This window comes from Kitasatospora sp. NPDC087271, from assembly GCF_044744605.1.
Lineage (GTDB): Bacteria > Actinomycetota > Actinomycetes > Streptomycetales > Streptomycetaceae > Kitasatospora.
The window spans coordinates 250,663-361,309 of record NZ_JBIUYQ010000006.1; the positions used below are offsets into that span (position 1 = coordinate 250,663).

105 protein-coding genes and 1 pseudogene (2 of these 106 running past the window's edge) are annotated in these 110,647 nt (G+C 74.5%); 55 read left to right on the forward strand and 51 right to left on the reverse strand.

Annotation, left to right across the window (positions count from 1 at the left end; all coding sequences use genetic code 11):
• Both ACIO9K_RS13245 and ACIO9K_RS13250 read left to right on the forward strand, forming a co-directional pair.
• Nucleotides 1–486 carry the 3' portion of an IclR family transcriptional regulator gene (locus ACIO9K_RS13245; RefSeq protein ID WP_400329357.1) on the forward strand. The gene continues 261 nt to the left of window position 1, outside the view, so the window shows 486 of its 747 coding nt (coding positions 262–747); its start codon lies off the left edge, out of view; its stop codon occupies nt 484–486.
• A gap of 233 nt (nt 487–719) precedes the next feature.
• Nucleotides 720–2,315: an L-lactate permease gene (locus ACIO9K_RS13250; RefSeq protein WP_363626157.1), complete on the forward strand. Its 1,596-nt coding sequence runs from the start codon at nt 720–722 to the stop codon at nt 2,313–2,315.
• Between the two features lie 142 nt (nt 2,316–2,457).
• Here ACIO9K_RS13250 and ACIO9K_RS13255 read toward each other — a convergent pair whose 3' ends face one another.
• Nucleotides 2,458–3,426: a D-2-hydroxyacid dehydrogenase family protein gene (locus tag ACIO9K_RS13255; RefSeq protein ID WP_363625523.1), complete on the reverse strand. Its 969-nt coding sequence runs from the start codon at nt 3,424–3,426 to the stop codon at nt 2,458–2,460.
• 133 nt (nt 3,427–3,559) lie between these two features.
• Entirely contained in the window at nt 3,560–4,282 is a 723-nt protein-coding gene (locus ACIO9K_RS13260; protein WP_400329366.1) for a rhomboid family intramembrane serine protease, read from the reverse strand.
• A gap of 226 nt (nt 4,283–4,508) precedes the next feature.
• On the opposite strand from ACIO9K_RS13260, the gene ACIO9K_RS13265 reads away from it, so the two are divergent.
• The 4 genes from ACIO9K_RS13265 (at nt 4,509) to ACIO9K_RS13280 (ending at nt 8,170) form a co-directional block, all read left to right on the forward strand.
• The gene (locus tag ACIO9K_RS13265; protein ID WP_363625519.1) at nt 4,509–5,438 is read left to right on the forward strand and encodes an aldo/keto reductase; all 930 of its coding nucleotides are present in this window, start codon (nt 4,509–4,511) and stop codon (nt 5,436–5,438) included.
• Nucleotides 5,439–5,542: 104 nt separating this feature from the next.
• A complete protein-coding gene (locus ACIO9K_RS13270) occupies nt 5,543–6,226 on the forward strand; it encodes a histidine phosphatase family protein (protein ID WP_400329369.1) in 684 nt (227 codons plus the stop codon).
• Between the two features lie 108 nt (nt 6,227–6,334).
• Complete coding sequence (locus tag ACIO9K_RS13275) at nt 6,335–6,928, forward strand: TetR/AcrR family transcriptional regulator (protein ID WP_363625515.1); 594 nt, start codon at nt 6,335–6,337, stop codon at nt 6,926–6,928.
• A gap of 153 nt (nt 6,929–7,081) precedes the next feature.
• Nucleotides 7,082–8,170: an SDR family oxidoreductase gene (locus ACIO9K_RS13280; RefSeq protein WP_400329372.1), complete on the forward strand. Its 1,089-nt coding sequence runs from the start codon at nt 7,082–7,084 to the stop codon at nt 8,168–8,170.
• 135 nt (nt 8,171–8,305) lie between these two features.
• Here ACIO9K_RS13280 and ACIO9K_RS13285 read toward each other — a convergent pair whose 3' ends face one another.
• Nucleotides 8,306–9,136: an alpha/beta fold hydrolase gene (locus ACIO9K_RS13285; protein ID WP_400329375.1), complete on the reverse strand. Its 831-nt coding sequence runs from the start codon at nt 9,134–9,136 to the stop codon at nt 8,306–8,308.
• Between the two features lie 57 nt (nt 9,137–9,193).
• Between ACIO9K_RS13285 and ACIO9K_RS13290 the strand changes: the two genes are divergently transcribed.
• Nucleotides 9,194–9,667 carry a MarR family winged helix-turn-helix transcriptional regulator gene (locus ACIO9K_RS13290; protein ID WP_363625509.1) on the forward strand — a complete coding sequence of 158 codons (474 nt, stop codon included), beginning with the start codon at nt 9,194–9,196 and terminating at the stop codon, nt 9,665–9,667.
• 43 nt (nt 9,668–9,710) lie between these two features.
• Here ACIO9K_RS13290 and ACIO9K_RS13295 read toward each other — a convergent pair whose 3' ends face one another.
• The 3 genes from ACIO9K_RS13295 to ACIO9K_RS13305 are packed head-to-tail and all read right to left on the reverse strand — an operon-like array spanning nt 9,711 to nt 11,156.
• Nucleotides 9,711–10,397, reverse strand: coding sequence for a class I SAM-dependent methyltransferase (locus ACIO9K_RS13295; protein ID WP_400329378.1), 687 nt, complete (start codon nt 10,395–10,397; stop codon nt 9,711–9,713).
• Nucleotides 10,394–10,900 carry a hypothetical protein gene (locus tag ACIO9K_RS13300; RefSeq protein ID WP_400329381.1) on the reverse strand — a complete coding sequence of 169 codons (507 nt, stop codon included), beginning with the start codon at nt 10,898–10,900 and terminating at the stop codon, nt 10,394–10,396. The genes ACIO9K_RS13295 and ACIO9K_RS13300 overlap by 4 nt, the downstream gene beginning before the upstream one ends.
• Nucleotides 10,901–10,925: 25 nt before the next feature.
• Nucleotides 10,926–11,156: a hypothetical protein gene (locus tag ACIO9K_RS13305; protein ID WP_363625503.1), complete on the reverse strand. Its 231-nt coding sequence runs from the start codon at nt 11,154–11,156 to the stop codon at nt 10,926–10,928.
• Nucleotides 11,157–11,299: 143 nt separating this feature from the next.
• Here ACIO9K_RS13305 and ACIO9K_RS13310 point away from each other — a divergent pair, with 143 nt between their 5' ends.
• Nucleotides 11,300–11,923, forward strand: a complete 624-nt coding sequence (locus ACIO9K_RS13310; protein ID WP_400329384.1) for a hypothetical protein — start codon at nt 11,300–11,302, stop codon at nt 11,921–11,923.
• A gap of 85 nt (nt 11,924–12,008) precedes the next feature.
• Here ACIO9K_RS13310 and ACIO9K_RS13315 read toward each other — a convergent pair whose 3' ends face one another.
• The 5 genes from ACIO9K_RS13315 to ACIO9K_RS13335 form a co-directional block, all read right to left on the reverse strand.
• Complete coding sequence (locus ACIO9K_RS13315) at nt 12,009–14,156, reverse strand: acyltransferase family protein (RefSeq protein ID WP_400329387.1); 2,148 nt, start codon at nt 14,154–14,156, stop codon at nt 12,009–12,011.
• Nucleotides 14,157–14,353: 197 nt separating this feature from the next.
• A complete protein-coding gene (locus tag ACIO9K_RS13320) occupies nt 14,354–16,081 on the reverse strand; it encodes a cellulose synthase catalytic subunit (protein WP_363625497.1) in 1,728 nt (575 codons plus the stop codon).
• A gap of 199 nt (nt 16,082–16,280) precedes the next feature.
• The gene (locus ACIO9K_RS13325; protein ID WP_400329391.1) at nt 16,281–16,871 is read right to left on the reverse strand and encodes a GNAT family N-acetyltransferase; all 591 of its coding nucleotides are present in this window, start codon (nt 16,869–16,871) and stop codon (nt 16,281–16,283) included.
• A 242-nt stretch (nt 16,872–17,113) separates the two neighbouring features.
• A complete protein-coding gene (locus ACIO9K_RS13330) occupies nt 17,114–17,743 on the reverse strand; it encodes a maleylpyruvate isomerase N-terminal domain-containing protein (RefSeq protein WP_400329394.1) in 630 nt (209 codons plus the stop codon).
• 98 nt (nt 17,744–17,841) lie between these two features.
• The gene (locus ACIO9K_RS13335) at nt 17,842–18,471 is read right to left on the reverse strand and encodes a TetR/AcrR family transcriptional regulator (protein ID WP_400329397.1); all 630 of its coding nucleotides are present in this window, start codon (nt 18,469–18,471) and stop codon (nt 17,842–17,844) included.
• 207 nt (nt 18,472–18,678) lie between these two features.
• Here ACIO9K_RS13335 and ACIO9K_RS13340 point away from each other — a divergent pair, with 207 nt between their 5' ends.
• From ACIO9K_RS13340 to ACIO9K_RS13350, 3 genes are all read left to right on the forward strand, one after another.
• Nucleotides 18,679–19,437, forward strand: coding sequence for an SDR family oxidoreductase (locus ACIO9K_RS13340; RefSeq protein ID WP_363625491.1), 759 nt, complete (start codon nt 18,679–18,681; stop codon nt 19,435–19,437).
• Between the two features lie 110 nt (nt 19,438–19,547).
• On the forward strand, nt 19,548–20,306 hold the full coding sequence (locus ACIO9K_RS13345; RefSeq protein WP_400329601.1) for an SDR family oxidoreductase: 759 nt from the start codon (nt 19,548–19,550) through the stop codon (nt 20,304–20,306).
• Nucleotides 20,303–21,274: an NADPH:quinone oxidoreductase family protein gene (locus ACIO9K_RS13350; RefSeq protein WP_400329400.1), complete on the forward strand. Its 972-nt coding sequence runs from the start codon at nt 20,303–20,305 to the stop codon at nt 21,272–21,274. The genes ACIO9K_RS13345 and ACIO9K_RS13350 overlap by 4 nt, the downstream gene beginning before the upstream one ends.
• 46 nt (nt 21,275–21,320) lie before the next feature.
• Here the strand turns inward: ACIO9K_RS13350 and ACIO9K_RS13355 are convergent, their stop codons facing one another.
• The 5 genes from ACIO9K_RS13355 to ACIO9K_RS13375 all read right to left on the reverse strand — a co-directional run bounded on the left by ACIO9K_RS13355 (nt 21,321) and on the right by ACIO9K_RS13375 (nt 26,189).
• Nucleotides 21,321–22,610 carry an alpha/beta hydrolase family protein gene (locus ACIO9K_RS13355; protein ID WP_400329403.1) on the reverse strand — a complete coding sequence of 430 codons (1,290 nt, stop codon included), beginning with the start codon at nt 22,608–22,610 and terminating at the stop codon, nt 21,321–21,323.
• Between the two features lie 137 nt (nt 22,611–22,747).
• The gene (locus ACIO9K_RS13360; RefSeq protein WP_400329406.1) at nt 22,748–23,959 is read right to left on the reverse strand and encodes an acyl-CoA dehydrogenase family protein; all 1,212 of its coding nucleotides are present in this window, start codon (nt 23,957–23,959) and stop codon (nt 22,748–22,750) included.
• Nucleotides 23,960–23,962: 3 nt separating this feature from the next.
• A complete protein-coding gene (locus ACIO9K_RS13365; RefSeq protein WP_400329409.1) occupies nt 23,963–24,991 on the reverse strand; it encodes a phosphotransferase family protein in 1,029 nt (342 codons plus the stop codon).
• A 149-nt stretch (nt 24,992–25,140) separates the two neighbouring features.
• Nucleotides 25,141–25,359 (reverse strand): DUF397 domain-containing protein, encoded by a 219-nt coding sequence (locus ACIO9K_RS13370; RefSeq protein ID WP_400329412.1) that lies wholly within the window; start codon nt 25,357–25,359, stop codon nt 25,141–25,143.
• Nucleotides 25,356–26,189: a helix-turn-helix domain-containing protein gene (locus tag ACIO9K_RS13375; protein WP_400329415.1), complete on the reverse strand. Its 834-nt coding sequence runs from the start codon at nt 26,187–26,189 to the stop codon at nt 25,356–25,358. Before ACIO9K_RS13375 ends, ACIO9K_RS13370 begins: the two co-directional genes overlap by 4 nt.
• 137 nt (nt 26,190–26,326) lie before the next feature.
• Between ACIO9K_RS13375 and ACIO9K_RS13380 the strand changes: the two genes are divergently transcribed.
• The 3 genes from ACIO9K_RS13380 to ACIO9K_RS13390 all read left to right on the forward strand — a co-directional run bounded on the left by ACIO9K_RS13380 (nt 26,327) and on the right by ACIO9K_RS13390 (nt 28,218).
• Nucleotides 26,327–26,665 (forward strand): hypothetical protein, encoded by a 339-nt coding sequence (locus ACIO9K_RS13380; protein WP_400329418.1) that lies wholly within the window; start codon nt 26,327–26,329, stop codon nt 26,663–26,665.
• A complete protein-coding gene (locus ACIO9K_RS13385; protein WP_400329421.1) occupies nt 26,662–26,856 on the forward strand; it encodes a hypothetical protein in 195 nt (64 codons plus the stop codon). Before ACIO9K_RS13380 ends, ACIO9K_RS13385 begins: the two co-directional genes overlap by 4 nt.
• Before the next feature lie 252 nt (nt 26,857–27,108).
• Nucleotides 27,109–28,218, forward strand: coding sequence for a hypothetical protein (locus tag ACIO9K_RS13390; RefSeq protein ID WP_400329424.1), 1,110 nt, complete (start codon nt 27,109–27,111; stop codon nt 28,216–28,218).
• Between the two features lie 16 nt (nt 28,219–28,234).
• On the opposite strand, the gene ACIO9K_RS13395 is transcribed toward ACIO9K_RS13390, so the two are convergent.
• The 6 genes from ACIO9K_RS13395 to ACIO9K_RS13420 form a co-directional block, all read right to left on the reverse strand.
• A complete protein-coding gene (locus ACIO9K_RS13395; RefSeq protein WP_363625478.1) occupies nt 28,235–29,134 on the reverse strand; it encodes a Gfo/Idh/MocA family oxidoreductase in 900 nt (299 codons plus the stop codon).
• A gap of 34 nt (nt 29,135–29,168) precedes the next feature.
• Nucleotides 29,169–29,837, reverse strand: coding sequence for an O-methyltransferase (locus ACIO9K_RS13400; RefSeq protein ID WP_400329427.1), 669 nt, complete (start codon nt 29,835–29,837; stop codon nt 29,169–29,171).
• 126 nt (nt 29,838–29,963) lie between these two features.
• The gene (locus tag ACIO9K_RS13405) at nt 29,964–30,629 is read right to left on the reverse strand and encodes a DedA family protein (RefSeq protein WP_363584801.1); all 666 of its coding nucleotides are present in this window, start codon (nt 30,627–30,629) and stop codon (nt 29,964–29,966) included.
• Between the two features lie 202 nt (nt 30,630–30,831).
• A complete protein-coding gene (locus ACIO9K_RS13410; protein WP_363625474.1) occupies nt 30,832–31,644 on the reverse strand; it encodes a class I SAM-dependent methyltransferase in 813 nt (270 codons plus the stop codon).
• 154 nt (nt 31,645–31,798) lie between these two features.
• Nucleotides 31,799–32,593: a spermidine synthase gene (locus ACIO9K_RS13415; RefSeq protein WP_400329604.1), complete on the reverse strand. Its 795-nt coding sequence runs from the start codon at nt 32,591–32,593 to the stop codon at nt 31,799–31,801.
• A 53-nt stretch (nt 32,594–32,646) separates the two neighbouring features.
• A complete protein-coding gene (locus tag ACIO9K_RS13420) occupies nt 32,647–33,648 on the reverse strand; it encodes an alpha/beta hydrolase (protein ID WP_363625472.1) in 1,002 nt (333 codons plus the stop codon).
• A gap of 247 nt (nt 33,649–33,895) precedes the next feature.
• Between ACIO9K_RS13420 and ACIO9K_RS13425 the strand changes: the two genes are divergently transcribed.
• On the forward strand, nt 33,896–35,302 hold the full coding sequence (locus ACIO9K_RS13425; protein ID WP_363584795.1) for a selenium-binding protein SBP56-related protein: 1,407 nt from the start codon (nt 33,896–33,898) through the stop codon (nt 35,300–35,302).
• A gap of 60 nt (nt 35,303–35,362) precedes the next feature.
• Here the strand turns inward: ACIO9K_RS13425 and ACIO9K_RS13430 are convergent, their stop codons facing one another.
• Together ACIO9K_RS13430 and ACIO9K_RS13435 are read right to left on the reverse strand one after the other, a co-directional pair.
• A complete protein-coding gene (locus ACIO9K_RS13430; protein ID WP_400329432.1) occupies nt 35,363–36,655 on the reverse strand; it encodes a globin domain-containing protein in 1,293 nt (430 codons plus the stop codon).
• 139 nt (nt 36,656–36,794) lie between these two features.
• Nucleotides 36,795–37,682, reverse strand: coding sequence for a helix-turn-helix transcriptional regulator (locus ACIO9K_RS13435; protein WP_363625468.1), 888 nt, complete (start codon nt 37,680–37,682; stop codon nt 36,795–36,797).
• A 158-nt stretch (nt 37,683–37,840) separates the two neighbouring features.
• Between ACIO9K_RS13435 and ACIO9K_RS13440 the strand changes: the two genes are divergently transcribed.
• Nucleotides 37,841–38,935 carry an NAD(P)-dependent alcohol dehydrogenase gene (locus ACIO9K_RS13440; protein ID WP_363584789.1) on the forward strand — a complete coding sequence of 365 codons (1,095 nt, stop codon included), beginning with the start codon at nt 37,841–37,843 and terminating at the stop codon, nt 38,933–38,935.
• 97 nt (nt 38,936–39,032) lie between these two features.
• Here the strand turns inward: ACIO9K_RS13440 and ACIO9K_RS13445 are convergent, their stop codons facing one another.
• The 3 genes from ACIO9K_RS13445 to ACIO9K_RS13455 form a co-directional block, all read right to left on the reverse strand.
• Nucleotides 39,033–39,542, reverse strand: coding sequence for a DUF6114 domain-containing protein (locus ACIO9K_RS13445; RefSeq protein ID WP_363625466.1), 510 nt, complete (start codon nt 39,540–39,542; stop codon nt 39,033–39,035).
• A gap of 2 nt (nt 39,543–39,544) precedes the next feature.
• Complete coding sequence (locus ACIO9K_RS13450; protein WP_363584787.1) at nt 39,545–40,201, reverse strand: DUF6230 family protein; 657 nt, start codon at nt 40,199–40,201, stop codon at nt 39,545–39,547.
• Between the two features lie 142 nt (nt 40,202–40,343).
• A complete protein-coding gene (locus ACIO9K_RS13455) occupies nt 40,344–41,096 on the reverse strand; it encodes a TetR/AcrR family transcriptional regulator (protein ID WP_363625464.1) in 753 nt (250 codons plus the stop codon).
• Between the two features lie 387 nt (nt 41,097–41,483).
• On the opposite strand from ACIO9K_RS13455, the gene ACIO9K_RS13460 reads away from it, so the two are divergent.
• The 3 genes from ACIO9K_RS13460 to ACIO9K_RS13470 all read left to right on the forward strand — a co-directional run bounded on the left by ACIO9K_RS13460 (nt 41,484) and on the right by ACIO9K_RS13470 (nt 44,733).
• A complete protein-coding gene (locus tag ACIO9K_RS13460) occupies nt 41,484–42,155 on the forward strand; it encodes a Tat pathway signal sequence domain protein (protein WP_363584783.1) in 672 nt (223 codons plus the stop codon).
• 272 nt (nt 42,156–42,427) lie between these two features.
• Nucleotides 42,428–43,306: an AAA family ATPase gene (locus ACIO9K_RS13465; RefSeq protein WP_400329439.1), complete on the forward strand. Its 879-nt coding sequence runs from the start codon at nt 42,428–42,430 to the stop codon at nt 43,304–43,306.
• The gene (locus ACIO9K_RS13470; RefSeq protein WP_400329442.1) at nt 43,303–44,733 is read left to right on the forward strand and encodes a VWA domain-containing protein; all 1,431 of its coding nucleotides are present in this window, start codon (nt 43,303–43,305) and stop codon (nt 44,731–44,733) included. Before ACIO9K_RS13465 ends, ACIO9K_RS13470 begins: the two co-directional genes overlap by 4 nt.
• Before the next feature lie 35 nt (nt 44,734–44,768).
• On the opposite strand, the gene ACIO9K_RS13475 is transcribed toward ACIO9K_RS13470, so the two are convergent.
• Nucleotides 44,769–45,437: a DUF4328 domain-containing protein gene (locus tag ACIO9K_RS13475; RefSeq protein ID WP_363625527.1), complete on the reverse strand. Its 669-nt coding sequence runs from the start codon at nt 45,435–45,437 to the stop codon at nt 44,769–44,771.
• A gap of 458 nt (nt 45,438–45,895) precedes the next feature.
• Entirely contained in the window at nt 45,896–46,804 is a 909-nt protein-coding gene (locus ACIO9K_RS13480; protein WP_363625458.1) for an MBL fold metallo-hydrolase, read from the reverse strand.
• Between the two features lie 218 nt (nt 46,805–47,022).
• On the opposite strand from ACIO9K_RS13480, the pseudogene ACIO9K_RS13485 reads away from it, so the two are divergent.
• The 4 genes and pseudogenes from ACIO9K_RS13485 to ACIO9K_RS13500 form a co-directional block, all read left to right on the forward strand.
• Nucleotides 47,023–47,244, forward strand: a pseudogene (locus ACIO9K_RS13485) (hypothetical protein); the annotation flags it as partial.
• Entirely contained in the window at nt 47,231–48,622 is a 1,392-nt protein-coding gene (locus tag ACIO9K_RS13490) for an amidase (RefSeq protein WP_400329445.1), read from the forward strand. The pseudogene ACIO9K_RS13485 and the gene ACIO9K_RS13490, both read left to right, overlap by 14 nt.
• A 113-nt stretch (nt 48,623–48,735) precedes the next feature.
• Nucleotides 48,736–49,317 (forward strand): TetR/AcrR family transcriptional regulator, encoded by a 582-nt coding sequence (locus tag ACIO9K_RS13495; RefSeq protein ID WP_363625455.1) that lies wholly within the window; start codon nt 48,736–48,738, stop codon nt 49,315–49,317.
• Nucleotides 49,318–49,435: 118 nt separating this feature from the next.
• Nucleotides 49,436–49,636: a hypothetical protein gene (locus ACIO9K_RS13500; RefSeq protein WP_063346158.1), complete on the forward strand. Its 201-nt coding sequence runs from the start codon at nt 49,436–49,438 to the stop codon at nt 49,634–49,636.
• A 63-nt stretch (nt 49,637–49,699) separates the two neighbouring features.
• Here ACIO9K_RS13500 and ACIO9K_RS13505 read toward each other — a convergent pair whose 3' ends face one another.
• The 3 genes from ACIO9K_RS13505 to ACIO9K_RS13515 form a co-directional block, all read right to left on the reverse strand.
• Nucleotides 49,700–50,668, reverse strand: coding sequence for an alpha/beta hydrolase (locus ACIO9K_RS13505; RefSeq protein WP_363584761.1), 969 nt, complete (start codon nt 50,666–50,668; stop codon nt 49,700–49,702).
• 157 nt (nt 50,669–50,825) lie between these two features.
• A complete protein-coding gene (locus tag ACIO9K_RS13510; protein ID WP_400329450.1) occupies nt 50,826–54,176 on the reverse strand; it encodes a S8 family serine peptidase in 3,351 nt (1,116 codons plus the stop codon).
• Between the two features lie 588 nt (nt 54,177–54,764).
• Nucleotides 54,765–55,616, reverse strand: coding sequence for a siderophore-interacting protein (locus tag ACIO9K_RS13515; protein WP_400329453.1), 852 nt, complete (start codon nt 55,614–55,616; stop codon nt 54,765–54,767).
• A gap of 82 nt (nt 55,617–55,698) precedes the next feature.
• Here ACIO9K_RS13515 and ACIO9K_RS13520 point away from each other — a divergent pair, with 82 nt between their 5' ends.
• The gene (locus ACIO9K_RS13520; protein WP_363625449.1) at nt 55,699–56,514 is read left to right on the forward strand and encodes a TetR/AcrR family transcriptional regulator C-terminal domain-containing protein; all 816 of its coding nucleotides are present in this window, start codon (nt 55,699–55,701) and stop codon (nt 56,512–56,514) included.
• An 8-nt stretch (nt 56,515–56,522) separates the two neighbouring features.
• Here ACIO9K_RS13520 and ACIO9K_RS13525 read toward each other — a convergent pair whose 3' ends face one another.
• Entirely contained in the window at nt 56,523–56,720 is a 198-nt protein-coding gene (locus ACIO9K_RS13525; RefSeq protein WP_363373336.1) for a hypothetical protein, read from the reverse strand.
• 245 nt (nt 56,721–56,965) lie between these two features.
• Here ACIO9K_RS13525 and ACIO9K_RS13530 point away from each other — a divergent pair, with 245 nt between their 5' ends.
• The 3 genes from ACIO9K_RS13530 (at nt 56,966) to ACIO9K_RS13540 (ending at nt 59,165) form a co-directional block, all read left to right on the forward strand.
• Nucleotides 56,966–58,255: a D-alanyl-D-alanine carboxypeptidase family protein gene (locus ACIO9K_RS13530; RefSeq protein ID WP_400329607.1), complete on the forward strand. Its 1,290-nt coding sequence runs from the start codon at nt 56,966–56,968 to the stop codon at nt 58,253–58,255.
• Nucleotides 58,252–58,662 (forward strand): PPOX class F420-dependent oxidoreductase, encoded by a 411-nt coding sequence (locus tag ACIO9K_RS13535; RefSeq protein ID WP_363625447.1) that lies wholly within the window; start codon nt 58,252–58,254, stop codon nt 58,660–58,662. Before ACIO9K_RS13530 ends, ACIO9K_RS13535 begins: the two co-directional genes overlap by 4 nt.
• Nucleotides 58,663–58,751: 89 nt before the next feature.
• Entirely contained in the window at nt 58,752–59,165 is a 414-nt protein-coding gene (locus ACIO9K_RS13540; protein ID WP_400329458.1) for an NTP pyrophosphohydrolase, read from the forward strand.
• A 90-nt stretch (nt 59,166–59,255) separates the two neighbouring features.
• Here ACIO9K_RS13540 and ACIO9K_RS13545 read toward each other — a convergent pair whose 3' ends face one another.
• A complete protein-coding gene (locus ACIO9K_RS13545; protein ID WP_363625445.1) occupies nt 59,256–59,672 on the reverse strand; it encodes a hypothetical protein in 417 nt (138 codons plus the stop codon).
• A gap of 489 nt (nt 59,673–60,161) precedes the next feature.
• Between ACIO9K_RS13545 and ACIO9K_RS13550 the strand changes: the two genes are divergently transcribed.
• From ACIO9K_RS13550 to ACIO9K_RS13560, 3 genes are read left to right on the forward strand one after another with little or no spacing between them, the layout of a single operon-like run.
• Nucleotides 60,162–60,326: a hypothetical protein gene (locus ACIO9K_RS13550; protein WP_350879799.1), complete on the forward strand. Its 165-nt coding sequence runs from the start codon at nt 60,162–60,164 to the stop codon at nt 60,324–60,326.
• Entirely contained in the window at nt 60,323–62,638 is a 2,316-nt protein-coding gene (locus ACIO9K_RS13555) for a heavy metal translocating P-type ATPase (protein ID WP_400329462.1), read from the forward strand. Before ACIO9K_RS13550 ends, ACIO9K_RS13555 begins: the two co-directional genes overlap by 4 nt.
• Nucleotides 62,635–63,153, forward strand: coding sequence for a copper chaperone PCu(A)C (locus ACIO9K_RS13560; RefSeq protein ID WP_400329464.1), 519 nt, complete (start codon nt 62,635–62,637; stop codon nt 63,151–63,153). The genes ACIO9K_RS13555 and ACIO9K_RS13560 overlap by 4 nt, the downstream gene beginning before the upstream one ends.
• A 153-nt stretch (nt 63,154–63,306) precedes the next feature.
• Here ACIO9K_RS13560 and ACIO9K_RS13565 read toward each other — a convergent pair whose 3' ends face one another.
• From ACIO9K_RS13565 to ACIO9K_RS13575, 3 genes are all read right to left on the reverse strand, one after another.
• Entirely contained in the window at nt 63,307–63,729 is a 423-nt protein-coding gene (locus tag ACIO9K_RS13565; protein WP_363584743.1) for a PIN domain nuclease, read from the reverse strand.
• On the reverse strand, nt 63,726–63,941 hold the full coding sequence (locus tag ACIO9K_RS13570) for a type II toxin-antitoxin system VapB family antitoxin (protein ID WP_363584741.1): 216 nt from the start codon (nt 63,939–63,941) through the stop codon (nt 63,726–63,728). The genes ACIO9K_RS13565 and ACIO9K_RS13570 overlap by 4 nt, the downstream gene beginning before the upstream one ends.
• A gap of 266 nt (nt 63,942–64,207) precedes the next feature.
• The gene (locus ACIO9K_RS13575; protein ID WP_400329469.1) at nt 64,208–65,074 is read right to left on the reverse strand and encodes a universal stress protein; all 867 of its coding nucleotides are present in this window, start codon (nt 65,072–65,074) and stop codon (nt 64,208–64,210) included.
• A 339-nt stretch (nt 65,075–65,413) separates the two neighbouring features.
• Between ACIO9K_RS13575 and ACIO9K_RS13580 the strand changes: the two genes are divergently transcribed.
• The 11 genes from ACIO9K_RS13580 (at nt 65,414) to ACIO9K_RS13630 (ending at nt 79,831) form a co-directional block, all read left to right on the forward strand.
• Nucleotides 65,414–67,111, forward strand: coding sequence for a GAF domain-containing sensor histidine kinase (locus tag ACIO9K_RS13580; RefSeq protein ID WP_363629897.1), 1,698 nt, complete (start codon nt 65,414–65,416; stop codon nt 67,109–67,111).
• A 212-nt stretch (nt 67,112–67,323) separates the two neighbouring features.
• A complete protein-coding gene (locus ACIO9K_RS13585) occupies nt 67,324–68,892 on the forward strand; it encodes an AMP-binding protein (protein WP_400329472.1) in 1,569 nt (522 codons plus the stop codon).
• Nucleotides 68,882–69,124: a phosphopantetheine-binding protein gene (locus tag ACIO9K_RS13590; RefSeq protein ID WP_063346173.1), complete on the forward strand. Its 243-nt coding sequence runs from the start codon at nt 68,882–68,884 to the stop codon at nt 69,122–69,124. The genes ACIO9K_RS13585 and ACIO9K_RS13590 overlap by 11 nt, the downstream gene beginning before the upstream one ends.
• Complete coding sequence (locus ACIO9K_RS13595; protein WP_400329476.1) at nt 69,121–70,542, forward strand: flavin monoamine oxidase family protein; 1,422 nt, start codon at nt 69,121–69,123, stop codon at nt 70,540–70,542. Before ACIO9K_RS13590 ends, ACIO9K_RS13595 begins: the two co-directional genes overlap by 4 nt.
• Before the next feature lie 155 nt (nt 70,543–70,697).
• Entirely contained in the window at nt 70,698–72,485 is a 1,788-nt protein-coding gene (locus ACIO9K_RS13600; RefSeq protein ID WP_400329479.1) for a class I adenylate-forming enzyme family protein, read from the forward strand.
• Between the two features lie 6 nt (nt 72,486–72,491).
• Nucleotides 72,492–73,877 (forward strand): lysine 2,3-aminomutase, encoded by a 1,386-nt coding sequence (locus ACIO9K_RS13605; protein ID WP_363629825.1) that lies wholly within the window; start codon nt 72,492–72,494, stop codon nt 73,875–73,877.
• Complete coding sequence (locus ACIO9K_RS13610) at nt 73,874–75,013, forward strand: RimK family alpha-L-glutamate ligase (protein WP_400329484.1); 1,140 nt, start codon at nt 73,874–73,876, stop codon at nt 75,011–75,013. The genes ACIO9K_RS13605 and ACIO9K_RS13610 overlap by 4 nt, the downstream gene beginning before the upstream one ends.
• Nucleotides 75,010–76,239, forward strand: a complete 1,230-nt coding sequence (locus ACIO9K_RS13615) for an AMP-binding protein (protein WP_400329487.1) — start codon at nt 75,010–75,012, stop codon at nt 76,237–76,239. Before ACIO9K_RS13610 ends, ACIO9K_RS13615 begins: the two co-directional genes overlap by 4 nt.
• On the forward strand, nt 76,236–77,570 hold the full coding sequence (locus ACIO9K_RS13620) for an MFS transporter (RefSeq protein WP_400329490.1): 1,335 nt from the start codon (nt 76,236–76,238) through the stop codon (nt 77,568–77,570). Before ACIO9K_RS13615 ends, ACIO9K_RS13620 begins: the two co-directional genes overlap by 4 nt.
• Nucleotides 77,567–78,553, forward strand: coding sequence for an SDR family NAD(P)-dependent oxidoreductase (locus tag ACIO9K_RS13625; RefSeq protein WP_400329493.1), 987 nt, complete (start codon nt 77,567–77,569; stop codon nt 78,551–78,553). The genes ACIO9K_RS13620 and ACIO9K_RS13625 overlap by 4 nt, the downstream gene beginning before the upstream one ends.
• An 18-nt stretch (nt 78,554–78,571) precedes the next feature.
• The gene (locus ACIO9K_RS13630; protein WP_400329496.1) at nt 78,572–79,831 is read left to right on the forward strand and encodes a phenylacetate--CoA ligase family protein; all 1,260 of its coding nucleotides are present in this window, start codon (nt 78,572–78,574) and stop codon (nt 79,829–79,831) included.
• A 64-nt stretch (nt 79,832–79,895) separates the two neighbouring features.
• On the opposite strand, the gene paaI is transcribed toward ACIO9K_RS13630, so the two are convergent.
• Complete coding sequence (gene paaI, locus ACIO9K_RS13635; protein WP_363621705.1) at nt 79,896–80,306, reverse strand: hydroxyphenylacetyl-CoA thioesterase PaaI; 411 nt, start codon at nt 80,304–80,306, stop codon at nt 79,896–79,898.
• 159 nt (nt 80,307–80,465) lie between these two features.
• On the opposite strand from paaI, the gene ACIO9K_RS13640 reads away from it, so the two are divergent.
• A complete protein-coding gene (locus ACIO9K_RS13640; RefSeq protein ID WP_400329499.1) occupies nt 80,466–81,737 on the forward strand; it encodes a hypothetical protein in 1,272 nt (423 codons plus the stop codon).
• On the opposite strand, the gene ACIO9K_RS13645 is transcribed toward ACIO9K_RS13640, so the two are convergent.
• The 4 genes from ACIO9K_RS13645 to ctaD all read right to left on the reverse strand — a co-directional run bounded on the left by ACIO9K_RS13645 (nt 81,734) and on the right by ctaD (nt 85,366).
• Entirely contained in the window at nt 81,734–82,114 is a 381-nt protein-coding gene (locus ACIO9K_RS13645) for a pyridoxamine 5'-phosphate oxidase family protein (RefSeq protein WP_363621701.1), read from the reverse strand. The two genes, ACIO9K_RS13640 and ACIO9K_RS13645, sit on opposite strands and share 4 nt — an antisense overlap.
• Nucleotides 82,115–82,193: 79 nt before the next feature.
• Entirely contained in the window at nt 82,194–82,913 is a 720-nt protein-coding gene (locus tag ACIO9K_RS13650) for a response regulator transcription factor (RefSeq protein WP_363584711.1), read from the reverse strand.
• A gap of 161 nt (nt 82,914–83,074) precedes the next feature.
• On the reverse strand, nt 83,075–83,602 hold the full coding sequence (locus tag ACIO9K_RS13655; protein ID WP_363621700.1) for a hypothetical protein: 528 nt from the start codon (nt 83,600–83,602) through the stop codon (nt 83,075–83,077).
• A 117-nt stretch (nt 83,603–83,719) separates the two neighbouring features.
• Entirely contained in the window at nt 83,720–85,366 is a 1,647-nt protein-coding gene (gene ctaD, locus ACIO9K_RS13660; protein WP_400329611.1) for a cytochrome c oxidase subunit I, read from the reverse strand.
• Between the two features lie 694 nt (nt 85,367–86,060).
• On the opposite strand from ctaD, the gene ACIO9K_RS13665 reads away from it, so the two are divergent.
• Nucleotides 86,061–87,887 (forward strand): BTAD domain-containing putative transcriptional regulator, encoded by a 1,827-nt coding sequence (locus ACIO9K_RS13665; RefSeq protein ID WP_400329503.1) that lies wholly within the window; start codon nt 86,061–86,063, stop codon nt 87,885–87,887.
• Here ACIO9K_RS13665 and lanKC read toward each other — a convergent pair.
• From lanKC to ACIO9K_RS13680, 3 genes are all read right to left on the reverse strand, one after another.
• The gene (lanKC, locus tag ACIO9K_RS13670; protein ID WP_400329506.1) at nt 87,880–90,495 is read right to left on the reverse strand and encodes a class III lanthionine synthetase LanKC; all 2,616 of its coding nucleotides are present in this window, start codon (nt 90,493–90,495) and stop codon (nt 87,880–87,882) included. The two genes, ACIO9K_RS13665 and lanKC, sit on opposite strands and share 8 nt — an antisense overlap.
• A 105-nt stretch (nt 90,496–90,600) precedes the next feature.
• Nucleotides 90,601–91,914 (reverse strand): MFS transporter, encoded by a 1,314-nt coding sequence (locus ACIO9K_RS13675; protein ID WP_363621695.1) that lies wholly within the window; start codon nt 91,912–91,914, stop codon nt 90,601–90,603.
• 141 nt (nt 91,915–92,055) lie between these two features.
• Nucleotides 92,056–92,229 (reverse strand): hypothetical protein, encoded by a 174-nt coding sequence (locus ACIO9K_RS13680; protein ID WP_363584699.1) that lies wholly within the window; start codon nt 92,227–92,229, stop codon nt 92,056–92,058.
• Nucleotides 92,230–92,692: 463 nt separating this feature from the next.
• On the opposite strand from ACIO9K_RS13680, the gene ACIO9K_RS13685 reads away from it, so the two are divergent.
• The 3 genes from ACIO9K_RS13685 to ACIO9K_RS13695 are packed head-to-tail and all read left to right on the forward strand — an operon-like array spanning nt 92,693 to nt 97,282.
• Nucleotides 92,693–95,803, forward strand: a complete 3,111-nt coding sequence (locus ACIO9K_RS13685; RefSeq protein WP_400329510.1) for an adenylate/guanylate cyclase domain-containing protein — start codon at nt 92,693–92,695, stop codon at nt 95,801–95,803.
• On the forward strand, nt 95,800–96,741 hold the full coding sequence (locus ACIO9K_RS13690; protein ID WP_400329513.1) for a S8 family peptidase: 942 nt from the start codon (nt 95,800–95,802) through the stop codon (nt 96,739–96,741). The genes ACIO9K_RS13685 and ACIO9K_RS13690 overlap by 4 nt, the downstream gene beginning before the upstream one ends.
• Nucleotides 96,725–97,282: a GAF domain-containing protein gene (locus ACIO9K_RS13695; protein WP_350879761.1), complete on the forward strand. Its 558-nt coding sequence runs from the start codon at nt 96,725–96,727 to the stop codon at nt 97,280–97,282. The genes ACIO9K_RS13690 and ACIO9K_RS13695 overlap by 17 nt, the downstream gene beginning before the upstream one ends.
• On the opposite strand, the gene ACIO9K_RS13700 is transcribed toward ACIO9K_RS13695, so the two are convergent.
• The 6 genes from ACIO9K_RS13700 to ACIO9K_RS13725 form a co-directional block, all read right to left on the reverse strand.
• Nucleotides 97,273–98,166 carry a virginiamycin B lyase gene (locus ACIO9K_RS13700; RefSeq protein WP_400329516.1) on the reverse strand — a complete coding sequence of 298 codons (894 nt, stop codon included), beginning with the start codon at nt 98,164–98,166 and terminating at the stop codon, nt 97,273–97,275. The genes ACIO9K_RS13695 and ACIO9K_RS13700 overlap by 10 nt on opposite strands.
• Nucleotides 98,167–98,244: 78 nt before the next feature.
• Nucleotides 98,245–99,387, reverse strand: a complete 1,143-nt coding sequence (locus tag ACIO9K_RS13705; RefSeq protein WP_363621687.1) for an AI-2E family transporter — start codon at nt 99,385–99,387, stop codon at nt 98,245–98,247.
• 293 nt (nt 99,388–99,680) lie between these two features.
• Nucleotides 99,681–100,406 (reverse strand): glycerophosphodiester phosphodiesterase, encoded by a 726-nt coding sequence (locus ACIO9K_RS13710; protein WP_400329519.1) that lies wholly within the window; start codon nt 100,404–100,406, stop codon nt 99,681–99,683.
• Nucleotides 100,403–100,834 carry a hypothetical protein gene (locus tag ACIO9K_RS13715; protein WP_400329522.1) on the reverse strand — a complete coding sequence of 144 codons (432 nt, stop codon included), beginning with the start codon at nt 100,832–100,834 and terminating at the stop codon, nt 100,403–100,405. Before ACIO9K_RS13715 ends, ACIO9K_RS13710 begins: the two co-directional genes overlap by 4 nt.
• Nucleotides 100,835–100,919: 85 nt before the next feature.
• A complete protein-coding gene (locus ACIO9K_RS13720) occupies nt 100,920–101,336 on the reverse strand; it encodes a molybdopterin-binding protein (protein WP_208869038.1) in 417 nt (138 codons plus the stop codon).
• Nucleotides 101,337–101,476: 140 nt separating this feature from the next.
• Entirely contained in the window at nt 101,477–102,670 is a 1,194-nt protein-coding gene (locus ACIO9K_RS13725) for an ROK family transcriptional regulator (RefSeq protein WP_400329525.1), read from the reverse strand.
• 230 nt (nt 102,671–102,900) lie between these two features.
• On the opposite strand from ACIO9K_RS13725, the gene ACIO9K_RS13730 reads away from it, so the two are divergent.
• The 9 genes from ACIO9K_RS13730 to ACIO9K_RS13770 all read left to right on the forward strand — a co-directional run.
• Nucleotides 102,901–104,148 (forward strand): MFS transporter, encoded by a 1,248-nt coding sequence (locus tag ACIO9K_RS13730; protein WP_400329528.1) that lies wholly within the window; start codon nt 102,901–102,903, stop codon nt 104,146–104,148.
• 91 nt (nt 104,149–104,239) lie between these two features.
• Complete coding sequence (locus tag ACIO9K_RS13735) at nt 104,240–105,037, forward strand: dienelactone hydrolase family protein (protein WP_400329531.1); 798 nt, start codon at nt 104,240–104,242, stop codon at nt 105,035–105,037.
• A complete protein-coding gene (locus tag ACIO9K_RS13740) occupies nt 105,037–105,636 on the forward strand; it encodes an RICIN domain-containing protein (RefSeq protein WP_400329534.1) in 600 nt (199 codons plus the stop codon). The genes ACIO9K_RS13735 and ACIO9K_RS13740 overlap by 1 nt, the downstream gene beginning before the upstream one ends.
• A 49-nt stretch (nt 105,637–105,685) precedes the next feature.
• Nucleotides 105,686–106,420 (forward strand): VTT domain-containing protein, encoded by a 735-nt coding sequence (locus tag ACIO9K_RS13745; protein WP_363621673.1) that lies wholly within the window; start codon nt 105,686–105,688, stop codon nt 106,418–106,420.
• A 120-nt stretch (nt 106,421–106,540) separates the two neighbouring features.
• Nucleotides 106,541–107,056: a DinB family protein gene (locus ACIO9K_RS13750; protein WP_363621671.1), complete on the forward strand. Its 516-nt coding sequence runs from the start codon at nt 106,541–106,543 to the stop codon at nt 107,054–107,056.
• A gap of 270 nt (nt 107,057–107,326) precedes the next feature.
• A complete protein-coding gene (locus ACIO9K_RS13755) occupies nt 107,327–107,719 on the forward strand; it encodes a cell division protein SepF (protein ID WP_363584675.1) in 393 nt (130 codons plus the stop codon).
• Nucleotides 107,720–107,910: 191 nt separating this feature from the next.
• The gene (locus tag ACIO9K_RS13760) at nt 107,911–108,516 is read left to right on the forward strand and encodes a helix-turn-helix domain-containing protein (RefSeq protein WP_363584673.1); all 606 of its coding nucleotides are present in this window, start codon (nt 107,911–107,913) and stop codon (nt 108,514–108,516) included.
• 73 nt (nt 108,517–108,589) lie between these two features.
• Nucleotides 108,590–110,197 (forward strand): MFS transporter, encoded by a 1,608-nt coding sequence (locus tag ACIO9K_RS13765; RefSeq protein WP_400329539.1) that lies wholly within the window; start codon nt 108,590–108,592, stop codon nt 110,195–110,197.
• 145 nt (nt 110,198–110,342) lie between these two features.
• Nucleotides 110,343–110,647: the 5' end (the start) of a FadR/GntR family transcriptional regulator gene (locus ACIO9K_RS13770; RefSeq protein ID WP_400329542.1), read on the forward strand. It continues 406 nt past the right edge of the window; the window shows 305 of its 711 coding nt (coding positions 1–305); its start codon is at nt 110,343–110,345; the stop codon falls past the right edge of the window.

Sequence of the window (110,647 nt, forward strand, 5' to 3'; positions counted from 1 at the left end):
GAACTGCGCCGGCAGACCGGCGAAACGGTCCACCTGGCCGTGCCGGAGGGCGGCCGGGTGATCCTGGTGGAGCGGCTGGAGACCAGCCAGCCGGTGCGGATCGTCCTTCCGCTCGGGCAGGACCTGCCCGCCCACGCCTCCGCCAACGGCAAGGCGGTGCTCGCCGCGAGCCCCGCCGAGGCGCTGGAGAGCTATCTCGCCGAGGGGCTGGCCCGGTACACCGACGCGACGATCGTCGAACCACGGCGACTGCTGGACGAGCTGGCGGAGGTCCGGCGCCGGGGCTACGCGACCAACAGCGGCGAGTGGCGCTCCGACGTCTCGGCGGTCGCCGCGGCGGTCATCGGGGGCCTCGGGCTGCCGGTAGCGAGCATCAGCGTCAACGTCCCCGCCAGCCGGGCCACCGACGAGTCGCGGGCGGAGCACGGAGCCCTGGTCAACGCGGCGGCGAAGCGGCTCGGCGTCGTGCTCGGAGCGCGCGGGTGACGGCGAACTCAGCCTCCCCGAAGCCTTTTTGACGGTGCGTCAGGATCGCACTCCCGATCCTGGGCCCGCACCCCGCCCCCTTGACGGCGGTATCGGCGCATCCCATGCTTGGCGCCTGATGGAACTCGGGTTCCATGATGCGAAAACGTGCGTGCGCCGATCGTCCGTACCCGGGTGGATCGAGCGTTCTCGCCGTCGCGGTCATCGCCGACTGGAGAAAGCGAGACCCACCCGTGTATCGCCAAGTCCCAGACCCGCTCGGACACCCCGCTCTCGCCGCCCTGCTCGCGGCGACCCCCCTCCTCGTCCTCCTGGTCCTGCTCGGCCTGGTGCGACTGAAGTCGCACTGGGCCGCCCTCGCCGGGCTCGCCACCGCCTTCCTGATCGCCACCGCCGGCTACGGCATGCCGCTCGGCCAGGCCGCCGACGGCGCACTGGAGGGAGCCGCCTTCGGACTGTTCCCGATCGTGTGGATCATCCTCGGCGCGGTGTGGATCAACCGCCTCCAACGCGCCTCCGGACACTTCGACGTCATCGGAAGGACCTTCTCGTCCCTCTCCGGCGACGTCCGGATCCAGGCCGTGCTGATCGCCTTCTGCTTCGGGGCGATGATCGAGTCCCTCTCGGGATTCGGCACCCCCATCGCGGTCACCTCGCTCATCCTGCTCGGCCTGGGACTGGACCCCCTGAAGGCCGCCGCCGTCGCGGCCTTCGCCAACACGGCGCCGGCGGCCTTCGGTTCGGTGGGCAACCCGATCCAGACCCTGGCCAAGGTCACCTCCCTCCCCGGGGCCGACCTCGGCGCCATGGTCGGCCGCCAGTCCGCCGTCATCGCGGCCCTGGTGCCGTTCGTCCTGCTGCTCCTCCTCGACGGACGCCGGGGGCTCCGGGAGGTGTGGCCGGTGGCCCTGGCCGCCGGAACCGGCTTCGCCGTCGGCCAGTTCCTCTGCTCGAACTACCTCACCTACCAACTCACCGACCTGGTGGCCTCGCTCACCTCGCTCGCCTCGGTCATCGTGCTGCTCAGGATCCGGGCGCGACGGCACGGCCCCGCCGCCGAAACGGGGCCCCGCGTGGAGCGCGCCCCCCGCCGGGACACCCTGCTGGCCTTCCTCCCCTACGCGATCATCACCGCGCTGTTCGCCCTGGTGTCCTACGGCGGGCCCGTCGCCGGCTTCGTGAAGGACCAGGACGTCGCCTTCCCCTGGCCCGGCCTCCACGTGACCAGTCCGAGCGGCCGACCCGTGGCGGTCACCACCTTCGACTTCGGCTGGCTCGGCGCGGCCGGGACCCTGCTCCTCGCCACCGGCGTCCTGACCGCGCTCATCCTGCGGGTGCCGGTACGGCGGGCACTGCGCTGTTACCTGGACGCGCTGCACCAGATCCGCTGGGCGGCCCTGACCATCGCCTGCGTCCTCGCCCTCTCCTACCTGATGAACCTCTCCGGGATGGCCGTCTCCATCGGCACCTGGCTGGCGGGCCTCGGCGGTGCCTTCGCCCTGTTCTCCGGCTTCACCGGCTGGTTCGGCGTGGCCCTCACCGGATCCGACACCTCCTCCAACGCGCTCTTCGGTGCGATGCAGGTCTCCGCCGCCCAGCACATCGGACTGTCCCCCCTCCTGGCCGCCGCGACCACCAGCACCGGCGGTGTCCAGGGCAAGGCCGTCGCGATGCAGAACCTGGTCATCGCCGCCAGCGCGGTCGGGACGTACGGGCGGGAGGGCGAGGTCCTCCGCAAGATCATCGGCTGGAGCCTGACCGTCCTGGCCGTCCTCTGCCTCCTCGCCTGGCTCCAGTCCACCCCGGTGCTCGGCTGGATGGTGCCGTGAACGAGTCGCCGCCGCGCCGACCGGGCCGGTCGGCGCGGCGGCCCGGCTCGGCGGATCGGCCCGGCTCGGGGGATCGGCCCGGCTCGGGGGATCGGCCCGGCTCGGGGGTCAGCCCAGGCCGGGGGTCAGCCCAGCCCAGGGGTCAGCCCAGGCGGCGGATCGGCTCGCCGGCCAGGTAGGCCGCGATGTCCTCGACCGCCTCGCCGTAGTAGCGGCGGTAGTTGTCGCGCGACACGTACCCCAGGTGCGGGGTGGCCAGCAGCCGGGGCGCGGTGCGCAGCGGGTGCTCGGCGGGCAGCGGCTCGACGTCGAAGACGTCCACGGCGGCGCCCGCGATCCGGCCCCCGGTGAGCGCGGCCAGCAGCGCGTCCTGATCGACGATCGCCGCCCGGGAGGTGTTCACCAGGTACGCCTCGGGCTTCATCAGCGCGAGTTCGGCCTCGCCGAGCAGCCCCCGGGTGCGCTCGCCCAGGGCGAGGTGGATCGAGACGAAGTCGGCGCCGCTCAACAGCTCCTCCTTGCCGGCGGCCCGGCGCACGCCGACCTCGGCGGCCCGCTCGTCCGTGAGGTTCTGGCTCCAGGCCAGCACGTCCATGCCGAAGGCCAGTCCGACCCGGGCGACCAGGCCGCCGATCCTCCCCAGGCCCAGCAGCCCGAGCACCCGCCCGTGCAGGTCGGCGCCGACGGTGCTCTGCCAGGGGCCGCCCTCGCGCAGCGCCGTGCTCTCCGGCACGATGCCGCGGGCCAGGCCGAGCAGCAGCGCCCAGGTCAGCTCGACCGGCGGGGTGGAGGAGCTGGCCGTCCCGCAGACCGTCACGCCGTGCGCCTCGGCGGCCGCGTAGTCGATCACCGAGTTCCGCATGCCCGAGGCGACCAGCAGCCTGAGCCTCGGCAGCCGGGCGAACAGCGAGGCCGGGAACGGCACCCGCTCGCGCAGGGTCACGACGAAGTCGAAGTCGGCCAGCGCGGCGGCGAGTTCGTCCTCCGACCCGAAGTGCTCGGAGAAGGCGGTCACCGCCACCCGGTCGGAGACCGGGGACCAGTCGACGATGCTGGTGGCGACGCCCTGGAAGTCGTCGAGGACGGCGCAGCGAAGGGTCCGAAGTGTCATGCCCGCACTCTCCCAGACGCCGACCGGCGCCCGGCGTGCCAGGCCCCGGTCCGAGCCACGGGTCTGCGAGCTTGGCCCCGGGGGTGGACCACCGGCACCGGAGCACGGGGAGGCGCGCGATGGCCAAGCCCCGTCACGCCACGGCGGGCTGCCCGGTCGGCCTGGCCCTCGTCCCGGTGGCGAGCGCCAGGCCGAGCAGGCAGCCCGCCACCAGGCCGGCGCCGTGGTTGTTCCGCAGCGCGCACAGGAACAGACCGGCCACGGGGATGAGCAGCAGGTACCAGGTGCCCTTGAAGGTGAGGCCCAGGGTGTTCCCGCGCAGGAGGCAGGTGACGGCGAGGGCGCCGAGCAGGCCGCAGACGGCCACGGAGTCGCCGCCGCCGCGCGGCGACCAGCCGGCCAGGCTCACCACGTGGGCGAGGACGCCGCTGGCGAGGAAGACGGCCAGGGTCCGCCACCACCCGAGGACCGACTCGGTGACGGCGCCGACCACGAGCAGGGCCGGCAGGTTCATCGCGATCTGCGCGATCCCGGAGGACTGCACCAGCAGGGCCGTGCCCGCCCGCCACCACTGCCCGTCGGACAGCGCTCCCGGCTGCCGCATCAGATCCTCGACCAGGGCGGGCACCGCGTACTGGAGCACGGCCATCACCGCCATCACCGCGAACAGTGTGAGGGTGGCGCGGGGCCGCCGCGCCAGGGCGGCCCGGACCACGGCGAGCACCCCGCCCGGCCCGGCGCCCGCCGGGGCTCCTGCTCCCTGACCAGCGGCGGAGCCGGCCAGCACCAGCGCTTGCAGTCCCACGCTGACCACCACGGCGGCGCTCGCGTACAACCCGATCTCGTGCGGCGACATCGCCGACCCCCCGTTCACCCGACCCTGGGCGCTCCCGCCCGTCGACGCGCCCCATCATCCCGGTCGGGCGGGGCCCCGGACCAGGGCGGGTGATCATGGAAACGGCATGACGGTTGTCACAGTCCCGACTGCTCCGCCGTCACCTCCGCCTCCGCGGATTCCGCGAGTTCCGCGGGGATTCGTACATTCCCGAATCGCTGGCGGTCGGGGCAGTGCAGTGGCGATCATGACGGGCATGACCTCCGACAACGCCTTCACCGCCCCCGTCACCGCTGCCGCCTCCGGCAGTTGGACGCTCGGCGACCGCACCGTCCACCGGATCGGCCTCGGCACGATGCGCCTGCCGCAGACCGGCCGGGCGCTCGTCCCCGACGCCGTACCGCGCGACCGCGAGCAGGCCGTCCGGGTGCTGCGGCGCGCCGTCGAACTGGGCGTCAACCACCTCGACACCGCCGCCTTCTACTTCTCCCCGCTGCGCTCCGCCAACGAGCTGATCAACCGGGCGCTCGCGCCGTACGCCGACGACCTGGTGATCGCCACCAAGGTCGGCCCGGGCCGCGGGCTCGACGGCGAGTGGGTGGAGCACGCCCGCACCCCGGAGCGGCTGCGCGGCCAGGTCGAGGAGAACCTGCGCCAACTCGGCCGCGACCACCTCGACCTGGTGAACCTGCGGATCGTCGGCACCGACTCGATCGCCGAACGCTTCGGCGCCCTCGCCGAGTTGCGGCAGGCCGGGCTGATCCGCCACCTCGGCCTCTCCAACATCCACCCGCACCAGCTCGCCGAGGCGCAGGCCGTGGCGCCCGTCGTGTGCGTGCAGAACCCGTACGGCATCGGCGCCTCGCCCGAACAGGACGCCGTGCTGCGGCTCTGCGGCGAGCAGGGCATCGCCTTCGTCCCGTTCTACGCGATCGCCGGAGCCGGGCGGGAGTCCGGCACGGGCGGCGCCGAACCCGCCCAGGTCCGGGCGGTGGCGCAGGCGCGCGGGGTCGGCCCGGCCCAGGTCCGCCTCGCCTGGACGCTCCACCAGGGCCCGCACGTCCTGGCCATCCCCGGCACCGGCGACCTGGCGCACCTGGAGGACAACATCGCCGCCGGGGCGCTGCGCCTCTCCCCGGAGGAGTTGGCGCTGCTCCAGCAGGCGCACACGGGCTGATCCGGAACCGGGCGGGGCCGCGACGGCGTCGCTCCGGGACGAGCCCAGGATCACCGGCGAGCACGAGAGCACGCACGCCGACACGAACGAAGGAGTCCCGGAGCATGGCCGAGTCCGCCACCCGCTACCTCTACCTGACCCGCCACGGCGAGGCCGCGCCGGACGGCAGCGGGCTCACGGCCGACGGACGCCGGCAGGCCGTCCTGCTCGGACGGCGGCTGGCGGACCGCCCCATCGCAGCCGTGCACCACGGACCGCTTCCCCGGGCCGCGCAGAGCGCCCGGCTGATCGCCGAGCAGTTGGGCGGCGGGCGGCCGGGCAACGAGCCGTTGGGCGGCGGGCCGTTGGGCGGCGGCTGGCAGGCCGGCGCGGTCCCGACGGTCTGCGAGGAGGCCGGCGACTACGTGCCGTACGTCCCGGAGCGGCACGAACTGCCCGCCGACAGCGCCGACTACCTGCTGGACTTCCTCGCGCAGTCCACGGCGGAGGAGCGAGCCCGCGGCCCGGAGCTGGCGCGCCGGGCCGTCCAGCGGTTCACCGGTCCGGTGGCGGGCGGCGAGGACCGGCACGAACTGGTCGTCACCCACGCGTTCCTGATCGGCTGGCTGGTCCGGCACGCCCTCAGCGCCCCTGCCTGGCGCTGGCTCGGCCTCAACTCCTGCAACGCGGCGCTGACCGTCATCCGCTACACACCCGGCCGCCCCTCCTACGTGCTGCTCCACAACGACATGCGCCACCTGCCCGACGAGCTGTGCTGGACCGGCTTCCCGTCCGAGGCCCGGTGCTGAGGCCCGGCTTTGAGACGCGGTACTGAGGCCAGGCGCTGAGGCCCGGTACTGAGGCCAGGCGCTGAGGCCCGTCGACAGGAATATGCAGACCGGTCTATTGTTTTCCGCATGGGAGTCAAGGGTGAGGAAACCCGGGCCCGGCTGATCGCCGGCACCCGGACGCTGATCGAGGCACAGGGCTACTTCGGGACCGGCCTCAACCAGATCGTGGCCGCGACGGGCGCACCGCGCGGCTCGCTCTACTTCCACTTCCCCGAGGGCAAGGACCAACTGGTCGCCGCCTCCCTCGTCCAGGCCGGGCAGGAGGTCGAGGACCTGCTCGCCGCGCTGGTCGCCGAGGGCGCCGGCAGCGGAGCGCTCACCGAGCGGCTCACCGAGGTCTTCGCCGAGCGACTGGCGGGCTCCGACTACACCAAGGGCTGCCCGATCGCGACCGTCGCCCTGGAGGTCGCCGGCACCAACGAGCCGCTGCGCGCCGTCTGCGCGGAGGTGTACGAGAGCTGGCAGCGCGTGCTGGCCGGCCGGCTGGAGGCCGAGGGCTTCCAGCCGGCCGAGGCCGCGACCGCGGCCGGGCAGGCACTGGCGCTGATGGAGGGCGCGGTCCTGCTCGCGTCGGTCCGGCGCAGCCGCGAGCCGCTGGACCACGCGCTGCACGCCGTCCGCCACCTGCTCGGCGCCAAGCCGGCCGCCCGCACCGCGTAGGGCGTCGCGGGGCGGAGCCGCCGCCGACCGGTGCGCGGCTCCGCCCTTCCGACCCTCCCGATCCCTTGTGCCCGAATCTCCCGTGCCCGAAGTTTCCTCGCGCCCGAAAAATATGCAGACCGGTCTACAGATTACAGCGTCAGGAGTTGCCCCATGCCGCCCCTCCCGCCATCGCCCCGCACCCTCGTCCTCGGCGCCACCGGCTTCCTCGGCCGCTGGCTCGTCCTCGAACTCCTCACCCGCGGCGAGCCCGTGGCCGCCGCCGTGCGCGGCGTCGGCCGCGACACCGGACTACGCCGCTGGCTGCGCACCCACGGCGCCGACGACACCGTGCTGACCACCGTCGCCGCCGACCTCACCCGCCCCGGCCTCGGCCTCTCCCCCGAGGACGACGCCCGGCTCACCGAGGTCCGCGACGTCCACAACCTCGCCGCCCGCTACCAGTTCGGCCTCACCCGCGACCAGGCCGAACCCGCCAACGTCCACGGCGCCCTGCACGCCCTCCACTGGTCCGCCACCCGGCCCCGGCTGCGCCGCCTGGTCCACCTCTCCGGCTACCGCGTCGGCCGCGACCCGCGGCCGCAGTACCCGCCCAGCCCCCGCGCCACCACCGCCGCCTACGCGCGCCTCGGCGCGTACGAGGCCTCCAAGCTGCTCGGTGACGCCGCCGTCCGGGTCACCTCACCCCGACTCGGCGTCCCGCTCACCACCGTCAACCCCAGCAGCGTCATCGGCCACTCGCGGACCGGCGAGGCCGGCCAGTACCTCGGCCTGGCCCAGCTCGTCCGCCAGTTGCACCGTGGCCGCCTGCCGCTGCTGCCCGGCACCCGCCGCACCTTCCTGCCCGTGGTCACCGTCGACCACCTGGCCCGCTTCCTCGCCGCCGTCCCCGCGCACGACAGCGCCACCACCCCCGCACCCGACGGCTCCGCCCTGATGGCCCACACCGTCCTCGACCCCGCCACCCCCGTGCTCCCGGACCTGATCGCGCTCATCGCCGCCCACCTCGGCGTCCGCCCGCCCCGCGGCCTGGTCCCCGTCGCCATCGTCCGCCGCCTCCCCCGCGCCCTCACCGGCGCCGACCCGGAGACCCTCGGCTTCCTCTCCGAGGACCGCTACGACACCACCTCCGCCGACCGCCTCGCCACCGCCGCCGGCCTCGTCCACCCGCCCCTCGCCCCGGCCCTCCGGCGCTGGGCCGACCGGCTGGTCGCCGAGGACTTCGGCACCCCGCCCCGGTGAACCACGGCGCGCCGTGCGGGTCCATGACGAGCACGAAGCGGCCCGGCCGGCCAGCCGGCCAGCCGGTGGCGAACTGCCGCTGTCAGCCTTGGGGTGAGACTCCATCCGGAAGGCGCCCGTGAGCAGGATCCACCGTCAGCCCCCGTGCACCGGCAGGGTCCGGAGGAAGTCGTCGAGGAGCTCGTTGAAGGCGTCCGGGCGTTCCATGTTGGGGTAGTGGCCGGTGCCGTCGACCGTCGTCGTACGGCCGTCGGCGACGCTGCGGACGAGGCGTTCGGCCATGCCGAGGTGGTCGTCGGAGTCGATGCCGCCGTTGATGGCCAGCACCGGGACGCCGATCTTCGCCGCCCGCGCCCAGGTGTCGGTGACGGGCACCTGGTGGTCGGGTTCGGTGGGGGTGTGCTTGGCGAGGGTTCGCCGGGTCATGTCCTTCAACGTGCGCACGATGTCCGGGTCGACGTCGTCGAGGGTGCGGTGCGGGCCGGCCGCGAGCCGGGTGAACGCCGTGATCCAGCCTTCGAGGTCGCCCGCGGCCATGGCGCGGGCCTCCTCGGCCTCGATCTCGCCGAGCCACGGGTCCTTGAACTCGGGTTCGCTGGTGCCGACGCCGCTGACGACCAACGCCTCGACCACGTCCTGGTGTTCGAGCGCGGTGTCGACGGCGATGGCGCCGCCCATCGACAGCCCGACGAGGATCGCGGGGCCGGTGCCGAGGTGGCGCAGCAGGGCCGCGAGGTCGTCGGTGTGCCGGAACGGGCCGGTCGCGTTGGAGGATCCGCCGTGGCCGCGGGCGTCCGGCGCGATCACCCGGTAGTCGGCCGCGAAGGCGGCGATCTGGTCGCTCCACATGCGGTGGTCGAGCAGGCCGCCGTGCACCAGCACCAGGGGTCGGCCCGACCCGGTGTCACGGTAGGCGAGGTGGCTGCGGCCGTCGTCGAACGAGAACACGTCAGATGCGTCAGTCATGACAACCAAGTTGTCATCCCCCGCGAGGATTGGCAACCCAGGTGCCATGATGACGGGGTGACCGATACCGATGCCCCGCTCCCGCCCGACGTCCTCGCCCACCGGCTCATGGACGTGTTCGACCTGGTCGGCCCGCTGTACCGGCGGGTGCTCCGCAAGGTGGAACTCGCGGCTCCCATCGAGGGGCTGTCCGTCGGCGTGCGCGCCGTGCTGCTCCTGCTCGCGGAGCACGGGCCCATGACCGTCCCCCAGATGGGCCGCGCACAAGCGCTGAGCAGGCAGTTCGTGCAACGCATGGTCAACGACGCGGTAGCCCTGGACCTGGTCGAGATCACCCCGAACCCCGCCCACCAGCGGTCCTCGCTGATCCGGCTGACCGACCGCGGCAGGGCCGCCGTCTCCGCCGCGAGCGCCCGCGAGCACGCCCTGCTCCGCCAGGTCGGCGGCGAGCTGACCGACGCCGACCTGACCGCCTGCGTGCACGTCCTCACGCAGATGCTCGAACTCTTCGACAACGTCGACGTGAACTGACCCCCGTACCGCGCAGGCGCGGCCCGGACGGCAGGAGAGCGGCCTACCCGAAGACCAGGCTCGTCCAGCGGACGCCGGACCGGCCGTGCAGGTCGCCGCGTTCGGCGCGGTGGAGCAGTCGCAGGCCCCGGGCGGCGGCGAGCGCGACGGTCTCCTCGGGCGGGACGTCGAACATCCGGCGGCCCGGCGGGACGGGGCCGTGGCGCAGGGTCAGGGCGAGGCGCCCGCCCGGGGCCAGCAGCCGACCGAGGGCGGCCATCGCCAACGGCCGCTCGGCGGGGGCGAGATGCATCCAGACGGCGGTCAGCAGGACCAGTTCGAAGCGTTCGGCGCCGGCGCTCAGCCGCGGCAGCTCGGGCAGCGCGTCGGCGACCCAGCGCACGCCGGAGCCCGCGTGCAACCGCTCGGCGACGGAACGGAGTTCGGCGGTCGGCTCGACGGCCACCACCGGATGGCCGAGGGCGGCGAGGGCGGCCGCGTCGCGCCCGGTGCCGGCCCCCACGTCGAGGACGGCGGCGGGCGGGGGCGGGTAGCTGTGCAGCAGGTCCGCGTGGACCTCGGCGAAGGTCACGCTCTCGTACTGGACGGCGAGTTCCTCCGCCGCCTCGGCGTAACCGGCGGTGCTCGAAAGCCCGCCCACCCCTTTCACGTCCTCCACCCCGTCCAACTCGTCCACCCCGTCCGCCCCGCCCAACTCGTCCAACTCGTCCAACTCGTCCACCCCGATCATGCCTTCCGGTCCCGGACGACCACCGCGTCACCGGCCGCCGCCGCGTGGGCGAAGAAGTCCCGCAGCTCCCGCAGGTCGGCGACCACCCGGGACGCCCAGGTCTCGGACCACGGCGTCGGGTACCCGAGGCGCGCGACCGTCCGGGCCAGCACGGTGTCCTGCTGGCGCACGAGTTCGCCGAGCGCCGAGTCGCGCAGGAAGGTGAAGGCGGCCGCGACCTGCGCGGGGCTCAGCACCAGCGGATCGGTCTGCGCGGCGTCGGGTTCACGGCGCTCGCCGCCGTACACGGGCAGGCGGGCGGCCGGGTCGGGGTGCAGGCCGTTCTCGGTGAGGGCCAGTTCCATCAGCCGGGCGGTGCTCCGCACGCCCAGGAGGAGCCCGGCGGAGGCCAGCTGGTCGTAGCGGACGTCCTGCCGGTCGGGGACGAGCTCGCCGAGTTCCGTCGGCGAGCAGGTGTCGACCTCCTGGCCGGGCAGGCGGCGCCAGAAATGATCCACGCTCACCCGGACAGCGTAACGAAAGCGCGGCTCACGCCTCGCCGGGGTGCCAGAGGGGCCACTCCCAGGGGCGATCCGCCCAGTGGACGCGGACCGGATCTCGCGGGTCGAGGTCCGGGAAGAGCTGGTGGATCCGGGGCTCGAACTCCTCGGGGGCGAGCGGCTCCCAGCCGTGGCCCGCGAAGTGGACCAGGCGGTAGCGGCTGTCGGTCCGGAAGTCGGCCACCTCGACCAGGTGCTTGGACGTGCTGTTGGTCTCCATGCCCCCAGCATGTGGCGCGGCGGCAATCGGCGCCCCTCCAGACCCCTCTTCCGGGTCATGTCCCGGCGTCGGCGCGCTCGTTGAGCACGGGGAAGGCATGACGGGGGATTCGGTGGGGGGTTCGGCGCTGGAAGGACGACAAGATGACTGGGCAGCCCACCGGAGGACAGTGGCAGTGGCCGCAGGACGCGTGGCAGCCACCCCCGGTACCCACCGGGTTCGCGCCGGCCCCCGTTCCGGCGCCCGCACCGGCGTCGCGGCGGTCGCGGAAGGTGTGGGCCGCCGCGACCGTCGGGACCGTCGCCGTCCTCGCCGCCGTCCTGGCGATGTGCGGGCCGGGGTCGGGAGACGAACTGGACGTGGTGGCCCTGCCGCACGCCTCCCCCTCCGCGTCCGACCCCGCGGCGCCGGACCCGCCCGCGTTCTCCCCGCTCCCCACCACGCCCGCGCCGTCCCCGCTGCCGCCGCCCACGCCACAGGGCGCCGGACCGGCCCTGGCCACGGCCACCGCGGCGGCCGCGCCGAACGAGGACGAGCCGGCCGACGCGCAGCACGCGGCGACCGCGCACCCGAAGCCCGGCCGCACCGCGCACCCCTCGCCGTCGGCCCACGGCACCGCCCCCACCGGCGCCACCCCGGCGGCTCCGGCCCCCGGCGCGGCGCTGCCCACCCTCGGCGCGGGCGGCATCTGCGACCAGGCCGAACGCGTCGGCCGCTGGCCCGCGGGCTCGGAGCAGGCCCGCCTCTGCCACAGCATCTACGGCTGAAAAAACGCCTGCGGCACCCGCACCCGCACGACGAGGGCGCCCCGCCGGACCGATCCGGCGGGGCGCCCCAAGCGGTGGAGCCGCGCTACCCGGCCCCCTCCAGGATTCCCTTGTCCAGGCGCGGCGCCAGGACCCGGGCCAGGGTGTCGGTGATGTGGCCGGTGTCGCGGTACAGCACCACACCTTCCAGCACCGCCGGGCAGTCCGGTCCGCTGCCGGGGCACAGCAGCGGGCCCAGGTCCAGGGTGCGGACGCCGTAGCGGGCGGCGAGGCCGCCGTCGAGCATCGGGTCCGGCTCGAAGGCGGTGTCGCGCGGGAAGAAGCAGGCGTCCGAGCGGCCGTCGGATGCGGCGAGGCAGGTCGGGATGTCCTTGCCGGGCATCGGGGTGTCGCCGAGGTAGGCGAGCGGGGCGCCGACGGCGGCGAGGCGGTCCAGGGTGCGGGTCCAGCCCTGGGTGCGTTCCTCCTGGCTGCCGTAGCGGTTGAGGCCGGCCATCAGGACGAGGCGCGGCCTGGGCCCGGAGGTGAGCCGGGTGAGGGTGTTCTCGCGCCAGCGGTCGCACTCCTCGAAGGTGCGGCCGAGGACGTTGTTGCGCACGGTGAGGGTGGCGAGCGGGCAGCCGGGCTTGACCAGGACCTCCAGGGCCCAGTGCCGCTGCTCGGCCATCGCGAGTGCGGAGGATATCCACTGGCCGGCGTGCGAGTCGCCGAGCAGCACGATCCGGTCGGGGCTGTCCTCGGCGCCGAACAGGCAGCGCGGGCTGCTGTCGGCGTTCAGCGGGATCTCGCAGCCCTTGCCGGGCGGGAAGTCCTCCCGGGCGCGGGCCAGCGAGGGGGTCAGGCCGAGCACCCGCGCGCCGGGGGCGAGCAGGGTGGGGCCGGTCGGGGCCCCGGCCGGGGCGGCGGAGGGGGTGTCGGCGGTGCCACCGAGGGCGCGGACCGTGCCGCCGCCGAGGGCGAGGGCGGCGATCAGCGGGATGACGAGCGCGCTGGCGCCGACCGCGAGGCCCCGGCGCGGCGCCGGGCTGCTGCCGTAGCGCAGCGGCTGTTCGACGAGCCGCATGGTGAGCCAGGCGGGCAGCGCGCTGGCTGCGGCGAGGGCGGCCAGGGTGGTCCAGGGCAGGGCGCCGTAGCGGGCCTGGGCGATGGTCAGCACCGGCCAGTGCCAGAGGTACCAGGCGTATGACAGGCGTCCGGCGGCGCGCAGCGGGCGGCTGTCGAGGAGGCGCCCGGCGTCGGTGGCGCCGAGCGCGCGGTGGGCGGGGCCGGCGAGCAGGACGGCGGCGGCGCCGAGGACGGGCACCAGCGCGGCGGTGCCGGGGAAGGGGGTGTTCCGGTCGTAGAGCAGGATCGACGCGAGGACGGCGGCGGCGCCGGCCCAGCCGAGCAGTCGCAGCGACCAGGCCGTCCCGCGCCGCTGCGTGCGGCCGGCCAGCGCGCCGGCGAGCAGCGCCGCGCACGCGCCGGCCGCGAACTCCCAGAGCCGGCTGCCGGTGGAGAAGTAGGCGAGCGGTGCCGAGGTCGCCGTCCACCGGACGCACAGCAGCAACGAGACCGCGCCGATGGCCGTGGTGGCCAGGGTGATCGCGACGGTGCGGCGGCGACCGTGCAGGAAGCGGGCGAGGCCGAGCAGCAGAACGCCCCACAGCAGGTAGAACTGGTTCTCCACGCCGAGCGACCAGAAGTGCTGGAGCGGGCTCGGGGCGTGTTCGGCGGCCAGGTAGTCGGTCTGCTGGCCGACGAAGCGCCAGTTGACGAACTGTCCGGCGGAGGCCATCAGGTCGCGGGCGAGGTCGGTGCCGCGCAGCGGGTCGAGCAGCGCGCCACCGGCGACGGCGGTGGCGACCAGGACGGTGGCGGCGGCGGGCAGGATGCGGCGGGCGCGGCGGGCGGCGAAGTCCCACAGGCCGATCGGGCGGCCGAGCAGCAGTCCGGTGATGAGGAAGCCGGAGATGACGAAGAAGACGTCGACGCCGACGTAGCCGCCGGCGAAGCCGGGAACGGCGGCGTGGTAGGCGAGGACGGAGAGGACGGCGACGCCGCGCAGGCCCTCGATGTCGGGGCGGAAGCCGGTGCGCCGCTGGGCCTGCGGCGGTGCGACGGCTTCTGCGGAGGGGCGCCGCTCGGGCGCGGCCTGCCGGTCCATTCGGACGACGCCGGGCAGCAGCTCGGCCGAGGCGGTGGCGGCAGGGGAGGAAGGGGACGACGACGGTGGTGGTACGGCCGTTGACACGGCGGTGCTCCTCGCAGGGGCAGGCAGCGGGTGGTCGGGACCGCCGGGCCGATGGGGCGGCCGGGCGGCGCATCCGCGCCGGTGGGGCGACGCGTTGGGAAACGCGGTGGATCCGAACGAAGTTGATGGGTCGTCAGACATCGACTTTGACGTCAGGAGTTGATGGAGCGGAATCGACGAGCTGAGTTGACGAAGCGTCAGAAAATCAGCGGATCGGCCCAGCCGGAGGCCAGCAGCCCGCAGAGCAGCAGCACGGCGGTGACGGCGACGGCCTCCGCGTGGCCGAATCCCAGGTCGGACCGGCGCCGCACGGGCGGGGCGACCTCTCCGACGGCGGCCCCGTTGCCACCGCGCAGGAGCGGCCACAGGGACCGGATCAGCGGGATCATGGTGTACGCGGTGAGCGCGAGCAGCGCGGTGAGCGCCCAGTAGGGCTGCCAGCCGTACAGCACGGCCGCGCGCACGAGTCCGGCGATGCCCGCGAGGACGACGAACCCCAGCCAGCCGACGCCGATCCGGGCGACCGCCTTGGCCAGTGAACTGCCGCCCGACACGGCGCCGGTGGGCACCCAGTCGGCACTGCGGCGGCGCAGCGCGTGCGCGATGGCGACCACGTGGCAGAGTCCGCCGAGGAGTTGGACCCGGGTGACCTCGAAGCGCCAGCGGGTGCGGGACATCGCGGGCAGCAGGACGAGCGAGACCCAGATCGGCGGCAGGAACGGCAGCACCTGCCACGGCTGGATCTCACCGGGGGCGAAGAACAGCATGATCAGGGCAGGCAGCGGGACGGCGAAGACGTTCACCGCGCTGGTGACGTAGCCGAGGATGCCGTTCCAGAAGCAGAGCCGGGCGGAGCGAGGGAGCGGTCCGCGGCGGAAGTCCGGGTCGCGGACGAGCGCCAGGGAGCCGAGGCACCAGCGGTACTGCTGGCTGATGAAGGCCGGGAGGCCGGTGGGCGACATGCCCTTGGCGACCAGGGCGGGCACGTACCGGGTGGTCCACCCGGCGCGGGCGAGCGAGAGGCCGGTGTAGAGGTCCTCGCTGTGGTCGATCTCGGCGAAGCCGCCGACGCGCATGAGTGCGGCGCGGCGGTAGAGGGCGTTGGTGCCGCAGCAGACGGTGCCGTCCTGCGCGTCCCGGGAGGGCTGGATCCAGCGGTAGAAGATCTCCTGGGTGGCTCCCGCGGCGCGTTCGAGCCAGGACATGTCGGCGTCCGTGTCGAAGCACTGCGGGCTCTGCACGATGCCGACCTCGGGGTTGTCGAGGTAGGGCACCAGGTGGTGCAGGAAGTCGGGGCGGGGGCAGAAGTCGGCGTCCAGGACGGCGACGATCTCGCCGTTGCCCTCGGCCAGGCCGTGGTTGAGGTTGCCGGCCTTCTTGAACCGGCCGCGGTCGGGGCGGGCCCGGTACTGGAAGCCGTAGGACTCGGCGAGTTCGCGCACCTCGGGGCGGGCCGCGTCGTCGAGGACGATGACGGTCAGCGCGCCGGCCCACTGGACGGCGGCGGTGTGGCGGTAGGCGTTCTCCAGGACGGCCAGCGGCTCGCCGGCGGTCGGCAGCAGCAGGTCGACGCTCGGGTGGCGGGCGGGCTGCCAGGCGCGCATCAGCAGGTCGTGCGAGTCGCGGGTGTAGCGGCGGGCGCGCTGGCCGTCGGTGAGCGAGAGCAGCCAGGTGGCCGCGTTGAGCACGGTGAGCACCAGGAAGGGCCAGAGCAGCGGCCGGCTGAGGGCGAACAGGCCGAGGGTGGCGGTGGCTCCCGCGTAGGAGAGGGTGGCGCAGAGCAGCACCCAGCGGCGCTGCGGGCCGAAGTACCAGTAGAGCTCCTCGTCGTCGGGCGGGCTGGGCAGGCGGAGGTCGGGGTCCGCGGGGATCCGGCGCGGGCCGGCATCGGGCGCGGGCATGGCGGTGCCATGGAGTACGGGCATGCGGAAGTGGCCCCCCTGGGCATGGGACGGAACGTGGCCGTTCGCCCTCAGCCTCTCACATTGGCCTAGACCAATCATGAACGAGGTATGACATCTCCGCATCGCCCCTGGTCAGTGACTTGACATGGCATCACGTACCGACGAACCGTCAAGCGATCATGGATTCGACCCCGAGCACCGCCGGCCCGCGCCCCGTCGGTCAGGCCTTCTCCAGCGACCCGTTCAGCGCCTTCGTCAGCGCCTTCGTCAGCTTCTCGAACCGCAGATCAGGGCGCAGCGGGACGCCGAAACGCTCGTCGCCGTACGGGAACGGGGTGAAGACCCCGGTCCGGCGGAAGCCGCGCCGCTCGTACCACGCGATCAGGTCGGCGCGCTGCTCGATCACGGTCATCTCCAGCTCGCCCACGCCCCACTCCTGGCCGGCCAGCCGCTCGGCCTCGGCGAGCACGGCCCGGCCGAGACCGCCGCCCTGGAGCCCGGGGCGCACCGAGAACATGCCGAAGTACGCACGGTCCCCGCGGTGCTCCAGCTGGCAGCAGGCGACCAGCCGGCCGTCCCGCTCGGCGACCAGCAGCACCCCGTCGGAGCGGCCGATGACCTCGGCGACGCCCTCGGCGTCGGTGCGCTGGCCCTCCAGCAGGTCCGCCTCGGTGGTCCAGCCGGCCCGGCTGGCGTCGCCGCGGTAGGCGGACTCGACCAGTTCGACCAGCGCCGGTACGTCGGCGAGGGTGGCGGGGCGGAAGGAGGGCTGCCCGGTGGGCCGGGCGTGGCTGGGGATGGTCTCGGACATGGCGGGTCCTCATTCTGCGTGCGGTGGAACCGCCCGCCGCTCGTGCCTGCGGCGTGGCGCGGGCCGTCCCTGGTGACCGGCCTGCGGGCATCGTGCCACAGCCCGCGAACCGGCCCCGAGACCCGGGACCTGCGGCGACGGCCCCCACGGGCCCGGCCGACGGGGCGCGGGCCCGGCCGCCGTCCACCCCGGGCACAGCTCCGCCGGCTCCGCCGTCGCGGCCTACGCGCCGCGCCCCGGCGTCAGCGGATGACGGGCAGGACCGCCGTGGTGCCTCGACCGGCCGCCGCCTCGATGAAGGCCGCCGGGTCGGCGACCTCGGCGAGCAGGGCGCGGGTGAAGTGCAGGGCGCCGTCGGACGGCGGCGGGCCGCCGATCGCCGCGATCAGGTCGAGCAGGTGGACGGTCGCCTCCATCAGCGCCACCTCGCCGAGCGCGCCGACCGTCACCGAGCCGAGCAGCGGGTGGGCCACCGCGGCGGTGGGCGCCAGGTCGGCGATGCCGGCCAGGGCCGCCGGGCCCTCGGCTCCGAACCGGGCGACCAGCTCGGCCGGTTCGGCCGCCGCGGCGGTCTGCTTCGCCGTCTCGGCGACCTGCTCGGCCGCGGTGTGCGCGATCCCGCCCGGCCGGTTGTAGGCCCGCAGGATGCCGACCCCGGTGGTCACCTCGGCTGGGCCGTCCACCAGGGCCCCGCGCAGCCCGGCGAACATCTCCGGCACCGGCGCCACGTGCGCGTACAGATCCCGGACGGTCCAGCCGGGCAACCGGGTGGCGAGCCCCCACGACGCCTCGTCCAGGGCCGCGCCGCGTTCCGCCCAGGAGGCCCAGGCCTCGGCCAGCAGGGCGGGCACATCGCCGGTCTGACGCGTCATCGGTCCTCCTCGGAACACATGGCAACTGAGTTGTCATCCTACCGGCCGCCGGCCGAGGACGTTCGGAAAGCCGAGGACTGGCCGGTCGGCCCGGCGGATCAGATCCGGGCGCCGAGCATCCTCAGCACCAACTCGCCGTAGCGACCGCCGAGTTCATCCGGCGTCTCGGTGGAGCGGTCGGTGAACCAGCGGGAGACGTCGATGCCCAGCGAGGTGACCGCGCGGGCCGCCGTCCGAACCTCGGACACCTGGAAGACACCGGCCCTCACGCCCGCCTCGATCAGCGTGCTGACCTCGCGCTCGATGTCCAGCCGCAGCGCCGCGACCACCGCGTAGGCGTCCTCGGGCAGCGCGTGCAGCTCGTAGTTGACCACCCGGCCGACCGTACGGGCCCGGGCGTGCCAGGCGGTGAACTCCTCGACCAGCCGGCGCATCCGGTCCACCGGGCCGCCCTCGCCGGACGCCGCCGCCCGGACCAGCTCCAGCGTGGCCGCGTGCCCGGCCTGGCTGATCTCCGCCAGCAGCGCGGCCTTGGACTGGTAGTGGATGTACAGCGCCGCCGGGCTCATCCCGGCGGCGGTGGCGATGTCCCGGGTGGTGGTGGCGTGGAAACCGCGCTCCGCGAAGGATTCGACGGCCGCCTGGAGCAGCCGGTACGCCGCCTCGGGGCGGGAGTCGGCGCCGCCGGGCAGGGTGCGCCAGAGGTCGGCGATGGGCGTGCTGGTCATGGCGCCATCCTCCCAGAGAACTCGTACACGCATTCCCGCCGCCCGGTCGACGGACTGTTGACAGGCTCCCGCACCGACACCATGCTGAGCAAGCGCTTAGTCAGCCGGTGGTCCGGCACACCCGCCGGCCAGGCACCCCCGCCGAACCGGCGTCTCCGTCCACCCGGCACCCCCGTCGAACGTTCCGTGCGAAAGGCAGGACCCTCCGTGGCGCACTCCTTCAAGGGCCGGGTGGCCGTCGTCACCGGATCGAGCCGGGGCATCGGCCTCGGCATCGCACGCGAGCTGGTCGCCCGCGGCGCCAAGGTCTGCCTGACCGCCCGCAACCCCGAGCCGCTCGCCGAGGCCGTCCACGACCTGGGCGGGCCGGAGAACGCCATCGCCGTCGCCGGGAAGACCGACGACCCGGTCCACCAGGAGGAGGCCGTCGCCCGCACCCTGGAGGCCTTCGGCCGGCTCGACCACCTGGTCAACAACACCGGCATCAACCCCCTCTACGGCCCGGTCCTCGACACCGACGAGGCCGCCGCCGCCAAGATCCTCGCCGTCAACGTGCTGGCCCCGCTGGCCTGGACCCGCCGCGCGCACGCCGCCTGGATGGGCGAGCACGGCGGCTCGGTGGTCAACGTGGCCTCCGTCGCGGGCATCCGCTCCTCGCTCGGGATCGGCATGTACGGGGTCAGCAAGGCCGCACTGATCCGGCTCACCACCGAACTCGCCGCCGAGCTGGGCGGCCAGGGCATCCGGGTCAACGCCGTCGCCCCCGCCGTGGTCAAGACCAGGTTCGCCGAGGCCCTGTACGAGGGCCGGGAGGAGCAGGTCGCCGCCGCCTACCCGCTCGGCCGGCTCGGCGTGCCCGAGGACGTCGCGGGCGCGGTCGCCTTCCTGCTCTCCGCGGACGCCGCCTGGATCACCGGCCAGACCCTGGTCGTCGACGGCGGAGTCACCCTCGGCGGCGGCCTGTGAGCGGCGCGGCGGACACGGCGGCAGCGGACACGGCGGCAGCGGACCAGGAGGCCCCGGCAACGGACACCGCGGACACGGACGCTCCGGCGACGGACTTCGCCGGCCAGGGCGTGGTCGTGACCGGCGGCGGGCGCGGCATCGGCGCCGCCCTGGCCCGGGCCTTCGCCGCGGCCGGCGCCCGGGTGGTGGTCAACGACCTGGACGCCGACGCCGCCCGCGCCGTCGCCGGGGACTGCGGCGGCACCGCCGCCCCCGGGGACGCCGCCTCCCCCGAGGGGCTGGCCGCCCTGGTCGGGCAGGCCCGGGCCGCGCTCGGCGAGATCGACGTGTGGTGCGCCAACGCGGGCGTCGCCCCGGTCGGCGGGGCCGACGCGCCCGCCGCGGCCTGGGCGAGCGCCTGGGAGGTCAACGTCCTCGCCCACGTCCGGGCCGCCGACCTGCTGCTCCCCCGCTGGCTGGAGCGCGGCGGCGGCCGCTTCCTCGCCACGGTCTCCGCCGCCGGGCTGCTCACCATGTTGGGATCGGCCCCGTACTCGGTCACGAAGCACGGCGCGCTCGCCTTCGCCGAATGGCTCTCCGCGACGTACCGCCACCGCGGCGTCCGGGTGCACGCGCTCTGCCCGCAGGGCGTGCGCACCGACATGCTCGCCTCGACCGGCGCGGTCGGCGAGGCCCTGCTCGCGCCCACCGCGCTGGACCCGGAGGACGTCGCCGAGGCGGCGCTGGCCGGGCTGCGCGAGGGCCGCTTCCTGATCCTGCCGCACCCCGAGGTCGCCGAGTACTACCGGGTCCGGGCCACCGAACCGGACCGCTGGATCAACGGGATGAACCGGCTCCAGCAGGGGCTGGAGAGGAGCGAGGCGCTGTGAGGGCCTGGCAGGTGGAGCGGCTCGGCGAGCCGGGCGAGGTGATGCGGCTGGCCGAGGAGGTGCCGCGGCCGGTGGCCGGGCCGGGGCAGCTGCTGGTCCGGGTGCGGGCCGCGGCGGTCAACTTCCCGGACGCGCTGATGGTGCGCGGCCAGTACCAGGTCCGCCCGCCGCTGCCGTTCACGCCCGGCGTGGAGCTGTGCGGCGAGGTGGCGGACGGCGCGCGGCGGGGCGAGCGGCTGATCGGCAACCCGGTGCTGCCGCACGGCGCCTTCGCCGAGTACGCGCTGCTGGACGCGGCCGCCGCCTTCCCCGCGCCCGGGGCGCTGGACGACGCCGAGGCGGCCGCGCTGCACATCGGCTACCAGACCGCGTGGTTCGCCCTGCACCGCCGGGCCCGGCTGGCGACCGGCGAGACGCTGCTGGTGCACGCGGCGGCGGGCGGCGTGGGCAGCGCGGCGGTCCAACTGGGCCGGGCCGCCGGGGCCCGGGTGGTCGCCGTGGTCGGCGGCCCCGCCAAGGCGCAGGCGGCCCGGGCGCTCGGCGCCGACCTGGTGGTGGACCGGACGGCCGGGGACTTCGTCGCCGCCGTCAAGGAGTTCACCGGCGGGCGCGGCGCGGACGTGGTCTTCGACCCGGTCGGCGGGGACGCCTACACCGGCTCCGCCAAGTGCGTCGCCTTCGAGGGCCGGATCGTGGTGGTCGGCTTCGCCGCCGGCCGGATCCCGGCACCGGCGCTCAACCACGCGCTGGTGAAGAACTACGCCATCCTCGGCCTGCACTGGGGCCTCTACAACACCCATGACCCGCAGGCCGTCCGCGCCGCCCACGACGAGCTGACCCGCCTCGCCGCCCAAGGGGTGGTCCGCCCCCTGGTGAGCGCCCGGGTGCCGCTCACCGGGGCCGCCGACGCCGTCCAGCTCGTCGCCGACGGGCGCAGCACCGGCCGGATCGCCGTCCTCGGGGACTGACGGCAGGCTCGACGGGAGCGCGGTGCGGTGGTCGGCGGATGTTGCCCTACCGCGCGTACTCCATCTCCGGGAAGCGCGCCGAGGGCCCGTCCAGCAGGTGGTCGTCGTGTCCGCGCAGCCAGCGGTCGAGGAAGGACGCGACGTAGGAGCGGGTGGCGAGCACCGCCCGGTCGGGGCGGACGTCGCCGACGTCGGCGCTCAGCCGCTCCGGGGTGATCGCGCCCTGCCGGGCGAGCTGGGGCAGCAGGGACTGCGCGTCGGTGTAGGAGCCGTGCCGGGAGCCGTTCAGCGTGACGTCGGCGTGCCAGCCGGTGCTGTGCTGCCAGAGGGCGTCCCAGCCGGGCTGCCGGTGGTGGTCCCCGGAGTCCTCGTTGCGGGTGCCCATCAGCAGGAACGGGCGGTCCAGGCCGTCCTGGGCGACGCTGGGCAGGTACACCCCGGTGTGACCGTCGGGGCCCGGGAAGTGCAGTTGGCCGTCCAGGTTGACGCCGGCCGCGATGCGAGGGTCGTCGTGCATGGTCTGGAGGGCGGTGAAGCCGCCCGCCGAGTGGCCGACCATGCCGATCCGGTCGAGGTCCAGCGAGGCGGCGAGACCGGCCGGCAGCCGTGGATCCAGGCGCAGGCCGCCGAGTTCGTCCAGTACGAAGCGGGTGTCGTCGACCCTGGTCCGCATCGACTCGCGCAGCACCGCGCCGATGTCCAGGCCGGGCTGTCCGACCAGCGCGGGGAACACGGAGGTGGCCAGCTCCCCGTCGGGGAAGGCGACTTCGGAGGCCTCGTAGGTGTGGTCCAGCGTGACCACGACGTAGCCGCGCGAGGCCAGGTCCTCGACCAGCCCGGTGCCCCAGGTGCGCGGGTCGCCGAGGCCGGCCGAGTACAGCACCACCGGGCGCGGGCCGCCGGGCAGGGCGGGGGCGTCGGGCCGGGCGTGGGTGCGGATGCCCGCCCAGTCGGTGCGGCCGGGCGTGGCGCCGTGGTTCGCCTGGCCGATGCTGCCCTCGGTGCCGAAGTGTTCGCCGGCGGCGGGGTCCATGTACCGGGCGCGGTCGGCGCCGGTGGCCGGGCGGGCGGTCGGGTACCAGAGGCTGATCATCAGCTCGCGGCGCTGCCCGGGCTTCCAGGGGTCCTCCCGCCCGGTGTCGGTCAGGTGCAGCGTGGCGGTGCCGATCGGGTACGGCCCGGTGGGCTCCGGCAGCCAGGCCCGGGCCTGCCGCTCGCCGCCGCCGTCCGCCCCGGGCGCCGGTGCTGCCGCCACCGCCCCGGGGGCGCCGACCACTCCGAGCACCGCCGTCGCCGCCAGCAGTACCGCCGCCGCGGCCCGTCCCCGCCCGCCCATGATGTCTCTCCTCGTCCCCGTCGACCTGCCGGCCTGCTGATCTGCCGGCCTGCTGATCAGGACAGTACGGGCGGGGGCGGGCCGCGGCCGTCATACCCAGGAGCCAACCCGCCCCTGAGTACTCCGGTATGACACCCCTACGGGTGCCGCCGCAGCTCCCGCCGGGCCAGCGAGCGCTTGTGCACCTCGTCCGGGCCGTCGGCCAGCCGCAGGGTGCGGTTGCCGGCCCAGAGCTGCGCGAGCGGGGTGTCCTGGCTGACGCCCGCGGCGCCGTGCGCCTGGACGGCCTTGTCGAGGATCCACTCGACGGTGCGCGGGGTGGCGATCTTGATCGCCTGGATCTCGGTGTGCGCGCCCCGGTTGCCGACGGTGTCCATCAGCCAGGCGGTCTTGAGTACGAGCAACCTCAACTGCTCGATCCTGACCCGGGATTCGGCGATCCAGTCCTGCACCACGCCCTGCTCGGCGAGCGGCCGGCCGAAGGCGACCCGCCCGTTCACCCGGCGGCACATCAGCTCCAGGGCGCGCTCGGCGATGCCGATCGCGCGCATGCAGTGGTGGATCCGGCCGGGTCCGAGCCGGGCCTGGGCGATGGCGAAGCCCGCCCCCTCCTCCCCGATCAGGTTCCCGACCGGGACGCGGACGTCCTCGAACAACACCTCGGCGTGGCCGCCGTGGTCCGCGTCGTCGTAGCCGAAGACCGTCATGCCGCGCCTGACGGTGACGCCGGGGGTGTCGCGCGGGACGAGCACCATGCTCTGCCGGCGGTGCGGTTCGGCGGCCGGGTCGGTCTTGCCCATCACGATGAGGATCCGGCACTGCGGGTTCATCGCCCCGGTGATGTACCACTTGCGGCCGTTGACGACGTACTCGTCGCCGTCGCGCTCGATCCGGGTGGCGATGTTGGTGGCGTCCGAGGAGGCGACCTCGGGCTCGGTCATCGCGAAGGCGGAGCGGATCTCGGCGTCCAGCAGCGGGCGCAGCCAGCGCTCGCGCTGCTCGGCGGTGCCGAACTGGGCGAGCAGTTCCATGTTGCCGGTGTCGGGGGCCGCGCAGTTGAGCGCGGGCGGGGCCAAGTGCGGGCTGCGGCCGGTGATTTCGGCGAGCGGTGCGTACTGGAGGTTGGTCAGGCCGGCGCCGCCCTCCCCGGGGAGGAAGAGGTTCCACAGGCCCTGTTTGCGCGCCTCGGCCTGGAGTTCGGCGACCACGGGCGGGATGCTCCAGGCCTCGCGGGCCGGGTCGGCGAGCTGCTGCGCGAGGGCCGCCTCCGCCGGGTGCACGTGCTGGTCCATGAAGGCCAGCAGCTGCTCGCGGAGTTCGTTCGTGCGGGCGTCGTAGGCGAAGTCCATCGGTCAGTGCTCCTTGAGGGTGCTCAGGCCGTACCGGGCGAGGATCGGGGCCATCTCGCCGGCCCGCTCGAAGCCCGCGCCGAGGGTGCGGCCCTGCTGGTAGCGGTAGTGGATGCCCTCGGCGACGACGGCGAGCTTGAAGGAGGCGAAGGCGACGTACCAGTCCAGGTCGGCGGCCTGGCGGCCGGTCAACTCGGCGTAGTACGCGACCAGTTCGTCCGGCTTCGGGAAGCCGGGGGCGGTCGCTGCGGACGGGATGATGCCGCCGCCGACGCCGGCGACCTCGGTGTACATCACCAGCAGGCCGACATCGGTGAGCGGGTCGCCGAGGGTGGACATCTCCCAGTCCAGCACGGCGGTGATCGCGTCACCGTCGCCGACCAGCACGTTGTCCAGCCGGTAGTCGCCGTGCACCAGGGCGGGCGCCGGGGAGATCGGCCGCCGCTCGGCGAGCAGGGCGTGCAGCCGCTCCACGTCGGGCAGTTCGCGACTGCGGGAGTTGGCGAGCTGGGTGGACCAGCGCCTCAGCTGGCGCTCCAGGTAGCCGTCGGGGCGGCCGAAGTCCGCGAGGCCGACGTCGGCCGGGTCGATCCGGTGCAGGGCGGCGAGGGTGTCGACCAGTCGCCGCCCGAGCGCGTGGACGCGCTGCTGGCCGAGGGCGGCGAACGGGGCGCGGGCCCGGTGCGCGAGGCCGGGGACGAACTCCATCAGGTACCAGGGGGCGCCGAGCACCTCCGTGCCGGGATCGAGCAGCAGGGTGCGCGGGACGGGCACGTCGGTGTCGCGCAGTGCGGTCATGACGCGGTACTCGCGGCCCATGTCGTGCGCGGTGGCCAGGACGTGTCCGAGCGGCGGGCGGCGCAGCACCCAGCGGCCGGTGCCGTCGGTGAGGACGTACGTGAGGTTGGAGCGGCCGCCCTCGATGAGGTCGGCCCGCAGCGGGCCCTGGACGAGCCCGGGCAGCTCGCGGTCCAGGTGGGCGCGGAGGCGGGCGAGGTCCAGCCCGGGCGGCTCGGCGGGGGTCTCGGGCATCGGGCAGCTCCTCGGGGTCCTCGGGGTGTGGCCTCGTTGACTAAGCGCTTGCTTAGCATTCAGCCGGACGCCGCCCGCTGTCAATGCCACCCCGCACGCCGCGAGCCCCCGGACCAAACGGTCCGGGGGCTCGCGGGTGAGGCCCTGAATCAGATGTCGCCGAACTCGCCGGCGGCGGTCGCGGCAACGAAGGATCGCCATGCGTCGGGAGGGAAGAGGAGAGCGGGCCCTTCCTGGTCCTTCGAGTCGCGGACGGGAACGACGCCAGGGAAGTCGGGGGCCACCTCGACGCAGTTGCCGCCGTTCTGGCTGTAGCTGGACTTGACCCAGCCAACGCCGGTCAGAGCTGCATGGTCGGTGCGGGTCATGATCGGAGGTCCTTCCGAGCTGCGCGGATCATTTCGAGGGACACCACATCCGAACTGGCGCCCATCTGAAGCCGATCGTAGTCCCTGGCCCACGCCGTGACCGTTTCAGTTTCCCTGGTCAGGAACCCACGCGCTTGCGACTCTGCGTACCCCAGCATGCTGCGGTCAGGCATCGTCAGCAGCACCACCGGCAGAGCGAGGGATCTACGCTCACCCATGGAGAACGGCGCCACCTGGATGATAGTCCTCGGGCGCTCGAACAGCTCTACCAAGCAGTCGAGTTGATCCCTCATGACGGTCGCACCACCCACCAGCCTTCGGATACAACTCTCGTCCAGCACCGCGTGAACGAGCGCCACATCTTTACTGTCGAGCCGCTGTTGACGAGTGAGGAGATACGAGACTCGCCCCTCAGCCTCCTCCGCCGTGATGGCCCCTCGTCTCACATCGGCCGCCGCCAACGCCTCAGCGTAGGCCCTGGTCTGGAACAGCCCAGGAACAACACCCAACTCGAACTGCCGCAGCTCAACCGCCTTTGCCTCGTGCGCCGCATACTCCGGGAAACCTTCCAGCAGGGATCCCCCACCGCTGAGGCTCCAATAGGTCAGCTCCAGCGTCCCTCCAGTGTTCAGAACCCGATCGACCTCAACCACCCAGTCGAGTGTGGGACTGCGCGTCCCTCTTTCGAGGTTCGAAATCTGACTGTCACTCAGCGACGTAAGCCTGCCAAGCTCGGCCTGGGTCATACCAGCCGCCTGGCGGGCCTTGCGAAGTTGGGCGCCGAACGCCGCAAGGGGGGATGCCGACGGATTGAGTTTCGTCTCACGCATAATCACACCTCCGACGCCACCTGAATCCCATGGCGAAGACTGTCAAGTGGGAAAGCCTTCCGATCCTAAGCGCTCGCACGCCACTATGGCTACAGCCGGTGAGAAGTCGGATGCGATGTGCTACCGCGGAGACAGTCATGCCCCCCAACACCCCCACCCACAACTTCCAGGTCGTCACGTACCTGGCCAAGACCAGCTCCGGCTTCCCCGAGCGCGAGTTGCGCAGGTGCGAGGCCTACGCGCACGCCTTCAACTGGGACATCGCCCTGATCGTCGTCGACGACGAAGTCGACGCGAAGGGGCCCGAGCGGCGCCCTCTCCTCCAGGCCGCCCTACAACGCCTCCTGGACAACCGGGCCGGCGCGATCCTCGTCCCCAGCAGGTCCGCGATCTCGCCGATCGAGGGCGAGTTCAACGAGTTCGCCGAGCGCGTGGAGAAGGCCTCCGACTTCATCCAGGTGGCGACCCGACGATGACCGGCCGCTACACCATCGTCCCCGCCGACGCCGCCCACGGCGCCTCGTACCCGGTCTGGATCGTCCGCGACCACACGACCCGTCAGTGGGTGAAGGCCCTGCCCCCGGCCGACGAACCGTTGCGCTTCTTCTCCTACGCCCGAGCCCGACTCTGGGTCCTCAGGAACACGTCCGCCACGGAGGTCACGTGATGGCCGTCCAGCGCAACAGGTACGAGGTCCGCCTGATCGACTCCACGAGTCCGCACTTCCTCCTCCTGGAGTGCTGGGGCCTCTGGGACCACGAGCGCCACGAACACATCCGCGCGCCCGGCTCCTCGGACCGGATCAGGCGCTTCTGCACCATCGCGGCCGCCGAGGCATTCCAGCGGCACCTGGCCTCCGCCGCCCCACAACCCAGCGCCCCGCGCCGCGACTGCTCCGCCGGACCGCCACAATGTCGCCATGAGGATGATCCACACCCTGGCCGGCGCCCTGCTGCTCCTGCTCATCGTCGGCAGCATCCTGCGCACGCTGGTCGTCCCGCGCGGGCTGTACTCGGCACTGGTCAGCCGGCTCTGGCGGGTGCTGCGGACCGTGCTCCGGCTCTACGCGACGCCGTTCCGCTCCTACTACGCGCAGGACCGGGCGCTGACCTGGCTGGCACCGCTGATCCTGCTCGGCATGCTCGGGGTGTGGCTCAGCGGCATGCTGCTCGCCTACACCCTGCTGCTGCACGGCACGTCCGAGCTCAGCTGGTCGGTGTCCATCCGGGAGGCCGGATCCAGCCTCTTCACCCTCGGCTACGCCAGCGGCGAGCGCCTGCAACTCTCGGCGATCGACTTCATGGCCGCCGCCAGCGGGCCGCTGGTGATCGCCCTCCAGATCGCCTACCTGCCCACCCTCTACGCCGCCTACCAGCGGCGGGAGACCGAGGTGACGCTCCTCCAGTCCCGGGCCGGCGAGCCCGCCTGGGGCCCGGAGCTGCTGGCCCGGCAGTCCCTCGTCGACACCGAAACCGCCCTCCCCCAGCTCTACCGGGACTGGGAACGGCTGGCCGCCGACATCGGCGAGAGCCACTCCAACTACCCGGTGCTGCTGTCCTTCCGCTCCCCGCAGCCGAACCGCAGCTGGGTGGTCGGCCTGATCGCGGTGCTCGACGCGGCCGCCCTCCACCTGGCGCTCTGCCCGCGCTCGGCCCCGCCCGAGGCCCGCCTGGTGCTGCGCGCGGGCTTCACCGCGCTGCGCGACATCGGTCGCTCCGTGCGGATCGACTTCGACCCGGACCCGGACCCGGACGTCCCGATCCGCCTGACCTACACCGAGTACATCGGCGCCGTCGCCATGATCACGTCCGCCGGTTTCCCCCGCGAGCGCCCGGTCGACGAGGCCTGGCAGCACTTCCACGGCTGGCGCGTCAACTACGAGGCGCTGGCCTACGAACTCGCCCGCCGCGGCGACGCCGTCCCCGCCCTGTGGACCGGGCCGCGCGACTTCCACGCCCCCGTCATCCCTCCGGCCCGCCCCACCGACCGCCGCCCGGGCCCGACCAACCCCACCCTGCCGCCGGTCTGACCTCCGTCGACGGGCGTCAGACCGCCACCGGTGCGCCCGTGGCCAGGGAGTGGTCGGCGCCGGCCAGGATTTCGACCACGCGCAGGCCGAACTCCGCGTCACAGGGGTGCGGTTGGCCGGTGGCGGCCGAGGCCTGGAGGGCGTCCAGGGCGCGGTGCAGGGCGGCGGCCGGGCCCTCGACGCGCTCGGGCAGGTGGGCGATGCCGTGCTCGCCGCGCAGTTCCAGGCCGGCGCCGCCGGCGCCGACCGGCGCGGTCAGGCTCAGTGCCAGGGTGCTGGAGGCGCCGTCGGCGTGCCGCAGCACCAGGTGGACGGTGTCCAGCGGGCCGGCCACCGCCGTGACCTGCGTCGCGTCGCCGAGCACCGGCAGCAGCACCGACAGCGCGTGCGGGCCGACGTCCCACAGCGCGCCCTTCTCCTCGCGCCACGGCGAAGCCGCGTACGGGCTGGTGCTGCCGGGGGCGAACACCGAACCGAGCCAGTCCGAGCGGCCGGTGAACCAGCCGCCCAGCGCCGCCTGCTGCTCGATCCACGGGATCTGCTCCCCGCCGAAGCGGACGGTGAAGAAGACCACGGAGGCGACCCCGTGGGCCCGGACGGCCTCGGCCACGGCCTGCGCGTCCGGCACGGTCAGCGCGACCGGCTTGTCCAGCAGCAGGTGGCAGCCCGCCTCGGCGGCCCGAACCGCGAGGCCCGCCTGCACGGTCGGCGGCAGCGCGATCGAGACCGCGTCCACCTCGGCGAGCAACTGGTCGAGGTCCGCGTAGCCGGGGACGCCGTACGCCCCGCCGAGGGCCGTGGCCGCCTCGGGCCGGCGGGCCCAGACGCCGGTGAACTCCAGCCCGGGGTGCTCGGCGAGGACGGGTGCGTGCACCCGCTCCGCCCAGGGGCCGGCGCCCAACAGTCCGATCCGCACGATGTCTCCGTTCCTCCGTGGTACTTGAAAAGGTTCAGCCCTGTACGCGGGCCAGCGTGAAGCCGTCGTAGCCCTTGCTGCCGACCGTCTGCACCGACGTGGCGGTGACCCTCGGCTCGGCGGCGATCAGGTCGTGCAGGGCCCGGGTGCCGACCACGGCCGGGTCGGTGCTGTCCGCGTCGGCGACGGCACCGCCGCGCACCACGTTGTCGACGATGATCAGCGAGCCCGGCCTGGTCAGCTGGAGCGCCCGCCGGAAGTACTCGGGGTTGCTGGGCTTGTCCGCGTCGATGAAGACCAGGTCGAAGGGCTCCACGCCCTGCTCCACCAGCGCGGCCAGGGAGTCGGCGGCCCGGCCGAGCCGCACCTCGGCGACCTTCTCCAGCCCTGCGCGCGCGATGTTTCCCCGGGCGACCTCGGCGTGCTTCGGGTCGATCTCCAGGGTGATCAGGGTGCCGTCCGCGGGCAGCGCCCGGGCGAGCCAGATCGCGCTGTACCCGCCGAGCGTGCCGACCTCCAGGATCCGCCGCGCGCCCTGGGTCAGCGCCAGCAGGTGCAGCAGCTTGCCCTGGTTGGGGGCGACGGCGATCTTCGGCAGCCCGGCCGCGTCGGCGGCGGCGGCCGAGGCGTCCAGCGCCGGGTCGTGCCCCACCAGCTGCTCGGAGAAGTACGCGTCCACGGCATCCCACGTCGACTGGGTCATCGGGCCCTCCAGTTGTGCATGATCGGCAGGTACCCGCCGATGCTACTCCGGGGGCCCGACAGCCCCGCCGGGCTCAGTGCAGACGCCTCGTCACTCCGCTTACGCCGCTCACTCCGCTTACGCCGCTCACTCCGCGACGGGCGCCTTGGCGGCGGTCGCCGCGGCGGCCGCCTCCTCCGCCTCGATCTTGGCGTGGGTCTTGGCGGCCCGGCGCTTCATGAACCAGGCCGAGGCGCCGCCGATCAGCACCGCCGCGGCCAGGCCCGCCCAGGAGAACCGGGACAGCCAGGGCTCGATGCTCTTGCCGACCTTGTAGACCAGCAGTGTCGTGCCGCCGGCCCAGACGATGCCGCCCAGCACGTTGGCGATCAGGAACTTCCAGTACGGCATCTTCAGCGCGCCGGCGAGCGGCCCGGCGAAGATGCGCAGCAGGGCGATGAAGCGGCCGAAGAAGACCGCCCACATCCCCCACTTCTGGAAGGAGCGCTCGGCGGTGGCCAGGTGGGACGGCCCGAAGTGCTTGGGGAACTTCCGTCCGAGCTTCTCGAACAGCGGCTTGCCGCCCTTGCGGCCGATCGAGTAGCCGATCGAGTCGCCGATGATCGCCCCGAGGATCGCGACCACCGCGATCCACTCCGGGCTCACCACACCCTTGACCGCCATCAGGGTGGCCGTGACCAGCGCGATCTCGCCGGGCAGTGGGATGCCCAGCGACTCCAGCCCGATGATCAGGCCGACCAGGGCGTACACCGCGGTCGGTGGGACGCTCTCGATCCAGGCGTCGATGTGCAAGGCCAGTACCTCCGTGGCAGGTCGGAGCCGGCGCGGCCCTCAGCGGTGCCGCACGCCGGTTCCGGCAGTTGTCCGATGGCGGCAACGCGGCCGCTTCCCCATAAGGGCAGCCTAACGTGCCGGGCGGCCTGTCCCCCCGGCCGATCACCCGTGGTTACGACGTGCGGTGGTGCCCCATGGTTCCCGCGTGACCAGCCGTTCTTCAAGATCCGGCAAAGCGAAGTGCGACCACGGACGGCCGCGCGTTCACCCGGCGCACGAGCGGCAGCAGGGCGCGCAGCAGGCCCCGCCCGCCCTCCGGGTACACCTCGCGCACGTCGGTCACCGCCGGGTGCGCGGTGGCCAGCTTGCCGCGCTCGTCCGCGTCCATGCCGAACGGCATCGGCGGGGCCTGGTAGTGCCGGGTCCGCATCTTGCCCTGGACGGTCCGGGCGCTGAACCAGCGCGGCACCGCGTCCAGCACCATCGACCCGCCGGGGAACCGCTCGGCGCAGGCCGCGACCAGTGCCCGCACCTCCTCCGGCCGCAGGTACATCAGCAGGCCCTCGGCGCAGATCATCACCCCGTGTGCCGGATCCACCTCGTCCATCCAGCCCGGGTCGGTGACCGGGCAGGCGAGGATCCGGCGCCGCTCGTCCGGCGGCAGCAGCCGCTCCCGCAGCGCGGCCGTCTCCGGCAGGTCCACCGACAGCCAGTCCGCCCGGCCGTTGTCGACCCGCCACGCCTGGGTCTCCAGGCCGTCCCCGAGACCGACCACGGTGCCGCGCGGGCAGCGGGTCAGGAAGTCCGCCACCTCACGGTCGAAGCAGGCCGCCCGCAGCGCCTGCAACTGGCTGACCAGCGCGCCCTCCCCGAAGCGCTCCGCGAACGGGAAGTCGATCCGATCGACCAGCTCGACCGCCTTCGGGTCCTCCAGCACCGTGTCCGGCCGACGCGCCTCCACCGCGCGGTGCCACAGCGTCCACAACGCCGTCTCCGGCACCTCCGCCAACTCCGGCCGCTCCCCGCCGCTCATCGCTCACTCCTTCGGATGTGCTCCGCGCTGGACCTGCTCCGCGCCGGACGTGTTCCGCGCTCGGCGTGCTCCACGCTCGACGTGCTCCACGCTCCGGCCCGAACCCGCCGATTCTGACACCCCGGACGCGGGGACGCTCGGGCCGCCGCGCCGCTCAGCCGATGCTGAACGCGCCGTCCGGCGGGGGCGGGGAGTCGGTGGCGTCGGCGTCCGTGACCGGGGCGGTGCGTCCGACCAGGGCGGCCAGGTCGGCGCCGTCGGTGAGGCGGGCCGGGAAGATGTCGCCGGCCAGCAGCCGGGTGAGCTCGGCGGCCGGGAGCGGCGCCGTCGAACCGGCGAGCAGGATGTTGCCGTACCGGCGGCCCCGCAGCACCGGGGCCTCGGCGACCAGGCAGGTGTACGGGAACACCGCGCCGACCGTCGCGGCCTGGGCCCGGGCGAAGGCCAGCGGCGGGCCGTCGGCCAGGTTGGCGGCGTAGCAGCCGCCGGGGCGCAGGGCGGCGGCGGCCAGCCGCAGGAACTCCACCGAGGTGAGGTGGGCGGGGGTGCGCGAGCCGTGGAAGACGTCCGCGATGACCAGGTCCCGGCTGCCGGGCGGGGTCTCGGCGAGGGCGGCGCGGGCGTCGCCGACGGTCGCGGTGATGTCCGCGCCGGGCCCCTGCCAGGGCAGGTGCTCGGCGACCAGGTCGAGCAGCGGCCCGTCCACCTCGACCACCCGCTGGCGCGAGCCGGGGCGGGTGGCGGCGAGGTAGCGGGGCAGGGTGAGCGCGCCGCCGCCGAGGTGCAGCGCGTCCAGCGGCTGCCCGGCGGGGGCGAGGGCGTCGGCGAGGTGGCCGAGCCGCCGGGTGTACTCGAACTCCAGGTGGGTCGGGTCGGCGAGGTCGACGTAGGACTGCGGGGTGCCGTCCAGGGTGAGCAGCCAGCCGCCGTCCCGGTCGAGGTCCGGCATGAGCTTGGCGAAGCCGAGGTCGGTGTGGCGCCCGACCGGCACCGGCTCGTCCGTCACGCGCTCTCCCCCACGGCCTGGGCGTCCACCGGCCGGACGTCCGCCAGTCGGACGTCGAGGTAGGCGGCGAGCCAGCGGTCCAGTTCGGCGAAGGCCTGGGTACGGGCGGCCTCGCCCGAGAGCACCAGGTCGTGCATGCCGCCCTCGATCCGGACGATGGTGACGTGCCGGCCCAGTCGCGGGCCCTGGCCGGCGATGTCGTCGGCGCGCAGCACGGCGTCCGCGTGGTGCAGGGCGTTGTGCCACTTGGTGGTCGCGATCGACCTGGTCGACGCCATCAGCAGCACCGGCACGTCGATCCCGAGCCCGTGCCGCAGCTGCCGATGGCCCTGGTGGATGGCGGCCAGCCAGCCCGCGTACAGCGGGAAGCCCTCGGCGGGCTTGAGGGCGAGGTCGAAGTCCCACTCGCCCCGGTGGTCCTTGTGCAGGCTGTGCGTGTAGTGCGGGTTGAGCGTCGACGGCAGCACGCGGGTGGGCGCCAGCCGGCCGATCGCGGTGACGGCCGGGCCGCCGACGGTCCGCACGGCGGGCGCGGCCGGCATCGACAGGAACGGGCTGTTCAGGAACAGCCCCTCCACCAGGCCGCGCCCCGAGCGCCGCCCCGCCCACAGCGCGCCGATCAGCCCGCCGGTGGAGTGCCCGTTCAGCAGCAGCCTCCGGTGCCCGTCCACCTCGCGGATGATCCGCACCGCCTCGTCGATCTCCTCGTCGTACTCGGCGAGGTCGCGCACGAAGTTCGGCGACTGGTGCGGGCGCAGGGAGCGGCCGTACTTGCGCAGGTCCAGGGCGTAGAAGGAGAACCCGAGCGCGGCGAAGTGGTCGGCGAGGTTGGTCTGGAAGAAGTAGTCGTTGTACCCGTGGATGTACAGCACGGCCCGCTCCGCCCCCGGCACCAGACGGCGCACCAGCGTCGCGCAGACCTCCCCCTCGGCGTCCGGCCGCAGCGTCAGCTCGGCCGTCTCGTAGGGGGCACCCAGGATGTCTTCCCGAAACTCCATCTGCGCCGCACCCGTCCTCATGCTCGACCTGCCGTCCGTCGCAGGTGTTCTTGATCCAGGACCCCGACAATACCGGCCGGTAGCCCGGGGCTGCCTGTCGGGCGGCGCTCTGCGGGGCACCGGTGTGACCCGGCCGTCCGCGCCTCCTGATCGCTCCCCGTGCGCCTGCTGTGCGCCGGTGGTCATGTGGAACGCTACCCGGACAGATCCAACTCCGGTTATCACGCAGGCGAGTTGAGGAGAACACATGCCGCAGGCCGGCCACACCGATCCGTCGCTGTACCGTTCGGCCGCCGAGGCGATCGCCGCGCCACCGGAGACGCTGGCGTACGTCGCCGGGTTCGACCGGGCCGGGGAGCGGCCGGACGCGCTGCTCACCGTGGACACCGATCCGGCCTCGGCGAGCTACGGGAAGGTCCTCAACTTCGCCGAACTGCCGACGCTGGGCGACGAGTTGCACCACTTCGGTTGGAACGCCTGCTCCAGCGCACTGGCGCACGCCTGCCACGAGAACCCCGAGCGGCGCTACCTCCTCCTCCCGGGCCTGCGCTCCTCGCGGCTGCACGTGATGGACACCCGGCCCGACCCCGTCCGGCCGCGCCTCGTCAAGACCGTCGAGGCGGCGGAACTCGCCGCCAAGGCCGGCTACTCGCGCCCGCACACCCTGCACTGCGGGCCGGACGGGGTGTTCCTGTCCTGCCTGGGCAGCGGGGACGGGAACGACGGGCCCGGCGGGGTGGCGCTGCTGGACCACACCACCTTCGAGGTGCTGCGCGCCTGGGAGACGGAGCGCGGGCCGCAGCACTTCGCGTACGACGTCTGGTGGCACCTGGGGACGAACGTGGGGGTGACCAGCGAGTGGGGCACGCCCTGGATGGTGGAGGGCGGGGTCGTCCCGGAGCTGCTGCTGGGCCGCAAGTACGGGCACGCGCTGCACTTCTGGGAGCTGGACTCGGGGCGGCACCTGCAACGGGTCGACCTCGGCGACCAGTACCAGATGGTGCTGGAGCTGCGCCCGGCGCACGATCCGCAGGCGGAGTGGGGCTTCGCCGGGGTGGTGACCAACGTCGAGGACCTGTCCGCCTCGGTCTGGCTCTGGTACCGGGAGGGCCCGGCGTTCACCGCGCGCAAGGTGATCGAGATCCCCGCCGAGCCCGCCAAGACGGAGGACCTGCCGCCCGCGCTGCAACCGTTCGGCGCGGTGCCGCCGCTGATCACGGACATCAACCTGTCGGTGGACGACCGCTGGCTGTACGTGTCCGCGTGGGGCACCGGCGAGCTGTTCCAGTACGACGTGTCGGATCCGTTCCACCCCAGACTCGCCGACTCGGTGCGGCTGGGCGGGGTCGTCGCCCGCACCCCGCACCCGGCCGCGCCGGGACGCCCGCTGAGCGGCGCCCCGCAGATGGTCGAGATCAGCCGGGACGGGCGCCGTCTCTACCTCACCAACTCCCTCTACGGCGCCTGGGACGACCAGTTCTACCCGGACGGCATCGAGCCGTGGATCGTCAAGCTGGACGCCGACACCGAGGCGGGCGGGTTGAGCGTCGACGAGCGCTTCTTCCCGCACGGCGCCGACTTCCGGGGCCTACGGGTACACCAGACCCACCTCGCGGGCGGCGACGCCTCCTCGGACTCCTACTGCTACCGGTAGGACGTCCAGCGGCCCGTACGGCCTACCGGTAGGACGTACCACTACCGGTAGGCCGTACGGCTAGCGGGCGAGCGCCTGGTCGTAGCGGACCTGGGCCAGGGGCAGCCCGGCGGCGAGCAGTTCGGAGCGGACGGAGGCGACCATGCCGGCCGGGCCGCTGACGCAGGCGAGGTGCTCGCGCCAGTCCCCGGCGCCCGCGACGGCGTCGGCGAGCCGGCCTGCGGTGACCGGGGTGAGCGCCAGCCAGGGCTTGTGCAGGCCGAGTTCGGAGAGCGCGGACCAGTCGTAGAGGTCGCCGCGGTCCCGGGCGCCGACGAACAGGTGGACGCGGCGGCCGCGCGGGCGCCGGGCGGCCTGCTGCTCGACGATGGCCTTCATCGGGGCCAGGCCGGTGCCGCCGGCGACCAGCAGCAGGTCGCGGGTGTCGTCCTCGGGCAGCAGCCCGCCGCGCGGCGGGCCGAGGCGCAGCCGGTCGCCGACGGCGGTGCGTTCGACGAGGGCCGCGCTGACCCCGTCCGGCCCGGTGCGCCGGACGTGGAACTCCAACTCGTTGTCGGCGCGCGGCGCGCAGCCCATCGAGTACTGCCGCCAGGTGTGCGGGAGCGTCGGGTGCTCGACCGTGCCGTACTGTCCGGCCCGGTACGGGTAGGGCTCGCCGGTGCGCACGCGCAGGACGGCGAGGTCGGGGCGGCGGCGCTCGTGGCCGGTCACCACGGCGTGCCAGTACGGGGGTTCGGTGAGCGCGGAGTCGGCGCCGGCCGTCATCGCCGCGACGGCGAAGCGCAGCATCCGGACCCAGGCCGCTTCCATCTCCCCGGTCCACCGGGCGGCCGCCCGGTGCCGGATCGCCGCGCACAGGGCCTCCTCGAAGGCCTCGTAGTGGACCGGCCGGACGCCCAGTTTGCGGTGGTCGCGCCCGAGTTGGCGCAGGGTCGAGGCCAGTTCGGCCGGGTGGTGGAGGTGGTCCACCAGATGGCGGAGGATCCGCTCCAGGTGGGCCTGCTGGAACTCCATCGAGGCGGGGAAGAGCGGACGCAGGTAGGGGCGGCGGCGGAACATCACCGCGTAGAGGTGGTCGATCAGTTCGGAGAGCGGTTCGAGCAGGCCGAGGTCGCGCCGGATCAGCCGTTGGTCGGCGGCGCCGTCGTAGCCGCCTGGCCCGCCGGTGCCACCGGTGCCGCCGGTGCCGCCGTACGCGCCGGCGCCGGCGCCGGCGCCGGCCGAATCGGGCCCGAACGGCGAGGCCGGGGTGAGGAGTTGGCGGCGTAGCCGCATCGCGTGGTGGCGGGCGATCAGCCGGTCGTACTCGGCGGTGGTGCCGCTGGTGGTGTTTCCGCTGGTGGTGGTGTCCATGACCCGTCCAGTCAATCGCCGCCCGGTTACCGGCGAGAAGGGCCGATGGCCCCGATCGGACCCGGGACCATCGACCCCTTGACGGGAAGACCCGACGGGAAGGCCCGACGGGAAGGCCGGGCAGGGAGGCCCCGCGTCGCTACCGGGCGGGATCGGCCGGGGTCGCCTCGGCGGGCTCGGGGCGGAACTCGGTGGCCGCCCAACTGGCCAGCAGGCGCAGGGATTCGGCGGAGCTGGAGCCGGGCTCGGCGTGGTAGGTGACGAGCACCTGGTCGACGTCCCCGGCCGGGCGCAGCGTCTCGTACTGGAGGTTGAGCCGGCCGACCACCGGGTGGTGCAGCCGCTTGGTGCCGTGGCCCTTGTCCTGGATGCTGTGGGTGGCCCAGAGGCGGCGGAAGTCGGCGCTCTTGAGGGAGAGTTCACCGATCAGCGAGGCGAGCCTGGGGTCGTCCGGATCCCGTCCGGCGTCCAGCCGCAGCATGCCGACGACGTCGGTCGCCTTGCCGTCCCAGTCCTCGTAGAGCTCGCGGGAGGCCGGTTCGAGGAAGAGCTGCCAGGCCATGTTGCGCTGCTCGGGCTGCATCGCGGCGAAGTCGCCGAGCAGGGCGGTGCCGAGCCGGTTCCAGCCGATGATGTCCAGGCGCCTGCCGAGGACGTACGCGGGCACGCAGTCCATCGCGTCCAGGAGCTGCTGGAGCGCGGGCCGGACCCGCTGCGGGCGGGCGGCGGCCCGGCCGGGGCGACGGCGGACGGGCCCGGTGAGCCGGCCGAGGTGCTCGCGCTCAGCGGGGCTGAGCCGCAGCACGCGGGCGATGGCGTCCAGGACGGCGGCGGAGACGCTCTCGCCGTGGCCCTGTTCGAGCCGGGTGTAGTAGGCGGTGCTGACTCCGGCGAGCAGGGCCAGCTCCTCGCGGCGCAGGCCGGGCACCCGCCGCCGGGTGGTGCTGTCCGGCAGGCCCACGTCCTCGGGCCGCAGCCGGGCGCGGCGGGATCGGAGGAACTCGCTGAGTTCGGTGCGCTGGTCCATGTCTGCAGTATGCGGGGAATCCGGGCGGCGGGGGCGGGGGGAAGGGTGATACCGCCGTGCGTACGTTCCGTGGTCGTACGTCCGGGGTCCCTAGGCGTGGCGTACGTACGAAAGGCTCTGGTCTGGCTGGTCGCGCCGCACCGGCGCAGGCTGGAAACATGACGAACTCGACGAACGCAACGACGACGAGCACCACCGAGGGCACCACCCGCACGGTCGCCGCCTACGCCGCGGCGCGGCCCGACTCCCCGCTGGAGAAGACCACCGTCACCCGCAGGGCGGTGGGCGAGCACGACATCGTGATCGACATCAAGTTCTGCGGCATCTGCCACTCCGACATCCACCAGGTCGGCGAGGACTGGGGCACCGGCATCTTCCCGATGGTCCCGGGCCACGAGATCGCGGGCGTGGTCACCGAGGTCGGCCCGGGCGTCACCCGCTGGCAGGCCGGCGACCGGGTCGGAGTCGGCTGCATCGTCGACTCCTGCCGGGAGTGCGACAACTGCCGGGCCGGCCTCCAGCAGTACTGCACCGGCCAGGGCGGCACCGTCTTCACCTACAACAGCGTCGGCCACGACGGCCTGCCGACCTACGGCGGCTACTCCTCGAAGCTGGTCGTCGACGAGGCGTACGCGCTGCGCATCCCCGACAACCTGCCGCTGGACGCCGCCGCGCCGCTGCTGTGCGCCGGCATCACGCTGTACTCGCCGCTCGCGCACTGGGGCGCCGGGCCGGGCAGGAAGGTCGCGATCGTGGGCCTCGGCGGGCTCGGCCACATGGGCGTGAAGCTCGCCCACGCCATGGGCGCGGAGGTCACCGTGCTCAGCCAGTCGCTGCGCAAGCGCGAGGACGGGCTGAAGCTCGGCGCCGACCACTACCGGGCCACCTCCGACCCGGCCACCTTCACCGAGCTCGCGGGCACCTTCGACCTGATCGTCAACACGGTCTCCGCCGACCTCGACCTGAGCGCCTACCTCGGCCTGCTGCGCACCGACGGCACCATGGTGCAGGTCGGCGCGCCGGAGAAGCCGGTCACGGTGAACGCGCACGCGCTGCTCTCCGGCCGCCGTTCACTGGCCGGTTCGATGATCGGCGGGCTGCCGGCCACCCAGGAGATGCTGGACTTCTGCGGCGAGCACGGCATCACCGCGGAGATCGAGCTGATCCGCGCCGAGCAGGTCAACGAGGCCTACCAGCGGGTGCTGGCCGGCGACGTCCGGTTCCGCTTCGTGATCGACGCCGCGACGATCTGACCGTCACGGCCCGACCCCGCACTCCCCCGTGCCCCGACGCCCCGCCCCCTGGTGCTCTCCCATCACCAGGGGGCGGGCGCCGTCGGGGCGCCTCGGGCTAGACCCCGGCCGTGCCCGCTCGGGACGACCGGCGTTCCTGGCGCCGGTCCTCCCGCCGCTGCCGCCCCCGGCGCAGCGGCTGATCGGGCAGCCAGCCGAAGGTGAGGCAGGCGCCCACCAGTCCGAGCAGCATCCCGATCACGAAGCCGCCCAGGTTGGAGGTGAGCCAGCTCGCCAGCGCGGCGAGCACGGCGAGGACGGAGTAGAACAGCCGCTGGGCCGGGTTGAACAGGATCAGCAGGCCGCACAGCACCATCACCGCCGGCACCAGGTAGCCCGCCAGCCCCTGCATCCCGATGTGCAGGACGACGGGCAGCGGGGCACGCAGGGTGAACAGGATCTCGGCGCCGCCGAACAGCACCAGCAGCCCGCCCCAGAACGGCCGCTGGCCCCGCCAGTCGCGTTTGACCGGTCGGGTGGTGGCGGGGGCGGGGGCGGGAGCCGTCCCCACGGCCCCCTCCGCGACGCCCTCGCCGGAACCGGCCGGCTCCGGTACGGACTCCGTCATGGTCAGCAGCCCTGGGAGCTGAAGCTCAGCCGCAGGTTGGGCAGTTTGAAACCGACGGCGGTGCTCGCGTAGTTGTGCTGCTTGAGGTGCGTCAGCACGACGGTGTCGGCCTGCTGCCCGAAGACGCCCGGGTTGCCCTTGCCCGCGTTGCCGGCCTTGGTGTAGGTGCTGGCGTCGCCGCCGATCTCGATGTTGGTGAACTCCGCGTCACCGGACAGCATGTCGGAGTCGGTGGTGAGGTCGGTGGCGGAGACGGGGGTGCCGGCGTCGCCGGCGTGGATCACCAGGTTGACGCCACCGAGGTCCACGCTCTGGCACAGGTTGGTGATCTCGGCCTTCTTGATCGCCGAGACCGCGACCAGCACCTGACCGCCGGTGGAGCCCTGGTTGGGGCTGTCGGGGATCATCGAGTCCAGGCTGCCGAACTGGGCGAAGCCCTTGCCGTCGAGCTTGTCCGCGGTGATCGTGAACGGCATGCCGCTGATGGAGAACTGGGCGGCGAGTACGCCCTGGGCGGTGAGGGCCATCAGGACGGCGCCCGCCGCGACGGCCGGAACGGCCATCCAGGCGCTGCGCTTGAGCCGTACCCGCCCTCTCCTGGTGCCGGTCGGTGTCTCCGGGGTCTCGGCCGCGGCGGCGGCGTCCTCGGACATGGCCATGTGTGCTCCCTGTTGGGTGGGTGGGATGTGCAGGCACTGGCACGGTGCCCTGGCGCGGACAGCGTTCCACGGCCCGACCGGGCCGCCCGCCCCTCGGCAGCGGGGCGGGCACGGTCAGGCCGCGCTTTGAGTAACTGGGAAGCTACTGCCCGGTAGTGGCCGGGTCAATACGGGTGCACGAAGGATCTTCACCGATCGGCAACCCGAGCCGGACGGCCGCCTCCGCCGGGCCGAGGAAGGGCGCGAGACAGAACATGCTCAACACCGGCAGGAGTTCCGGAAGTTGAACCGTCCGACCGGAGTCGATCCGCCGGTAGAGCGCGCTGTAGACCCCGCCCACCACGGCATCCACCAGCTCCACAACCCGCACACCGCCCAGTGGTTGGGGCACCTCGGCGAAGAACGCCCGGAACCGGGTGAGGAGTTGGTCCCGCTCACGGCGGCCGGCCGGTCCGACCGCCTCGATCTCGATCACCGCCATGGTCGCGAAGGCCGGTGTCCCCGCCAGCAGATGGAGCATCGCGCCGAGCGCCTGCCGGATCCCGGCGCACCAGTCGGACTCCGCCGCGAAGGCCGCCGCCATCCGCCGGAGCACCACCCCGGTGCCGTGCCGGTGCGCGGCCAGGAAGGCGTCCTCCTTGCCGCTGAACAGCTCGTAGAAGACCGGCCTGGTCACCCCGGCCGCGCGGCAGATGTCGCTGACCGTGGCGTGCTGGTAGCCGCGCGCGGCCACCGTCTGGACCAGTCCGTCGAGCAGCCGCTCGCGCTGGGTCGCGGCCACCACGCCCGGGGGCAGCCGGCTCGGGCCGCGCTTGATGGACCGGGCTGGGTCACGACCGGCCCGCGCGCCCGGCAGCAGGATCACGTCGGCACTTCGGAGGTGTTTCCGTTCCATCACCAACTCCTGTTACCTGTATTGACATTGACGTAACATCGGGTTTACAACACTGACAGGTTTCCAACCGGTGGGCGACCCTGTCACCACCGGACGACCTCCAGGGGCTCCGGCGGCCCCGGGCGAGCAGCCCGGGCCACGGGACCACGAGCGGACGCAGGCCCGCGGCGGTGGCAGCCGCCGACGTGCACTCCTGCACTCGCAGCGCACGTCCGCACCTTCACACCGCTGTGCCGTACGAGCGGGCCCGTGGCGCCGGGCCCGCCGCACCACGGCCCCGCGAAGCCCCCGGCACGCCATGCCCACGCACCTCCCCCGCCGTGCACGCCACCACACCCGCACCGCGGGCCACCCCCACCCGTCTCCGCACGGAGAGAGGTCACCCTCATGCGCTTTCGCCGCACGCTCGGTACCGCGGCCCTCGCCGCCCTCGCCTTCACCTGCGCCGCCGTCGCACCCGCCCAGGCCGACGGCTCCGCGGTGCTGACCACCGGCAGCAGCAGCGGCCCGGACGTCGCCGTCGGCGACGTCCTCACCGCCAGTCTGGTCTCGGGCACCACCGCCACCTTCTACAGCAGCGCCAGCGGAACGAGCGGCATCAGCTGTGCCAACTCGGCCTTCTCCGCCACCGTGACGGCCAACCCGGCCGCCCCCGGCAGCGCGGTCGAGCAGCTCAACACCCAGACCTTCGGCTCCTGCTCCTCCAACGTCCTCGGCGTCACCGGCGTCAAGAGCATCACCGTCAACAACCTGCCGTTCACCAACACCGTCGGCGACGGCCCCGGCAACCCGGTCGCCCTCACCCCCGGCGCGGCCGGCGCGATGAAGACCACGGTCGTGCTCAGCACCATCCTCGGCAGCGTCAACTGCGTCTACCAGACCACCACCGGCATCTCCGGCACCACCTCGAACACCGGCAACACCATCGGCTTCACCTCCCAGCCGTTCAACCTGGTCTCCGGCTCGGGCCTGTGCTTCTCGACCGGCTACTTCAGCGCCACCTACGGCCCGGTCACCGACACCTCGGTGGCGGGCAGCCCGCTCATCTTCGTCAACTGACGACCCGAGGGGCCTTCGCCGACTGACGTTCGGTCAGACGTCGTCAACTGACGGCCGACCGGCGGGAACAGACGAGCGGCGTACGGCGACCGCGGTCGCCGTACGCCGCTCCGGCGCGCCCGCACGCCCGCACGCCCGCCAGGTGATCCAGAAGCACGCCCCGCCGCCGGCCCGGCTCAGCCTTCGCCACCCGCCGAACCCCCGAGACGGCGAAGTGACCGGCCGGTAGGGTGCTGCCGCACGGACACGGCCGACAGGAACGGGGCGGGCAGATGAGCGGCAGCAGCGACGGCACGGGGTTCTTCGCATCGGTGGCGGACACCGCCGACCAGCTGGCCGCCACCGGCTACCTGGCCTCCACCGCCGTGGCCACCACCGTCTTCCTCGCCGACCGGCTCGGCAAGCCGCTGCTGGTCGAGGGCCCGGCCGGGGTCGGCAAGACCGAACTCGCCAAGGCGGTGGCCGCGATCGGCCGGGCCCGGCTGGTCCGGCTCCAGTGCTACGAGGGCATCGACGAGGCCCGCGCGCTCTACGAGTGGAACCACGCCAAGCAGTTGCTGCGGATCACCGCCGGCCGCGACGAGGGCTGGGACCAGGCCCGCACCGACATCTTCGGCGAGGAGTTCCTGCTCACCCGCCCGCTGCTCACCGCCATCCGCGGCGACGAGCCCACCGTGCTGCTGATCGACGAGATGGACAAGGCCGACGTCGAGGTGGAGGCGCTGCTGCTGGAGGTGCTCAGCGACTTCCAGGTCACCGTGCCCGAACTCGGCACCATCGCCGCGAGCCGCCGCCCCTTCGTGCTGCTCACCTCCAACGCCACCCGTGAACTGTCCGAGGCACTGCGTCGACGCTGTCTCTTCCTCCACCTCGACTACCCGGACGCCGAGTTGGAGCGGAAGATCGTCCGGCTCAAGGTGCCCGGCCTGGACGACACGCTGGCCGCCTCGCTGGTCCGGGTGGTCGGCGCGCTGCGCGCGATGGACCTGCGCAAGGCGCCGTCCGTCGCCGAGACCATCGACTGGGCCCGCACCCTGCTGGCGCTCGGCGCGGACACCCTCGACGAGGCGGTCGTCCAGGATACCCTCGGGGTGGTCCTCAAGCACCAGGACGACATCCGGAAGGCCGCGCAGAAGCTCACCCCCGCATGACCACCGCCCCGCCCCCGGCCGATTCCGCCGCCCGGCTCACCGGCCTGGTCCGCGCGCTGCGCGGGCACGGCCTGCGGATCGGCCCCGCCGAGACGGTCGACGCGGCCGCCGTCCTCGACGTCCTCGGATTCGCCGACCGCGAGCAGATGCGGGCCGGCCTGGCCGCCGCGCTGCTGCGCTCGGACACCCAACGGGCCGTCTTCGACGCCACGTTCGACCTGTTCTTCCCGCTCGGCGTCGGCACCCCCGAGGCCGTCCGCGCCGACCCGCCCGCACTCCCGGACGACCCCCGGCCACCGCGCCCCGGCCGCCCCGACCCGCTGCGCGACGACCTGCGCGAGCGCCTCGCCGCCGCCCTGACCGCCGACGACCGGGCCGCCCAGGCCCGGCTGGCCGGCGAGGTGGTGGAGGCCTTCGGCCGGTACGGCGCCGGTGCCACGCCGGCCTCGGACGGCTGGTCGGCCCACCAGGCGCTCGGCCGACTCGCCCCCGAGACCCTGCTCGCCCGGATCCTCGCCGCCCTGCGCGAGCGGGCCACCGCCCCGGACCTGTCCGACCGCGTCCTCGCCGACGAGATCCGCCGCCGCCTCCAGGACTTCCGCGCCCTGGTCGCCACCGAGGCCCGCCGCCGGGTCGCCGAACTGCGCGGCGCCGAGCGGATCGCCGAACGCGCCGTCGCACCCACCGCCGACCGGATCGACTTCCTCGCCGCCGGCCGCGACCAGCGCGCCGAACTGCGCCGCACCGTCCACCCGTTGGCCCGCAAGCTGGCCACCAGGCTGGCCGCCCGGCGCCGCCGCGCCGCACGCGGACGGATCGACCTGCGCCGCACCCTGCGCCGCTCGCTGTCCACCGGCGGGGTGCCGCTGCGCCCTGCCCACCGGCTGCGCCGCCCGGCCCGGCCGGAACTGGTGCTGCTGTGCGACGTCTCCGGCTCGGTGGCCGGATTCGCCGACTTCACCATGCTGCTGGTGCGGGCGATGAGCGAACAGTTCAGCAAGGTAAGGGTGTTCGCCTTCGTGAACCGCACCGCCGAGGTCACCGCCCTGCTGGCGCGCGGCGACGCCGACCCGGCCCGGCTCGCCGCCCGGATCCTCACCGAGGCCAAGGTGATGGGCCACCACGGCAACAGCGACTACGGCTCCGCCCTGGGCGAGTTCGCCGAACGGCACCTGGACGCGGTCGGCCCGCGCACCAGCGTGCTGATCCTCGGCGACGCCCGCAACAACCACCGCGACCCGAACCTGGACGCACTGCGCCGGATCGCCGACCGGGCCCGGCGGGTCCACTGGCTCAACCCCGAGCAGCCCGCCCTCTGGCGGACCGGCGACTCCGCCGCAGCCGCCTACGCGGGCGTCGTGGAGATGCACTCCTGCCGCAACGCCCGCCGCCTCGGCGAACTGATCGCCCGCCTGCTGCCGGTGTAGGGAGTGTCCGAGTCCGCCACCGTGGCGGCCTAAGCCTAAGCCTGGGCCTGGGCCTGGGCCTGCGCCCGAGCTTCCTCGGCCGCCACCTGGGCGGCCCTGGCGGCCAGCGGGTTGATGTCGGCCCGGCGCGCCCACTGCATGGCCGTCAGCCGCTGGACCACCACGATCGCGGCGACGGCCGCGACCAGGCGCAGCGCCGAGCCGGCGGTCTCCACCCGGATGGTCTCGCGCAGGTCCTCCAGGCTGTCGAGCACCGTCAGGTTCACGTACTTCATCATCGAGTTGGCGATCCGGTTGACGACCAGCGCGCCGATCCAGGTGGACCACCACAGGACCAGGACCTTCTCCGACACCGTGCGGCGCCGTCCCTCCGCGTCCAGCGGAGCGCTCGCCCGCCAGCAGTCCACCATCAGCTGCCAGGGGAACCAGAGCAGGACGAACGGGGTGACCCAGGCCCCGATGGTCCAGCCGCGTCCGCGCCGGTGCCCGTGCGGCAGCAGCAGGTCGGCGTTCTGGCGGATGCGGTAGAACCAGATGATGAACACCACGGCGGTGGCCAGCGCCAACGGAAGGAAGACCCCGTTCAGCCCTTTCACCAGGGAGTCCACGGCATCGAAGTCGTCGAGGTCAGCCGACCCGTCCGCCAACTGGCCCAGCAGGACATCGGACCAGAGGCCGGCCACGACCGCCCCCGCCGCCAGCATCGCGTTCACCCCCAGCAGGACGTAGACCGCGATGGCAAGGCTGTTCGCCGGTCGGAGCGCCGCCGCCCAACCCGGCGCCGCCTCCGCGCAGCCGAAGCAGCGTCGGCTCTCGGTCCCCGCGGGACGCGCCCCACACGCCACACACACCATCAGATCGTCAACTCCTGGAATCGCCGCGTGCTCGGACTCGCACGCCGGTGCCGCCAGCGCCCCGACCGGGGCGGGCGCGCCGACTCTAGGGGATCATCGACGTCCGCTGCCAGCGAGATTTCGCAGCTCAGCGGCGGTATCGCCGGATAAACGACAGATCGCGCGGTAATCGAACGCCGGGGAACCGACTCCGGGTCACCACCCCGACCCGGCGCACCCGTCCCGCTCGATCCGGGTGTGCGGTCGACGGACCCCGGGCGCAGGACTGGTGAAGGGGTGCGAGCGTCCCGGGGAGGTCGAACGCGGCGTCAGGCCGAGGGCACGGGCAGCAGCCGGTAGGCGTCCCCCTCCGTGCGCACGCGACCGGCGGTGGGCGGCGCGAAGTGGGTGCCGAGCAGCAGGGTGTCCGTGTCGGCGAGGGAGCCGAGGAGCTTGCGGCGCGAGGCCTCGGACTGCCACGGGTCGATGTCGACGCAGGCGCCGATGGCGGGGTGGGCGAGCTGGACCGGGTGGTGGACGCAGTCACCGGTGATCAGCGCCGTCTCGCCCCGATTGGTCAGTTCGACGGCGACGTGGCCGGGGGTGTGACCGGGGGTGGGGATCAGGCGCAGGCCCGGGGTGATCTCGACGCCCTCGGCCGGGACGTCGACGAGGTCCAGCAAACCGGCCCGCTCGACCGGGATCACGGAGTCGAGGAACATCTGCCTGCGCGCCTCCTCCAGGTCGTACCCGGCCCAGAACTCCCGCTCGGCGCGGGAGGTGAGGTAGCGGGCGCGGGGGAAGGTGGGGACCCACTCGCCGTTCACCTCCCGGGTGTTCCAGCCGACGTGGTCGGCGTGCAGGTGGGTGAGGACCACCAGGTCGACGGAGTCCGGGGGGAAACCGGCGGTGGCGAGGCGCTCCAGGTAGTCGGTCCGCAGGTGGTGCCAGGCCGGGTTGGCCCGCTCCTTGCCGTTGCCTATGCCGGTGTCGACGAGGACGCGCAGCCCGCCCACGGCGAACGCGAAGCTGTGACTGTCGAGGTGCAGGACGCCCTCGTGGTCGGCGAAGTGGGGGTGCAGCCAGTCGTGGCCGGTCACCACCTCGGGGGTGGCCTCGGGCAGCAGCCACGGCCCGGTCGCGGGCGGCAGGAGGGTCTCGTCGATGCGATGGACGGTGACGCCTCCCACCGTCCAGGCGGGGATGGGGGCGGGGGCTTCGGACGTGGCGCCGGACATGGGGCTCCTCCCGTAAACGCAATCTGTTTGCGTTAAGCCATCGTAGGACCTACAGTCTGGCTAACGCAAACGGTTAGCTTTTGGTGCGGGTGCCATCTCGCTCCAGCCCCGATCAGGAGAGAACGCCCATGTCCTCCGCCGAACCGCCCACCACCGAACGCCCCTCCGCCGAACCTCCCGCCGAACCTCCCACCGGTCCGTCCGCCACCGAACGGCCCGCCACCGACCTCACGCCGCCCGAGGCCGCCCGCTGGGCCGCCCGGGCCGGGCTCCCCCTGCCCGCCGACCGCCACGACCCGGTCGCGGCCACCGCCAACCAGTTGCTCTCCGTCGTCGCGGTCCTGCGGGAGCTGGACTTCGGGGACACCCCGCCCGCGAGCGCCTACCGCGCGGAAAGCGCCCACTCCACGGAAGAGGAGACGCACGATGCAGCCGTATGAGCTCTCCCTCGCCGCCGCCGCGGAGGAGATCCGGGCCCGGCGACTGTCCCCCGTCGAACTGGTGGACTCGGTCCTCGACCGCATCGAGCTGGTCGAACCGCACCTCGGCGCCTACGTCGCGGTCACCGCGGAGCGGGCGCGCCGGGCGGCCCGCGAGGCCGAGCAGGAAGCGGCGCGCGGCCTGCACCGGGGGCCGCTGCACGGCGTCCCGATGGGGCTCAAGGACCTGATCGACGTCGCCGGGCTGGCCACCACGGCCAGCTCCCGGGTCCGCGCCGACCACCGCGCGCAGGCCGACAGCACGGTCGCCGCCCGCCTGGCCGCGGCCGGCGCGATCCTGGTCGGCAAGACGCACACCCACGAGTTCGCCTACGGCCTGACCACCCCGCAGACCGGCAACGCCTGGGACCGCGGCCGGGTCGCCGGCGGCTCCAGCGGCGGATCCGCCGTCGCCGTCGCCGCGGGCGCCGCGACCTTCGCGCTGGGCACCGACACCGGCGGCTCGATCCGGGTGCCCGCCGCGCTCAACGGGGTCGTCGGCCTCAAGCCGACCTACGGCCTCGTCCCCCGCCACGGCGTCGCGTCCCTGTCCTGGTCGCTGGACCACGTCGGCCCGATCGCCCGGACCGTCGAGGACACGGCCCTCGTCCTGGACGCCCTCGCCGGGCACGACCCGCGCGACCCCGCCTCGCTGGCCACCCCCGCCGTCGGCCACCGGCCGGGCGCGGACACGGACCTGGCGGGGCTGCGCGTCGGCGTGCCGCGCAGCTACTACTTCGACCGCGTCGACGTGGAGGTGGAGGCCGCCGTCCGGCGCGCCATCGAGCACCTGGAGGCACTCGGCGCACGGCTCGTCGACGTCGACATCCCGATGACCCGCTACCTCCAGGCGACTCTGTGGGGGCTGGTGGCACCGGAGGCCACCGCCTACCACGAGCGCTCCCTGCGGGCGGTGCCCGAGCTGTACCAGGCGGACGTCCGCGCCCTCCTGGAGGCCGGCGAGCTGATGACCGCCGGGGACTACCTGCGCGCCCAGCGCTCCCGGACGCTCATGCGGCAGGAGTGGGCCCGGATGCTGGAGGAGGTCGACGTGATCGCCGCCCCGACCGTCCCGGTCACCGCGGTACGGACCGACCAGGAGGCCGTCACCTGGCCCGACGGCACGGTCGAGAGCGTCCCCGACGCCTACGTGCGCCTGTCCGCCCCCGCCAACATCACCGGGGTGCCCGCCCTGTCCGTCCCGGTCGGCCGGGACGCGGCGGGCCTGCCGATCGGCATGCAGCTGCTCGGCCGGCCGCTCGGAGAGCGCACACTGCTGCGGGTCGGCCACGCCTACGAGCGGACGCAGCCCGCCCGGGCGCTCGCGCCGGCGGTCTGAGAACAGCAGGCGGGCCGGGCCGGACGGCGCCGGCCCGCCGTCCGGCTCCGAGGCGGGCCCCCCGGCACCCCGGCACCCCGTAAACGCAAGGATTGTGCTTTAAGGTGTTTATCATGAGTCGCAAACAGATGGTGCGCCCCGGCGGGCGCAGCGCCCGGGTCCAGGCATCGGTGCACACCGCTGTGCGTGAACTCCTCGCCGAGGTGGGCCGCGACGCGCTGACGGTGCCGCTGGTCGCGCAGCGCGCGGGCGTCACCCCGTCGACGGTCTACCGCCGCTGGGGTGATCTCCAGGAGCTGCTGTCCGACGTCGCGGTGGAGCGCCTGCGGCCCGACACGGCGCCGGAGGACCTGGGCGACCTGCGGTCCGACCTGACGGCCTGGGCCGAACAGTTCCTCGACGAGATGGCCTCCCCCTCGGGCCGCGCCTACATCCGCGACGCCCTGCTCGGCGACCCGGACGGCGGCAACGCCGGCCAGTGCTCGGACTACGCGGCCGAACAGGTCGGCGCCGTGCTGAGCCGGGCGGGCGGCCGCGGGGAGGACACGCCCGGCGTCGAGGCGGTCATGGACGGCGTCGTCGCCCCCCTGATGTACCGCATCCTCTTCCGCCCGGCCGGCCTCGACCCCGCGTACGCGCGCCGGCTCGTGGCCGAACTCCTCGACCCGTACGGGGCCGGTCCTTCGGGCGGATGATCGTTCACCGGGCGAGGACGGGCAGCTCACGTTATCGACGGGCAGCTCAAGTTATAAGCTTCTGCGGGACGTTCACGAGCCCGGCCGCTGGTCGGGACCTCGCCTGGGAGGAAGCGTCGTGGGGAAGAAGATCCCGGTGCGGACCGGATGCCAGAACTGCTCGCGGTGCACCGGCTCGATCGGCGGCAACGCGGCCCGCAAGACGGTGCGGGGCACCGGGGTGGCGCTCGGCGCGGTGGTCACCGTCGGCCTGAGCCTCCTCTTCATCCGGAGGTGCCGCGCCTGCGACCACCCCATGGGCAGCCACCACCACCACTGATCGCGCCGCCGGACCTCCGCAACCCGGCTCCGACCCGGCATCCGGGCCGGAGCCGGGCGGGCGTCAGGCGTCCAGGTGCTTGAGGAAGTCGAGCAGCGCCTCGTTGACCTCCGCCGGGCGCTCCTGCTGCGTCCAGTGCCCGGTGTCCGGCAGCCGGACGTGGCGGTGCAGCTTGGGCACCCGGCTCAGCAGGTGGGCCAGCACCTCCGGTGGGACGAGCGCGTTCACCATGTCCTGTTCGCCGGCCACGTACAACGCCGGCACGTCGATCGTCACGCCGTCGAAGGCGGCCATCAGTTCGGCGTTGCGGTCGATGTTCCGGTACCAGTTGAGCCCGCCCGTGAAGGCGTGCTCGCCGTGCAGGGCGTAGTCGGCCGCGAGGGCGTCGATGTCCGCCTCGGTGAGCCAGGCCGGCAGCTGCGCCGGCTCCGGGATGGTGTCCAGCAGGACCTTGCCCTCGGGGACGACCCACGGCTGCGGCTTCCCCCCACCGCGCGGGCCACCGCCCAGGATGCGGCGGAAGCTGGACTTCACGTCGGCCGCCAGTTCGGCGTCGGCGCGGCCCGGCTCCTGGAAGTAGTTCTGGTAGAAGCCCTCGCCGAAGTTCTCCCGGGACTCCCGCAGCGGCCGCGGCCCGCTGGGCAGCGGCGGCACGCTCAGCCCGGCGACCCCGCGCACCAGGTCCGGCCGCAGCGCGGCGGTGGCCCAGGCGACCGGCGCGCCCCAGTCGTGCCCGACCACGACGGCCCGCTCCTCGCCGAGCGCGCGGATCAGCGCCGTGACGTCGCCGACCAGGTGCAGCAGGGAGTACGCGTCCACCCGCTCGGGCTGCTCGCTGCGGGCGTAGCCGCGCTGGTCGGGGGCCACGACCCGGTAGCCGGCCGCGGCGAGCGGGGCGAACTGGTGGCGCCAGGAGTACCAGCTCTCCGGGAAGCCGTGCAGCAGCAGGACCAGCGGGCCCTCGCCCTGTTCCGCGACGTGCAGACGGACACCGTTCACCTCGACGTGGCTGTGCTTGATCGCGTCGTTCAAGTCCCGCTCCCGGTCCGGTGGAAGGGCCGGGGCATCCGTTTCGCCCCGGCCCTTCCCGGCGCAACACCGCCGGGGCGCGGGGCATTCCCGCCGCCCCGGGGAGAACGGCCGAGGCCGCCCCGGAACTCCGGGACGGCCTCGGCGTGGTGATGGAAGGTCAGTTCACCGTGTAGCTGTAGGGGATCGCCGCGAGCACCGAACCGGTGGTGCCCAGGGTGTTGTTGGCGGTCGCCACCGAGCTGGGGGCGGACACCAGGTACAGCACACCGTGGACGGTGCTGCCCTTCGCACCGGTCGGGGTCACGGTGACCTGGAGCGAGCCGCTGGCGCCCGGCTGGACGGTCACCGGGTTGGCGGCCGGGGCCGAGGCGTTGACCGCCAGGGCGTACGGGTCACCGGTGCTGGAGGTCAGCGCCGGGTCGAACGCCTGGGTGTGCGCGGTCGCGGTGATAGTGGCGGTGCCGGCCGGGGCGCCGGCGGTGCCGAACGGGCCGACCTGCTGCAGGAAGGTGCCCCACACGCCGGGGAGGACCGGCTGCGACGCGCTGCCGTTGTCGGTCACGACCGAGATGGTCGAACCGTCCTGGGCCTTCTTCAGGTCGCCGAAGAGGTCCGGCGAGCCGGTGGTGCCGGACAGCTCCAGGTGGGCCGGCGTCGAGGAGGCCGCCACCGCCTTCAGCTGGTCGGTGCCCGGCGGGACGAGGAAGGACGGCACCGCGGAGGTGAGGCTCAGCGGCAGGGTGACCGTCGCGGAGGCGCCCTGCGGCACCAGCGGGATGTCGGTGCGGCGGTCCAGGCGGCCGTCGGCCGAGATCTTCTGGGTGGCGACGGTGTTGTTGGTGTAGTTCACCTGGACGGTGACCGGCTTGCCGGCCGCCAGCTTGGCGTGCGGGTCGTTCGGCAGGCCGGCGGCGGTGGCGACGTTCTGGTTGAACGCGACGGTGCCGGCGAAGTCCTGGGCGAGCTCCTGGCCGCTGACCGGGCCGAGCACGTTCAGGACGAACCGCCAGCGGCCGGCGGCCGGGTTGACGGTGGTGGCCGAGACGCCGGCGGTGGTGCCGGTCAGGTTGCCCTGCGCGTCGAGCAGGCCGTTGCCCTCGATGTCGATCGGGGTGCCGTTCGGGCTGATCAGCGCGCCCTGCATGAGCAGCTTCGGGTCCTTGGCGACGGTGACGCCGACCCGCAGGTCCTTCTGGCCCTTCGGGACGTCGAAGGCGTACGCGAAGCTCTGCGTCGGCGAGGCGTTGCGGCCGTTGCCACCGGTGATGGTGCCGGTGAAGGTGCCCTTGCCCTGGTTGACCGGGACGAGGCTGCGCAGCACGACCGGAACGCTGGTGGCGGTGCCGTTGGAGCTGGCGACGGTGATCGCCTGGCTGGAGTCGCCGCTGGTGCCCGGGGTGGTGAGCTGGACCTTGAGGGTCTTGGTCTCACCCGGCTTCAGGTCCGCGACGCTCGGGCTGACGGCGCCGGCCGGCACCGCGCGCTGGGTGGCGGTGCCCAGCTGGACCGGGCCGTTGTAGCCGGCCTTGCCCGCCGGGGTGTACAGGACGGCGGTCCACTCGCCGGCCACCGGGTGCGGGACGTCCACCAGGCCGAAGTCGGCCGGGGTGGCGCCGCCCTGCGGACGGGTGTTGGTCTCGAAGCGGCCCGACGGGTCGAGCAGCGTCATGCGGACCACGGAGCCGTTGGTGACCGGGCTGGCCGCACCCTGCCAGGCGATCGACGCCGCGAGGCGGTCGGCGCCGGCCGGGACGGTGAACTTGACCTGCTTCTGCACCCAGGTGGCGCCGTTGGTGGCGTACTTGAAGGTGTCGGTGGAGGCCGTGTCCAGCTGGACGGTCTGCTGGTTGCTCGACTGCGGCACGAAGGTGCGGGTCGCGCCGCTGACCGTCTGCGGGGCGGAGCTGGTGTTGGTGACGGTCACGTCGGCGGTGTGGGTCGAGCCGGGGTTGCCGGCGATGTCGACCTGACCGGTGGTGACGACGACGGTCTTGCTGTCCGACGCGCCGGAGCCGGCGTGGTAGCCGCGGGCGGCCTCGACGGCGGCGCGGACGTTCAGCAGGCCGGCGCCCTGCTCCTCGGCCGGGACGCCGAGGTCCTGGGCGGTGCCGGTGATGAACTTCTTCACCAGCGCCGGGGCGGGCGACTGGCCGTTGTGGGTGTCGCGGTAGGCCTGGATGACCAGGGCCGCGGCGCCGGTGACGAACGGCGCGGCCTGGCTGGTGCCGCCGAACGACTGGATCGGCGAACCCTGGCCGCTGTAGCCGGTGCAGTCGGTGTACTTGCTGGTGTCGGGCGAGCAGAGTGCCCAGTCCGACTCGCCCGGCGCGACCAGGTCGACCGTGCGGCCGGCCTGGGTGAAGCCGCCCGAGGAGAGCGCGGAGATGCGGTTGTTGCTCCAGGTCTTGTTGGAGAACTGGGCGGCCGCGTAGCCGGTCTGCTGGTAGTTCTGGTTGTCCGTCGAGGCGCCGACCGCGATCACGTTCGGGTCGGTGGCCGGGGTGCCGATGGTGCCGCTGATGCCCGCGTCGCCGGTGGAGACGGAGACGGTGACACCGGCCTTGACGGCCTGGTCGTTGAAGAGCGAGATGGTGTCGTGCGCGCCGCTGTCCGGAGTGACGTTGCCGCCGAAGGACTCGTTCAGCACGTCGACCTTGGCGACCGAGACCGCGTAGTCGATGGACTGCAGGATCGACGAGTTCGACATGATCTCGCCGCCGGCCCGCAGGGCGACCAGCGAGGCGTCCGGGGCGAGGCCGCGGATGCGGATGTTACAGCCGGCCGGCAGACCGCGGGAGGCGTTCACGAACTTCGAGACGTCGTAGACCTGGCGGCCCTGGGCGATGACCGCCGAGGCGTCGCCGAAGGCCTCCGCGCCACCGGTCGGCGCGTCCACGCCGTCGCCCGCGAAGTCCTGGTAGTCGACGACCGCGTGCGAGCCGTCGGCCCGGATGAAGTCCGGGTTGTTCGGGTCGAGGCCGTCCGCGATGTAGGCGACCTTGACGCCCTTGCCGGTGGCCAGGTCGGCCGCGCCGGGCTTGCCGTCGGCGCCGACGGCGTGCGTCGAGTAGAGGCCCTCCGGCTCCAGCAGCGGCTGGGACGGGTCGGACGGGCAGATCGTGTTGGTCGCGTTCTGCTCGGCGCCCTGGCCGTTGCTGCCCGAAACGGCCTGCGGGGCGGCGGCCTTGGCCGACTTGGCACCGGACTTGGTGTCCGCGGCGTCCTTCGCGGCCGCGGCCTTGCCGGCGGCCGGCGGCGTGACGGTGACCTGCTCGTCCGCGACGACCGAGGCGACGGCCGGGTCGGCCAGCAGCGCGGCACGCAGCGCGGGGCTCACCGTGGCCGAGAACGCGTTCCCGACCACGAAGCTCTTGATGTTGGTGCCGCCGTTGGCCTTGACCTTGTCCAGCAGCGGCGCCTGGGCGTTCGCGGCCTTCTGCTTACGGGCGCCGAGGTGGCCGTTGTCGGCCGGGGCGTCCGCTATCTGGTCCTTGAGAATCACGATCACCGGCACCGGGGTCCCGTCCGCGGACGCCACGGGGGCGTTCTGCGGGTCCGGGAGCGGAGCTGCGTTGGCGCTGGACCCGAAGGTCAGGACCATGGACGCGGCGGTGACCGTGACGGCAGCTGCTAGCTGGGATTTCCGCCAGCCGATCAATGGACATCCTTTCGTCTGATGAGACGTCAGGTTGCGCGGCCCAGCGTACGCGAATCCAGGTCGGACGCGTGGTTGCTCCGGACCGCGCGTCCCGACAGCGGTCGCATTCCAGCGCATCCGACACGACCACGACAAGGGGGGAAATCCCCATTAGAAAGTAAAAAAGACCATCAGAAAGTAAAATTCACGGCAGAAATCGGGCCATGTCCGCCCCTTTTCGCTGACCAGACCCGGTCGGAACTGTCCGATCCCGGTCGGAAAAAATCGGTGGCGAACTCTGGACAGTGGCGGACCACCGCCACCTGGGACACACCGTCAGCACCGCCACACACCCTTCCCCCCGGACCCACCCTGAAACCGGACATGACAGAACGGGCGCGCGGTCACACCGACGCCCGGTGGCCGGAATCCCCCGGCCACCGAGCGATCAGCACCCGATCAGCCGGCGGCCAATCGCTCCTGGGCGTCCGCCAGATCCTCGGCGGTGGGCGCGTCGTCCTGGGTCAGCCGGTGGCGCCAGTACCCGGTGAAGTCGATCGACCGCTTCGGCACGCCGCGCTCCGCCACCAGGTGGCGGCGCAGCGCCCGCACCGCGCCCGCCTCCCCCGCGAGCCAGGCGAACGGCGCGCCGGCCGGCAGCGCGGCGGCCCGCACGGCCCCGGCCAGCACGACCCCGGGGGCCGCCCCGCCCCGGACCGACCAGTGCACGGCCAGCTCGGCACGGCTCTCCAGCGGCTGCCGCTCGGCCTCGTCCGCGACCTCGACGAACGCGAGGGCCCGCACCCCGGCGGGCAGCGCCTCGACCAGCGTCGCGATCGCCGGCAGCGCCGTCTCGTCCCCCGCCAGCAGCACCCAGTCGGCAGCGGCGGCGGCCTCGGCGAGCGGGACCGGCGGGGCGTACAGCGCCGAGGGGCCGACCATCCCGAGCCGCTGCCCCGGCTCCGCGCGCTCCGCCCAGGCGGCGGCCGGACCGGTGTCGCCGTGCAGCACGAAGTCGATCTCGACCAGGCGGGTGCCGGGCCGCCGGCGCCGGAGGGTGAAGCTGCGCAGCAGCGGGCGCCCCGCCTCGGGGATCGCCAGGTACGCCTGGTACCAGCTCATCGGGTCCTCGCTCTGCGCGGGCAGCTCGGGCACCGCCTGGCCGGGACGGGGGAAGCACAGCTTCACCTGCTGGTCGGGCGCCGTGCCCACGGAGTCCGCCAGGGCCTCGGCCTCGAAGGTGACCCGGGCGGTGCGCGGCGTGATCCGGCGGACCTCGACGACCTCGACGAAGGTGACGGGCAGTGTCATCGCAAAACCCCTTCGGTTGATAACCTTACGACATAAAGAGTTGTCGTGGCCGAGGATACTTTACGCCATAAGGAGTTGCTGCATGGTCGTCTACGCCGGACAGGGCGACGCCCACCGGTCCCTGTCCCTGCTCTGGGGCGCACCACCGCAACCGCGCACCGGGCGCAGCGGCCCCAAACCGGGCCTCAGCGTCGACGCGATCGTCTCCGCCGGCATCGCGGTCGCCGACGCGGACGGCATGGCCGCGCTCTCGATGCGCGCCGTCGGCGAACGGCTCGGCCGCACCGCCATGGCCCTCTACACCTACGTCCCGGGCAAGGCCGAACTCCTCGACCTGATGCACGACCGGGCGCTCGGCGAACTGCGGCCTTCCGTCGCGGACTTGGAGGGCTGGCGCCCCGCCGTCACCGCCTGGGCCGAGGAACTGTACGCCTGCTACCTGCGCCACCCCTGGATCCTCCAGGTATCGCAGGCCCGCCCGGTGCTCGGACCGGCCGAACTCGCCGCCATGGAAAGCCTGTTGCGTGCCCTGCAACCGGCCGCCCTCGCACCCCCGCGGCTGCACGGCGTCGTCGCGGCGCTCTGGCAGTTCGTCCGCGGCACGGCCGCCGTGGCCGCCGAATCACGCGGCGCCGCCGCCGCGACCGGCATCGCCGACGAGGACTGGTGGACCGCCCGGTCCGCCCGACTCGCCGAACTGGCACCGGACTTCACCGAGCGTTTCCCCCTGCTGACCGCCCTCCAGGGCGCCGCCGACGGCACGCCGCAGGACCGCGACCGGGCGGCCTTCCGCACCGGGCTCGCCGTCCTGCTCGACGGCGTGGCGGCCTCGGGGGCGGGGGCTGATCAGAGTGCCGGTCGGGGTGCCGGTCGGGGTGCGGATCAGGGCTCGGGTTGAGCCGCTGATCAGCCTCGGCGGGCCGCCGGGATCGCCAGCAGGATGCCGAGCACCAGCAGGGTGGCGTACCCGGCGGTCTCATGGCCGTCCGGGACCAGGAAACGGACGAAGCCGAACAGCCGGAAGCCCCCCAGCCAGTCCGCCGCCAGGCCGGACCCGCCGCCGAGGATCAGCACGAAACCGAGATAGCCGAGCAGCGTCTTCATGCCCCGAGCCTAGGCAGCTCCCGGCGCCCGGGAATCCGACTTTCGGCGCGACCCGGGGATGACCAAAGTCGTCCCGGCGGCTTCCGCCGGCCGTCCCGGAGCCGCCGGTCGCCGCCCGCCCGCCGCCCGGCCGTCCCGGTGCCGTACCGCCCGGGGTCCGGACCGCCGTACCCGCCCGGGGTCCGGACGGAGCAGCAGGCGCGGCGGCCCGGCCGCGCCCCGGGTACGTTCGCCGTGTGCAGCAGATGCCACAGCATGTCAGCAGAGTGGCGGCGGCCGCCGCGGTGTCCGCCCTGATGCTCGCCGCCGGCGCCCCGACCGCCCCCGGGCAGGACGCCGCCGGTGCGATCGGCGGCGAACGGCTCGGCCGGTCCGCCGTCCAGGTCGCTCCGCTGGCCGGGGCGCCCGCGCTGCCGCCCACGTTGACCGGGCGGTCCTGGCTGGTCGCCGACGCCGGCACCGGCGAGGTCCTCGCGGCCCACAACGCCCACCTCCAGCTCCCCCCGGCCAGCACCCTGAAGATGCTCTTCGCGGACACCGTGCTGCCCAAGTTCGACCGCACGACGGAGCACAAGGTCACCACGGCCGAACTGGCCAACGTCGGCGCCGGCAGCAGCCTCGTCGGCGTCAAGGAGGACCTGCCGTACCGCGTCGAGGACCTCTGGCGGGGCGTCTTCCTCAGCTCCGGCAACGACGCCGTCCACGTCCTCGCGCACATGAACGGCGGCCTCCAGCAGACCGTCGCCGAGATGCAGGCCCGCGCCCAGGCCCTGCAAGCCCGCGACACCAAGGTGGTCTCCCCCGACGGCTACGACATGGACGGCCAGGTCTCCTCCGCCTACGACCTCACCCTGTTCGCCCGCGCCGGGCTGCGCAACGCCGACTTCCGCTCCTACTGCTCCACCCGCACCGCGCACTTCCCCGGCGGACTCGACAAGCTCACCGGGCAGCGCACCAGCTTCGACATCGCCAACACCGACCGGCTGCTCGGCAAGTACCAGGGCCTGATCGGCGTCAAGAACGGCTACACCACCAACGCGGGCGCCACCTTCACCGGCGCCGCCCAGCGCGGCGGCCGCACGCTGCTGGTGACGGTGATGCACCCGGACACCCAGACCCGGGTCTACGACGAGGCGGCCGAACTGCTCGACTGGGGCTTCGCGGCGGCCGGCAAGGTCCAGCCGGTCGGGCAACTGGTGGAGGACACCGCCGCCGCCCACCCGGCCACCATCACCGGCCGGGCCGGCGCTGCCTCCTCCGCCGCCCCCGCCGCCATCGCCGGCCAGGCCCACCCGCAGGCCGTCCGGGGCAACGACCCCGGCCTCGCCCCGGCCGCCTGGACGGCCATCGCACTCGGCGCCGTCCTCGCCCTGTGGGCCGCCGGGCGCACCGCCGCCCGCCGCCGCGCCGCACTCGCCGCCGACCCGGCCGCGCTCCCCGACCCGGGCGCCACCGCCCTCGGCGGGCACGGCCACCGCGGGCTGGCCCGCCGGGCCCGGGCCCTGGTCAGGCACGCCCTAGACTTCCGGCCATGACCACGCCCGACCCCGTTTCCTCCGACCGGCTCGCCCGGATCGTCAGCCTCTCCTCCGGGAGCTACCTGCTCGTCACCACCTACAAGAAGGACGGCACCACCGTGCCGACCCCGGTGTGGGTGGTGCGCGACGGCGAGGCGCTCGGCGTCTGGACCGTCGCCGACTCCTGGAAGGTCAAGCGGATCCGCAACCGCGCGGACGTCCTGGTGGGCCCCTGCGACGTCAAGGGCCGGCCGACCGGCGAGCAGTACCCCGCCACCGCCGAGATCCTCAGCCCCGAACGCACCGCCGCCTACCGCACCCTGCTGCGCCAGAAGTACGGCCTGCTCGGTGTGCTCACCCTGCTCGGCAGCCGCCTGCGCCGCGGCGAGCGCGGCACCGTCGGCATCCGGATCACCCTCACCTGACGCGCCACCCGGCTGGCGGGGGCCCCGGTCACTCGCCGGGCCGGCCCGGCCCGGGGAAAGGCGTGACGAGCAAGGGCGTGGGAGAGGCCATGGAGGACAGGGACGCGGACGGGGCCCGGGGCGGGCTGCCGCTGCTGGTGGTGGACGCGGCCAACGTGGTCGGGTCGGTGCCCGACGGGTGGTGGCGGGATCGACGGGGCGCCGCCGAGCGGCTGCGGGACGCGCTGGTCGCCGTCGCCGGGCAGGGCCTGCCGGAGCGGCCCGGGCCGCTGGAGGTGGTGCTGGTCGTGGAGGGCGCGGCCCGGGGTGTGGACGGGCTGCCCGAGGTGCGGGTGGTCGCGGCGGCCGGCAGCGGTGACGACCGGATCGTCGAGCTGGTCCGGGCGGCCAGAGCCGAACAGCCGGAGCGGGACTGCCTGGTCGTCACCGCCGACCGCGAACTGCGGGCCCGGGTCGGCGCGCTGGGCGCGGCGGTCACCGGGCCGCGCAGCGTGCGGCGTTAGGGCCGGTCCCGTTCAGTCCCGTTCAGTCCCGTTCGGTCCTGTCGCGCGCGGCAGGACCGAACGGGACCCGTTCCGGGACGCGCGGCGGGGTCAGTCCGCCTGGGTGGCGTACATGCCCCAGTGGATCGCCTGGTCGGAGGCGGTCACCGTGAACAGGAGGTCCCGGCCGGGCCGGGCGGGGATCTCCACCGAGCCGATGCCGGTCGCGCCGACCGGGCACTGGACCGTGAAGTCGGCCGGCGCCAGGCCGGCGACGTGGACCTGGACCGAGCCGCCGCCCTGGCAACCCACCGTCACGGTGAAGGGCTGCGAGGGGTTGACGGAGGCCGTCACCGCGCCGCCGTCGCCGATCCAGTCCGGGATCCAGATCAGGCCCGTCTCCCCCGGGTGCGGCAGGATCTCCCCCGTGCCCATACCGCTCTGGACCGCAGCCGGGCCCGGCTGCGCCGCGGCCGTCCCGGCGACCGCCAGTACCGCCGCCAGGGCGGCCGCGCTGGCGGCCAGCATTCGCTTCCCCGTACGTGTCATCGCTACTCCCCGCTGCGTTGACCATCCGTCCGGCCGCGCGAGCGCGCGCGGCCAGGCCGGGTGCCGGTCTTCGGCACACGAAGGGATCTTATGACGATCAGATTCCGCGGAGGGCGGATTCGCCCGAACCCCGGCCCTCGAACCACGCCCCCGCGCGGCGGGCTGAAGCGACCCCGGGGCTGAACGCGTATGGGCGCCTCCCGGAACCCGACCACGGGCACCGGCACCTAGTTGACGGGTAGTAGCCGGGGCCCAGCGCATCGGGAGGCGCCGTCCCGGACGCTACCTGGTCACACCGGGTGCGTCATCCGAATTAATCCGGGCCCGAGGCCCGCCGTACGGGTCTCGCCGGGCCCGCGACGCCAGGGCGCTCCCACCGGTCCCCACCGGTTCGGACCGTACGGGAACCAACCACGCCCGCCGTCCGACTGCTGGGGGGTGAGTGCGAAGTCGCCGGGTGTCCGGCCCTTGAGTGTGCTGGCGGGGTTCGCCCTGCTGCTGGTGGTGGTGTTCGTGGTGGCGTACGCGGTGGGACGGCAGGCGGGCCCGGTGTCCCCGGGGCTGACGCCCGGGGGCGGCGCGTCGCCCGGGGCGCCCGGGATGGGCGGGCACGACATGGGCGGGATGCGATGAGCCCGGTCGCGGGGGCCGATGCCGGGGCCCTGGTGAGCACCGATCTGGCGGTCGGCGGGATGACCTGCGCGGCCTGCGTGGGCCGGGTGGAGAAGCGGCTGGCCCGGATCGACGGAGTGACGGCCGGGGTGAACCTGGCGACCGGTCGGGCCCGGGTGCTGCACCCGGCCGGGGTGCCGGTCGCAGAGCTGGTGGCGGCCGTCGAACGAGCGGGATACACCGCCGAGTTGGCGCCCGCGGGGGCGGGCGTCGGGCTGCCGGACGAGGAGCCGGCGGAGCGCTGGCGGCTGCTGGTGACGACGCTGCTGGCCGTCCCGGTGGTGGTGCTGTCGATGGTGCCGTCACTGCAGTTCCCCGCCTGGCAGTGGGTCTGCTTCGCGCTGGCCGTCCCGGTGGTGACCTGGGGGTCGGTCGGGTTCCACCGCCGGGCCTGGCAGGGGCTGCGGCACGCGGCGGCCACCATGGACACCCTGGTCAGCCTGGGGGTGGTGGCGTCCTTCGGCTGGTCCGCGTACGCGCTGGTGTTCGGCGGCGCCGGGGAGGTCGGCATGCGGATGCCGTTCTCGCTGACCGCGGACGGCGGCGGCGCGGCGCACGTCTACCTGGAGGCGGCGGTCGGGGTGCCGCTGTTCGTGCTGGCCGGGCGGCTGCTGGAGGGCCGGGTGCGGCGGCGCAGCGGTTCCGCGCTGCGGGCGCTGGCCGAACTGGGCGCGAAGCAGGTGTGCGTCCGGGACGGCGGGACCGGCGAGGAGCGCCTGGTACCGATCGAACTGCTGCTGCCCGGGCAGGAGTTCGTGGTGCGGCCGGGTGAACGGGTGGCCACCGACGGGGTGGTGGTCGAAGGCGGTTCGGCGCTCGACCTGAGCCTGCTGACCGGGGAGAGCGTGCCGGTGGAGGTCGGCCCCGGGGACGCGGTGGCCGGCGCGACCGTCAACGTCGGCGGCGCGCTGGTGGTACGGGCGACGGCCGTCGGCGCCGACACCCAACTCGCCCGGATCACCGCGCTGGTGGCGGACGCCCAGGCCGGCAAGGCCCGGGCGCAGCGCCTCGCCGACGCGGTGGCCGGGGTGTTCGTGCCGTGCGTGCTGGCGGGCGCGGTGTGCGTGCTGGGCTTCTGGCTCGGCGCGGGCGCGGCCCCGCAGGCGGCGGTGACGGCGGCGGTCGCCGTGCTGGTGGTCGCCTGCCCGTGCGCCCTGGGCCTGGCCACCCCGACGGCGCTGCTGGCGGCGACCGGGCGGGGCGCGGAACTGGGCGTGCTGGTGCGCGGCCCGGAGGTACTGGAGAGCCTGCGCCGGGTCGACACCGTGGTGCTGGACAAGACCGGGACGCTGACCACCGGGCGGATGGAACTGGCGGCGGTGACGGTCGCCCGGGGCTTCTGCTCTGGGCTCGGCGAAGGGCTCGACTCGGGGCTCGACGAAGGTCTCGACGAAGGTGCGGTGCTGCGGCTGGCCGGCGCGGTGGAACACCGCTCGGAGCACCCGATCGGGCGGGCCGTGGCGGCGGCCGCGCGGGAGCGCTGCGGTCCGCTCCCCGTGGTGGACGGCTTCGCGGCCGCCACCGGGGTCGGGGTGTCCGGGGTGGTCGAGGGCCGGAGCATACGGGTGGTCCGCCCGGACGGCACGGCGCAGCCGCTGCCCGCCGACCTCGCGGACGCGGTCACCGCCGCCTCGGACACCGGCCGCACGGCCGTGGTGGTCGAACTGGACGGGCGGGCCGCGGCCGTGCTCGCCGTCGGCGACACGCTGCGCTCGGGCAGCTGGCGGGCGCTCCACCGGCTGCGCGGGATGGGACTGGAGACCGTCCTGCTGACCGGCGACGGCCCGGGCGCGGCCCGGGCGGTGGCGCGCGAGCTGGGCATCGAACGGGTGCACGCCGCGGCCTCGCCGGAGGGCAAGGCCGCCGTGGTGGCCGAGCTGCGGGGCGCCGGGCGGACGGTCGCGGTGGTCGGCGACGGCGTCAACGACGCGGTGGCACTGGCCTCGGCGGACCTCGGGGTGGCGCTGGCCTCGGGCAGCGACGCCGTGATCGGCGCGGCCGGACTCACCCTGGTGCGCGGCGACATCGAGGCGGTGGTGGACGCCGTCCGGCTGGCCCGGCGCACCCTCGGCACGATCCGGGCCAATCTGCTGTGGGCCTTCGGCTACAACGTGGTGCTGATCCCGCTGGCGGCCGTCGGCCTGCTCAACCCGATGCTGGCGGCGGTGGCGATGTCGCTCAGCTCGCTGCTGGTGGTCGGCAACAGCCTGCGGCTGCGCACCTGGCAGCCCGGGCGCGGCACCTCGGCGGCCCGGAAGGGGGCGCGGCGATGAGCACGGCGACGAGCGCGATCGGACGGCTGCGGGTGGTCGGCCCGCCGGTGGGCGCGGCGGCGCTGACGCTGGTGCTGCTGACCGGGTGGACGGCGGTCGGCGGGGCCGGGCGGCCCCGGCCGGTGGAGGCCGGCCCGGGCTGGCTGCTACTGCCGACGGCGGGCGCGGCCCCGGCCACGGCGGCGTTCTTCACGATCCGCAACCCGGGCGACGTACCGGACGAACTGGCCTCCGCCAGCTGGGAGTTCGGCGGCAGGATCACGATCAAACGGCACCTCCACCAGGGCGCCGCAGGCCGCTGGGAGCCGGTGGCCGCCCTCCCGATCCCGGGCCGCGGCGAGCTGGCGATGGCCCCGGAGGACGCCGACCTGATGATCGCCGACCCCCCACCCCTCCGGGCCGGCCAGTGGGTGGACTTCACCCTCGGCTTCCGCCACAGCCCGGACCTCCACCTCAGGGCCCAAGTCCTCCCCCCGGGCACCCGCCCCCGCCCGACCGAACCCCCGGCGAACTGAAACTCCCCGGCCGGATCACGCCCCGCCCCCCGTCGAGGCGTGATCCGGCCCGGCCGATGGCCTGTCGGGCGGAGGCGGAGAACACGAGATTGCGGTTCGAACAGGATCAGGCCCCTTTCCCGGCTCCCAGTCCTGGACCGGAACGGACCGGATTCATTTGCCGGCCTCCGGCCCGTACCACTGGAGGGCCTGTCCGGTGACGCTCGCGATGCACTCGAAGTCGCGGTCCCGGTGCAGAAGGGTCAGGCCTTGCAGTTCCGCTGTGGCCGCGACGACCAGGTCCACGGCTCCGGCGCTGCGGTGCTGACCTCGTTTGGTCAGCATGCCCTGGACGTACCAGGCGCGGTCGTAGGCGCGGTCATCGACCGGCACCCAGCCGAACAGCAGCCGCATGTCCTCGATCCCCTGAGCGCGGTCGGCCGCTGTCCGCGCGCTGTAGAAGAACTCAAGTTCGGTGATGGGGCAGCTTGCGACCAAGCCCGCCGCTGCGGCTTGGTCCCAGCCGTACTGCTCGGCGTCGCCGCGCATGAAGCGCGCGAGCGCGCTGGTGTCGATCAGGAATTGCGCCGCGTTCACCGGCGGTAGTTCCTCTTGTCCTCGAAGATCTCCAGGTCGAAGGCCCCCGCGTCCGCCGCGGCACGCAGCCGTGTGAGGGCGAGCGCTCGCCGCCTGTTCTCCAGCACCTCACGCAGAGCGGTGTTGACCGTCTCCCTCTTGGTGCTGGTGCCGAGAGCCTGAGCCACGTCGGCGAGCAGCTCGTCGTCCAGGTCGATCACGGTCCGGCTCATGTGATGCACCTCCTGATATCAACTCGCGTCTGAAGTATATCTCGACATGTTCCAGGCGGAAGGGATGCGTGGACGGCGATGCCCAGCACTGCCGGAACGCCTGCGACGCCGCGCACGTTGGCGCCCCCCTGGGTTCCTCGGACGGGATACGCCGATGGCCCGGACCGCTGTGCGGTCCGGGCCATCGGCCGGCCGAGGAGGTGAGATTCGAACTCGTGAGGGGTTGCCTGGGCCCGCTTTCCGAGCGTGCGCCGCCGGGGTGTCGGTCAGGGGTGGGGGACGACGGCGACCGGGGACCGGGCGTGGTGCAGGGCGGCGTGGGCGACGCGGCCGAGGCGGGGGCCGAAGTCGAGGGAGCGGTGGCGGCGGCCGACGACCAGGAGGGCGGCGCCGGCGGAGGCTTCGACCAGGCCGCGGGCGGAGCCGAGCCGGACGTCCTCGATCACCACGGTGTCCGGGTGCCGCTCGCGCTGGCCGGCCAGGGCGAGGGTGAGCAGCTTGGCCTCCAGCGCCTCCAGTTGGGCGATCTCGGTGGGCGGCACGGCCCCGCCGGCGTAGCCGAAGACCGGCGGGAGGTCCCAGCCGTGCACGGCCCGCACCCGGGCGCCGCGCAGGGCGGCCTCCTGGAAGGCGAAGGCGAGCACCTCCTCCTCCGGGGCGTGCGCGTCGACGCCGACCAGCACCTCGGGCCCGTCATCGCCGGCCCCGTCGGGCGCGCCCGGCTCGCGCACCACGACCACCGGCACCGTGCTGCGGGCGGCCGCGGCCATGCCGACCGAGCCGAGCAGCAGCCCGGTGAAGCCGCCGAGGCCGCGCGAGCCGAGCACCAGGAGGGCGGCGTCCGCGGCCGCGGCGACCAGGCCGTCCACCGGCGCGTCCAGGACGGCGTCGGTGTGCACCACCAGGTCGGGGTGGCGCTCGCGGATCGCGTCTGCGGCCGAGGCCAGCACCCGCTGCGCGGCGGCCGGCAGGTCGTCGGGCTCGGCGAAGGTGGCCACGCCGTCGGTCAGCCACGGCCAGGCGTGCACCAGGCGCAGCGGGGCGCCCCGGAGCACCGCCTCGTCGGCGGCCCAGAGGGCGGCGGTGGTGCTCTCCGGCGAGCCGTCGACCCCGGCCAGGACGGATGGCGTCATGAGGATTCCTCCACTGTGTCGGCGCTTGGCGGGGCGGCGCGGGGACGGTGTGCGCACTGACGGCCCGTCCGCTCCTCTCCCACCCTGGCGGTCCGCCAGGGCCTCGCGACAGAGGCCGCAGGCCCCTCGGCGACGGGACGAAAGGCCCGCCCGTGGGAGCGTACGGCGCACCCCGGCGTGTGGGGTGCCGACACCCGGGCACTACCGTGAATCCGGCAATCGCCCTGATCGGGCGGCACCTGGCGCCCTCCGGCGGCGGGTGGAGGACGGGCCAGGGCGAGTACGAGGAGGACAGCGGTGGGCGGAGCGGACGGCAGCGCGGCGGTCGGCGGCGCGCGGATGCCCCGGCTGCGCCTGGACGAGCTGCTGGAGGAGCTCCAGTGGCGGATCGACGCGGCGCGCGGCACCCAGAACCGGGTGCACAGCCTGCTGGAGGCGGTGCTCGCGGTCGGCCGGGAGCTGGACCTCGCCCAGGCGCTGCACCGGATCGTCGAGGCCGCCGCCGACCTGGTGGACGCCCGCTACGCCGCGCTCGGAGTGATCGGCCCGGACGGGCACTCGCTGTCGCAGTTCCTGACGGTGGGACTGTCCGAGGAGGAGATCGCCGAGATCGGCCCGCCGCCGTCCGGCCGGGGCATCCTCGGGGAGCTGATCCGCGACCCGCAGCCGCTGCGCTGCCCGGTGCTGTCCGAGCACCCGGCCTCGGCGGGCTTCCCGCCGAACCATCCGCCGATGCACACCTTCCTCGGGGTGCCGGTGCGGGTGCACGGCGAGGTGTTCGGGAACCTGTACCTCACCGACAAGCGCGGCGGGCTGGACTTCGACACCGACGACGAGGCGGTGATCTCCACCCTGGCGGTCGCGGCCGGGGTGGCGATCGACAACGCCCGGCTGTACGAGGAGGCGCAGCTGCGCCAGCGCTGGCTGCGGGCCAGCGCGGAGATCAGCCGCAGCCTGCTGTCGGGCGCGCCCCGGCTGGAGGTGGTGGAGCTGATCGCCCGCCGGGCCGGGGAGATCGCCGGCGCCGAGCTGGCCGACGTCTCGGTGGCGCTGGACGGTCCGCAGGAGCGGGCGGAGGAGCTGACGGTGGAGGTCGCGCTGGGCGGGGCGCCCGCCGCGCGGCTGGGGGTGACGGTGCCGGTGGACGGCACGCTGTCGGGCGCCGCGTACGCCTCCGGTTCACCGGTGACCAGCGACGACCTGGCCTGCGACGCCCGCTACCCGGCGGGCCCGGCGGGGCGCTTCGACGGGCTGGGCCCGGCGGTCGCGGTGCCGCTGGGCACCGGGGCGGGGTACGGGCGGGGCGTGCTGCTGCTGGCCCGCGCCGCCGGACAGCCGGCCTTCGGGCCGGACGAGACCGGGCCGCTGCTGGGCTTCGCGGACCAGGCGGCGCTGGCCCTGGAGCTGGCCGAGCGGCGGCGCGACGCCGAGCAGCTGACGCTGCTGGAGGACCGTGACCGGATCGCCCGGGACCTGCACGACCTGGCGATCCAGCGGCTGTTCGCGACCGGGATGACGTTGCAGAGCGCGGGCCGGCTGATCGACAGCCCGGCCGCCGCCGACCGGGTCGCCCGCGCGGTGGCGGATCTGGACGAGACCATCAAGATCATCCGGTCGACGATCTTCGGGCTGCGCGCCCACAGCGAGCCCGACCGGGGCCTGCGCGCCCGCGCCACCCGCGTCGTCGCCGAGGCGCAGGGGACGCTCGGCTTCGCGCCCCGGCTGAGCATGGAGGGCCTGCTGGACACCGACGTGCCGCAGGAACTGGCCGACCACGTGGTGGCCGTCCTCGGCGAGGCGCTCAGCAACGCCGCCCGGCACGCGCGGGCGGGCCGGGTGGAGGTGACGCTGCGGGCGCTCGCCGGGCGGGTGTCCCTGGTGGTGGCCGACGACGGGGTGGGCGTACCCGAGGGCGGCCGGCGCAGCGGGCTGCGCAACCTCGCCGAGCGGGCCGAGCGGGTGGGCGGCGCCTTCACGGTCGGGCCCGCCGAGGGCGGCGGCACCCGGCTCTCCTGGGAGGCCCCGCTCAGCTCCTGACGTGCCGTCACCGGGCCTTCGCCCACGCCGCTCCGCCCCCTTGCGCACGCCGTCCCTACTCGAACGACCGAACGTCCTCGGGCGGGTTCACACGTCAAGCACGCCCCCTTCGAAGAACGCTCTCAACATCCATTGTCGCCACGCATGTTCGACGGTAGAGTCGCCGTTCGCCGAGCACGGATGAGCATTCGACGGCATCATTTGGGGCGGCCATGTCAATTAATCAGGACACCCTCCAGGTCGTTCCCGACCTGATCCACGCGTTCACGGAAATGGCACGCCGCAATCCCCGGCACCCCGCGATCGTCCAGCGGGGGCGCACCCTCGACTACGGCCGGCTCGCAGAGCTGGCGAACACCCTGGCCAGGCGCCTGGGACCGGACCCCGGCACGGTCTCCGTGCCGGCCGTCCACACGGCCGAAACGGTGGTCGCACTTCTCGGCGTGCTGACCGCCGGGGGCGTGTACTGCCCGATCGATCCGGCATTCCCGGCGGCCCGTCGACACGCCATGGCGACGGCCGCGAACTGCCGCACGGCGATACTCGGCGGAGCCGTCGCGGAGCACCAACTCGAGGCTCGATTAGTAGAGTTACCCGCCCTCTCGGAATTCCCCGGAGAACCGCCCGGAACCCCTCCGGCGGACCGTGCCGCAAGCGGCCCGGAACATCCGGCCTACATTCTCTTCACGTCGGGTTCGACCGGGCAGCCGAAACCCGTCGCCACTCCCCGCCGGGCCGTCGCGGCCACGGCCCACGCACTGCGCGACCTCTTCCACCTCACCCCCCAGGACCGGGTGCTCCAGTTCGCGTCGCTCAACTGGGACACCTGCTTCGAGGAGATCCTCCCGGCACTCACCGCGGGCGCCACCCTCGTCCTCGACCCCGACGCGCACTGCGGGTCGTTCCCGCGCTTCCTGCGGATGGTCGAGCGCGAGCGGATCACCGTCCTGGACCTGCCGACCGCCTTCTGGCACGAACTCGTCCACCACCTGGTCGACGACCGGGCCGAACTGCCGCCCTGCGTCAGGCTCCTGGTGATCGGCGGGGAGGCCGTCCAACCGGCCCGGCTGGACGACTGGGCCCGGCTGGACACCGGGCGGATCCGGCTGCTGAACACCTACGGCTGCACCGAGACCACCCAGATCACCCACGCCGTCGACCTGTCCGGACCGCTCGCCCGCGAACCGGCCCGGCCCGGCGCCGACCGCGCACCGGCCGCCCGCGCACCGATCGGCCACGCCCTGCCGCACGTCATCGAACGCCTCGGCGAGCAGGGCGAGTTGCTGATCGGCGGGCCCGGCCTCGCGCTCGGCTACCCCGGCCTGCCCGAGGCGACGGCGGGCCGGTTCACCACCGTCGACGGCGAGCGGTACTTCCGCACCGGCGACCGGGTGAGCCGCGGCCCGGACGGCCTGCTCACCCACCAGGGCCGCCTGGACGGCGAATTGAAGGTGCGCGGCGTCCGGGTGGACCCGGCGGAGGTCGAGGCGCACCTCACCGGCCACCCCGAGGTGAGCGCGGCCGCCGTCACCGGCGCCGCCCTGGCCGGCCGCACCGCGCTGCTCGCGTACGTCGTGGCGCGGCGGCACACCTCCCCGCCGGACCTGGCCGGCGAGTTGCTGTCCTACCTGCGGGCCCGGGTGCCCGGCCACCTCGTACCCGGGCGGATCACCGTCGTCCCCCGGCTCGTGCACACCCCCAGCGGCAAGGTCGACCGGGCCGGCTGCCACCTGCGCTACGGCGCCCACGACAGGTCGAAGGAGACCTCCGTTGAGCACTGACCTCACCACCCCCGCCACCCCGCAGGACCTGGTGGCCGTCTTCCGGCGCGTGCTGGAACGCGACGACGTGGCGCCCGACTCCGACTTCTTCGACCTCGGCGGCGACTCGCTGATCGCCACCCGGGTGCTGAGCGCCGTCGCGCGCGGCTACGCCGTCGAGCTCACCTTCGACGAGTTCCTGCTCGCGCCCACCCCCACCGCGCTCGCGCGCAGAATCACGGCCGCGAGATGAACGACCACCCGTTCAACGACTACCCGTTCGACGGCCGGCAGTTCGACGCGCATCGGCCAGGAGGAACCGCCGTCGTGGTCGGCGCCGGACTGGCCGGGCTCACCGCCGCGACCGGGCTGGCGGCGCACGGCTTCGAGGTGACCGTCCTGGAGGCCCGGGACCGGGTCGGCGGGCGCACCCACGGCATCGAGGCCGCCCCCGGTGTCCTGGTCGACGCCGGAGCCGCCTACCTGGGCGACCGGCACACCGAACTCCTCGCCATGATGGACGAGTTGGGGCTCAAGACCACCCCCACCACGATGTCCGGTGCCAGCCGGTTCGCGCTCGGCAGCGGCAACGACAACCACAACGGCAGCAGCGCCGACGCCACGACCCGCGACGGCCGGTTCCCGCCGCTCGACGGCGTCGCGCTCGGCGACCTGTTCGACCGGCTGTCCGAACTCACCGCCGCCGTAAGGCCGGAGGCGCCCTGGCTCACCCCGGACGCCGAACGCCTGGACGCCCTCACCGCCGCCGAGTGGGCCGAGCAGCACCTCACCCACCCCGACGCCCGGCTGTTCTTCCCGCTGTTCCTGGGTGAGATGACGGCCGCCGACCCGGCCGACATCTCCGTCCTCCACCTCGCCTTCTACCTGCGCTCCGGCGGCGGCCTGCGCTACCTCAACGCCTTCGCCGGCGGCGCCCAGCAGGACCGGATCTCCGGCGGCGCCCACCAGGTGTGCGAGCGGCTGGCCGAGCGCCTGGGCCGCCGGGTACGGCTGGGCGAGCCGGTCCGGGCCGTCCACCAGGACGCCGACGCCGACGCCGTCACCGTGCACACCGACCGCGGCGAACACCGCGCGGACGTCGCCGTCATGGCGCTGCCGCCGCTGCTCGCCGACGCGATCGACTACCGGCCCGGCCTGCCGGTGCGACGGGCCGGCGAGCGCACCGCGCGCGGCTGCGCGGTCAAGGTCCACCTGGTCTACCCGGCGCCGCTGTGGCGCGACCACGGCCTGTCCGGCTGGTCGGTCAACGCCCGGGGGCCACTGCTCTCCACCGTGGACGACTCCCCCGCCGAGAGCGGCATCGGCGTCCTGACCGGCTTCGTCACCGGCGCCGAGGCGCACCGCTTCGCCGCCCTCACTCCGCGGCAGCAACGCGCCGCGGCCGTCGGGCAGGCCGCGCAGCTCTTCCCGATGCTCCCCGAGCCGACCGCCTGCCACGTCACCGACTGGCTCAACGACCCGTACAGCCAGGGCTGTTACGCCGCCCTGCTGGGGCCCGGCGACTGGCCGCGGCTCGGCCCGGCGCTGACCGCGCGGCACCACCGGGTGCACTGGGCCGGCACCGAGACCAGCACCGCGTACTTCGGGCTGATGGAGGGCGCGATCCGCTCCGGCCACCGGGTCGTCGCCGACATCCTCGCCCATACCTGAGACCCGCGCCCGACGTCCGGGTCCGACGCCCACTCCTGACGCTCGCGCCCCGAACCCACGCCTGACGCCCCACCCCCCGTCCTTCCCCGGCTTTTCCCCCTCCCCGGCGCCGGTTCCACGAGAACCCGCGCCCGGCCCCCCTTCGGGAGACCCCCATGAGCGACCGCAGTTCCATCGCGCCCCTCGCCGCCAGACAGCGGCTGATGACCGAACCCGCCCTGGGCGCGGGCAACTTCCTCGACCACGCCCTCGCGGCCAACCCGCACCGCGCCGTCCCGTCCGTCTTCACCCACCGCACCGACCACCGCGGCGAGGTGGTGCTGCGCGGCCACAGCCTGCTCGATCTGGCCGCGCTGCGCGACCGCTACGCCGCCTGGTACCACGCCAACGGGGTGCGCCCCGGCGAGCCGGTGGGCGTCGTGGTCGGCGAGGGGCTGGAACCGCTGCTGCACTTCCTCGCGCTGACCTCGCTGGGCGCCGTCCCCGCGCTGGTCAACGACGCGATGCGGCACGACGTGCTGGTCCGCTACCTGGACCACGTCGGCGTGGTCGGCGTGGTCGCCGACGACCCCACCCGGCTGGCCGCCGCCTACCGCGAGGACCCGGGCCGCCGCCCGCGCTTCCTCGCCCTGGCCGCCGAGGTGCAGGCCTTCGACGCCGACACCGTCGAGCTGCCCGCCGGCCACCCGTACCGGCACGCCCCGGACGACGTGGTGGCGCTGATCCACTCCTCCGGAACCACCGGCACCCCCAAGTCCACGATGCTGGCGCACCGCCAGTTCTGGGACGGCAAGCAGCCGCGGATGGAGCGCTTCCCCGCCGAGCCGTACGACCGGCTGATGTCGCTGATGCCGCACACCCACGCCGGCGGGCTCAGCTACTTCCTCACCGCGACGCTGCTCGGCCTGCCCACCGTGGTGATGTCCGACTGGCGGCGCGCCGTCGTCGAGCCGGTGATGGAGGCCTTCCAGCCGACCATGGTCGCCTCCTTCCCCCGGACCTTCGTCGAGCTGGCCACCGGCGAACTCCCGGTCCGCGGCGCGGCCCGGGTGCACTCCTGGTTCAACACCGGTGACAGCGCGCACCACGGGCACATCCGCCGCCTGGTGACGCTCGGCGAGCGGCCGGCCGGGCTGATCCGCCCCTGGCTGCTGCCGCAGGACCGGGCCGACCGACCCGCGCTTCCCGGTTCGCAGTTCGTCGACGGCCTGGGCTCCTCCGAGATGGGCATGGCGCTCTTCGGCCAGGTGACCACCCCGGAGAGCGCCCGCGACGACCGCTGCGTCGGCAGGCCGCTGGAGGTGGTGCTGAAGGCCGCCGTGCTCGACCAGGACGGCACCGAACTCCCGGACGGCACGGTCGGGTTGCTCGGCGTGGTCAGCCCCTCCCGGACCCCGGGCTACTGGCACGACCGGCGGCTGACCGAGAGCTTCGAGCTGGCCGGCTACTGGCTCACCGGCGACGTCGCCCGCCGCGCGCCCGACGGCCGCTTCTACCACCTCGACCGCACGGTGGACGTCATCGACACCGCCGACGGCCCGGTCTACAGCCTGCCGATCGAGGAGGTGCTGCTCGCCGACTGCGCCGACCTGGTGCAGGACTGCTCGGTGGTCGGCGTGCCCGGGGCGCCCGGTGAGGGACAACGCCCGGTCGCCGTCGTCCGGTTGCAGGCCGGGGCCGGAGGGGCCGCCGGGGCCGGCGCCGAGGAGGTGCAGGACGCGGCGAACAAGGCGCTGGCCGCGGCCGGGCTGGCCGCGCTCGCCGCCGTCCGGATCGCCCGCACACCTCAGGACTTCCCGCTCGGGCCGACCGGCAAGGTGCTCAAGCGCGAGCTGCGCACCCGCTTCGCGGGCCTCTTCACCGACGTCCGAGCCGACCCCCCGGCAAGCCCTCGAACAGACCCCCTGGTCGGCCCCTCCACCGCCCCCTCCGCCGGCCAGTAGCCGGCCGTGGACCACCCCGTGATCCGCCAGCCGTACACGTACGCGCGGACGGCGCTGGTCGAGCCGGACTGGCGGCGACTGCCGGGCTGGCGCCGCGTCACCGAGGCGCAGTGGCGCGACGCCCAGTGGCAGCGGGCCCACTCGGTGAAGACCGCCCGGCAGCTGCGGGCCGTCGTCGGCGACCGGCTCACCGACCACTTCTACCGCGAACTCGCCGCCGACCAGGCCGGGTTCGCCACCATGCCGATGCTGCTGCCGCCGCAGCTGCTGAACACCATGGCCCCGGACGCCCCGGCCGACCCGCAGGCCTTCACCGAGGCGTTCCTGGCCGACCCGGTGCGCCGCTACATGCTGCCGGTGCGCACCGACCGGCACCCGCACTGGCCCAGCCATCCCCGGGCCGAGCGGGACTCGCTGCACGAGGCGGACATGTGGGCCGTCGAGGGTCTGACGCACCGTTACCCCACCAAGGTGCTGGCCGAGTTGACCGCCACCTGCCCGCAGTACTGCGGCCAGTGCACCCGGATGGACCTGGTCGGCACCTCGACGCCTCAGGTGGCCAAGACCCGGCTGCTGCTGCGCCCCGCCGACCGGCAGGAGCAGATGCTCGACTACCTCAAGCGCACCCCCGCCGTACGCGACGTGGTGCTGTCCGGCGGCGACCTCGCCAACGTCCCCTGGCCCCGGCTGGAGTCCTTCCTGCTGAGGCTGCTGGACCTCGGCACCGTCCGGGACATCCGGCTGGCCAGCAAGGCCGTGGTCGGCCTGCCCCAGCACTGGCTGCAACCGCAGTTGCTGGACGGCCTGGCCCGGGTCGCCGAACTGGCCGCCCGCCGCGCGGTCAACCTGGCCGTGCACACCCACGCCAACCACGTGCGCTCGATCACCCCGCTGGTCGCCGAGGCGGCCCGGGCCCTGCTGGACGCGGGCGTGCGGGACGTCCGCAACCAGGGCGTGCTGATGCGGGGCGTCAACGACACCGCCGAGGACCTGCTCGACCTCTGCTTCGCCCTCCAGGGCGAGGCGAACATCCTGCCGTACTACTTCTACCTCTGCGACGTGATCCCGGGCGCCGAGCACTGGCGGACGCCGCTGCACCAGGCGCAGCGCCTCCAGGAGGCGATCATGGGCTACCTGCCCGGCTACGCGACCCCGCGCCTGGTCTGCGACGTCCCGCACGTCGGCAAGCGCTGGGTGCACCAGGCGGTGGCCTACGACCGCGAGCTCGGCATCTCGTACTGGACCAAGAACTACCGCACCGGCCTGGAGAGCGGCGGCGGCCAGGACGCCCCGCTCGACCGGCGCCACCCCTACTACGACCCGGTGGACACCCTCCCGGAGACCGGCCGCCGCTGGTGGTCCGAGCCGTCCACCGCACGAGGAGCGCGATGAGCACCCCCGGCCCGAGCCCCGACCCGAGCCCCGACCCGAGCCCCGCCCCTCCCCGGGACGGCGAACTGCGCCGCCTGTGCTGGATCTTCCCCGACCGCGAGTCCTCCCGGATGGCCGCGATGTGGCACGGCTTCTTCTGGGACCTCTACGCCGAGAGCGCCGCCGACCTCGGCCTGCGCTGGACCAGGCACGCGCCGGAGGCCGTCACGGTGGACGCCACCGGGCCCGGCCGCCCCCGGGTCTACGTGGACGACGAGCCGGTCACCCCCGAGGACACCCTGTTCATCACCGCGCTCTACTCGCTGCCGTACCAGTCGATGGACGTCTTCAACCAGTACGCGCTGTACGCGGTGCTCGAACAGGCCGGGTTCTACCTGCCGTTCCCGCCGCAGGTCTCGCTGATCGGCAACGACAAGCTGGCCACCCTGCTGTTCCTGGGCGGCTCCCCGGTGCCGACCATCCCGACGGTGCGGATCGGCACCGGCCGGGACATCAGCAAGCACGGCTACGAGGTGGGCCTGCGGAACATGACCTACCCCGCGATCGTCAAACCCGCCGGCTGGTGCGGCGGCGGCGGGATCAACCTGGCCCGCGGCCCCGAGGACGTCCGGGGCCTGGCCAGCCTCGCCCAGGGCGGCGACACCACGCTGGTGGTCCAGCCCTACCTGGGCGACGGCACGATCGACTACCGGGTGTACGTCGTCGACGGCGAGCCGTACGCGGTGATGAAGCGGACCCCGGAGCCCGGCTCCCCGGTCGCCAACGCCAGCCGGGGCGGAGCCATGGAGTTCCCGCCGGTGCCGCCCGAACTCGCCGCCGCCACCGCCTGGTTCGCCGAGCGGCTGCCGATCCCGTTCTTCTGCGTCGACTTCCTGTACGACGGCGAGCGGTACTGGTTCTCCGAACTGGAACCGGACGGCGTGATCGCCCCCGACCTCACCGACCCGGACCGCACCCTCCAACGGGACGTCACCCGCGCCCGCTTCGCCGCCTACCGCGACGGCCACGCCAGGTGGCTCGCGGACGGCGCCCGCCCGCTCACCCTCGACCCCACCCGAAGCCCCGCCCTCACACCCACACCCACACCCACCTCCAACCGCGACCTCGACCTCGCCCCCCGGACGGACTCCCGATGACCGCCTCCTTCTCCCTGCCCCCCGAGGCCGCCGAGCCCCGCCTGCACGTGGCCCGGCGCACCCTGGAGCGGCTGCGCAGCGTCCCCGACCTGGCCCCGCGCTACGCCAGCCACGTCAACGTCCACACCCTCGACCGGCTCGCCACGCTCCCGCCCCTGGCGAAGGACGACCTCAACACCGCCCTCGCCCACCTGGAGCCCGCCGCCGACCAGGCCGCCACCTGGCTGTTCCAGAGCGGCGGCAGCACCGGCGCCCCCCAGGTCGGCTACGCCCCCACCGGCTTCTACATGGCCGGCGTGCACGCCCACTGGCAGCCGCTCGACCGGACGGACGTCTTCGTCAACGCCTGGGGCGCCGGCCGGATGTGGGGCGCGCACTTCCTCGCCGCCGCGCTCGCCGACCTCTCCGGCTGCCGGATCATCGCGCTCGGCTCGGTCGCCGCCGAGGAGTACGGCGACTGGCTGGCCTTCCTGGCCACGCGCCGGGTGACGGCCATCGGCGGGACGCCCAGCGTGCTGCGGCTCTGGTTCGCGCACGCCCGCGCCGCCGGCATCCGACTCCCCTCCCTGCGCAAGGTGTTGTGGCTCGGCGAGGCCTGGCAGCCCCAACTCGACGAGGACCTCGCCGTGGTGGCGCCCGAGGCGCGGCGCTGGGGCATGTTCGGCAGCACCGAGACCTGGGTGGTGGCCACCAACACCCCCGACTGCCCGGCCGACACCTTCCACCCGCTGCCCGACCAGCTGGTCCACGCCGACGCCGGCGGCCTGCTCGACTTCACCACCCTCAACCCCGAGATGCTCAACCCCGTGCTGCGCTACCGCACCGGCGACGCGGGCGAGTTGACCGACTGCCCGTGCGGGCGCCCGGGCCCGGCGATGCGGGTGCTGGGCCGACGCGACAACGTCGTCCAGGTCCGCGGCCTCGGACTGGACGTGGCCGAACTGATCGCCCGGGCCGAGCGCGAACCGGGCGTGGCCCGGGCCCAGGTGGTGCTGACCGAACAGCGCGGCCGGGCCACCGGGGTGGAGGTCCTGCTGCTCACCGGCGGGACGGGCGCCACCCCCGACGCCGAGCGGCTGCGCAAGGAGCTGTTCAGCGCCACCTTCACGCTCAGCACCGCCTTCCAGCACGACCCGGAGTCCTTCCGGGTACGGCCCGTCGAGGAGCTGATCAGCAACGGCCGCACCGGCAAGACCGCCGGGCTGGTCCTGCGGGAGGGTGCGTGAAGTCCGACCGGACGGGCGAGGGCGTGACGTCCGACCCGGCGGGAGGCGGGACGGCGCCCGCGCGGCCGGCGCCGCTGGGCCGGGGCTTCGACCTGTTCTGGGCCGGGCAGACCGTCAGCCTGGTCGGCGACAAGGTCACCGTGTTCGTCGTCCCGACTCTGATGATCTTCGTTCTGCACGCCTCCGCCCTCCAGGTCGGCGTGGTGGCGATGGCCCAGTACCTCGGCATCCCGCTGCTCGGGCCGGTCGCCGGGGTGCTGGTCGACCGCTGGGACAAGCGCCGCACCATGCTCGGCTGCGACCTGGTCCGGCTGGCGGCGGTGGCGGCGATCCCGCTCGCGTACTGGCTCGACGTGCTGTCCACCCCGCTGCTGTTCGGCTGCGTGGCGGTGATCAGCGGCGCGACGATCTTCTTCAATGTCGGCTACCTGGTCGCCGTCCCCGCCGTGGTGCCCGAGGACGGCATGGTCCGCGCGTACTCCCGGCTGGAGGGCAGCGGCTCGGTCGCCGAGGTCGCCGGCCCCTCCATCGCCGCCGCCCTGTACAGCGCGCTCGGGGTGGCCGCCCTGCTGGTGGACGCGGCCAGCTACCTGGTCTCGGCCGTCTGCTTCCGGTACATGAGCCCGTGGGGCGAGCGGACGGCCGAACCCGGCTCGATCCGGGAGCGGCTGACCCTCGGCTTCCGGCTCAACTGGGCGGACCCGGTGCTGCGCCGGGTGGTGCTGGCGGCCGTCACGCTCAACTGCGGCGGGCCGGTCTTCGTCACCGTCCTGCCCGTCCTCGCCTACCGGGGCCTGGGCGTGACGGTCGGCGCCTTCGGCGCGGCCATGTCGGTGGCCTCGCTCGGAGCGCTGATCGGCGCCCTGGTCGCCCCGCGGCTCAGCCGGCGGTTCGGCCTGGGGCGGACGATGGCCTGGTCGCTGCTGCTGCACTGCCTGGCCGGCCTCGGCCTGCTCGCCGCGCCCGCACTGCCGCCCGGGCCGGTGATCGCGGTGACCATGGGCTGCTACGGGTTCTTCATGTCCTGCATCAACGTGTGCAGCGCGCCCACCCGGCAGGCCCGGATGACCGCCCGCAACCAGGGCGTCATGCACGCCGCCTTCCGGACCGTCACCTGGGGCGTGATCCCGCTCGCCGCGCTGGTCGGCGGCCTGGCCGTCACCCTGCTCACCGGCCCGCTGGGCATCCTGGACGCGGCCCGGGCGGTGATGGCGGGCGGCACCCTGCTGGCCGCCTGCTCCTTCCTCCCCGCCCTCGGCCTCCAGCCGCTGCTGGACGCCGCCGGGCGCGAGGCCGCCGCCCCCGGGGAGCTCGCGGAGAGCGCGTCATGAACGGCGGGAGCGCCGGGAGCGCCGGGAGCGGCGGGAGCGGCGGGAGCGGCGCGAAGGCCGGGAGCGCCGACGGGAAGGTCCTCCTGATCACCGGAACGTCCTCTGGCATCGGCCTGGCCACCGCCGTCGCGGCGGCCCGGGCCGGGTACCGCACGGTGGCCACCCTGCGCGAACCCGGCCGCGCCGGGGAGCTCCGGCGGGCCGCCGAGGCCGCCGGCGTCACCGTGGACGTCCGCCGCCTCGACGTCACCGACCCCGGCTCGATCGCCGCCTGCCTGGACGGCGTGGCCCGGACGTACGGGCGGCTGGACGCCGTGGTCAACAACGCGGGCGTCTCCAACTCCGACCCGACCCTGGAGATGTCCACCGACGCGGCGCTGCGGGCCAACCTGGAGGTCAACTTCTTCGGGGTGGCCGCGGTCAGCCGGGCCGCGCTGCCGCTGCTGCGGGCCGCCGCAGGCCGCCTGGTCGCCGTCGGCAGCGTGCACGGCGTGGTCGGCCAGCCGTTCAACGAGGCCTACTGCGCCGCCAAGTTCGCCGTCGAGGGGTTCCTGGAGGCGCTCGCCCCGGTCGCGGCGGCGCACGGCGTCCAGGTCTCGGTGGTCGTCCCCGGCTACGTCCCGGACACCCGGTTCGGGGTCTTCCCGGACATCGACCGCGGCACCGTCCAGGCCGCCTCCGGCCCGTACGCGCCCACCTTCGCCGGCTACCTGGACTGGATCGGCGGCCAGGGCTGGGAGTCGGCCGGCCAGCCCGCCCGGGAGGTCGCCGAGGTCGTCGTGCGGACCCTGCTCTCCGACCGGCCGCCCTTCCGGGTGCCCGCCAACCAGTGGGCCGCCGACTACCTGGCCGCCAAACTCGCCGACCCGGACGGCTCCACCGTCCAGTCCCTCGCCCGGACCTGGCTCGGGCAGCCCGAAGCACGCCTCCAAGCGCGAGTCGAAGCACCCCCCGCAGCACCCCCCGCCGCACCCTCCTCCTGAGCAAGGGACCCGACCACCATGCCCGCCAAGCCCCTGGCCGAGCTGATCGCCTTCGCCCGCGCCAACTCGCCGTTCTACGCCGAGCTGTACCGCGACCTGCCCCCCGCCGCCGAGCGCCTCGACCAGCTCCCCGTCATCGACCAGGCCGCCTTCTGGGCCGCCAACACCTGGCCCGACAACCGCGTCCTGACCGGCCCGCTCAGCGACGCCGGCATCTACAAGACCGGCGGCACCACCGGCGTCCCCAAGTTCTCGCCCTGGACCCGCACCGAGCACGCCGACTCGGTCACCGCCTTCGGCGCCGGACTCGTCCGGGCCGGCCTGCGGCCCGGGCACCGGGTCGCCAACCTCTTCACGGCCGGCGAACTCTACGGCGGCTTCCTCTACATCGAGGGCGCCCTGCACCACGCCCCCGTGGACAACGTCCGCCTGGGCGTCGGCGGCGCCGCCCCCGACCCGTACATCGCCGACCTCATCACCGGCTTCGGCGTCCACGTGCTGGCCGGCGAGCCGATGAAGCTCAGCGCCGTCGCCGAGTGCCTGGTCCAGCGCGGGGAGACGGCCGACGGGGTCGAACTGCTGCTGTTCGGCGGCGACCTGCTCTTCGCCGACCTGCGGCCGATCCTCGCCCGGGCCTTCCCCCACGCCGCCGTCGCCTCCGTCGGCTACGCCTCCAACGACGCCGGGCTGGTCGGCTCGCCCGTCCCCGGCGACGACGTCCGGGTGCACGAGGCCTTCGCGCACCGCACGGTGGTGGAGCTCGTCGACGACGTCACCGGCAAGACGATCACCACGCCCAGGACTCCCGGCCGGGTCGTCGTCACCAACCTGTTCCGCACCCTGATGCCGATCCTGCGCTACCCGACCGGTGACCGCGCCGAGTGGACCGACGCCCGCTGCCGCCGCTTCCGCCTGCTCGGCCGCTCCACCGAGGGCGCCCGGGTCGGCACCGTCGCCATGCCCACCGAGGAGATCCGGGCCGTCCTGCTCGCCGCCGACCCGGAGCGCCACATCACCGGCATGCAGCTCGTGCAGCGCCGCTGGGCCGGGCGCGACGGCCTGATCCTGCGCCTCGGCTACACCGGGCGGCGGCCGGCCCCCGAGCTCGCCGACCGGCTCGTCGAGGCCGTGTACACGGCCCGGCCGCTCTACCCCGACGAGGTCGCGCTGGGCAGCATCCACGACCTCGCGGTCGAGTGGGTGCCGCGCTCCGAACTGGTCACCAACCCGCGCACCGGCAAGCTCCAGCAGGTGCTGGACGAGCGTCCGCGGTCCTGACCGGGAGGTGACGGCGGGGGCCGGGCAGCGGTGAGGGGCCGGACAGAAGTGAGGGCCCGGGCGCTCAGTCGGTCTGCGGCCGGCCCCCGATCACCACGCTCTGCCCGCGGAACTCGGCGATGACCTTCCCGTCCGCCCGCCGGACCGTCACGTCGTAGACCCCGCCGCGCCCGGCCCGCGACCGCTCCACCGCCTCCGCCACCAGTTCGTCCCCGACCGCCGCCGGGGCCAGGAAGACGACCTGCGCCGCCTGCGCGACCGTCACCGGGCCGTGGCTGTTGCAGGCGAACGCGAACGCGGCGTCGGCGAGCAGGAACAGGAAGCCGCCGTGCGCCGTCCCGTGGCCGTTCACCATCGTCGCGGCCACCGTCATCCGCGTCACCGCTCGACCGGCGGACACCTCGTCCAGCGCGATGCCCAGCAGCCGGCAGGTCTCGTCCCGCGCGTAGAGGGCGGCGGTCCCGGGGTCGAGCATGGCGTCCTGTTTCCCTCCGTCGACGGCGTCCCGGGCCAGCCTAGGGCACGGCGCCCGCCCGCCGTCCGGGGGAACTCGGCCACGCCGCCCCGCCGTTCGGCCCACCCAGCCGCCCTCCGCCCCTAGCCTGCTCAGGTTCCCCGAGCGCAAGGACGGCTGATGGCCCAGAAGTCACCCGCGACCGCCACCCCACCGGGCCCCGCCGAGATCCCGTCGGCGCAGCCGCCCAGCGGATCCGTGACGGCCCTGCGGATCGGGGCCGCCGTGGCCGGCGCGCTGCCCTCCGTGGTGCTGCGGCTGGCCGGGGTGCACCTGGCGCCCGTGCCGGGCATGGTGGTCTTCGGCCTCGGCGTCCTGGCGGCGGCGCTCCTGCTGATGTGGGCCGCGGAGACCGCCCGGGCCGACATCTCCGGCCCGCTCGCCCTGGCCCTGCTGGCGTTCATCGCCGTCCTGCCCGAGTACGCCGTCGACCTCTACTTCGCGTACGCGGCCGGCACCCGGCCCGAGTACGCCGCCTACGCGGCCGCCAACATGACCGGCGCCAACCGACTGCTGGTCGGCGTCGGCTGGCCACTGGTCGCCCTCGCCTCCTCCTTCGCCGCCCGGCGCCGCGGCGCCGCCCCCGGGATCACCCTGCGGGAGCACCGCCGGATCGACACCGCCTTCCTCGGCGCCGCCGCCCTGGTGGCCTTCGTGATGCCGCTGACCCGGCAGATCTCCTGGGTGCTCGCGGTCGTCCTGATCGCCTGGTACGGCTACTACCTCTTCCGGGTCAGCCGCTGTAGCGAGGACGACGAGGAGGAACTCATCGGCGTTCCGGCCCGGTTGGCCGCCCTCCCCCGGCAGCGCCGCCGGGCGACCACCGTCCTGGTGTTCGCGGTCGCGGCCGGGGTGATCTTCGCCTGCGCCGAGCCCTTCGCCACCTCGCTGGTCGACGCCGGCGCCTCGCTCGGCATCGACCGCTTCCTGCTGGTGCAGTGGCTGGCCCCGCTCGCCTCCGAGGCGCCCGAGCTGATCGTCGCGGTCGTCTTCGCCTGGCGGCTGCGCGGGGACGACGGCCTCGGCGCGCTGCTCTCCAGCAAGGTCAACCAGTGGACCCTGCTGATCGGCTGCCTCCCGCTCGCCTACCTGGCCGGCGGCGGCGCGGCCTCCCTCCCGCTGGTCGAACGCCAGGTGGACGAGGTGCTGCTGACCGCCGCGCAGACCGTCCTGGCCGTGGTGCTCCTGCTCGACCTTCGGTTCCTGCCCTGGAAGGCCGGGCTGCTGTTCGCCCTGTTCGCCGTCCAGTTCGCCCTCCCCGGCGAGTCCGCCCGGGTCGCCCTCAGCTGGGTCTACCTCGCCCTGGCCGTCCCGCTGCTCGCCGTGCGCCTCCGCCAACTCCCGCCCACCGTCCGCGCCTTGGCGGGCCGCATCGAGGGCGATCCGCACTAGTCGGTGCGCGGGGGAAGCCGCCGGCCGACGACGAGTTCCGGGCGGATGCGGATCCGGACGGCCCCGGGGGCGCGGCCGGCGGCGGGGCCGACCTGGGCGCGGCCGAGGACGGTCACGTACCAGCCGGAGCCGTCCACGCCGTCCACCTCGTCGGCCTCGAAGGCGATCACGGCGTCGTCCACGGCCCGGGCGAGTTCGGAGCCGGCCTGGGCCGAGAGCAGCACTCCGCCGCCGTCCGACAGGTCGAGCCGGAAGGACACCGGCAGCACCGCCGGGAGGGCGCGGATGGTGTAGACCACCCGGCCGACCGCGGCCCTGGCCAGCAGTTCCAGCGCCCGCTCCCGGTCCAGTTCGAGCAGGTCGTGATCACCGTTCATGCTCTCGATGCTCGCCCCGGCGGTGGCGGCGCCGCGAGGGCCGATGGTCCCGCCGGGGGTCCCGGGCCCGGACGTCGCGTCAGCCCCGGAGGGAGCGCAGGTGCGCCGGCTGCGCGGCGGCGGCGGCCTGGCGCAGCTCGGTGGAGATCAGCGCGGCCTGCACCCGCCGCTCCACACCCAGCTTGGCGAGCAGCCGCGACACGTGGTTCTTCACCGTCTTCTCGGCGAGGTAGAGCCGTTCGCCGATCTGCCGGTTGGTCAGGCCCTCCCCGATCAGCGCCAGCACCTCCTGCTCGCGCACGGTCAGCGCGGGCCCGGTGGTGACGGGCTGCGCGGGCTCGGCGTCGCTGCGCAGGCGGTTGAGCAGCCGGGTGGCGGCGCCCGGGTCCAGCATCGAGCGGCCGGAGGCGACGGTCCGCACGGCGGCCACCAGGTCGGTGCCGCTGATCTGCTTGAGCACGTACCCGGCGGCGCCCGCCATGACGGCGTCCAGCAGCGCCTCCTCGTCGTCGAAGGAGGTCAGCATCAGGCAGGCCAGGCCGGGCATCCGGGAGCGCAGTTCACGGCAGACCGACACCCCGTCGCCGTCGCCCAGCCGGACGTCCAGCACCGCCACGTCGGGCCGCAGCGCGGGCACCCGGACGAGCGCCTGCTCGGCGGTGGCGGCCTCGCCGACCACCTCCAGATCGGGCTCGCCGTCCAGCAGGTCGTGCACCCCGCGGCGCACCACCTCGTGGTCGTCCAGCAGGAACACCCGCACCGGCGCCGGTGCCCCGGCGCCCGCCGTCTTGGTCGCCATCACGCGGCTCCACCTTCGTCACCCCCGCACACTCCCGGCAGGGCCCAGGGCATCATCGCCCACCGGCCGCCGCAGGACCCAGGGCCCAACGACCCCATTCGGGCGAGCGCGCGGGCGGCGCGGCCCCCGGAGGAGCCGCGCCGCCCGTGCGGGAGGGGCCGTCAGCGCCGCCGCGCGCTGCCGAGGCCCGCCAGCAGGAAGGCCAGCGCCACCCCGGCCCCGCTGACCGCCGCGAGCACCACCCGGGAGCCGACGGCGCCCTCGTCCGACAGCAGGATCGCCACCGCCCCCAGCGAGGCGACGGCGGCGCCGACGACCAGCCACCCCGCGAGGGTGACGGCGGCGGGGCGGCCGGAGCGCGGCGCCGGCCGGGCGCCCAGGGCCGCCCAGCGGGCGGCGGCCTCGTGCTGCTCCCCGCGCCGGTCCCACCGGGCGCGGACCCGCAGCGCCACGCCGCCGACCAGCCCGGCGAGGGCGATCTGCGCGGCGGGCCGCCAGTCGGGCACGGCGAGCAGCAGCCCGCCGGCCATGGCGAGGGCGGCCCACCACAGGACGCAGGCCGCCGCGGCCGTACGGGTGGAGCGGGGCCGGTCGGCGCCGGCCTGGAGGTCGGCGATGGCGGGCAGGTACCAGACGCAGCCGCTCGCGGTGAGCGCGGCGGTGCCGATGGCGAGGACGGTGTGGGTCATGGGGCCGGCCTTCCAGGTCGCGAGGGGAGGGAGCCGTCCCCGCCCGTGACGGGGGCGCGGGCGGAGACGGCGGTCGGAGGGTTCGGAGCGGGCGGCCGGGGCGCGCCCGGCCTCGGGTCAGCCGTCCACGGCGGACCGCGCCCGCTCCGCCCTGGTCTGTGGCAGGTCGTACTTGGCCGGGCTCACGTCGCCCAGGTGGGTGGCGGGCTTGCCGGTGTTCTCCAGGACGTCCAGGGCCGCGATGTCGGGGTGGTGCAGGTCGAAGGCCGGGGATTCGGAGCGGATCCTCGGCAGCCGGACGAAGTTGTGCCGGGGCGGCGGGCAGGAGGTGGCCCACTCCAGCGAGCGGCCGTAGCCCCACGGGTCGTCGGCTTCGACCTTCTCGCCGTACTTGGCCGTCTTCCAGATGTTGTAGAGGAACGGCAGGATCGACAGTCCGAGCAGGAAGGAGAAGATGGTGGACAGGGTGTTGAGCGTGGTGAAGCCGTCCGAGGCCAGGTAGTCGGCGTAGCGGCGGGGCATGCCCTCGGCGCCGAGCCAGTGCTGGACCAGGAAGGTGCCGTGGAAGCCGACGGTGAGCGTCCAGAAGGTGATCCGGCCGAGCCGTTCGTCGAGCTTCTTGCCGGTCATCTTGGGCCACCAGAAGTGGAAGCCGGCGAACATCGCGTAGACCACGGTGCCGAACAGCGTGTAGTGGAAGTGGGCGACGACGAAGTACGAGTCGGAGACGTGGAAGTCGATCGGCGGGGCGGCGAGCAGCACGCCGGTGAGGCCGCCGAAGAGGAAGGTGACCAGGAAGCCGACCGTCCACAGCATCGGCGTCTCGAAGCTGAGCGAGCCCTTCCACATGGTGCCGACCCAGTTGAAGAACTTGACCCCGGTCGGGACGGCGATGAGGAAGGTCATGAAGGAGAAGAACGGCAGCAGCACCTGCCCGGTGACGTACATGTGGTGCGCCCACACCGTCACCGACAGGCCGGCGATGGCGACGGTGGCGGCGATCAGCCCCGCGTAGCCGAACATCGGCTTGCGGCTGAAGACCGGGATGATCTCGGAGATGATCCCGAAGAACGGCAGCGCCAGGATGTACACCTCGGGGTGGCCGAAGAACCAGAACAGGTGTTGCCAGAGCATCGCCCCGCCGTTGGCCGGGTCGAAGACGTGCGAGCCGAACTTGCGGTCGCATTCGAGGGCGAGCAGGGCGGCGGCGAGGACGGGGAAGACCAGCAGCACCAGCACCGAGGTGAGCAGCACGTTCCAGCAGAAGATGGACATCCGGAACATGGTCAGCCCGGGTGCGCGCATGCAGATGATCGTGGTGATGAAGTTGACGGCGCCGAGGATGCTGCCGAAGCCGGAGAGCGTCACGCCCATGATCCACATGTCGGCGCCGACGCTGGGCGAGTGGACGGCGTCGGACAGCGGCGCGTAGAGGAACCAGCCGAAGTCGGCGGCGCCCTGCGGGGTCGCGAAGCCGGCGGCGGCGATCAGCGAGCCGAACATGAACAGCCAGAAGGACAGCATGTTCAGGCGCGGGAAGGCGACGTCCGGGGCGCCGATCTGCAGCGGCATGATCCAGTTGGCGAAGCCGGTGAACAGCGGCATCGCGAAGAGCAGCAGCATCACCGAGCCGTGCATGGTGAAGGCCTGGTTGAACTGCTCGTTGGAGAGGATCTGCGTTCCGGGCCGGGCGAGTTCGGCGCGCATGACCAGCGCCAGGACACCGCCGATCAGGAAGAACCCGAACGCCGACACCAGGTACATGGAGCCGATCGTCTTGTGGTCGGTGGTGGTCAGCAGTCTGACCACGGCCGAACCGGGCCGTTTCGGCCGAACCGACGGCTGCGGTACGGAGGTTGGCGGTGGCGTGGGGTCGCCCTGTGCCGGGGTGGCGCTCAAGGACGCACTCCTTAGGAACGTCGTGCGAATGGCTGGCGATCCATGATCCGAACGCACCGCCCCCGCCCCCTAGGGCCGTTCGGCCCGCGCCCCCGGGGCCGCACGGCCCGCGTTCCGGCACCCGGACCGGGACCTCCGGTGGCCGTCGGTCCCTCCCCGGCCCCTCGGGCGGCGCTCACCGCGCCGACGAGCACCGCTGGAGGAACGCCGGAACCGCCCCGGCGCCCCCGCCCCGGACCGCCCCCGCCCGTCCCCGTCCGCCCCGGGGCCCGCACCCCCGGCCCCGGCCCTCCGCCGCACCCCGCCCGCCTCTCCCACCCCACCCCACCGGCCACGACACCGCGCCCGCCGGCCGCCACCGCCCCCGGCCGCCCCCTCCCCCGGATGCCCCCTCCCCCAGGTGCCCGAAGTGTGAGGGTCGCGTGACCGAAACAGGCCGATTCCGTGCCCTACAGATCGGATCGGCCGTCAAGTAGCCTGCGCCCACGCCCGCACCGCACCGGTCACGCCCCCCGCTCGGACACGCCCTGGCCCCCACCCACGCCCCGGAGGTACGCCGATGCCCCTGGCCCAGCCCGCCGCCCCCACCCGGCCGCGCTTCTCCGTCCTCGGCCCGCTGACCGGCGAAGCGGACGGCCGCCCGCTCGCCCTCGGTCCGCTGAAGCAGCGGCTGGTGCTGGCCGTCCTGCTGAGCCGCGCCAACACGGCCGTCCCGGTCGACCTGCTCACCGACGCGGTCTGGCCCGAGGAGCCGCCGCGCACCGCCCGCAAGAACCTCCAGGTCTACATCTGCACCCTGCGCACCCTGCTCGGGCGCGACCCCGGGCCCGAACGGCTGGTCCACACCGCCGGCGGCTACCTGCTGCGGGTCGCCGAACCCGAGCTCGACGTCCTGCAGTTCCGCGCCCTCGCCCGGGCCGGCCGGGCCGCCGCCGACAGCGGCGCGCTCGCCCCCGCCGCCCGGCTGCTGCGCCAGGCCCTCGACCTGTGGCAGGGCCCGCCGCTCGCCGACCTGCGCTGCTCGCCCGCCGTCCAGGCCGAGGCCGACCGGCTGGAGGCCCGCTGCCTGGGCGTCCACGAGGACTGGGCGGAGACCGAGTTGGAGCTCGGCAACGCCACCGCCGTCGCCGAGGAACTCGCCGACCCGGCCGAGCGCCACCCGCTGCGCGAACGCCTCCAGGCCGCCCGGATGAACGCCCTGCACCTGTCCGGCCGGCAGGCCGAGGCGCTCGCCGTCTACGACACCCACCGCCAGCTGCTCGCCCGCGAGTTGGGCCTCGAACCCAGCCCCGCCCTGACCGCCCGCTACCGGCAGCTGCTCGCCCACGGCCCGGCCCGCCCCGCCACCGCCCGGCCGGCGCAGCACCCCGGCCCGAGCGGCGCGCTGCTGCCCGCCGACACCACCGACTTCACCGGCCGAAGCCACGAACTGCGGGAGCTGATCGACGCGTTGGCGGAGGGCGGCGAGCGCGTCGCGGTCCTCTCCGGCCCGGCCGGCGTCGGCAAGACCGCCCTCGCCGTGCACGCCGGACACCTGCTCGCCGACCGCTTCCCCGACGGCCGGCTGCTGCTCCGGCTGCGCACCGAGGACGGCGCCCCGCGCCCGCTCGCCGACATCCTCGCCGAACTCGCCGCCCTCACCGGCCGATCCGGCCCTAGACCGGCCGACCCGGCCCAGGCCGCCGCCCTCTGGCGCGCCTCCCTGGCCGGACGCCGGATGCTGCTGATCCTCGACGACGCCCCCGGCGAGGCCGTGGTCCGCGAACTGCTGCCGGGCTTCGGCCCGAGCGCCACCCTCGTCACCTCGCGCAGCCAGCTCGCCGGACTGGCCTCGGTGCACCGGGTCACCGTGCCGCCCTTCGCCCCCGCCGAGGCGCTCGACCTGCTCGGCCGGATCGTCGGCACCGGCCGGACCGGCACCGACCGCGCGGCCGCCGCCCGGATCGTCGAGGCCTGCGGGCTGCTGCCGCTCGCCGTCCGGGTCGCCGGCACCCGGCTCGCCGTCCTGCGCCACCTGCCGCTCGCCGAGTACGCGGCCCGCCTCGCCGATCCGGCCGGCGCCCTGGACGAACTCGTCGCCGGGGACGTCACCGTCCGCGCCCGCCTCGACTCCGGCTGGCGCGACCTCACCGACCAGGGCCGCCTCGCCCTCGGCCGGCTCGCCGCCCTCCCGCTCTCCCTGCTGTTCACCCTCCCCGAGGCCGCCGCCGCCCTCGGCCGCCCTGAACGCCTCGCCCTGCGCACCCTGGAGGCCCTCACCGACACCGGCGCCGTCACCTCCCCCACCGGCGAGGTCACCGCCCACGCCGCCCTCTACGCCCTCCCCCGCCTCACCCACCTGCACGCCCGCGAGCACGCCACTGCTTTGGCCGACAACCTCAGCTGAGCCCGCCGCGCCGGCCGGCACCCCTTGGGCCGAGCGTCAGCACGTCCAGCAACTCCCCGCCCTCCGAGCCCTGTTCGACGGCCCGTAGGGCCAGCAGGACGCCCGCCGCCCCGGTGTGCAGGTCCGCCGAGAACCGCCGCAGCCGCATCCCGGGGACGAGCAGGCCCTCCGGCCGCGCGACCAGGTGCCACTGGAGCTTGCGGACCTGCTCGCGGACGGCGTCCCGGGCCGCCGCCCCGCCCAGCCGGTCCAGCGCCAGCAGCAGCCCGGCGCGGCCCCGGAACAGCCCGGGCTCGCGCACGAATCCGGGTGCGCACACCCTCCGCACGTCGGCGAGGAACTCCCCGAACCCGCCGAACTCCTCGGACCCGCCGAATCCCTCGGACCCGCTGCCGCCGAGCGCCTGGTACTCCCGGGCGACGAGCGCGATCCCGCTGCTGCCGCGGTCGAGGTAGGCGAGCCGCCGCCCCCGGTCGAGGACCTGGACCGACCCGTCGGGCACCCGCACGCACTGCGCCACGGCCCGCCCCAGCGCCTCGCGCCCGGAGGCCAGCAGCCAGTCCTCACCGGTCCGCTGGTACAGCCGCAGCTGGACGAGGGCGATCCCGGCCAGGCCGTACAGCAGTCCGGCCGCCGTCGGCGCGCCGAGCCCCGGGACGGTCTGCCCGCGCAGCACCGCGTCGAGCGCCCGCGCGTCGGCGAGGGCGTCCGCGAGTTCGCGCCGGCTGCCGAGGGCGTCGGCGAGCCGCAGCCGGGCGAGCGCGGCGCCGGCCCGGCCGCCGTGGAGGGCGACGGTGGGCGCGGGCCGGGCCCGCCGGGCCTGGGCGGCCAGTTCGGCGGCCTCGTCGCCGCGGCCGACCCGGGCCAGCACGGCCGCCACGCCGAGCGGCCCGTCGAAGAGCCCGCCGGCGCCCGGTCTCGGGCCGCGCCGCCGCATCGCCGCGATCAGCCAGTCCGCGTACTCGTCGGGGCAGGGCGCCCCGGCGCGGTGCAGCGCGTACAGCACGCCGGCGGCGCCGTGGGCGACGCCGGTGCCGCCGTCGGCGAATCCGGCCGGGTCGCCGGGGAAGAGCCGGTCCGGCCGGTCGGGGGTGGCCCCGGCGTGGATGCCGGCGACGAGTTCGTTCCTGGCGGCGTCGAGGGTGGGCCCGGCGAGGAGTTCACGGACCCGCCGTTCGCCGACCGGTTCCACCGGCGCCACCGGCGCCACGGCGCCCGGCCGTACCGGCCCCTCCTCCGGCCCGAGGCCGAACCAGTGCCGTGCCCGCCGTTCCAGCGCGGGCAGTTTGCCGGGATCGCGTTCGGCCAGCTCCATCACGGGCATCAGCAGCATCAGCCAGGTGGCCCAGAGCATGTGGCGGTCGGCGTCGGCCCCGTCGAGCCCGGGCGGGGGCTGCAGCGCGCCCGCGCCGGCGAGCGGGACACGGCGGCCGGTGAGTTCCTCCGCGTACTCGAAGTCGACGAGCACCACCGAACCGTCCGGACGGACGATCACATTGGCCGGGTGCAGGTCGCCGAACCGGACGCCCCGCTCGTGCAGGGCACCGAGCGCCTTCTCCAGTCCGGCCACGACCCCGGCCACCCAGTGCGCGTACTCGGCGCGCTGTCCGGCGGTGCAGTTCTGGTGCACCAGCGGGTAACGGCGGATCGCCTCGGCGAACAGCTGGACGCCCTCGATGTGCTCCTGGACCAGGAAGGTGTGCTCCCAGACCGTCCGGACCTCGTGCAGCCGGGGCACGCAGTCCAGGCCGGCGAGCCGTTCCAGCGCCCACTGCTCGCGCCGCAGCCGGGTGACGGCGTCGTCCCCGGCGGCGTCCAGCCCGGCGTGCGGGCGGGCCTCGCGCAGCACCACCCGCTCCCCGGTGGTCCGGTGCTCGGCGAGGTAGATCCCGCCGGCGTTGGAGAACTGCAGCACCTCGACGATCCGGTACGGCAGGTCGCCGCCGGCCGCCTCCCGGGCGGCCAGGTGCGGGCGCAGCTCCTCGGGCGGTTCGACCCAGGCCGGCAGCTGGAACACCGGGTCGCGCCGGTCGGGGACCAGCTCGCCGGACGGGTCGCGCAGCGCGGGCACGGGCCGCCCGTCCTCGTCCTGGCACCACAGCTCGACGAACGCGCCGTAGCGCACGTACACGGGGGCCGTCCCGATCCGCAGGTCGGTGAGCACGTACGGCCCCCGGCGGCCCGCCAGCACCTCGGCCAACTCCGCCGCCACGGCCAGGAACTCCTCCTCCGACCCCGGGTAGACGGTGACGAACTTGCCGCTGCTGCCGCGCCCCATGTACTTGCCGTTCGCGACCCGCACCGCCTCGTCGCTGCGCAGGAACTTGAACGTCGTGCGGCGCGCAATGCAGACCCGCGCGACGGCCCGCAGAGTCGCCTCGGCCTCCTCCGGCACGGTCGAGACGTGGATCTTCCAGCCCTGCTCCGGCAGCCGGGCGCCGTCCGGCCGCAGCGCCGTCCACAGCCCGCGCCGCTCGCGCCGCCACCCGGCGGGCGGTGCGCCGAGCCCCAGCTGGTACCGGCCGGCCCGGTCGCGGAGCCGGCCGGGGGTGTCGTAGTACGTCGGATCGGCGAGGCAGTACAGCTGGGTCTCCTGGGCGCCGGCCATGGCGCGCCTCCTCTTCCGGGTCGTCTTCCGGGCTCTTCCGGGCTCTTCCGGAGAACTCTTTTCCAAGCTCTTCCGGGTCGCTCGTCTCCCGGGCCGCCGAACGGTTCAGCCTGCGGGTGCGGGTAGCGGCGCGGGGGCCGGGGCCGGGGCAGGCGCCGGACCTCGTCGGACCGGCGGCGCCCAGGTGACGACGGCCGCGCAGAGCGAGATGGCGAGCGCCAGCAGGGCGAAGGTCCGGGTGCCGCCGAGAGCGCCGAGCAGCGCGCCGCCCACCAGCGGGCCGAACGGCTGGACCAGGGTGGACAGGAAACCGGCGGCGCTCTGCACCCGGCCGATCCGGTCGGGCGGCGCGGCGAGCAGCATGCCGGACACGAAGCCGATGCTGGCGACCGTGGACAGGCACATGCACACCGCGCACAGCAGCCCGATCAGCAGCGGGATCCGGGTGAGCACCAGCACCCCGGCGGTGGCCGCGGCCGCCCAGCAGCTGAGCGCCACCAGCCTGCCGTCGCGCACCCCGGGGCGCGCTCCAGGGCGTGTCTGACAATTCCCGTCGGGCGCGTGAATTGTCAGACGCGCCCTGGCCTCCAGCCTCGGGGCGAGCAGCGCGCCGGCCAGGGCGCCGGCCGCGGTGCAGGAGACCACGGTGCCGCCGCCGATCCCGGAGCGGCCGCCGTCGGAGGCCACGGCCAGGGTGGTGAACATCAGCGCGCTGAACGCGAAGTTCATCCCGAGCCCGAAGATCAGCAGCAGGGTGCGCAGGTAGGGCTGGCGCCAGATGAAACTGAGCCCGGCGGTCAGTTCGCCGCGGCTGAACGCCGCGCCGCTCCTGGCGGCGGGCACCGAGCGGGTCCGCATCAGCGCGACGCAGACGGTGGAGAGCAGCAGCCCGACGCCCTCCGCGAGGAACGGCAGCACCGGGTGCCAGGCGAACAGCGCGCCGCCGGCGATCGGCCCGACCAGCCGGGCGGCGGCGCCGCGCGCCTGCATCCGGGACGAGGCCGCGCGGACCTGCTCGCGCGGCACCACCGCTCGCAGCAGGCCGCCGGCGGCGGGCCCGTAGACGCTGGTGATGAGCGCCCCGGCGGCGGCCACCAGCAGCACCAGCGGCAGCGGGGTGTGGCCACGCAGGACGGCGATCACCAGCGCGGTGACGGCGAGCAGGCTGCCGACGTCGCACACCCGCATCAGCCGGCGCCGCTCGATCCGGTCGGCGATGACGCCGCCGGGCAGCATGGTGAGCAGCAGCGCGCCGATCGAGACGGTGCCGATGGCGCCCGCCTGGGCGGCCGATCCGGTCTCCCGCAGGACGAGCAACGGCAGGGCGATCGAGGCGAGTTGGGAGCCGAGCGAGGCCATCAGGCCGCCGACCCAGAGCAGCCGGAAGTCCCGGTTGCGGGAGAGCGAGGTGGGCTCCATGGCCGTCCTCCGGGGTGGGGGGTGGAATCGGGCCGGGGCGGTCCCGCACCGGCGGGACCGCCCCGGAAGCCAATCGCTGCCCGGCGGCCGGGGGCGGTGGTGCGCCCGCCCCCGCGCCGGACACCGCTGACCTGCCGCCGGTCAGGCGGAGGTCTCTGCGGAGCTGACGTAGCTGATCAGGCTGAAGCAGCTGCCGTCGGAGGCCTCCTGAAGGACCTTCATCGCCTGGAGGTCCAGGACGTTGGCGGCGTGCGCCTCGACCTCGGGGGCCTCCTCGCTGTCCTCGCCGACGATCGGGTCGATGTTCTCGGCCATGGCTGAACTCCCTTCACTGGTTTGATCGGTGGGGGTTCGACGGGTGGTGGCCCGCCGTGGTGAAGACGGTAGGCAGGCGGGGCTGCGCACGGCCTGCGAACCGGTACGGCACCGGTATGGCCGCAGGTCGGGGCGCCGCCGGCGGCGCCTCCCGGCCCGCCGAGCCCGCCCGGCGGCCCTGCGCACCTGCTCCGGGCTGCGGCCATACCGCCGGCAAGGCGGCTGCGAACCGGGCCCGAAGCCGGGCCGGGGAGCCTGGCCCGGCACGCCCGCACGCCCGGCTCCGACCACACCCACCCTGGCTCCATGCGCACCCCGGCCCCGCGCACTCTCCAGCCCCATGCACCCCCCGGCCCCGCGCACTCTCCAGCCTCATGCACTCCCCGACCCCGCGCACTCCCCCGACTCCACGCACACCCCATGCACTCCCCGCACCGCGAAGGACTAGCGAAGGACTGCCACCATGCCCTGCCCGCTCTGCGCCCAACTCGCCAGCACGAACGACCAGTTCTGCCCCGCCTGCGGCACCCCCCGGGCCGCCGCCCTCGACCTGGCCGCCGAGGAGCGCAAGCTGGTGACGGTGGTCTTCTGCGACCTGGTCGACTCCACCGCCCTGTCCGGCGCGCTCGACCCGGAGACGCTGCGCGAGGTGATCCTGCGCTACTTCGAACGGATGCACCGTCAGATCGAGGCGCACGGCGGCACCTTGGAGAAGTTCATCGGGGACGCGGTGATGGCGGTGTTCGGCGTCCCGGTGATCCGCGAGGACGACGCCCACCGGGCGCTGGCCGCCGCGCTCGCCATGCTGGAGGACCTGGAGGACCTCAACACCGAGCTGGACGCCACCCTCGGGGTCCGCCTGGACGTCCGGATCGGTGTCAACACCGGCCAGGTGGTGGCGGGTTCGGACGCCTCCGCGCGCCAGGCCCTGATCTCCGGCGAGACCGTGAACATCGCCGCCCGGCTCCAGACCCAGGCCGCCCCCGGCCAGGTGCTGATCGGCCCGCAGACCCTGCGCGCGGCGGGGCCGGCCGCCCAGGTGCACGAGGTCGGCCCGCTGCGGCTCAAGGGCAAGGCCGAGCCCGTCACCGCGTACCGCCTGGTCGGGCTGGACGAGGACGACCCCGAGCTGCTGCGCCGCTTCGACGTCCCGCTGGTCGGGCGGGAGCGCGAACTCGCCCAGCTGGACGCCGCGCTGGCCCGGGTGGCCGGCGGTCAGGGCGCCGAACTACTGCTGGTCGTCGGCGAGGCCGGGATCGGCAAGACCCGGCTGGTGCGCGAGTGGCAGGAGCGGACGGGCCGGCACACCGCGCGCTGCGGCACCGGCCGCTGCCGCAGCTACGGCGAGCAGGGCGTCCTGACCCCGCTCGCGGAGGCCGTCGGGGCCCTGCTCGGCGGCCCGGGGACGCCCGCGCCCGCCGAGGCGCTGGACCGGCTGGCGCAGGCCACCGCGCCCGGGGTGAGCGCCGAACAGTCCCTGGACCGGCTGGCCGCGATCCTGCGCGGGCGGACCGTCGAGCGCCCGGCCGTGCTGGTCCTGGACGACTGCCAGTGGGCCGGCCCGGTGCTGCTGGACGCCGTCGAGCGACTGGTCGCCGCCCTCGGCCAGGCCCCGGTGCTGCTGCTGTGCCTGGCCCGGCCGGAGCTGCCGGCCTCCCGCCCCGAGCTGCCGGCGCTGCCGGTCGGCGGCCTGTCCTGGGACGAATCGGCTCTGCTGGCCGCTCAGTTGACGGAGCTGAGTGCCCACCAGGACGCGGTGCCGACCCGGCTGCTGGAGCGGGCCGAGGGCAACCCGCTGCACCTGGAGGAGCTGCTGGCCGCCCTCACCGAGGCGGACGGCCCCGCGCTCGCCGACGAACTCCCGCCCACCGGCCGGGCGCTGCTCAGCGCGCGGATCGACGACCTGGAGCGCGACGAGCGCACCACCCTGGACCTGGCCGCCGTGCTCGGCCGCGCCTTCACCGCCGCCGAACTCGCCCAGCTCGCCCACGGCGGCGCCGACCAGGACGCCTTCGCCGACCCGGAGGACGACGTCTTCACCGGCCCGTTCGACGGCCTCCCCGGCCTGCCCGCGGGCGACGACACCCCGCCTCGGCTGCACGCCGCGCTGGCCCGGTTGACCGAGCGCCGCCTGGTCGAACCGGCCGGCACCAGCTTCCGGTTCAGCAGCGGCCTGGTCCAGGAGTCGGTCTACCAGTCGATGTCCAAGCGGGCCCGCGCCGAGCGCCACGAACGCGCCGCCGACCTGCCGGCCGTCCGCGCCGCCGGGGACGCCGCCGTCGGCGGCCACCTGGAGCGCGCCCACCGCTACCGACTCGAACTCGGCCTGCTGGACGCCCGGACGGACGCCCTGCGCACCCGCGCGGCCGCCGCCCTCGGCGTGGCCGGCGCCCAGGCGCTCGCCCACGCCGACCTGCCCGCCGCCACCGACCTGCTGGAGCGCGCCGTCCGGCTGCACTACCCGAACGAGCGCACCGCCGGCCCGGCCCTGCGCCGCCTCGGCGAGGCCCGGCTGGCGCTCGGCCGGGCCGACGAGGCCCTGCCCGTCCTGGCGCAGGTCCGCGACTCGGCCGCCGATCCGCTGGACGCCGCGCACGCCCGGCTCGCGCTGGCCGCACGCGGTCTGCCGCCCGGCCCGGAGCAGCCCGCCGCCACCGCCCGCGCCGTCCTCCCGCTCTTCATCGACCTGCGGGACGACCTCGGCCAGGCCCGGGCCGGGCTGCGCCTGGCCGAGGAGCACCTGCTGGCGGGCCGGCACACCGAGGCGGAACGGCTGCTGGACGACGCCCTCGACCACGCCGCCCGCACCGACGCCGAGCTGGACCGGGCGGCCGTGCTGGCCGCGCTGGCCGCCTCCCTGCTGGCGGGCCCCGAGCCCGTCCCGAACGCCGTCTTCCGGCTGCGGGCCCTGCTGGCCGGGCACGGCGCCGGCCACCGGACGGTGCGGGTCGCGCTCAACGGCCCGCTGGCCGTCCTGCTCGCCCTGCGCGACCGGCCCGACGAGGCCGAACTGCTGCTGGCCGAGGCCAACGGCCTGGCGGGCGAGCTGTCGCTGGCCGACGCGATGGTCTCGCTGCCGGCCCTGACCGCCCAGGCCGCGGCGGCCACCGGCCAGACCGCGCAGGCGCTGGACCTGCTCGCCGACGCCGCCGAGGTCGCCCGCCGGCTGGGCAACTCCGCCCCGCTGCCCCGGCTCGCCCTCACAACCGCCCGCGCCCTGCTGGACACCGACCGCCCGGGCCCGGCCGCCCGCCACCTGGACGGCGTCGACGCCACGGCCGCGCTGCCGCCGGTGCTGGCGATCGAGCTGGACGCGCTGCGCGGCCGGCTCGCCGCCTCCCGGGGCGAGGCCGACCCGGCGCTGGAGCTGACCGCGGCCGCCGCACAGGCCGCCGAGGCCACCGAGTCGCTGCTGCTCCAGGCGCTCACCGCGCTGGACCGCGCCCACGCGCTGCTGCTGCTCGACCGGCGGGCCGAGGCCGCCGTGGCGGCCGCCACCGCCCGGGACCGGTTCGCCGCCAAGGGCCACCTGCCGGGCGTGCGCCGGGCCGAGCGGCTGGGGGGCGCCCGGTGAGCGGCCCGGCCGGCCTCACCTGGAGCCTGCGCGGCCGGACCGCCACGGACCTGCCGGTGCTCGCCGACACCACCGCCCACGGCAGCGCCGGCCCCGACGGCGCCCTCGACACCGGGGGCACCGGCGGCGGGGGCACCGGCAAGGGCGTGCGGGTGTGCGTCGTGGACTCCGGCATCGAGCCGGACCACCCGCTGGTCGGCCCGCTGAACGGCTCCTGGGTGGTCGTCAAGGACCCGACGACCCGGGAGCTGGTGGTCCGCCCCGACCGCACCGGCGACACCTGCGGCCACGGCACCGCCTGCGCGGGCATCATCCGCCGCACCGCCCCGGACTGCGAGCTGTACAGCGTCCGGGTGCTCGGCGAACGCTTCACCGGCACCGGCGACATGCTGATCACCGGGCTGCGCTGGGCCGTCGAGCAGGGCTTCGACGTCGTCAACCTCAGCCTCTCCACCACCCGGACCCGCTTCCTGGAGGAGCTGCACGCGATCGCCGACGACGCCTTCTTCGCCCGCACCGCGATCGTCGCCTCCGCCCACAACACCCCGGTGGAGAGCTACCCCTGGCGGTTCTCCTCGGTCATCTCGGTCGGCAGCCACCAGGAGGACGACCCGGCCCTGCACCTGTACAACCCGGCGCCGCCGGTCGAGTTCTTCGCCCCCGGCCAGAACGTCCGGGTCCCCTGGCTCGGCGGCTCCACCATCCGCACCACCGGCAACAGCTTCGCCACCCCGTACGTCGCCGGGCTGTGCGCCCGCATCCTGTCCGGCCACCCGAGGCTGACGACCTTCCAGCTGAAGAGCGCGCTCTACCTCACCGCAGCCAACGTCCAGGTCGGCCCCGGTGCCGGTCCTCACCGGCCCCCAGGCGGGAGTTCGACGACCGAGCCCACCCCGTCCACCCCCATCACGGAGGCGCCCGATGACCCTCAGCACTGATCCCGCCGTCGACCCGCTGGCCCGCGAGCTGCTGCAGTCCGTGGTGGACGTGGCCCGAGCGATCTTCGGCGCCGAGGCCGGCTCGGTCTGCCTGCTCGACGAGGCGGCCGGGGAGCTGGTGTTCCAGGCCGTCTCGGGGCGCGGCGAGGAGTCCCTGGTGGGCCGCCGCTTCCCGGCGGGCAGCGGCATCGCGGGCTGGGTCGCCGCGTCGGGCGAGCCGATGGTGGTCGACGACCTGGGTGCGAACCGCACTTTCGACCGGGCCTTCGCCGAGTCCACCGCGTACGTCCCGAACGCGCTGATGGCGGCGCCGCTGACGCACGGCAGCCGGGTGCTGGGCGTCCTGGAGGTACTGGACCCGGCCCCGCAGGCCCGGTCCAGCCTGCCCGAGCTGGACCTGCTCGCCCTGTTCGCCCGCCAGGCCGCCGCCGCCCTGCGGGTCATCGCCGAGCGTTCCCCGGCCCCGGCGGCGGTGCCCGACCGCGCCGCCGCCCTCGACCTGCTGGCCGACCTGGAGGAGCTGCTGCGCCGTCAGCCCTGACGCGGCGCCAACCTCGCGATCGATCCGCGCTCCAGCGCCGCGTACACCGCGCCGTCCGGGCCGACGGCGATGCCGTGCGGCTCGGCGGCCGGGCCGGGCAGCTGGTGGCCGTCGAGCAGCCCGCCCGGGCCGAGCACCCCGATCCGGCCGGCGCCCCACTCGGTGAACCAGAGCCGGCCGTCCGGGCCGCAGGTGATCGCGTGCGGCCGGGCCGCCCGGTCGGCCAGCGGGTACTCGGTGACCTCGCCGTCCACGGTGATCCGGCCGACCAGCCCGCCGCCGATGCCGACGTACCAGAGCGCGCCGTCCGCCCCGGCGGTGATCCCGACCGGGGCGGTGCCGCCGGTCGGCAGCGGGTGGACGGCCACCTCGCCCCCGACGGTGATCCGGGCGACGGCGTCCGCCTGGTTGAGCGTGCACCAGAGCGCGCCGTCCGGGCCGGCCGTGATGAGCGACGGGAAGGCCCCGGCCCGCGGCAGCGGGTACTCCGTCACCTCGCCCTCGACGGTGATCCGCCCGATCCGGTCGGCGTTCAGCTCGGTGAACCAGAGCGCCCCGTCGGGCCCCGCCGCGATCCCGTACGGCCCGGCGCCCGCCGTCGGGACGGCGAAGGAGCACGCCTTCCCGTCGGTGTCGATCCGCCCGATCCGGTGGTCGCGCATCCGGGTGAACCAGAGCGCGCCGTCCGGGCCGACGGTGAGCACCGCGGGCCCGCACTCCGGCGCCCCGAGGCCGTACCGCTCGACCGTGCCGTCCGCCGCCAGCCGTCCGATCTCCCCGGCGTGCACCAGCGTGAACCACACGCCCCCGTCCGGCCCCACGGCGACCCCGTACGGTCCGGCCCCCTCCTCGGCGACCTCGATCAGCTCCACGATCCGTGCCATGCGAACCCCCGTCCTCGCTATTGCGACTTCCGTCGCATTAGCGATCCTCGCACGCCCTCCCCTCCCCCGGCAACCGGGTTACACCCCGTTCCCCGCGCGGCGGGCGGCCCGCGGGGCGGGGACGCCGCGCAGGACGGAGACGATGCCCACGCCGGCGGCGCACACCGGGACGGCGAGCAGGGCCCCGAGGATGCCGGCGATCCCGGAGCCGGCCACCACCGCGACCATGATGGTGGCCGGGTGCAGCTCCACCGTCCGGCTCTGGATGAGGGGTTGGAGGACGTTGCCCTCGAACAGCTGGACCGCCATCACCACGCCGAGCGCCCACAGCGCCGTCCCGATCCCGCCGTCGGCGAGCGCGACCAGCACGGACACCGCCCCGGACAGGAAGGCCCCGACGAACGGGATGTAGGCGCCCATGAACACCAACGCGCCCAGCCCCGGCGCGCCGGGCACGCCGAGCGCCACCAGGCCGATGGTGATGAAGGTCGCGTCGATCAGCGCGATCAGCGAGGTGCCGCGCATGAAGCCGGCCATCGCGTCGAAGGCCCGCTCGGCACAGGCGATCACGGTCTCGGCGCTGCGCTCGGGCAGGTAGGAGCGGATCGTGTCGCCGGTGCGGTGGCCGTCGCGGAGGAAGAAGAACACCAGGGCGAGCGCCAGCACGCCGCCGGCGATCAGCTGGGTGGCCAGGCCCAGCCCGGACAGCACGCCGTTGGTGACGGTCGAGACCAGCGAGTTGGTCTCCCCCTTGGCGTTGTCCAGCGCGTGCCGGATCTTCTCCCCGGTCGGGCCGAGCCACGCGGCGAGCTGGTTGCCCGCCTGCTGGAGGGACTCGGCGATCTGCGGGGCGCTGTGCACCAGCGCGTTGACCAGCAGCGCGATCACCCCGCAGACGGCCGCGACCAGCAGCACGCAGGTCAGCCCGGCGGCCAGCCCCCGACTCACGCCCCGCCGGACCATCCACGGCACCGCCGGGTAGAGCAGCGAGGCCCCCAGCAGCGCCAGCACCACCGGCACGGTCGCGGCCCGCAGCTCGACCAGCGCGAAGACCAGCAGCGAGGCGAGGGCGAGCAGCAGGATCACCGCCGCCGACCAGGCGGCCGCCTGCCGGACCACCGGCGGCAGCATCAGGTACGGCCTGCGGGGGTCCGGCGCGGCCCCGCCCACGAACCGGGGTTCCACCGCCGGGCCCTCCCCGGCCGGGTGCTCCTCGGGCACGGCCACCTCCGCCTGGCTCGTCGACGAGTCCGAATCGCCCCGTCCCGGCGGACGGTCCGTCAGCGTGCCCGTGCCGCCGGGCTGCCCGGCGAACCCGCCACGCCGCCGTCCGGCCGATCAAGGGTGGAGCCGATTCAATCCGCCCCCGTCCGTCGCGTACAGAGCAGCCGGTGGAGCTCACCTCATCGGACGAAGCGCCCTCGCGGACACGTTCGAGCGCCGGACCTCGGTTCGCCCCGAAGCGGCCGCCCCGTCCGCCCGGAGCGGCCGCCCCCGTCCAGCGGTCGGCACGCTCAGCGGCGGCCGTCCAGGACGGCGCGCAGCACGCCGATCCGGTTGCTGGTGATGGAGGCGACCCCGGTGTCGCGCAGCCGGCGCATGGTGCGGCGCAGGTCGGCGGTCCAGGTGGAGACGGCGAGCCCGGCGTCCGCGGCGGCGGCGGTGAACTCGGGGGTGACCAGGCCGAACGGCGGGTTGAGGTAGCGCGGGCGCAGGTCGTCGAGCAGGGCGCGGACGGGCAGCCGGGGCTCCTTCCAGGTGAGGGCGATCTCGGCGCCGGGCGCCAGCGCGCGGACGGCGAGCATGGCGGTGGCGGGGCCGCAGAAGGAGACCAGCCCTTCGGCGCCGAGGTCGCTGACGACGGACCAGGTATCGGCGACGGGGCCGGGGTCGTCGAGGTCGATGAGCAGCCGGGGGCCTCCGGCGGCCGCGACGACCTTGATCGTCTCGGCGAGGGTCGGGACGGCGAGCGGTCCTTGGCGCAGTTCGTCGAGCTGCGCGGTGGTGACCCGGCCGATCGACCGCGGGTCGCCCCAGAGGCGCTCCAGGGTGCGGTCGTGCAGCAGGACGGGCACCCGGTCGCGGGTGAGCTGGACGTCCACCTCGACGGCGTCGGCGCCGGCCGCGAGCGCGGACTCGACGGAGGGCAGGGTGTTCTCGCGGTGGCGGTACGGGTCGCCGCGGTGCGCGACGGCGAGCACCCGGCGGCGGTCGGCGGGGGCGTTGCGGTCGGCGGTCATCGGATCAGCCCCGCGATCCACGGGGTGAGGTCGCGCATGCTGACGCTCTCCCGGTAGCTGGGCTCGCCCGGAACCGTGACGATCATGGTGGTGGACGGCGGGAAGGTCCGCGCCTTGACGTGCACGAGGCCGCCCCAGACCGCGTCGAGGAAGGCCGGCACGCTGTCGCGCTGGACGTCGAAGGCGATGCCGTCGAGGGTCACCACGGCCTCGTCGTGGGTGAACAGACGGACGGTGACCTCGGGTCGGCCGCCGATCTCCAGCAGCGCCTCGTGCGGCACCGGGGCGGGTTCGCCGCCCCCGCCGTAGTTGCCGGCCAGGCCGGCGAAGGTCCGGTCGCGGCCGATGTCGTGCTGGGCGCGGACCTCCCGACCGCGCCGGGCGGCCAGTTCCTCGACCGCGCGGACGGCGCTCTGGGTGGTCGGCAAATGCGGGTGGGACATCCCGGGCGGGGCCTCTCGTTCGGAACCGGTACGGACGGGGCTCGACACGCCGTCGGCGCGCGGCACGCGGCTAACGCCGCTCGATCATCACATTGGTGGACTTGATGACCGCGGTGGCGGGGGCGCCGGGGACGAGGTTCAGCTCCTCCGCCGACTCCCGGCTGATCAGCGACACCACCCGGAAGGGCCCTGCCTGGACCTCCACCTGGGCCGCGACGTCGCCGAGCACCACGTGGGTGACGATCCCGGGGAAGCGGTTGCGGGCCGAGGACGGACGGCCCTCGGCCTCGGCGTTCTCCGGGCGGGCCAGCTCACGGGCGAAGGCGGCGAGGTCGACGCCGGGGATGATCCGGTGGCCGTGCTCGTCCCGCTCGGCCGCGACCCGCCCCGCGTCCACCCAGCGCCGCATGGTGTCGGCACTGACCCCGAGCAGCGCCGCGGCTTCGCCGATGCGGTACGGGTTGACCGGCGCCTCGGACTGGCCCATGTGCGACTCCTGACACTGACTCGGGACTGCCCCGGGGGCTGACTCGGGGAACGTGGGACGGGAACGGGGACGCCGCACGTGCGGCGGGCCGTCGCCGTCATCCTGCCGTACCGGCGGCCGGGGCCGCCAAGCGAGGCGGGTCAGGACTCGCCGAAGAGGTCGCGGCGCACCGCGTCCCCGGCGGTGAGGACGGCCCCGGCCAGCACCGCGCCGCCGCCCGCCGTGCCGGGCCGGACCTCGGTGCGCAGCGGGGACAGCTCGGCCAGCCGCCGTTCGACCCGGCCGGCCAGTTCGGCGCCACCGGCCCGGCCGAGCTCGCCGCCGAGCACCACGCAGCCCGGGTCGAGGACGACGCAGATGCTGGCGGCGCCGACCGCGATCCGCGCGGCCAGCTCGTCCAGGAACGGCCCGCCGGGCCCGCCCGGGCCGAGGGCGTCCAGCGCGGCGCGGACGGCCGCCTCGGCGGCGGGGGCGTCCCCGGCGGCGCCGGCGGGCAGTCCGTGGGCGCGGGCGAGCTCGCAGACGGCGGCGCTGCCGGCCAGGCTGTGGAAACCGCCGTCGCAGCCGGTGGCGCTGGGCAGGCCGCCGGTGCCGGGGACGGGGAGGAAGCCGATCTCGCCGGTGCCGCCGGAGAAGCCCCGGCGCAGCCGGCCGTCCAGGACGACGGCGGCGCCGACGCCGTGGCCGAGCCAGAGCAGCACGAAGGTGTCGCGGTCGCGGGCGGCGCCGATCCGGTACTCGGCCCGGCCGGCCAGGTTGACCTCGTTCTCCAGGATCACCTCGGTGCCGGGCAGCCCGCGCAGCTCGGCGAGCAGCTCGGCGTGCCAGGCGGGGAGCTTCCCGGTGCTGTTGAGGCGCCCGGTGGCGGGGTCGACCAGTCCGGGGGCGCCGACGGCGACGGTGTGCAGCCGGTCGACGCCGACGCCGCGCGCGGTGTCCAGCAGGGTGCGCACCAGGTGCCCGGCGGTGTCGGGCGTCCCGTCGCCGTGGACCGGGACCTCGGCGCTGGCGAGGGTGCGCCCGGTGAGGTCGGCGACGACCAGGCTGACGCCGCCGGAGCGCACGTCGAAGGCGGCGAGGTGGGCGCGGGAGGCGACCAGTGCGTAGAGCCGGGCGTTGGGGCCGCGCCGCTGTTCGCCCCGTTCGCCGACGACGGCGACCAGGCCGGTGCGCTGGAGGCGGTCGAGCAGGTCGGCGACGGTCGGCCGGGAGAGGCCGGTGAGGTCGCGCAGCTCGGTCGCGGTCAGGGGGCCCTGTTCGAGGAGCAGGTTGAGGGCCAGCCGGTCGTTGATCGCCCGGGCGGTGCTCGGCGTGGCCGTGCGCGCGGTGGTCATGGCGGCTCATCCTTCCAGAGTGTTTCTATCAGGGTCCCTTCCTGATAATTTTATCGAACCATCCGCCGGACGGCCGTCGCCGCCGCGCGGACCGAACGGCCTGCACGTAGACCACCCTCAGGCACGTCAGAACCACCGCCGGGCACGTCAGACCACCCACCAGCACGTCAACCACCCACACAGGGCACCGTCGCGCCGCCCCACCTGCGCGACCCGGGAGGGAACGCCGGATGAGCACGACCACACACTCACTGGAGCCACTGGCCTCCCCACGCAGGGCCAGGGCCGGCATCGCCCTGGTCTTCGGCGTGCACGGCGCCGTCAGCGGCAGTTTCGTCACCCGCATCCCGTGGATCCAGGACCGCCTCGACCTCTCCCCCGGCCAGCTCGGCCTGGCCCTGGTGATGCCCGCCATCGGCTCCTCCCTCGCGATGCCGCTGGCCGGCCGGTTCGTCCACCGCTACGGCGGGCGGGCGGCGGTCCGCGGACTGATCTCGCTCTGGTGCCTGGCCCTAGCCCTGCCCGCGCTCGCCCCCTCGCTGCCGGTGCTGTGCGTGGCGCTGCTCGCGTACGGCGCCTCGGCCGGGATGGCGGACGTCGCGATGAACGCGCAGGGCGTGGAGATCGAACAGCGACTCGGCCGCTCGATCATGTCCGGACTGCACGGGATGTGGAGCGCGGGCGGGCTGCTGGCCTCCGGCTTCGGCATCCTGGCCGCCCACCTCGACCTCGATGCCCGGCTCCAACTGGCCGTCACCGCGCTCGTGCTGCTCGTCCTCGCGCAGCCCGTCTGCCGGAACCTGCCCGACCTGCGGGCGCCGGAGGGGGCGGAGGAGCCGCCGCGCTTCGCACTGCCGCCGCGCAGCTCGCTGGTGATCGGACTGGTCGGCTTCTGCGCCGTCTTCGCCGAAGGCGCCTCGATGGACTGGAGCGGCGTCTACCTGCGGGACGTCACCGGCGCCTCGGCCACCATCGCCGCCGCCTCCTACACTGCCTTCTCGCTCACCATGGCCGTCAGCCGCCTCTGCGGCGACGCGGTGGTCCGCCGGCTCGGCGCCGTGCGCACCACCCGCCTCGGCGGCGCCGTCGCCACCGTCGGCGGCCTGCTGGTGGTGGCCGCCGACAGTCCGGCACTCGCCATCCCGGGCTTCGCCCTGATCGGCATCGGCATCGCGGTCACCGTCCCGCTGGCCTTCGCGGCGGCCGGGCGGATCGGCAGCAACCCCAGCCAGGCCATCGCGGGCGTCGCCACCGTCACCTACACCTCCGGCCTGGTCGCGCCCGCGATCATCGGCGCCCTCGCCCAGGCGACCTCGCTGACCGTCTCCTTCGGCCTGGTCACCGCGCTCGCCTTCGCGCTGCTGCTGAGCGCCGGGGCGCTGCGCCGGGCCGAACGGAATTCCCCCGGATCCGGCGCCGAAAATGTGACCGCAACGTCACCGGAAAGCACTTCGAAAAAAGATCTCTCTGCGATATGATCTAGAGAATTCCGGGGAATTCCTCGCTAATATCGCCGACCGCCGGGCGCATTCCGCGCCCGGCGGTTTCGCGATCCGTGAGGTGGACCCCGTGTGCTACGACCCCGACGCCGCCCCGCCCGCCGTCACCCCCGCGCTCTGGCCCCTGGCCGAGGCTGCGGCGCTCACCCTGACCTCGGCGGACGGCACCGAGTTCGCCGCCTTCCTGGCCCGCCCCGAGGTGGCCACCGGCGTCGGCGTCCTCGTCCTGCCGGACAACAAGGGCCTTTCCGGCTTCTACCGGCAGACCGCCGCCCGGCTCGCCGAACAGGGCCACCCCGCGCTCGTCGTCGACTATTACGGCCGCACCGCCGGAGCCGATCCGGAAAGCCGCCCGAAGGAATTCGGCGACCTGCCCGGCCTGCTCCGCCACCTGCTCGCCCTCACCCCCGAAGGCCTGGACGCCGACCTCGCCGCCGGCCTCGCCCGGCTGCGCGCAAGCGGGCCGGCCGAGGTGGTCGCGCTCGGCTTCTGCTTCGGCGGCCGGCAGGCCTTCCGCGCCGCCGCGCCCCGGTTCGGGCTGGCCGGCGCGGTCGGCTTCTACGGATACCCCGACGCGATCAACGGCTCCCCGGGGCCCACTCAGCTCGCGGCCGACCTCAGCGCGCCGATCCTCGCCTTCTGGGGCGGCGCGGACGAGCACATCCCGCCCACCGCCGTCGACGCCTTCGACGCGGCCCTGACCGCCGCCGGCAACCCGCACGAGTTCGTCACCTACCCGGGCGCGCCGCACAACTTCTTCGAGCTCTCCGCCGTCGAATATTCGGACGCGGCCCGGGACTCCTGGCGACGTCTGCAGGGATTCCTCGCCGACCGCTCCGCATCCGCGACCCCCCGGAGGACGCTCTGATGTCCCGCCTGTCCCACCCGTCCCGCATTTCCCGGCTGGCCCGCCTGTCCCGTCGTGCGCGGCTCGCCGCCGCCACGGCCGCCCTCGCCGCCGCCGCGGTGGCGCTCACCGCCCCGCCGGCCCCCGCGGCCACCCCCACGACCACCCCCGCCGCCGACTTCGGGCCCGCCGAGATCCGCACCGGCATGTACGCGGGCCCGGACGACCTGTGCCTGGAGGTCGCCGACTGGCGCACCGACGACGGCGCCCCGGTCCGGATCTGGACCTGTACCGGCGGCGCCAACCAGCAGTGGGCCCAGAGCGCCCGCGGCTGGGTGAACCTGAACAGCGGCAAGTGCCTGGACATCCCGGCCTTCAGCACCACCTGGGGCACCCAGGCCGACCAGTGGACCTGCGACGGCGGCGCCAACCAGAGCTGGAGCGACCCCCCGGCCAGCCACCCCGGAACGCCCCGCCGGATCGTGAACGGCTACAGCGGCCTCGTCCTGGACGTCTCGGGCGGCGCGCTGACCGACGGCACCCCGGTGATCCAGTGGGAGTTCCACAGCGGCGACAACCAGTTCTGGCACTACAACCCGGAAAAGCCCCCGTACAGCTGACCGCGACCGCCCTCGACGGGCGCGACCGGGCACCGGCTAGGCTCGGCCGGTGCCCGCACCCGCCTCGCCCCTGCCCGCACCCGCAACGCCCCCGCCCGCCGTCGAGCTGCCGCCGTCCGGCCCCGTGCCGCGTTCGCCGTGGTGGCGGTTCGCGCTGCTGGTGGTGCTGCTCGGCGCCGCGGCCGGATCGCTGCTGCTGTGGAGCCCGACGGCGCTGCTGAACGGCGGCCTCGCCGACCGGATGCCCGGGTACTGGTTCGCGCCGCTGTTCGCCACCGTGTACGCGGTCGGCACGCTCGCCTTCGTCCCCCGGCCGGCGCTGAACGCCGCCGCCGGGCTGCTGCTGGGCATCCAGCAGGGCGTGCTGCTGTCGGTGCTCGGCACCACGCTGGGCGCGGCCATGGCCTTCGGACTCGGCCGGGGCCTCGGGCGCGAGGCGCTGCGGCCGTACCTGCGCGGGCGGGTGCTCGGCACGCTGGACCGGCGCTTCACCGAGCAGGGCTTCCGCAGCGTGCTGGTGCTGCGGCTGCTGCCGGGCATGCCGTTCCAGGCGGCCAACTACGGCGCGGCCTTCTCCGGGGTCCGCTTCGCGCCCTTCCTGTTCGCCACCGCGATCGGCGTGGTGCCGACCACCGCGGTGTACGTGACGGCGGCGGCCAGCGCGGGCGAGCCGGGCTCGGCGGCCTTCCTGGTGTCGGCCGGGGTGATCGCGCTGCTCGTGCTGGGCAGCGTGGTCGGGCTGTGGCGGGCCGCGACCGCCCGGCGCCGCGCACCGGCCGCCTGACCGCTGAGCGCCTGACTGTCCGACCCCCTGACCCCCTGACCGGCCGAGATTCCGAGGCACTCGGGGGGCGCTCGACAATTCGCTCGCGCCCGCCCGCCGTCGGACGTCAGGATGGCCCGCATGACCGAACCCTCCCCGCGGGTCGACCCGCCGATGGCGGCCGACGAGACCGCCATGCTCACCGCCTGGCTCGACTACCACCGCAGCACCCTCGCGCTCAAGTGTGAGGGCCTGACCGACGACCAGCTGCGGCTGCGCTCCGCCCCGCCGTCCACCCTCTCGCTGCTCGGCCTCGTCCGGCACATGGCCGAGGTGGAGCAGTACTGGTTCCAGAGCATCCTGCGCGGCGACGAGTACACCGAGAACCACTACTGGACCGAGGCCGACGAGGACGGCGACTTCAACGGCGTGGACACCGCCGACGTCGCGGCGGACTTCGCCACCTGGCGCGCCGAGGTCGAGGCCGCCCGCCGCGCGAGCGCCGGCCTGTCGCTGGACACCGTCGGCAAGCGGCTGCGCCGCGGCGAGGAGGTGACGCTGCGCTGGATCCTGGTCCACATGGTCGAGGAGTACGCGCGGCACAACGGCCACGCCGATCTTCTGCGCGAACTGGTGGACGGCACTACCGGCGAGTGAAATCGTTTCCGCATTGTTGACAGAAGGTCAATTGCGCGGTGACCACGACCGATATGGTCTACGCGCGCAACCGTACGGCTCACCGCCGCGTCGCTGATGTTGCCCGGGTTCGCCCGGATTTCCGTCGCGGCGCGACTCGTACGGGGGCCGCGAGCGGGCACGGGACCGGTGAACAGTGCGATACTCGGACAGTTCCGACGAGTGGATGACGTGTCAAAAAGGACACGCGACCCCGGGGGACCAGGACGGGACGAGGCAGGGAGGCGCGGCATGGGAGCACTTCGCGACGAGCACCACAACGGGTGGCTGATGCCCTCGGGAAACTACCCGGCCGCGGTGTACGAGGACGAGTGGGTCGATCAGGAGACGATGCCGGCCGCCCCCGCGCCCGCGAAGATCGTCTCCTTGCGGCCGACCGGTTTCGAGGCGGCCCGCACGGTGGGCGAGCACATCCGGGCGAGCATCCCGGTGGTCATGGACCTCACCGAGATGAACGAAGCCGAGGCCAAGCGGATGGTGGACTTCGCCTCCGGGCTGATCTTCGGCACCCAGGGCGGCATCGAGCGGATCGCCCGCCGGGTGTTCCTGCTCACCCCGGCCGACGTCGAGGTCATGGTGATCGACCGCCCGCTCGACGAGACCGGGTTCTACAACCAGAGCTGATCCGGGCGGCGCACGGCCCGACCGGGCTGAACCGACCGAGTTGAACCGGCCGCACGACAGCGGCACCCCGACCGGGGACGGCACCCGCCGTCCCCGGTTTTTGCTGCCCCGACCGTGACGATCAATGCCTCATTCGAGACCCCCACCATAATTTTGAGACATCCATGTCTCATGTGACCTACACTCGATTCATGGCCACCGATCGCGACACCGTCCTGGAAGCCGCCGTCGGCGTGCTCTCCCGCCGCCCGACCGCCCACCTGGACGAGATCGCGCGCGCCGCCGGGATCAGCCGCGCCACCCTGCACCGGCTCTTCCCCGGGCGCGAGGCCCTGATCCGCGAGGTCGGCCTGCTCGGCCTGCGCCGGTTCGCCGCCGCCCTGGACACCGCCGCCGTCGAGGACGGCGACGCCGAGGCCGCGCTGCGCCGCCTGGTCGACGCCGCCGTCCCGGACGCCACGCTCTGCGCCTTCCTGGCCGGCGAGAACCAGCTCTACGACGACGACAGCGTCAACGACCTCTGGGAGCTCCAGATCGTTCGACTGCACGCGCTCTTCCTGCGCGGCCAGCAGCAGGGCACGTTCCGCATCGAGCTGAGCGCCGCCTGGCTGAGCGAGGCCTTCTTCGACCTGGTGGCCGGCGTCGGCTGGGCCATCCAGGACGGCCGCCTCGCCCCGCGCGACGCCGCCTTCTCGCTCGCCGAGCTGTTCCTCGGCGGCGCGCTGCGCCGACCGGACGCCGCCACTCCCCCGCCCACAGCACCTTCGGCCCGCACACCGGAAACCGATATCCCATGAGCAAGCGAAGCGAACGAATCATCAGCGGGTGCGCGTTGCGCGAAGCGCCTGCCGAGCGAAGCGAGGCGGGCGCATGAGCAGTACCGTTTCTGCCAGCCCCCGTCAGCGCTGGACCGGCCTCGCCGTCCTCGTCCTGGCCGTCACCGTGGTCGCCCTCGACGCGACCGTCCTCTCCCTCGCCATCCCCTCCATCAGCGAGACGCTGGAGCCCAGCGGCACCCAGCTGCTCTGGATCGGCGACTCCTACTCCTTCGTCCTGGCCGGCCTGCTGGTCAGCATGGGCTCGCTCAGCGACCGGATCGGCCGCAAGAAGCTGCTGCTGATCGGCGCGTCCGCCTTCGGCGCCGCCTCGCTGCTCGCCGCCTACGCGCCCAGCGCCGGCTGGCTGATCCTGGCCCGCGCGCTGCTCGGCGTCGCCGGCGCGACGATCATGCCCTCGACCCTGTCGCTGATCCGCGGCCTCTTCCCGGACGACCGGGAGCGGGCCACCGCGATCGGCATCTGGGGCGCGGCCGCCACCGCCGGCGCAGCGCTCGGGCCGGTGGTCGGCGGGGTGCTGCTGGAGCACTTCTGGTGGGGTTCGGTGTTCCTGCTGAACATCCCGATCCTGCTCCTGCTGCTGGTGCTCGGCGCCTGGCTGCTGCCGGAGTCCAAGGACCCGAACCCGGGCCGCTGGGACGTGCTGAGCGTCGCCCTGTCGATGGCCGGGGTGATCGGCACGGTCTACGCGATCAAGGAGGCCGCCGCGCACGGCGTGGCGCGCTGGGACGTCCCGGTCGCCTTCGTGCTGGGCGTCACCGCGCTGACCGTCTTCGTCCGCCGCCAGCTGCGGCTGGAGACCCCACTGCTGGACGTGCGGCTGTTCCGCGACCGGCGGTTCACCGCCGCCGTGCTGGCCTCGCTGATCGCCCTGATCGGCCTGTCCGGGGTGGTCTTCGTGACCTCGCAGTACCTCCAGCTGGTCCGCGGCTACGAGCCGCTGCGGGCCGGCCTGGCCGAGCTGCCGGCCTTCGTCGGCGCCGTCGTCGGCGGTCTGCTGACGGCCCGGCTGGTACGGCGCACCGGTGCCCGGGCGGCGCTGACCGGCTGCCTGCTCGCCATGGGCCTCGGCGTGGGCGTGCTCGGCTGGCTCCAGCAGGACACCACGTACCTGCTGCTGGCCGCCTCCTTCCTGCTGGTCGGGACGGCGGAGGGCGTGGTCTACACGCTCGGCGCCGACCTGGTGCTGAGCGCCTCACCCGCCGACAAGGCCGGCGCGGCCTCGGCGGTCTCGGAGACCGCGTACGAGCTGGGCACCGCGCTCGGCATCGCACTGGTCGGCTCGGTGGTCGGCTCGATCTACGCCGGCGGGCTCGTCGTCCCGGCCGGGACGGATCCGGCGGCCGCGGCGCGGGCCGGCGAGTCGCTGGGCGCGGCGGTCGAGACGGCGCACGGACTGCCGCAGGGCGTCGCGGAGCCGCTGCTGGCGAGCGCCCGGGAGTCCTTCACGCACGGCATGAACAGTGCCGGCCTGCTGGCCGCCGTCCTGCTGATCGGCGCGGCCGCGATGGCCTGGCGGCTGCTGCGGGGCCTGGACACCCCGACCAGCGCGGCCACCCCGGTCACTGCGGTCACTGCGGTCACTGCGGTCGAGGTGCCCGCTCCGGAGAAGCCGCAGAAGCCGCAGAAGGTCGACGCGTAAGCACGCCCGACTCCCCTGCCACCGGCGGGAACGGCCGTGGCCGTTCCCGCCGGTGGCGTATCGCGGGCCGGGCGGCTGGAACCGGGGCGGCCAGACCCAGAAACATGCGATGTTCAAATGTCTGATGTTTGTATAGGCTGCCTCCATGAACCGCATCAGTACACCGCGCAGGACGGCAAGCCTGTCCGCGCAGCTCGTGGACAGCCTCCGCTCGCACATCGAGGCGGGCGGCTGGCCGGTGGGGACGCGGATCCCGCCGGAGCAGGTCCTCGTCGAGGAGCTCGGGGTCGGACGCAGCACGCTGCGCGAGGCGATCGGCGCGCTCGTGCACCTCGGTCTGCTGGAACCCCGGGCCGGGGACGGCACCTACGTCCGCGCGTCGAGCGAGCTCCAGTCGGTCATGGTGCGGCGGGCGAGTTCCGCCCGGCGGGACAACGTCCTCGAACTACG

Bases quoted from the DNA above. Each gene is read 5' to 3' on its own strand.
- ACIO9K_RS13255 (WP_363625523.1), bottom strand. From the start codon at position 3,426: ATGACACTTCGGACCCTTCGCTGCGCCGTCCTCGACGACTTCCAGGGC.
- ACIO9K_RS13260 (WP_400329366.1), bottom strand. From the start codon at position 4,282: ATGTCGCCGCACGAGATCGGGTTGTACGCGAGCGCCGCCGTGGTGGTC.
- ACIO9K_RS13265 (WP_363625519.1), top strand. From the start codon at position 4,509: ATGACGGGCATGACCTCCGACAACGCCTTCACCGCCCCCGTCACCGCT.
- ACIO9K_RS13270 (WP_400329369.1), top strand. From the start codon at position 5,543: ATGGCCGAGTCCGCCACCCGCTACCTCTACCTGACCCGCCACGGCGAG.
- ACIO9K_RS13275 (WP_363625515.1), top strand. From the start codon at position 6,335: ATGGGAGTCAAGGGTGAGGAAACCCGGGCCCGGCTGATCGCCGGCACC.
- ACIO9K_RS13280 (WP_400329372.1), top strand. From the start codon at position 7,082: ATGCCGCCCCTCCCGCCATCGCCCCGCACCCTCGTCCTCGGCGCCACC.
- ACIO9K_RS13285 (WP_400329375.1), bottom strand. From the start codon at position 9,136: ATGACTGACGCATCTGACGTGTTCTCGTTCGACGACGGCCGCAGCCAC.
- ACIO9K_RS13295 (WP_400329378.1), bottom strand. From the start codon at position 10,397: ATGATCGGGGTGGACGAGTTGGACGAGTTGGACGAGTTGGGCGGGGCG.
- ACIO9K_RS13305 (WP_363625503.1), bottom strand. From the start codon at position 11,156: ATGGAGACCAACAGCACGTCCAAGCACCTGGTCGAGGTGGCCGACTTC.
- ACIO9K_RS13310 (WP_400329384.1), top strand. From the start codon at position 11,300: ATGACTGGGCAGCCCACCGGAGGACAGTGGCAGTGGCCGCAGGACGCG.
- ACIO9K_RS13320 (WP_363625497.1), bottom strand. From the start codon at position 16,081: ATGCCCGTACTCCATGGCACCGCCATGCCCGCGCCCGATGCCGGCCCG.
- ACIO9K_RS13325 (WP_400329391.1), bottom strand. From the start codon at position 16,871: ATGTCCGAGACCATCCCCAGCCACGCCCGGCCCACCGGGCAGCCCTCC.
- ACIO9K_RS13330 (WP_400329394.1), bottom strand. From the start codon at position 17,743: ATGACGCGTCAGACCGGCGATGTGCCCGCCCTGCTGGCCGAGGCCTGG.
- ACIO9K_RS13335 (WP_400329397.1), bottom strand. From the start codon at position 18,471: ATGACCAGCACGCCCATCGCCGACCTCTGGCGCACCCTGCCCGGCGGC.
- ACIO9K_RS13355 (WP_400329403.1), bottom strand. From the start codon at position 22,610: ATGGGCGGGCGGGGACGGGCCGCGGCGGCGGTACTGCTGGCGGCGACG.
- ACIO9K_RS13360 (WP_400329406.1), bottom strand. From the start codon at position 23,959: ATGGACTTCGCCTACGACGCCCGCACGAACGAACTCCGCGAGCAGCTG.
- ACIO9K_RS13365 (WP_400329409.1), bottom strand. From the start codon at position 24,991: ATGCCCGAGACCCCCGCCGAGCCGCCCGGGCTGGACCTCGCCCGCCTC.
- ACIO9K_RS13370 (WP_400329412.1), bottom strand. From the start codon at position 25,359: ATGACCCGCACCGACCATGCAGCTCTGACCGGCGTTGGCTGGGTCAAG.
- ACIO9K_RS13375 (WP_400329415.1), bottom strand. From the start codon at position 26,189: ATGCGTGAGACGAAACTCAATCCGTCGGCATCCCCCCTTGCGGCGTTC.
- ACIO9K_RS13380 (WP_400329418.1), top strand. From the start codon at position 26,327: ATGCCCCCCAACACCCCCACCCACAACTTCCAGGTCGTCACGTACCTG.
- ACIO9K_RS13385 (WP_400329421.1), top strand. From the start codon at position 26,662: ATGACCGGCCGCTACACCATCGTCCCCGCCGACGCCGCCCACGGCGCC.
- ACIO9K_RS13390 (WP_400329424.1), top strand. From the start codon at position 27,109: ATGAGGATGATCCACACCCTGGCCGGCGCCCTGCTGCTCCTGCTCATC.
- ACIO9K_RS13400 (WP_400329427.1), bottom strand. From the start codon at position 29,837: ATGACCCAGTCGACGTGGGATGCCGTGGACGCGTACTTCTCCGAGCAG.
- ACIO9K_RS13410 (WP_363625474.1), bottom strand. From the start codon at position 31,644: ATGAGCGGCGGGGAGCGGCCGGAGTTGGCGGAGGTGCCGGAGACGGCG.
- ACIO9K_RS13415 (WP_400329604.1), bottom strand. From the start codon at position 32,593: ATGCCGGACCTCGACCGGGACGGCGGCTGGCTGCTCACCCTGGACGGC.
- ACIO9K_RS13420 (WP_363625472.1), bottom strand. From the start codon at position 33,648: ATGGAGTTTCGGGAAGACATCCTGGGTGCCCCCTACGAGACGGCCGAG.
- ACIO9K_RS13425 (WP_363584795.1), top strand. From the start codon at position 33,896: ATGCCGCAGGCCGGCCACACCGATCCGTCGCTGTACCGTTCGGCCGCC.
- ACIO9K_RS13430 (WP_400329432.1), bottom strand. From the start codon at position 36,655: ATGGACACCACCACCAGCGGAAACACCACCAGCGGCACCACCGCCGAG.
- ACIO9K_RS13435 (WP_363625468.1), bottom strand. From the start codon at position 37,682: ATGGACCAGCGCACCGAACTCAGCGAGTTCCTCCGATCCCGCCGCGCC.
- ACIO9K_RS13440 (WP_363584789.1), top strand. From the start codon at position 37,841: ATGACGAACTCGACGAACGCAACGACGACGAGCACCACCGAGGGCACC.
- ACIO9K_RS13445 (WP_363625466.1), bottom strand. From the start codon at position 39,542: ATGACGGAGTCCGTACCGGAGCCGGCCGGTTCCGGCGAGGGCGTCGCG.
- ACIO9K_RS13450 (WP_363584787.1), bottom strand. From the start codon at position 40,201: ATGGCCATGTCCGAGGACGCCGCCGCCGCGGCCGAGACCCCGGAGACA.
- ACIO9K_RS13455 (WP_363625464.1), bottom strand. From the start codon at position 41,096: ATGGAACGGAAACACCTCCGAAGTGCCGACGTGATCCTGCTGCCGGGC.
- ACIO9K_RS13460 (WP_363584783.1), top strand. From the start codon at position 41,484: ATGCGCTTTCGCCGCACGCTCGGTACCGCGGCCCTCGCCGCCCTCGCC.
- ACIO9K_RS13465 (WP_400329439.1), top strand. From the start codon at position 42,428: ATGAGCGGCAGCAGCGACGGCACGGGGTTCTTCGCATCGGTGGCGGAC.
- ACIO9K_RS13470 (WP_400329442.1), top strand. From the start codon at position 43,303: ATGACCACCGCCCCGCCCCCGGCCGATTCCGCCGCCCGGCTCACCGGC.
- ACIO9K_RS13475 (WP_363625527.1), bottom strand. From the start codon at position 45,437: ATGCTGGCGGCGGGGGCGGTCGTGGCCGGCCTCTGGTCCGATGTCCTG.
- ACIO9K_RS13480 (WP_363625458.1), bottom strand. From the start codon at position 46,804: ATGTCCGGCGCCACGTCCGAAGCCCCCGCCCCCATCCCCGCCTGGACG.
- ACIO9K_RS13490 (WP_400329445.1), top strand. From the start codon at position 47,231: ATGCAGCCGTATGAGCTCTCCCTCGCCGCCGCCGCGGAGGAGATCCGG.
- ACIO9K_RS13495 (WP_363625455.1), top strand. From the start codon at position 48,736: ATGAGTCGCAAACAGATGGTGCGCCCCGGCGGGCGCAGCGCCCGGGTC.
- ACIO9K_RS13515 (WP_400329453.1), bottom strand. From the start codon at position 55,616: ATGACACTGCCCGTCACCTTCGTCGAGGTCGTCGAGGTCCGCCGGATC.
- ACIO9K_RS13520 (WP_363625449.1), top strand. From the start codon at position 55,699: ATGGTCGTCTACGCCGGACAGGGCGACGCCCACCGGTCCCTGTCCCTG.
- ACIO9K_RS13525 (WP_363373336.1), bottom strand. From the start codon at position 56,720: ATGAAGACGCTGCTCGGCTATCTCGGTTTCGTGCTGATCCTCGGCGGC.
- ACIO9K_RS13530 (WP_400329607.1), top strand. From the start codon at position 56,966: ATGCCACAGCATGTCAGCAGAGTGGCGGCGGCCGCCGCGGTGTCCGCC.
- ACIO9K_RS13535 (WP_363625447.1), top strand. From the start codon at position 58,252: ATGACCACGCCCGACCCCGTTTCCTCCGACCGGCTCGCCCGGATCGTC.
- ACIO9K_RS13540 (WP_400329458.1), top strand. From the start codon at position 58,752: ATGGAGGACAGGGACGCGGACGGGGCCCGGGGCGGGCTGCCGCTGCTG.
- ACIO9K_RS13545 (WP_363625445.1), bottom strand. From the start codon at position 59,672: ATGCTGGCCGCCAGCGCGGCCGCCCTGGCGGCGGTACTGGCGGTCGCC.
- ACIO9K_RS13555 (WP_400329462.1), top strand. From the start codon at position 60,323: ATGAGCCCGGTCGCGGGGGCCGATGCCGGGGCCCTGGTGAGCACCGAT.
- ACIO9K_RS13560 (WP_400329464.1), top strand. From the start codon at position 62,635: ATGAGCACGGCGACGAGCGCGATCGGACGGCTGCGGGTGGTCGGCCCG.
- ACIO9K_RS13570 (WP_363584741.1), bottom strand. From the start codon at position 63,941: ATGAGCCGGACCGTGATCGACCTGGACGACGAGCTGCTCGCCGACGTG.
- ACIO9K_RS13575 (WP_400329469.1), bottom strand. From the start codon at position 65,074: ATGACGCCATCCGTCCTGGCCGGGGTCGACGGCTCGCCGGAGAGCACC.
- ACIO9K_RS13580 (WP_363629897.1), top strand. From the start codon at position 65,414: ATGCCCCGGCTGCGCCTGGACGAGCTGCTGGAGGAGCTCCAGTGGCGG.
- ACIO9K_RS13585 (WP_400329472.1), top strand. From the start codon at position 67,324: ATGTCAATTAATCAGGACACCCTCCAGGTCGTTCCCGACCTGATCCAC.
- ACIO9K_RS13595 (WP_400329476.1), top strand. From the start codon at position 69,121: ATGAACGACCACCCGTTCAACGACTACCCGTTCGACGGCCGGCAGTTC.
- ACIO9K_RS13600 (WP_400329479.1), top strand. From the start codon at position 70,698: ATGAGCGACCGCAGTTCCATCGCGCCCCTCGCCGCCAGACAGCGGCTG.
- ACIO9K_RS13610 (WP_400329484.1), top strand. From the start codon at position 73,874: ATGAGCACCCCCGGCCCGAGCCCCGACCCGAGCCCCGACCCGAGCCCC.
- ACIO9K_RS13615 (WP_400329487.1), top strand. From the start codon at position 75,010: ATGACCGCCTCCTTCTCCCTGCCCCCCGAGGCCGCCGAGCCCCGCCTG.
- ACIO9K_RS13625 (WP_400329493.1), top strand. From the start codon at position 77,567: ATGAACGGCGGGAGCGCCGGGAGCGCCGGGAGCGGCGGGAGCGGCGGG.
- ACIO9K_RS13630 (WP_400329496.1), top strand. From the start codon at position 78,572: ATGCCCGCCAAGCCCCTGGCCGAGCTGATCGCCTTCGCCCGCGCCAAC.
- paaI (WP_363621705.1), bottom strand. From the start codon at position 80,306: ATGCTCGACCCCGGGACCGCCGCCCTCTACGCGCGGGACGAGACCTGC.
- ACIO9K_RS13640 (WP_400329499.1), top strand. From the start codon at position 80,466: ATGGCCCAGAAGTCACCCGCGACCGCCACCCCACCGGGCCCCGCCGAG.
- ACIO9K_RS13645 (WP_363621701.1), bottom strand. From the start codon at position 82,114: ATGAACGGTGATCACGACCTGCTCGAACTGGACCGGGAGCGGGCGCTG.
- ACIO9K_RS13650 (WP_363584711.1), bottom strand. From the start codon at position 82,913: ATGGCGACCAAGACGGCGGGCGCCGGGGCACCGGCGCCGGTGCGGGTG.
- ACIO9K_RS13655 (WP_363621700.1), bottom strand. From the start codon at position 83,602: ATGACCCACACCGTCCTCGCCATCGGCACCGCCGCGCTCACCGCGAGC.
- ctaD (WP_400329611.1), bottom strand. From the start codon at position 85,366: ATGTACCTGGTGTCGGCGTTCGGGTTCTTCCTGATCGGCGGTGTCCTG.
- ACIO9K_RS13665 (WP_400329503.1), top strand. From the start codon at position 86,061: ATGCCCCTGGCCCAGCCCGCCGCCCCCACCCGGCCGCGCTTCTCCGTC.
- lanKC (WP_400329506.1), bottom strand. From the start codon at position 90,495: ATGGCCGGCGCCCAGGAGACCCAGCTGTACTGCCTCGCCGATCCGACG.
- ACIO9K_RS13675 (WP_363621695.1), bottom strand. From the start codon at position 91,914: ATGGAGCCCACCTCGCTCTCCCGCAACCGGGACTTCCGGCTGCTCTGG.
- ACIO9K_RS13680 (WP_363584699.1), bottom strand. From the start codon at position 92,229: ATGGCCGAGAACATCGACCCGATCGTCGGCGAGGACAGCGAGGAGGCC.
- ACIO9K_RS13685 (WP_400329510.1), top strand. From the start codon at position 92,693: ATGCCCTGCCCGCTCTGCGCCCAACTCGCCAGCACGAACGACCAGTTC.
- ACIO9K_RS13695 (WP_350879761.1), top strand. From the start codon at position 96,725: ATGACCCTCAGCACTGATCCCGCCGTCGACCCGCTGGCCCGCGAGCTG.
- ACIO9K_RS13700 (WP_400329516.1), bottom strand. From the start codon at position 98,166: ATGGCACGGATCGTGGAGCTGATCGAGGTCGCCGAGGAGGGGGCCGGA.
- ACIO9K_RS13710 (WP_400329519.1), bottom strand. From the start codon at position 100,406: ATGACCGCCGACCGCAACGCCCCCGCCGACCGCCGCCGGGTGCTCGCC.
- ACIO9K_RS13720 (WP_208869038.1), bottom strand. From the start codon at position 101,336: ATGGGCCAGTCCGAGGCGCCGGTCAACCCGTACCGCATCGGCGAAGCC.
- ACIO9K_RS13725 (WP_400329525.1), bottom strand. From the start codon at position 102,670: ATGACCACCGCGCGCACGGCCACGCCGAGCACCGCCCGGGCGATCAAC.
- ACIO9K_RS13730 (WP_400329528.1), top strand. From the start codon at position 102,901: ATGAGCACGACCACACACTCACTGGAGCCACTGGCCTCCCCACGCAGG.
- ACIO9K_RS13740 (WP_400329534.1), top strand. From the start codon at position 105,037: ATGTCCCGCCTGTCCCACCCGTCCCGCATTTCCCGGCTGGCCCGCCTG.
- ACIO9K_RS13750 (WP_363621671.1), top strand. From the start codon at position 106,541: ATGACCGAACCCTCCCCGCGGGTCGACCCGCCGATGGCGGCCGACGAG.
- ACIO9K_RS13755 (WP_363584675.1), top strand. From the start codon at position 107,327: ATGGGAGCACTTCGCGACGAGCACCACAACGGGTGGCTGATGCCCTCG.
- ACIO9K_RS13760 (WP_363584673.1), top strand. From the start codon at position 107,911: ATGGCCACCGATCGCGACACCGTCCTGGAAGCCGCCGTCGGCGTGCTC.
- ACIO9K_RS13765 (WP_400329539.1), top strand. From the start codon at position 108,590: ATGAGCAGTACCGTTTCTGCCAGCCCCCGTCAGCGCTGGACCGGCCTC.